This window comes from Streptomyces sp. DH12 (genome assembly GCF_020873895.1).
Lineage (GTDB): Bacteria > Actinomycetota > Actinomycetes > Streptomycetales > Streptomycetaceae > Streptomyces.
Map to the genome: position 1 here is coordinate 1 of NZ_JAHWGT010000016.1, position 111,903 is coordinate 111,903.

At 71.4% G+C, this 111,903-nt stretch carries 108 protein-coding genes, 8 pseudogenes and 6 CRISPR repeat arrays (1 of these 122 only partly in view); of the genes and pseudogenes, 54 read left to right on the plus strand and 62 right to left on the minus strand.

Annotated elements, in window-relative coordinates:
* Window positions 1-852: 852 nt before the first annotated feature.
* On the plus strand, window positions 853-1,065 hold the full coding sequence (locus tag LPA54_RS16440; protein ID WP_228978336.1) for a hypothetical protein: 213 nt from the start codon (window positions 853-855) through the stop codon (window positions 1,063-1,065).
* A gap of 48 nt (window positions 1,066-1,113) precedes the next feature.
* Window positions 1,114-3,777 (plus strand): DEAD/DEAH box helicase, encoded by a 2,664-nt coding sequence (locus tag LPA54_RS16445; RefSeq protein ID WP_228978338.1) that lies wholly within the window; start codon window positions 1,114-1,116, stop codon window positions 3,775-3,777.
* Between the two features lie 29 nt (window positions 3,778-3,806).
* Here LPA54_RS16445 and LPA54_RS16450 read toward each other — a convergent pair whose 3' ends face one another.
* Window positions 3,807-4,577 (minus strand): hypothetical protein, encoded by a 771-nt coding sequence (locus tag LPA54_RS16450; RefSeq protein WP_228978340.1) that lies wholly within the window; start codon window positions 4,575-4,577, stop codon window positions 3,807-3,809.
* A 604-nt stretch (window positions 4,578-5,181) separates the two neighbouring features.
* Between LPA54_RS16450 and LPA54_RS16455 the strand changes: the two genes are divergently transcribed.
* Together LPA54_RS16455 and LPA54_RS16460 are read left to right on the plus strand one after the other, a co-directional pair.
* Window positions 5,182-5,517, plus strand: coding sequence for a hypothetical protein (locus LPA54_RS16455; RefSeq protein WP_228978342.1), 336 nt, complete (start codon window positions 5,182-5,184; stop codon window positions 5,515-5,517).
* A gap of 416 nt (window positions 5,518-5,933) precedes the next feature.
* Window positions 5,934-7,196: a PQQ-binding-like beta-propeller repeat protein gene (locus tag LPA54_RS16460; RefSeq protein ID WP_228978344.1), complete on the plus strand. Its 1,263-nt coding sequence runs from the start codon at window positions 5,934-5,936 to the stop codon at window positions 7,194-7,196.
* A 159-nt stretch (window positions 7,197-7,355) separates the two neighbouring features.
* Here LPA54_RS16460 and LPA54_RS16465 read toward each other — a convergent pair.
* The 3 genes and pseudogenes from LPA54_RS16465 to LPA54_RS16475 form a co-directional block, all read right to left on the minus strand.
* A pseudogene (locus LPA54_RS16465) lies at window positions 7,356-7,749 on the minus strand (hypothetical protein); the annotation flags it as partial.
* Complete coding sequence (locus LPA54_RS16470) at window positions 7,746-8,084, minus strand: hypothetical protein (protein ID WP_228978345.1); 339 nt, start codon at window positions 8,082-8,084, stop codon at window positions 7,746-7,748. The gene LPA54_RS16470 and the pseudogene LPA54_RS16465, both read right to left, overlap by 4 nt.
* A gap of 974 nt (window positions 8,085-9,058) precedes the next feature.
* A complete protein-coding gene (locus LPA54_RS16475; RefSeq protein ID WP_228978347.1) occupies window positions 9,059-9,451 on the minus strand; it encodes a hypothetical protein in 393 nt (130 codons plus the stop codon).
* Window positions 9,452-9,647: 196 nt separating this feature from the next.
* Here LPA54_RS16475 and LPA54_RS42870 point away from each other — a divergent pair, with 196 nt between their 5' ends.
* Window positions 9,648-9,869, plus strand: a complete 222-nt coding sequence (locus tag LPA54_RS42870; protein ID WP_308112862.1) for a DUF6233 domain-containing protein — start codon at window positions 9,648-9,650, stop codon at window positions 9,867-9,869.
* Between the two features lie 1,507 nt (window positions 9,870-11,376).
* Here LPA54_RS42870 and LPA54_RS16485 read toward each other — a convergent pair.
* Both LPA54_RS16485 and LPA54_RS16490 read right to left on the minus strand, forming a co-directional pair.
* Window positions 11,377-11,637, minus strand: coding sequence for a hypothetical protein (locus tag LPA54_RS16485; RefSeq protein ID WP_228978617.1), 261 nt, complete (start codon window positions 11,635-11,637; stop codon window positions 11,377-11,379).
* A gap of 81 nt (window positions 11,638-11,718) precedes the next feature.
* Window positions 11,719-12,567 carry a replication-relaxation family protein gene (locus tag LPA54_RS16490; protein ID WP_228978349.1) on the minus strand — a complete coding sequence of 283 codons (849 nt, stop codon included), beginning with the start codon at window positions 12,565-12,567 and terminating at the stop codon, window positions 11,719-11,721.
* A gap of 529 nt (window positions 12,568-13,096) precedes the next feature.
* On the opposite strand from LPA54_RS16490, the gene LPA54_RS16495 reads away from it, so the two are divergent.
* On the plus strand, window positions 13,097-13,282 hold the full coding sequence (locus tag LPA54_RS16495; RefSeq protein WP_228978351.1) for a hypothetical protein: 186 nt from the start codon (window positions 13,097-13,099) through the stop codon (window positions 13,280-13,282).
* On the opposite strand, the gene LPA54_RS16500 is transcribed toward LPA54_RS16495, so the two are convergent.
* Window positions 13,219-14,016: a hypothetical protein gene (locus LPA54_RS16500; RefSeq protein WP_228978353.1), complete on the minus strand. Its 798-nt coding sequence runs from the start codon at window positions 14,014-14,016 to the stop codon at window positions 13,219-13,221. The two genes, LPA54_RS16495 and LPA54_RS16500, sit on opposite strands and share 64 nt — an antisense overlap.
* Before the next feature lie 848 nt (window positions 14,017-14,864).
* Here LPA54_RS16500 and LPA54_RS43025 point away from each other — a divergent pair.
* Complete coding sequence (locus LPA54_RS43025) at window positions 14,865-15,173, plus strand: chaplin family protein (RefSeq protein ID WP_368857866.1); 309 nt, start codon at window positions 14,865-14,867, stop codon at window positions 15,171-15,173.
* Between the two features lie 758 nt (window positions 15,174-15,931).
* Here LPA54_RS43025 and LPA54_RS16505 read toward each other — a convergent pair.
* The 4 genes and pseudogenes from LPA54_RS16505 to LPA54_RS16520 form a co-directional block, all read right to left on the minus strand.
* Window positions 15,932-16,153: a hypothetical protein gene (locus tag LPA54_RS16505; RefSeq protein WP_228978354.1), complete on the minus strand. Its 222-nt coding sequence runs from the start codon at window positions 16,151-16,153 to the stop codon at window positions 15,932-15,934.
* Between the two features lie 237 nt (window positions 16,154-16,390).
* Window positions 16,391-17,014, minus strand: a complete 624-nt coding sequence (locus tag LPA54_RS16510; protein ID WP_267487228.1) for an EF-hand domain-containing protein — start codon at window positions 17,012-17,014, stop codon at window positions 16,391-16,393.
* 69 nt (window positions 17,015-17,083) lie between these two features.
* A pseudogene (locus tag LPA54_RS16515) lies at window positions 17,084-17,638 on the minus strand (XRE family transcriptional regulator).
* Window positions 17,639-17,945: 307 nt separating this feature from the next.
* Window positions 17,946-18,248 carry an RNA-binding protein gene (locus LPA54_RS16520; RefSeq protein WP_228978358.1) on the minus strand — a complete coding sequence of 101 codons (303 nt, stop codon included), beginning with the start codon at window positions 18,246-18,248 and terminating at the stop codon, window positions 17,946-17,948.
* Window positions 18,249-18,518: 270 nt separating this feature from the next.
* On the opposite strand from LPA54_RS16520, the gene LPA54_RS16525 reads away from it, so the two are divergent.
* Window positions 18,519-18,911 carry a hypothetical protein gene (locus LPA54_RS16525; protein ID WP_228978361.1) on the plus strand — a complete coding sequence of 131 codons (393 nt, stop codon included), beginning with the start codon at window positions 18,519-18,521 and terminating at the stop codon, window positions 18,909-18,911.
* A gap of 321 nt (window positions 18,912-19,232) precedes the next feature.
* On the opposite strand, the gene LPA54_RS16530 is transcribed toward LPA54_RS16525, so the two are convergent.
* The gene (locus LPA54_RS16530; RefSeq protein WP_228978363.1) at window positions 19,233-19,655 is read right to left on the minus strand and encodes a chaplin family protein; all 423 of its coding nucleotides are present in this window, start codon (window positions 19,653-19,655) and stop codon (window positions 19,233-19,235) included.
* Window positions 19,656-20,128: 473 nt separating this feature from the next.
* Here LPA54_RS16530 and LPA54_RS16535 point away from each other — a divergent pair, with 473 nt between their 5' ends.
* From LPA54_RS16535 to LPA54_RS42320, 3 genes are all read left to right on the plus strand, one after another.
* A complete protein-coding gene (locus LPA54_RS16535; protein WP_228978365.1) occupies window positions 20,129-20,530 on the plus strand; it encodes an ankyrin repeat domain-containing protein in 402 nt (133 codons plus the stop codon).
* Window positions 20,531-20,591: 61 nt separating this feature from the next.
* Window positions 20,592-21,164, plus strand: a complete 573-nt coding sequence (locus LPA54_RS16540; protein ID WP_228978367.1) for a hypothetical protein — start codon at window positions 20,592-20,594, stop codon at window positions 21,162-21,164.
* Window positions 21,161-21,289 carry a hypothetical protein gene (locus LPA54_RS42320; RefSeq protein ID WP_267487229.1) on the plus strand — a complete coding sequence of 43 codons (129 nt, stop codon included), beginning with the start codon at window positions 21,161-21,163 and terminating at the stop codon, window positions 21,287-21,289. The genes LPA54_RS16540 and LPA54_RS42320 overlap by 4 nt, the downstream gene beginning before the upstream one ends.
* 236 nt (window positions 21,290-21,525) lie before the next feature.
* Here the strand turns inward: LPA54_RS42320 and LPA54_RS16545 are convergent, their stop codons facing one another.
* A complete protein-coding gene (locus tag LPA54_RS16545) occupies window positions 21,526-22,188 on the minus strand; it encodes an HNH endonuclease family protein (protein ID WP_228978368.1) in 663 nt (220 codons plus the stop codon).
* Window positions 22,189-22,396: 208 nt separating this feature from the next.
* Between LPA54_RS16545 and LPA54_RS16550 the strand changes: the two genes are divergently transcribed.
* The 3 genes from LPA54_RS16550 (at window position 22,397) to LPA54_RS42875 (ending at window position 25,974) form a co-directional block, all read left to right on the plus strand.
* Entirely contained in the window at window positions 22,397-22,768 is a 372-nt protein-coding gene (locus LPA54_RS16550; protein WP_228978370.1) for a hypothetical protein, read from the plus strand.
* A 972-nt stretch (window positions 22,769-23,740) separates the two neighbouring features.
* Window positions 23,741-24,319, plus strand: a complete 579-nt coding sequence (locus tag LPA54_RS16555; RefSeq protein ID WP_228978374.1) for an RNA polymerase sigma factor — start codon at window positions 23,741-23,743, stop codon at window positions 24,317-24,319.
* A gap of 5 nt (window positions 24,320-24,324) precedes the next feature.
* Entirely contained in the window at window positions 24,325-25,974 is a 1,650-nt protein-coding gene (locus tag LPA54_RS42875; protein WP_228978393.1) for an IclR family transcriptional regulator C-terminal domain-containing protein, read from the plus strand.
* Window positions 25,975-26,255: 281 nt separating this feature from the next.
* On the opposite strand, the gene LPA54_RS16565 is transcribed toward LPA54_RS42875, so the two are convergent.
* Both LPA54_RS16565 and LPA54_RS16570 read right to left on the minus strand, forming a co-directional pair.
* Complete coding sequence (locus tag LPA54_RS16565; protein WP_308112863.1) at window positions 26,256-27,536, minus strand: ParB/RepB/Spo0J family partition protein; 1,281 nt, start codon at window positions 27,534-27,536, stop codon at window positions 26,256-26,258.
* Window positions 27,533-28,783, minus strand: a complete 1,251-nt coding sequence (locus LPA54_RS16570) for a ParA family protein (RefSeq protein ID WP_228978394.1) — start codon at window positions 28,781-28,783, stop codon at window positions 27,533-27,535. The genes LPA54_RS16565 and LPA54_RS16570 overlap by 4 nt, the downstream gene beginning before the upstream one ends.
* Window positions 28,784-29,364: 581 nt before the next feature.
* Here LPA54_RS16570 and LPA54_RS16575 point away from each other — a divergent pair.
* On the plus strand, window positions 29,365-29,646 hold the full coding sequence (locus LPA54_RS16575) for a hypothetical protein (RefSeq protein WP_228978395.1): 282 nt from the start codon (window positions 29,365-29,367) through the stop codon (window positions 29,644-29,646).
* Window positions 29,647-31,018: 1,372 nt separating this feature from the next.
* Entirely contained in the window at window positions 31,019-32,389 is a 1,371-nt protein-coding gene (locus tag LPA54_RS16580; RefSeq protein ID WP_228978396.1) for a hypothetical protein, read from the plus strand.
* A gap of 243 nt (window positions 32,390-32,632) precedes the next feature.
* Here LPA54_RS16580 and LPA54_RS16585 read toward each other — a convergent pair whose 3' ends face one another.
* From LPA54_RS16585 to LPA54_RS16635, 11 genes are all read right to left on the minus strand, one after another.
* Entirely contained in the window at window positions 32,633-32,854 is a 222-nt protein-coding gene (locus LPA54_RS16585) for a hypothetical protein (protein ID WP_228978398.1), read from the minus strand.
* Window positions 32,855-33,448: 594 nt separating this feature from the next.
* Complete coding sequence (locus LPA54_RS16590) at window positions 33,449-33,616, minus strand: hypothetical protein (RefSeq protein ID WP_228978399.1); 168 nt, start codon at window positions 33,614-33,616, stop codon at window positions 33,449-33,451.
* A gap of 128 nt (window positions 33,617-33,744) precedes the next feature.
* Entirely contained in the window at window positions 33,745-33,957 is a 213-nt protein-coding gene (locus LPA54_RS16595) for a hypothetical protein (protein WP_228978401.1), read from the minus strand.
* A gap of 108 nt (window positions 33,958-34,065) precedes the next feature.
* On the minus strand, window positions 34,066-34,359 hold the full coding sequence (locus LPA54_RS16600; protein WP_228978403.1) for a hypothetical protein: 294 nt from the start codon (window positions 34,357-34,359) through the stop codon (window positions 34,066-34,068).
* Entirely contained in the window at window positions 34,356-34,604 is a 249-nt protein-coding gene (locus tag LPA54_RS16605) for a hypothetical protein (RefSeq protein ID WP_228978406.1), read from the minus strand. Before LPA54_RS16605 ends, LPA54_RS16600 begins: the two co-directional genes overlap by 4 nt.
* 16 nt (window positions 34,605-34,620) lie before the next feature.
* Window positions 34,621-35,049 carry an RRQRL motif-containing zinc-binding protein gene (locus LPA54_RS16610; RefSeq protein ID WP_228978408.1) on the minus strand — a complete coding sequence of 143 codons (429 nt, stop codon included), beginning with the start codon at window positions 35,047-35,049 and terminating at the stop codon, window positions 34,621-34,623.
* Between the two features lie 197 nt (window positions 35,050-35,246).
* Window positions 35,247-35,477, minus strand: a complete 231-nt coding sequence (locus tag LPA54_RS16615; protein ID WP_228978410.1) for a hypothetical protein — start codon at window positions 35,475-35,477, stop codon at window positions 35,247-35,249.
* A gap of 113 nt (window positions 35,478-35,590) precedes the next feature.
* The gene (locus LPA54_RS16620) at window positions 35,591-35,845 is read right to left on the minus strand and encodes a hypothetical protein (protein WP_228978412.1); all 255 of its coding nucleotides are present in this window, start codon (window positions 35,843-35,845) and stop codon (window positions 35,591-35,593) included.
* 79 nt (window positions 35,846-35,924) lie between these two features.
* The gene (locus LPA54_RS16625; RefSeq protein WP_228978416.1) at window positions 35,925-36,173 is read right to left on the minus strand and encodes a hypothetical protein; all 249 of its coding nucleotides are present in this window, start codon (window positions 36,171-36,173) and stop codon (window positions 35,925-35,927) included.
* On the minus strand, window positions 36,170-36,736 hold the full coding sequence (locus LPA54_RS16630) for a hypothetical protein (RefSeq protein WP_228978418.1): 567 nt from the start codon (window positions 36,734-36,736) through the stop codon (window positions 36,170-36,172). Before LPA54_RS16630 ends, LPA54_RS16625 begins: the two co-directional genes overlap by 4 nt.
* Window positions 36,737-36,784: 48 nt before the next feature.
* On the minus strand, window positions 36,785-37,279 hold the full coding sequence (locus LPA54_RS16635; protein ID WP_228978422.1) for a hypothetical protein: 495 nt from the start codon (window positions 37,277-37,279) through the stop codon (window positions 36,785-36,787).
* Between the two features lie 221 nt (window positions 37,280-37,500).
* On the opposite strand from LPA54_RS16635, the gene LPA54_RS16640 reads away from it, so the two are divergent.
* Complete coding sequence (locus tag LPA54_RS16640; protein ID WP_228978423.1) at window positions 37,501-37,662, plus strand: hypothetical protein; 162 nt, start codon at window positions 37,501-37,503, stop codon at window positions 37,660-37,662.
* A gap of 1 nt (window position 37,663) precedes the next feature.
* Here the strand turns inward: LPA54_RS16640 and LPA54_RS16645 are convergent, their stop codons facing one another.
* The 15 genes from LPA54_RS16645 to LPA54_RS16715 form a co-directional block, all read right to left on the minus strand.
* Window positions 37,664-37,852, minus strand: coding sequence for a hypothetical protein (locus tag LPA54_RS16645; RefSeq protein ID WP_228978425.1), 189 nt, complete (start codon window positions 37,850-37,852; stop codon window positions 37,664-37,666).
* A 77-nt stretch (window positions 37,853-37,929) separates the two neighbouring features.
* On the minus strand, window positions 37,930-40,074 hold the full coding sequence (locus LPA54_RS16650) for a chromosome segregation protein ParM (RefSeq protein WP_228978427.1): 2,145 nt from the start codon (window positions 40,072-40,074) through the stop codon (window positions 37,930-37,932).
* An 83-nt stretch (window positions 40,075-40,157) separates the two neighbouring features.
* Window positions 40,158-40,574, minus strand: a complete 417-nt coding sequence (locus tag LPA54_RS16655; protein ID WP_228978428.1) for a conjugal transfer protein TraB — start codon at window positions 40,572-40,574, stop codon at window positions 40,158-40,160.
* 20 nt (window positions 40,575-40,594) lie between these two features.
* Window positions 40,595-42,841, minus strand: coding sequence for an ATP/GTP-binding protein (locus tag LPA54_RS16660; RefSeq protein WP_228978431.1), 2,247 nt, complete (start codon window positions 42,839-42,841; stop codon window positions 40,595-40,597).
* A 129-nt stretch (window positions 42,842-42,970) separates the two neighbouring features.
* Window positions 42,971-43,279 (minus strand): hypothetical protein, encoded by a 309-nt coding sequence (locus tag LPA54_RS16665; protein ID WP_228978433.1) that lies wholly within the window; start codon window positions 43,277-43,279, stop codon window positions 42,971-42,973.
* Window positions 43,276-43,755 (minus strand): hypothetical protein, encoded by a 480-nt coding sequence (locus tag LPA54_RS16670; protein ID WP_228978434.1) that lies wholly within the window; start codon window positions 43,753-43,755, stop codon window positions 43,276-43,278. The genes LPA54_RS16665 and LPA54_RS16670 overlap by 4 nt, the downstream gene beginning before the upstream one ends.
* Window positions 43,756-43,908: 153 nt before the next feature.
* Window positions 43,909-46,488: a hypothetical protein gene (locus tag LPA54_RS16675; protein WP_228978436.1), complete on the minus strand. Its 2,580-nt coding sequence runs from the start codon at window positions 46,486-46,488 to the stop codon at window positions 43,909-43,911.
* Window positions 46,489-46,584: 96 nt separating this feature from the next.
* The gene (locus tag LPA54_RS16680; protein ID WP_228978438.1) at window positions 46,585-46,971 is read right to left on the minus strand and encodes a hypothetical protein; all 387 of its coding nucleotides are present in this window, start codon (window positions 46,969-46,971) and stop codon (window positions 46,585-46,587) included.
* Between the two features lie 120 nt (window positions 46,972-47,091).
* Window positions 47,092-47,403, minus strand: coding sequence for a hypothetical protein (locus LPA54_RS16685; protein ID WP_228978440.1), 312 nt, complete (start codon window positions 47,401-47,403; stop codon window positions 47,092-47,094).
* A gap of 194 nt (window positions 47,404-47,597) precedes the next feature.
* Window positions 47,598-47,984: a hypothetical protein gene (locus LPA54_RS16690; protein WP_228978441.1), complete on the minus strand. Its 387-nt coding sequence runs from the start codon at window positions 47,982-47,984 to the stop codon at window positions 47,598-47,600.
* 115 nt (window positions 47,985-48,099) lie between these two features.
* Window positions 48,100-48,582, minus strand: coding sequence for a hypothetical protein (locus LPA54_RS16695; protein WP_228978443.1), 483 nt, complete (start codon window positions 48,580-48,582; stop codon window positions 48,100-48,102).
* Window positions 48,583-48,745: 163 nt separating this feature from the next.
* Window positions 48,746-48,913 (minus strand): hypothetical protein, encoded by a 168-nt coding sequence (locus LPA54_RS16700; RefSeq protein WP_228978446.1) that lies wholly within the window; start codon window positions 48,911-48,913, stop codon window positions 48,746-48,748.
* Window positions 48,914-48,991: 78 nt separating this feature from the next.
* Window positions 48,992-49,255 carry a WhiB family transcriptional regulator gene (locus LPA54_RS16705; protein WP_228978448.1) on the minus strand — a complete coding sequence of 88 codons (264 nt, stop codon included), beginning with the start codon at window positions 49,253-49,255 and terminating at the stop codon, window positions 48,992-48,994.
* Between the two features lie 5 nt (window positions 49,256-49,260).
* On the minus strand, window positions 49,261-49,602 hold the full coding sequence (locus LPA54_RS16710) for a hypothetical protein (protein WP_228978449.1): 342 nt from the start codon (window positions 49,600-49,602) through the stop codon (window positions 49,261-49,263).
* Between the two features lie 253 nt (window positions 49,603-49,855).
* Window positions 49,856-50,716: a hypothetical protein gene (locus LPA54_RS16715; protein WP_228978451.1), complete on the minus strand. Its 861-nt coding sequence runs from the start codon at window positions 50,714-50,716 to the stop codon at window positions 49,856-49,858.
* A 337-nt stretch (window positions 50,717-51,053) separates the two neighbouring features.
* Between LPA54_RS16715 and LPA54_RS16720 the strand changes: the two genes are divergently transcribed.
* The 7 genes and pseudogenes from LPA54_RS16720 to LPA54_RS16750 all read left to right on the plus strand — a co-directional run bounded on the left by LPA54_RS16720 (window position 51,054) and on the right by LPA54_RS16750 (window position 55,477).
* Window positions 51,054-51,812, plus strand: a complete 759-nt coding sequence (locus LPA54_RS16720) for a GntR family transcriptional regulator (protein WP_228978453.1) — start codon at window positions 51,054-51,056, stop codon at window positions 51,810-51,812.
* Entirely contained in the window at window positions 51,809-52,396 is a 588-nt protein-coding gene (locus LPA54_RS16725; RefSeq protein WP_228978455.1) for an ATP-binding protein, read from the plus strand. The genes LPA54_RS16720 and LPA54_RS16725 overlap by 4 nt, the downstream gene beginning before the upstream one ends.
* A 115-nt stretch (window positions 52,397-52,511) precedes the next feature.
* Window positions 52,512-52,730: pseudogene (locus LPA54_RS16730) on the plus strand (helix-turn-helix domain-containing protein); the annotation flags it as partial.
* A 282-nt stretch (window positions 52,731-53,012) separates the two neighbouring features.
* Complete coding sequence (locus tag LPA54_RS16735; RefSeq protein ID WP_228978621.1) at window positions 53,013-53,942, plus strand: DNA-binding protein; 930 nt, start codon at window positions 53,013-53,015, stop codon at window positions 53,940-53,942.
* Between the two features lie 4 nt (window positions 53,943-53,946).
* Window positions 53,947-54,627 carry a dihydrofolate reductase family protein gene (locus tag LPA54_RS16740; RefSeq protein ID WP_228978456.1) on the plus strand — a complete coding sequence of 227 codons (681 nt, stop codon included), beginning with the start codon at window positions 53,947-53,949 and terminating at the stop codon, window positions 54,625-54,627.
* Window positions 54,627-55,094 carry a deaminase gene (locus LPA54_RS16745; protein ID WP_228978457.1) on the plus strand — a complete coding sequence of 156 codons (468 nt, stop codon included), beginning with the start codon at window positions 54,627-54,629 and terminating at the stop codon, window positions 55,092-55,094. The genes LPA54_RS16740 and LPA54_RS16745 overlap by 1 nt, the downstream gene beginning before the upstream one ends.
* A gap of 77 nt (window positions 55,095-55,171) precedes the next feature.
* Complete coding sequence (locus LPA54_RS16750; protein ID WP_228978458.1) at window positions 55,172-55,477, plus strand: helix-turn-helix transcriptional regulator; 306 nt, start codon at window positions 55,172-55,174, stop codon at window positions 55,475-55,477.
* A 954-nt stretch (window positions 55,478-56,431) separates the two neighbouring features.
* Here the strand turns inward: LPA54_RS16750 and LPA54_RS16755 are convergent.
* Window positions 56,432-56,656 (minus strand): hypothetical protein, encoded by a 225-nt coding sequence (locus tag LPA54_RS16755; protein ID WP_228978459.1) that lies wholly within the window; start codon window positions 56,654-56,656, stop codon window positions 56,432-56,434.
* Between the two features lie 670 nt (window positions 56,657-57,326).
* On the opposite strand from LPA54_RS16755, the gene LPA54_RS16760 reads away from it, so the two are divergent.
* Entirely contained in the window at window positions 57,327-58,076 is a 750-nt protein-coding gene (locus LPA54_RS16760) for a hypothetical protein (RefSeq protein ID WP_228978461.1), read from the plus strand.
* Window positions 58,077-58,227: 151 nt separating this feature from the next.
* A CRISPR array of direct repeats spans window positions 58,228-59,539; the repeat unit is 29 nt; unit sequence GGGACCATCCCCGCGGGCGCGGGGAGCAC.
* Between the two features lie 645 nt (window positions 59,540-60,184).
* Window positions 60,185-61,017: a CRISPR direct-repeat array (repeat unit 25 nt; unit sequence CCATCCCCGCGCGGGCGGGGAGCAC).
* 922 nt (window positions 61,018-61,939) lie between these two features.
* On the opposite strand, the gene LPA54_RS16765 is transcribed toward LPA54_RS16760, so the two are convergent.
* The 3 genes from LPA54_RS16765 to LPA54_RS16775 form a co-directional block, all read right to left on the minus strand.
* Window positions 61,940-62,446: a hypothetical protein gene (locus LPA54_RS16765; protein WP_228978463.1), complete on the minus strand. Its 507-nt coding sequence runs from the start codon at window positions 62,444-62,446 to the stop codon at window positions 61,940-61,942.
* Window positions 62,447-62,599: 153 nt separating this feature from the next.
* A CRISPR array of direct repeats spans window positions 62,600-63,908; the repeat unit is 29 nt; unit sequence GGGACCATCCCCGCGCGGGCGGGGAGCAC.
* A gap of 450 nt (window positions 63,909-64,358) precedes the next feature.
* Window positions 64,359-64,692: direct repeats of the CRISPR family, unit length 29 nt; unit sequence GGGACCATCCCCGCGCGGGCGGGGAGCAC.
* A 213-nt stretch (window positions 64,693-64,905) separates the two neighbouring features.
* Window positions 64,906-65,283 (minus strand): fic family toxin-antitoxin system, toxin component, encoded by a 378-nt coding sequence (locus LPA54_RS16770; protein WP_228978466.1) that lies wholly within the window; start codon window positions 65,281-65,283, stop codon window positions 64,906-64,908.
* Entirely contained in the window at window positions 65,283-65,516 is a 234-nt protein-coding gene (locus tag LPA54_RS16775; RefSeq protein ID WP_228978468.1) for a hypothetical protein, read from the minus strand. The genes LPA54_RS16770 and LPA54_RS16775 overlap by 1 nt, the downstream gene beginning before the upstream one ends.
* A gap of 1,689 nt (window positions 65,517-67,205) precedes the next feature.
* A CRISPR array of direct repeats spans window positions 67,206-68,817; the repeat unit is 29 nt; unit sequence GGGGCCATCCCCGCGGGTGCGGGGAGCAC.
* A gap of 792 nt (window positions 68,818-69,609) precedes the next feature.
* Here LPA54_RS16775 and cas3 point away from each other — a divergent pair.
* From cas3 to cas2e, 8 genes are read left to right on the plus strand one after another with little or no spacing between them, the layout of a single operon-like run.
* The gene (gene cas3, locus LPA54_RS16780) at window positions 69,610-72,393 is read left to right on the plus strand and encodes a CRISPR-associated helicase Cas3' (protein ID WP_228978623.1); all 2,784 of its coding nucleotides are present in this window, start codon (window positions 69,610-69,612) and stop codon (window positions 72,391-72,393) included.
* Window positions 72,386-74,119, plus strand: coding sequence for a type I-E CRISPR-associated protein Cse1/CasA (gene casA / locus LPA54_RS16785; protein WP_228978470.1), 1,734 nt, complete (start codon window positions 72,386-72,388; stop codon window positions 74,117-74,119). Before cas3 ends, casA begins: the two co-directional genes overlap by 8 nt.
* On the plus strand, window positions 74,116-74,814 hold the full coding sequence (casB, locus tag LPA54_RS16790) for a type I-E CRISPR-associated protein Cse2/CasB (RefSeq protein ID WP_228978471.1): 699 nt from the start codon (window positions 74,116-74,118) through the stop codon (window positions 74,812-74,814). The genes casA and casB overlap by 4 nt, the downstream gene beginning before the upstream one ends.
* Entirely contained in the window at window positions 74,811-76,001 is a 1,191-nt protein-coding gene (gene cas7e / locus LPA54_RS16795) for a type I-E CRISPR-associated protein Cas7/Cse4/CasC (RefSeq protein WP_228978474.1), read from the plus strand. Before casB ends, cas7e begins: the two co-directional genes overlap by 4 nt.
* Entirely contained in the window at window positions 75,998-76,711 is a 714-nt protein-coding gene (gene cas5e / locus LPA54_RS16800; RefSeq protein ID WP_228978476.1) for a type I-E CRISPR-associated protein Cas5/CasD, read from the plus strand. Before cas7e ends, cas5e begins: the two co-directional genes overlap by 4 nt.
* Window positions 76,711-77,445 (plus strand): type I-E CRISPR-associated protein Cas6/Cse3/CasE, encoded by a 735-nt coding sequence (cas6e, locus tag LPA54_RS16805; protein WP_228978478.1) that lies wholly within the window; start codon window positions 76,711-76,713, stop codon window positions 77,443-77,445. The genes cas5e and cas6e overlap by 1 nt, the downstream gene beginning before the upstream one ends.
* Window positions 77,446-77,449: 4 nt before the next feature.
* Window positions 77,450-78,394 (plus strand): type I-E CRISPR-associated endonuclease Cas1e, encoded by a 945-nt coding sequence (gene cas1e, locus LPA54_RS16810; RefSeq protein WP_228978480.1) that lies wholly within the window; start codon window positions 77,450-77,452, stop codon window positions 78,392-78,394.
* A complete protein-coding gene (gene cas2e, locus LPA54_RS16815) occupies window positions 78,391-78,741 on the plus strand; it encodes a type I-E CRISPR-associated endoribonuclease Cas2e (protein WP_228978481.1) in 351 nt (116 codons plus the stop codon). Before cas1e ends, cas2e begins: the two co-directional genes overlap by 4 nt.
* Before the next feature lie 304 nt (window positions 78,742-79,045).
* Window positions 79,046-79,805: a CRISPR direct-repeat array (repeat unit 29 nt; unit sequence GGGACCATCCCCGCGGGCGCGGGGAGCAC).
* Window positions 79,806-80,079: 274 nt separating this feature from the next.
* Here cas2e and LPA54_RS16820 read toward each other — a convergent pair.
* The 3 genes from LPA54_RS16820 to LPA54_RS16830 form a co-directional block, all read right to left on the minus strand.
* Window positions 80,080-81,324 carry a competence protein CoiA gene (locus LPA54_RS16820; RefSeq protein WP_228978488.1) on the minus strand — a complete coding sequence of 415 codons (1,245 nt, stop codon included), beginning with the start codon at window positions 81,322-81,324 and terminating at the stop codon, window positions 80,080-80,082.
* 445 nt (window positions 81,325-81,769) lie between these two features.
* Complete coding sequence (locus tag LPA54_RS16825; protein WP_228978489.1) at window positions 81,770-82,363, minus strand: Fic family protein; 594 nt, start codon at window positions 82,361-82,363, stop codon at window positions 81,770-81,772.
* 59 nt (window positions 82,364-82,422) lie between these two features.
* The gene (locus LPA54_RS16830) at window positions 82,423-82,914 is read right to left on the minus strand and encodes a hypothetical protein (RefSeq protein WP_228978491.1); all 492 of its coding nucleotides are present in this window, start codon (window positions 82,912-82,914) and stop codon (window positions 82,423-82,425) included.
* On the opposite strand from LPA54_RS16830, the pseudogene LPA54_RS16835 reads away from it, so the two are divergent.
* Together LPA54_RS16835 and LPA54_RS16840 are read left to right on the plus strand one after the other, a co-directional pair.
* Window positions 82,846-83,001 (plus strand): annotated as a pseudogene (locus tag LPA54_RS16835) (ATP-binding protein); the annotation flags it as partial. The gene LPA54_RS16830 and the pseudogene LPA54_RS16835 sit on opposite strands and share 69 nt — an antisense overlap.
* A 26-nt stretch (window positions 83,002-83,027) precedes the next feature.
* Entirely contained in the window at window positions 83,028-83,624 is a 597-nt protein-coding gene (locus LPA54_RS16840; protein WP_228978493.1) for a hypothetical protein, read from the plus strand.
* A gap of 217 nt (window positions 83,625-83,841) precedes the next feature.
* Here the strand turns inward: LPA54_RS16840 and LPA54_RS16845 are convergent, their stop codons facing one another.
* From LPA54_RS16845 to LPA54_RS16875, 7 genes are all read right to left on the minus strand, one after another.
* Window positions 83,842-84,303, minus strand: a complete 462-nt coding sequence (locus tag LPA54_RS16845) for an NUDIX hydrolase (RefSeq protein WP_228978495.1) — start codon at window positions 84,301-84,303, stop codon at window positions 83,842-83,844.
* Window positions 84,304-84,306: 3 nt separating this feature from the next.
* Window positions 84,307-85,320: a protein-L-isoaspartate O-methyltransferase gene (locus LPA54_RS16850; RefSeq protein WP_228978497.1), complete on the minus strand. Its 1,014-nt coding sequence runs from the start codon at window positions 85,318-85,320 to the stop codon at window positions 84,307-84,309.
* Window positions 85,321-85,425: 105 nt separating this feature from the next.
* Window positions 85,426-87,309 (minus strand): ATP-binding cassette domain-containing protein, encoded by a 1,884-nt coding sequence (locus tag LPA54_RS16855; protein ID WP_228978499.1) that lies wholly within the window; start codon window positions 87,307-87,309, stop codon window positions 85,426-85,428.
* Window positions 87,310-87,487: 178 nt separating this feature from the next.
* On the minus strand, window positions 87,488-87,916 hold the full coding sequence (locus tag LPA54_RS16860; RefSeq protein WP_228978501.1) for a lasso peptide biosynthesis B2 protein: 429 nt from the start codon (window positions 87,914-87,916) through the stop codon (window positions 87,488-87,490).
* On the minus strand, window positions 87,901-88,197 hold the full coding sequence (locus LPA54_RS16865; protein ID WP_228978503.1) for a PqqD family protein: 297 nt from the start codon (window positions 88,195-88,197) through the stop codon (window positions 87,901-87,903). The genes LPA54_RS16860 and LPA54_RS16865 overlap by 16 nt, the downstream gene beginning before the upstream one ends.
* Window positions 88,191-89,885 (minus strand): asparagine synthase-related protein, encoded by a 1,695-nt coding sequence (locus LPA54_RS16870; RefSeq protein WP_228978505.1) that lies wholly within the window; start codon window positions 89,883-89,885, stop codon window positions 88,191-88,193. The genes LPA54_RS16865 and LPA54_RS16870 overlap by 7 nt, the downstream gene beginning before the upstream one ends.
* 105 nt (window positions 89,886-89,990) lie before the next feature.
* Complete coding sequence (locus LPA54_RS16875; RefSeq protein WP_228978507.1) at window positions 89,991-90,152, minus strand: hypothetical protein; 162 nt, start codon at window positions 90,150-90,152, stop codon at window positions 89,991-89,993.
* A 258-nt stretch (window positions 90,153-90,410) separates the two neighbouring features.
* Between LPA54_RS16875 and LPA54_RS16880 the strand changes: the two genes are divergently transcribed.
* Both LPA54_RS16880 and LPA54_RS16885 read left to right on the plus strand, forming a co-directional pair.
* A complete protein-coding gene (locus LPA54_RS16880) occupies window positions 90,411-91,208 on the plus strand; it encodes a hypothetical protein (protein WP_228978509.1) in 798 nt (265 codons plus the stop codon).
* Between the two features lie 164 nt (window positions 91,209-91,372).
* A complete protein-coding gene (locus tag LPA54_RS16885) occupies window positions 91,373-91,819 on the plus strand; it encodes a hypothetical protein (RefSeq protein WP_228978511.1) in 447 nt (148 codons plus the stop codon).
* Between the two features lie 165 nt (window positions 91,820-91,984).
* On the opposite strand, the pseudogene LPA54_RS16890 reads toward LPA54_RS16885, so the two are convergent.
* A pseudogene (locus tag LPA54_RS16890) lies at window positions 91,985-92,244 on the minus strand (NAD(P)H-dependent glycerol-3-phosphate dehydrogenase); the annotation flags it as partial.
* A gap of 68 nt (window positions 92,245-92,312) precedes the next feature.
* Between LPA54_RS16890 and LPA54_RS16895 the strand changes: the two are divergent.
* Window positions 92,313-92,540 carry a hypothetical protein gene (locus LPA54_RS16895; RefSeq protein ID WP_306806504.1) on the plus strand — a complete coding sequence of 76 codons (228 nt, stop codon included), beginning with the start codon at window positions 92,313-92,315 and terminating at the stop codon, window positions 92,538-92,540.
* Between the two features lie 100 nt (window positions 92,541-92,640).
* Here the strand turns inward: LPA54_RS16895 and LPA54_RS16900 are convergent.
* Window positions 92,641-93,449: pseudogene (locus tag LPA54_RS16900) on the minus strand (IS5 family transposase).
* A gap of 102 nt (window positions 93,450-93,551) precedes the next feature.
* Between LPA54_RS16900 and LPA54_RS42330 the strand changes: the two are divergent.
* The 6 genes and pseudogenes from LPA54_RS42330 (at window position 93,552) to LPA54_RS16925 (ending at window position 101,553) form a co-directional block, all read left to right on the plus strand.
* Window positions 93,552-93,683, plus strand: a complete 132-nt coding sequence (locus tag LPA54_RS42330; RefSeq protein ID WP_267487230.1) for a hypothetical protein — start codon at window positions 93,552-93,554, stop codon at window positions 93,681-93,683.
* A gap of 270 nt (window positions 93,684-93,953) precedes the next feature.
* Window positions 93,954-94,251 (plus strand): annotated as a pseudogene (locus LPA54_RS16905) (restriction endonuclease); the annotation flags it as partial.
* 402 nt (window positions 94,252-94,653) lie between these two features.
* Window positions 94,654-99,141 carry an RHS repeat-associated core domain-containing protein gene (locus LPA54_RS16910; protein WP_228978513.1) on the plus strand — a complete coding sequence of 1,496 codons (4,488 nt, stop codon included), beginning with the start codon at window positions 94,654-94,656 and terminating at the stop codon, window positions 99,139-99,141.
* 30 nt (window positions 99,142-99,171) lie between these two features.
* The gene (locus tag LPA54_RS16915; protein ID WP_228978514.1) at window positions 99,172-99,663 is read left to right on the plus strand and encodes a hypothetical protein; all 492 of its coding nucleotides are present in this window, start codon (window positions 99,172-99,174) and stop codon (window positions 99,661-99,663) included.
* Between the two features lie 489 nt (window positions 99,664-100,152).
* On the plus strand, window positions 100,153-100,542 hold the full coding sequence (locus LPA54_RS16920; RefSeq protein WP_228978516.1) for a resolvase: 390 nt from the start codon (window positions 100,153-100,155) through the stop codon (window positions 100,540-100,542).
* 510 nt (window positions 100,543-101,052) lie between these two features.
* A complete protein-coding gene (locus tag LPA54_RS16925; RefSeq protein WP_228978518.1) occupies window positions 101,053-101,553 on the plus strand; it encodes a hypothetical protein in 501 nt (166 codons plus the stop codon).
* A gap of 175 nt (window positions 101,554-101,728) precedes the next feature.
* Here the strand turns inward: LPA54_RS16925 and LPA54_RS16930 are convergent, their stop codons facing one another.
* The 5 genes and pseudogenes from LPA54_RS16930 to LPA54_RS16950 form a co-directional block, all read right to left on the minus strand.
* Window positions 101,729-102,367 (minus strand): hypothetical protein, encoded by a 639-nt coding sequence (locus LPA54_RS16930; protein ID WP_228978521.1) that lies wholly within the window; start codon window positions 102,365-102,367, stop codon window positions 101,729-101,731.
* A 276-nt stretch (window positions 102,368-102,643) separates the two neighbouring features.
* Window positions 102,644-103,654, minus strand: a complete 1,011-nt coding sequence (locus LPA54_RS16935) for an NAD(P)H-dependent glycerol-3-phosphate dehydrogenase (RefSeq protein WP_308112865.1) — start codon at window positions 103,652-103,654, stop codon at window positions 102,644-102,646.
* A 459-nt stretch (window positions 103,655-104,113) separates the two neighbouring features.
* Window positions 104,114-104,587: a hypothetical protein gene (locus tag LPA54_RS16940; protein ID WP_228978524.1), complete on the minus strand. Its 474-nt coding sequence runs from the start codon at window positions 104,585-104,587 to the stop codon at window positions 104,114-104,116.
* A 148-nt stretch (window positions 104,588-104,735) separates the two neighbouring features.
* Window positions 104,736-104,933, minus strand: a complete 198-nt coding sequence (locus LPA54_RS16945; protein WP_228978526.1) for a hypothetical protein — start codon at window positions 104,931-104,933, stop codon at window positions 104,736-104,738.
* 1,040 nt (window positions 104,934-105,973) lie between these two features.
* Window positions 105,974-106,243: pseudogene (locus tag LPA54_RS16950) on the minus strand (YkvA family protein); the annotation flags it as partial.
* Between LPA54_RS16950 and LPA54_RS16955 the strand changes: the two are divergent.
* The 10 genes from LPA54_RS16955 to LPA54_RS17000 form a co-directional block, all read left to right on the plus strand.
* Window positions 106,242-106,550 (plus strand): hypothetical protein, encoded by a 309-nt coding sequence (locus LPA54_RS16955; RefSeq protein WP_228978528.1) that lies wholly within the window; start codon window positions 106,242-106,244, stop codon window positions 106,548-106,550. The pseudogene LPA54_RS16950 and the gene LPA54_RS16955 overlap by 2 nt on opposite strands.
* A 339-nt stretch (window positions 106,551-106,889) precedes the next feature.
* Window positions 106,890-107,330: a hypothetical protein gene (locus tag LPA54_RS16960; protein WP_228978529.1), complete on the plus strand. Its 441-nt coding sequence runs from the start codon at window positions 106,890-106,892 to the stop codon at window positions 107,328-107,330.
* A 5-nt stretch (window positions 107,331-107,335) separates the two neighbouring features.
* Window positions 107,336-107,977: a hypothetical protein gene (locus tag LPA54_RS16965; protein ID WP_228978530.1), complete on the plus strand. Its 642-nt coding sequence runs from the start codon at window positions 107,336-107,338 to the stop codon at window positions 107,975-107,977.
* Window positions 107,978-108,283: 306 nt separating this feature from the next.
* The gene (locus LPA54_RS16970) at window positions 108,284-108,538 is read left to right on the plus strand and encodes a hypothetical protein (protein WP_228978531.1); all 255 of its coding nucleotides are present in this window, start codon (window positions 108,284-108,286) and stop codon (window positions 108,536-108,538) included.
* Complete coding sequence (locus LPA54_RS16975; RefSeq protein ID WP_228978532.1) at window positions 108,535-108,909, plus strand: PIN domain-containing protein; 375 nt, start codon at window positions 108,535-108,537, stop codon at window positions 108,907-108,909. The genes LPA54_RS16970 and LPA54_RS16975 overlap by 4 nt, the downstream gene beginning before the upstream one ends.
* Before the next feature lie 91 nt (window positions 108,910-109,000).
* Window positions 109,001-109,249: a hypothetical protein gene (locus LPA54_RS16980; RefSeq protein WP_228978533.1), complete on the plus strand. Its 249-nt coding sequence runs from the start codon at window positions 109,001-109,003 to the stop codon at window positions 109,247-109,249.
* Window positions 109,249-109,611, plus strand: a complete 363-nt coding sequence (locus LPA54_RS16985) for a hypothetical protein (RefSeq protein ID WP_228978535.1) — start codon at window positions 109,249-109,251, stop codon at window positions 109,609-109,611. Before LPA54_RS16980 ends, LPA54_RS16985 begins: the two co-directional genes overlap by 1 nt.
* 626 nt (window positions 109,612-110,237) lie before the next feature.
* Window positions 110,238-110,459 carry a hypothetical protein gene (locus LPA54_RS16990; protein ID WP_228978538.1) on the plus strand — a complete coding sequence of 74 codons (222 nt, stop codon included), beginning with the start codon at window positions 110,238-110,240 and terminating at the stop codon, window positions 110,457-110,459.
* Window positions 110,456-111,361, plus strand: coding sequence for a sigma-70 family RNA polymerase sigma factor (locus LPA54_RS42880; protein ID WP_228978540.1), 906 nt, complete (start codon window positions 110,456-110,458; stop codon window positions 111,359-111,361). The genes LPA54_RS16990 and LPA54_RS42880 overlap by 4 nt, the downstream gene beginning before the upstream one ends.
* On the plus strand, window positions 111,358-111,903 hold the 5' portion of the coding sequence (locus LPA54_RS17000; protein ID WP_228978542.1) for a hypothetical protein. It continues 270 nt past the right edge of the window; only the first 546 of its 816 coding nucleotides appear in the window; the start codon lies at window positions 111,358-111,360; its stop codon lies off the right edge, out of view. Before LPA54_RS42880 ends, LPA54_RS17000 begins: the two co-directional genes overlap by 4 nt.

Here is a 111,903-nt window from a genome sequence, read left to right on the forward strand (position 1 = left end):
GGGTACCACATCGCTGCGCGATGTGCGAGCGAACCACCGCGCTGCGCGCGGTGGTTGCGCTCCCGCTCCGCAGGAGCGCTGGTGGCCCGCTGCGCGGGCCACGCACCTCCTGCGCTGTGCTTCGGAGGTGACGGTCCGTCCACTGCGCTCCCGGACCGGTGCGCGCTGCTCCTGGCTTAGTAGGCCTCCGCTTCGCTTCGGCCCGGTTGGAACCGGGTCCGCTGCGCTCCTCCGTTCAACGGTCCTTCCGGCTGCGCCTCCAGGACCGTTGAGGCCCGCTGGCGCGGGCCGGGCTGGCTGCGAGGGTGGGGGTGTTCGTATGTGTAGGTTCCAATGTAGCGCGTGGGCTCAGGATGATGCAGCATGTAGGATTGGCGAAAAGTAGGTAGGGGTTGAGATGTCAATCGATGAGGGAATCCCCGAGAGGCTTACCCGTAGAGCACAGTACTTTATTGGGTGCCACGGCTACTGGACTGGTCGCGGTGATGTCGAGCAGTCCAGGGCTCTCTGGAGAGGGCACGGCACTCCTGAGGAGCAGATCGACCGGGTGGCGGCCTTCGAAGCTGTCTGGGGTGGCCTGGCCCTTCCCCCATCTCCTCACTACGACGGGGCCCTCGGGCGTTCCGCGGGGGCGTTCCCAAAGGGCCGGCCCCTGACTGGCTCTTCGAGGCCGGGGCGCAGCGTACGGCTCTTCCCTATGCGTTCGTGGTGGGGCCGAGCGGGGAGTTCGGGCTCGAGGCCGGGAAGTGGGTGCCCTTGCATGCGAGTGTCGAGGGGTGGGTGGAGGCCTTGGCGTTGGCGGATCACGCCCGTCGGTGTGCGCGTACGACCACGACGCTGACAGGCGCTGCCGTGGACGAGCTTGAGCTGGACGGGTTCGAGGTCGTGCCAGAGGTCGCCGGCCTTGCGGACACCTGGTGGCGCGGCACCGACTCTCTGATCGCCGTCTACCGCGGCGAAGCCGAAGTCATGGAATCACCGCGCTGCCAGACAGCCACCATCTACGCCGGACTGGACGCGTGGGGGCTCAGAGGACTCGACGACATCGGCACACCCTCGAAATAACCTCACGCCCCGGCAACCTGAAGCCCGTCCCGGAAAGGGAGTCCGAAAATGCAGGACATCTCACTCAGGAAACACCAGGTAGATCAGCGCTCCGCGTTTCGTAAGTGGGTGGGATTTCCTGCAAAGTCATCTGTGCCCCCGCAGGGTGCCCGGGGCACGATCGTGTCAGCGACCGGGTCGGGCAAGACGATCATGGCCGCCGCGTGCGCGCTGGAGAGCTTCGCGGACGGCCGGATCCTCGTGACCGTGCCGACCCTGGACCTGCTCGCCCAGACCGCCCAGGCGTGGCGGGCGGTGGGCCACCGGGCCCCGATGGTCGCGGTGTGCTCCCTGGAGAACGACCCCGTCCTGAACTCGCTGGGGGTGCGCACCACCACGAACCCGATCCAGCTCGCCCTGTGGGCCGGGCACGGGCCGATCGTCGTGTTCGCCACGTACGCCTCCCTGGTGGACCGCGAGGACCCAGACGACCCGACGGGCCGCCGGAAGGTCCGCGGGCCGCTGAAGGCCGCTCTGGCAGGCGGGAAGCGGCTCTACGGCCAGCGCATGGACGGCTTCGACCTCGCCATCGTGGACGAAGCCCACGGAACCGCCGGTGATCTTGGTCGTCCGTGGGCGGCGATCCACGACAACGCCCGCATCCCGGCCGACTTCCGGCTCTACCTGACCGCGACCCCGCGCATCCTCGCCTCTCCCCGGCCGCAGAAGGGCTCCGGCGGCCAGGAGGTGGAGCTCGCGACCATGGCCGACGACCCGGAGGGCACCTACGGCAGGTGGCTCGCGGAGCTTGGCCTGAGCGAGGCGATCGAGCGCGAAATCCTTGCCGGGTTCGAGATCGACGTGCTGGAGATCCGCGACCCCTCCCCCGTTCACGGGGAGTCGGAGGAGGCCCGGCGCGGCCGGCGCCTGGCGCTGCTGCAGACCGCGCTCCTGGAGCACGCCGCCGCGTACAACCTGCGCACCGTCATGACCTTCCACCAGAAGGTCGAAGAGGCCCGCGCGTTCGCGGAGAAGCTGCCCGAGACCGCGGCCGAGCTGTACGTCAACGACGCCACCGACGAGGACCTGGCCGCCGCCGACAAGCTCCCGAAGTCCTCCATCGACGCCGAGTTCTACGAGCTGGAGGCCGGCCGCCACGTACCCCCGGACCGGGTGTGGTCGGCGTGGCTGTGCGGCGACCACCTCGTGTCCGAACGCCGCGAAGTGCTGCGCCAGTTCGCAGGCGGCATCGACGCGGCCGGGCGCCGGGTCCACCGCGCGTTCCTCGCCAGCGTTCGCGTGCTCGGGGAAGGCGTCGACATCACCGGCGAACGGGGAGTCGACTCCATCTGCTTCGCCGACACCCGCGGCTCCCAGGTCGAGATCGTGCAGAACATCGGCCGCGCGCTCCGCCTCAACAAGGACGGCAGCACAAAGGTCGCCAGGATCATCGTGCCGGTCTTCCTGGAGCCCGACGAGGACCCCACCGACATGGTCGCCTCCGCCAGCTTCAAGCCGCTCGTCGCCGTACTCCAGGGCCTGCGCAGCCACGATGAGCGCCTGGTCGAACAGCTCGCTTCCCGGGCGCTCACGAGCGGCAAGCGCAAGGTGCACCTGCGCCGCGACGAGGACGGACGGATCGTCGGGGCCGGCGGCGCGGGCGGCGGCGAGGACCAGGAGGACGACGGCACCCAGGCCGCCGCCGAAGCGGCCCTGCTGCACTTCTCCAGCCCGCGCGACCCGGCGACCATCGCCGCGTTCCTCCGTACGCGGGTGTACCGGCCGGAGTCCCTGGTCTGGCTGGAGGGCTACCAAGCCCTCCTCCGGTGGCGGAAAGAGAACGAGATCACCGGCCTCTACGCCGTCCCCTACGACGTCGAGGTCGAAGTCGGGGCGACCAAGGCGTTTCCGCTCGGCCGATGGGTCCACCAGCAGCGCAAGGCCCTGCGGGCCGGGGAACTGGAGGAACGGCGCAAGACGCTGCTCGACGCCCCGGAAGCCGGGATGGTCTGGGAGCCCGGCGAGGAAGCATGGGAAAACAAGCTCGCTGCGCTGCGCTCCTACCGGCAGGCCACGGGACACCTCGCGCCGCGGCAGGACGCGGTCTGGGGCGAAGGCGAGGCAATGGTCCCGGTCGGCCAGCACATGGCCAACCTGCGCCGCAAGGGCGGCCTGGGCAAGGACGCAGAGCGGGCCGCCGTGCGCGCGAAGCAGCTGGCCGCGATCGATGAGGACTGGAACTGCCCCTGGCCCCTGGACTGGCAGCGCCACTACCGCCACCTCGCGGACCTGGTCGACGCCGACGGCAGCCTGCCGGCCATCGAACCCGGCGTGCTGTTCGAGGGCGATGATCTGGGCAAGTGGCTCCAGCGGCAGAAGCACCCGGGCACCTGGGCGCAGCTGTCAACCGAACAGCAGAAACGGCTGACCAAGCTGGGCATCAAGCCGCTGGAGACGCCCCACCCCGCCCCGGCAGCCAGGCGTGCGACGAAGGGCACGGGCAAGGCACAGCAGGCATTCCAACGCGGCCTGACGGCCCTGGCGCAGTGGATCGAGCGCGAAGGTGATCGGCCCGTACCACGCACCCACGCCGAGAAGATCGTGGTCGACGGCCAAGACGAACCAGTGACCATCAAACTCGGCATCTGGATCTCCAACACCAAGAGCCGCCGCGACAAACTCACGACGGAGCAGCAGGACGCCCTCCGGGAACTCGGCATGAAGTGGGCATAGAGCCCCGGCGCGGGGCGCCGATGGGTGCGTCACGGGGCCGTGGCTCTGGCCGTGTACCGATGCTGGACATGCCGGAGGAGAGCGTGGGTGTGGTCGGTCAGCGGCCGGTGCTGGTCCTCATCGATGACCAGCGCCATCAGGTAGTGATCGGGGCCACCTCGTACAACGTCGCGCGCCAGGGAGGCGCGAAGGTTGGGCCAGTAGCGGCCGTGGGCGAACCCTGACGCGGCTCGCCAGGCAGCGGTAACCTGCCGGGGCTTCAGGCCCATACCGGCGGCGGCCTCCGCTATCAGCTTTCCAGCTTCCGGCTTGGCGAGTCTGTCGTGGATGCCCAGCGACACGGCTAGGCCCTCGATCTCCTGGACGCGCTCCCGCCCCGTCTTGCCGCCAGGTCCCGGCACATGGTGGGTGTCCTCCTCGTGCTGAGCGCGGTTTCGCATATCCTCGCGCCACAGCCGCAGGCTCCGGCGCCGACGCTCGGTGCGGTCGTTGCCTCCCAGCAGCCAGGCCGCCGTAGCGAAGTTCTCCAGGGCGCCACGCATCAGCGTCCAAGGACTGGTGGGGTCCACCTCCCCGTGCAACACGATCCTGCGCAGCGCGTCCGCATGCGCCACCCCCGCCGTGAACGACGCCCGGATCAACGTCGACGCCGAGTAGGTGCCCAACGGCGCGTCGTCCGCGGCCAGACTGCTCGAGGGTTGCGCTGCCGGAAGCTGCCGGTACGCACCCTCGCCACGCAGACTCTCCACATCGGCAAACAGCGGCTGCAGGTACGCGAACTTGAACCCGGGCGGTGTCATGACCGGCACAGTAGAGCCGGCCACTGACACTCGAACGGGGCCGGAAGAGGACGCGGCAGGCCTGATCGGCACGCGAACGGCGGCTCGGCGATGGTCCCAGCTGGCGTGGGCTGGGCAGCAGCGAACCACGCTTACGCACGCCCGGCCCGACATCACTGTGCTCGACTCGCTCCCCGCAACGGCGCGGCGAGACGGCGGGCAGGCGGGTGCTCATCGCGCGGTACGACTACAGAGCCAGGTCCGGTACGCGCACGGCGCATGCCGTGTGGCCATTACCTGATGGGATGCTCATCGGTTGAGGGTGCATGTGGCAGCAAGGCTCCTGTGCGCACCCGGTGGTCGCTGATCCCTGGCGATACAGCGCCCGGTTCCTGGATCCATACGGTGGAGAACAACGGATGCCGTGGGGCGAAGCCGCTCGTGTCGTCCCTCTGGAGGAATGCGGTCCGGTACGCCCGTTTCCCCTGCGATCTGGCCGTCGTTTCGCCCCGGGCTGGTGGTGGTCGGCCACCACCGGGCGGCTGGTGCACTACGGGTCGGGTTGTCGGCTCCTGTCTTCCTAGGCGCGTCGCATCCCGGCGCTGGAGTGGTCGTTAGCCCGAGCATGAGCCTTCCCACACTGGTCCTCTCGCAGCGCATGGCGCGGGCACTGGCCGTGACAGCCGGTTCCGCCGCCCTGGTGGCCGCAGGAGCAGCCCCCGCGTCAGCCACCACCGTCATCGGCTTCGGCAACGCGGCAATCAGCAACGCCTGCACGAACATCGGTGCACCCATTGCCAGCGGCGCCACCGCCTCCGGCCCAGGAGCCGTCAACGCCCTACTGGCCGCAGCACCCATCGGCAGCCCGGCCAACCAGTGCGGCAACCTCGGCCTGCCAAGTGTCCTCCGCGAAGATCTCGGGGTGGACGTGGTCTCCACCTTGGATGGCGGGGAGGGCTGAGCGTCACAGTTGGGCGAGCGGCCGGGTCTTCTGCTTGGGCGGGCGGGGCGGCGGGCGACGGAGCCGTGCGGTGCGGCGGACCGTACGAGTGTGCGCGGGACATGGCGTGCTCCTCGTCCCCGGCCCGGCGCCGACGGACCTTCCCGCCTGGCCCCGCGACGGACCCCCACGAGGATGCCTCCGCGGACTGCTCGCCAAGCCCCCCCCCCGGCCCACGAGTTCCACCCTGACAAGGACACCGGACACCACCTGGACGCGGAGCAGCGCCGGGTGGCCACTGCGGCCAGGCCCACGGGCCGTGGGACGTGGTGGGGTGCCCCGGGCGGAAGAAGGCAGGCGACAAGTACGGTGTTCCCCGGGGACAGGACAGCCAGCCGCCTGACCTCGGGGACAGCCCAGGTTAGGAGTCACCTGACATGTTCCCCACCCGTTCTCCGCGTGCCGGCGCCGTCCGTCCGGCCGCGTCCGTCGTCGCCGCCCTGGCCATAGCGGTGGGCGCCCTGATGGCGCATCCGCCTGCCGCATCCGCCGCGGGTGTCGTCGACTGCGCCGCGACCCCCGCCTCCTGCGTCGAGGTGATCCGGAACACCACCGCCCCCACTGACATCGCGCTCGACGGCAGCGGCAAGGCGTACGTGACCACGACGCACGGCTACCTGTACCAATTCGACCTGGCCACCGGCGCCAGGACGGAACTGGCCAGCAGCCTGGGAGACGCTCCCGGTGTCGCCGTGGACGGACAGGGTCACGCCTACGTCATCACCCGGGGCGGGAAGCTGTACCAGATCGACGTCACCAACGGGGCCCGGAGGGTGATCAACCAGAAGCTCGGCGACGGGCTCAAGGTCGCACTCGACCACCAAGGGCACGCCTACACCACCGACTGGCACGGAAACCTCTGGAAGGTCACCCTCGACAACGGCTACGCCGTCAAGGTCGCTCAGGACCTGCGCCTCCCGGTCGGACTGGCGCTGGGCGGCAACCACGCCTACGTCTCCACCACCGGCGGCACACTGCACGAGATCCGTCTCGACAACGGAGCCGTCCGCCAACTGGCCAAGGACCTCGGGGACGCGACCGACCTGGAGATGACCGACGCCGGCACCGTGGTGGTCTCCACCCGCGCGGGCAACCTCTACGAGATCGACCCCCGCAACGGCTCGCAGCGCCACGCCGCCAAGAGCCTGGGCGACGCATTCGGCATGACCCTGGACCACCAGGGCAACGCCTACACCACCAGCTGGAATCAGGCAAAGGTCAACAAGGTCCTCAACGTGGTGCAGGCCACGCCGAAGGCACAGCTCACCAAGGTCGCCAACGTCCAGGGCAAGATCGGCGGGACCGCCAAGCCCGCCATCGACATCAAGAACACCGGCACCGCGACCATCGGCAAGCAGACGATCACCCTCACCCTGAGCCCGAACCTGAAGTTCCCGGCCCACCGCGAGGTGTACGTCGACCGCAGCGGCTCCGTACACAAGCACTCGTGCGCCGTCGCCAGCGACGGACGGTCCGCCACCTGCCCCAACGTGGAACTCGGCCTCGCCCCCGGCCAGACCGAGCGCGTCTGGACCGAAGTCGCCGTCCCCGCGGGCACCAAGCCCACCGACATCCCCCACGTCACCTTCAAGGTGGGCGACCTCGGCAGCGTCCAAGCCCACTTCAAGCTGCGGCGCTGATCCCTCACCACCCACGCCCGGCCCCGTTCCCGGCCGGCTGCCCCGAACCCACCGGCTCGGGGCAGCCGGCCTTCCGCCGGTAGTGAAAGCCGCGGGCTTCAGGCGCCGCGGTGGGGCAGGCCCGCCATGCTGCTCATCTGTCTCCGTCTCGTTTCCCACGGCTTCGGCGGAGAGCCGGCGGAGTCGGGTTTCGGTGGCGCCGGCGGCTTGGGCGTCGAGGAGGCGGGCGGCGTGCTGCGGGGGCAGGGCGAGGGTGAGGTGGCGGAGGCGTGCGTCCCGGTGCCGCCCGAGGCGGCGGTGAGCCCGAACCGGGCTCGGACATCGACCACCAGGCCCTCGGGGGTGGTGGCGGCCTCGCGGGCCCTGGCCCGGACCTGCGGGTGCCAGCGCTTGCGGACCTGGCGCGACCATGCGCGCCGCGAGGTCGGGGCGGGGGGCGTTTGATCTGGTCGCGGACGTAGCGCTCCACGGTGCGCTGGGAGACACCGAGAACTGGGCGGCCGATCAGGTCCGCTTCACCGGGGCGTGGGTCCGGGGCGGTGCTGGCCGTCAGGCCGTTGTCGTCCTGGTCCACGCCGTCACCGCGCCGCGCACCAGCTGGCGCATCATCCGCGCCCCGGCCGCCGAGACCCAAGCGCCGGCGCCCGTGCGCGATCCGGACTGGGTCGCCAACCGCACCCGAGCAGACAAGGGAGGCACCCCGTGAGCACTGAGCAGCACGACGCCGACGCGTACGGCCACGAACTGGCCCGCATCAGCCACCACCAGCACGAGGCCACGGCGGCGCGGTTCACGGTCTTCCAGGCCCTGGCCGCCGCCGGGATCGGACACGAGCAGGCCGACGACATCGTGGCGAAGCTGGAGGCCGGGGCGGTAGCCGGCGCCCACACCTGGATCTCCGAGCCCCCCCCCCCCCCCCCCGCACGGGTCCGAGTCGCGGTTCGAGGACGGCTGGTTCGCCGGGGTCCGCGACGTCGCCAGCTACCTGCTGCGCATCGCCGACACCACCGCCACCACAGGGCGCGGGCGCGCCGCCTACAGCGCCATGCTGCTCGCCCACCTCTCGCAGCCGACCTCCCCCGCCCCGGAGGACAGCGCCGAGCGGGCGGGACGGCGGCACGGGCGGCGGACCGGCGGCGCGCGGCCGAGGGAAGCGACGGTGGGACGCAGGGACAGCGGGACGGCGCGACGGCGGCACGGGCGGCGGACCGGAGGGCCGAACGGCGGGCGGCACAGCGGTGAGCGCCCGCAACGGCCCGGCGGCGCCGCGGGACGGGCGCCAGCAGCATGGCAACGGGACCGTGACGGCGCGGCGCCAGTGGCACGGCCGAGGCACGGGCAGCGGCAGGGTGCCGGCGCGGCGGCCCGGCAGCGGCAGAACAGCAGCGGGGGCGCCAACAGCAAGGACGGCGCCGCGGCGGGACGGAGCCGCCGCGGAGGGACGGCCACGGCCGACGTGAGGCCGTGGCAGCGCCGCGGCAGCACGGCGTCGTGGGGGACGGCGGCGCCGCGGGGCGGCACGCCGGGATGCCGGCACGCCGGGCGCGGCGGGCGCCGCTGCGGCGCGGCGACGGGCAGGCGGCGGCCGGCACCGCGGCGGGACGGCGGCAGGGCGGTGGACAGCGCCAAGCAGCGGCGCGGGCGGCAGCGGCATAGCGGCGGGGCGCCACAGCAGGACGCGGAGACGGTGGTGGCCCGGGCGACGCGGCGGCGGGACGGCCGACGGACAGGCGCACAGCGCCGAGCAGGCGGGACAGCGGCCCAGGCGGCGGACCGGCGGCGCCCGGCCGAAGGAGGTGACGATGGGACACCGGGACCCCGGCCACACGGCGGGGTCCCGGGGCGGCGCAGGCGGCGGAGGCTTACGAAACCCGGGGCTCGCGGCAGCACCACGGCGGTGACCCGGCCGGCCGCAGCAGCGTCGGGAGACCGGACGGCGAGACAGCGACCGCCGCGCGGACGGGCGCAGCGCCCAACGGACAGGCGGCGGTTGGCTTCCTCGAGGACGACGTCGGCGAGGGCGCTGAGTGGTCTTCGGGCAGCAGATTGGCGGCACGGCGGACGTCGGCGGCGACGGCGCGGGCGGTGTCGGTGAGCAGCAGGACGATCTGGTGGAGGTCCGCAGGCGGCAGGCCGGGGTTGCCGGTCCATCCGAGGACGTCTTTGACCAGAGCGTTGTGGAGCTCCCGGTCGAGGGGGAGTTCCGCTTCGAGGTGCCCTTCAGGATCGTGGAGGACCAGGTGTGTACTGCTCATCGGGGCCTCGCCGGGTCGGTGGTCGCGGGTGGCACGGTCTCGTTCCGTTGGACGGCGCACGGTCGGCGCGACGGGGCGGCGGGGCGGCCACGGCGACGGGATAGCGGCTGCCCGACGACGCGCGGCGAGCGGGCAGGAGGCACGGCCGGGGCGCAGCAGCCGCGTGGTGGGAAGCGGGACGGCAGGACGACGGCACGTGGCAGACGGGCGGCGTGCGGTCGGCACGGCGAGGCAGCGGAGCAGCAGCGCAACGGGCGCCGGCTGCACGCCGACCGCGGTGCACCTCGGCACCTGCGGCATGGGCCGGAAGGCCCCCGGGGCGACGGAGGACGCGGCGCGCCGGGCGCTGGCGGAAGGGGTGCCGGCGTGTCCGGTGTGTCGGCCGGACACCGAACTCGGCGTCCTGGACGCCGGGTAGAGCCCGCCCGAACCGAAGGAGAGCAGCGGCGGGGCAGCGGAACGGCGGAGCAGTGGCGGGACGGCGGCGGCGCGGGCCGGAGCGCAGCAGCCACGCGGCGGGACGGCGCACGGCCGGCGCGACGGGGACCAGGCAGGCTGCCGCGCAGGCGGGTAGGCAGACGGCGCCGCCTGGCGCGGCTGGGAACCGGGCGGCGGCACCCAGGGGCGGTGGATGGCTTGCACGGGCCGGACCGGCAGGCCGATGGCGCAGTGACAGCACAGCGGCACGGCGCCGGTAGACAGCGGTGGCGGGGCAAGAGCGGCAGCGGCCGAGGGGCGGCAGCATCAGGCGGCGGCAGTGCGGCTCGCCGTCCGCTACGAGGCGACCGTGCTAATCACAGCCCTTAAGTGGCTGTGACGGGCGCTCTGCTGGGACCATGCACCGGTGAACTCAGGACTCCCCGCCGGGTGGACCATCGAGCGCGTGCGCGCTCTCTCCGGAGACCCAAGCGCCGTCCCGCTCTCCTCCGATCGACTCGTAGTCCTCGAGGCAGCCGGTCAGGGCGATTACGAGCCGCTCCGGCCGGAAGTGTTCTTGCGTTCCACGAGTTGTGCCTCGTGGAAGACGACGGTGAGTGGTTCATGGGGCAGCTCGATGATGACGGCACGGTGATCTGCTGGGCCTCCTACGGACCCGACCTGGTCGAGGCCATCCGCAGTCTCTGAACGACACCCCGCATCTTCAGCCTCTTCTCAACAGCCCCTGGAAGCGCCGTTCAGGGCCGACCCACAGCCGTCCGGCGGCGCACGGCGGGACTCTGCCGCGGAACCGCATCAGGGCCGCGTCAGGTCGGCCGGGCCGCGTCGGGTGGCTGCCGGAAAGCCGGTGGCGGGACATCAGGGAACGGTGCAGGCGAGCGGAAGCGGGCGACACCGCGAGCGGGCAGCGGCCACGACACGGCGGCAGCCAAGACCGGCCGGGAGCAGCGACGGCGCGGCGCGGCGGCCGGACAACGCGCGAGCGCGGCGGGCCCGGGGAAAGCCGGGCAGCGGACAACGTCGGACCCAGCCACGCAACGACACCGGCACCGGGCGACGCGCCGCTAGCCGGTGGCCGCTAGGCGGGGTGCCCGGCGGGAAAGCGGCGGCGGCACGGCGGGGCCCCGGGACGGCGGCAGTGCGGCGGGGGCTTGCGAAGCCGGGGCCTGCGGCAGCGCCACGACTGTCACCGACCGGCCGCAGCAAAGTCGGGACGGGACGGGCGCCAGCCACACAGCGGCCGGCATGAGGCCGCGACGGCGCCCCGGCGGCCCGGCGGCGCCGCAGCGGGGGCGGACGGCGGCGCCGCGGCCGGGCGGCTGCAGCGGCCTGGCGGCGGCGCGGGCGGAAGCGGCATGGCGGCGGGAGCGCCACAGCAGGACGCGGAGACGGTGGCGGCCCGGGCGACGCGGCGGCGGCGGGACGGCCGATGGACAGGCGCACAGCGCCGAGCGGGCGGGACAGCGGCCCAGGCTAGAAGCGGCAGCTCATCCCGGGGCGGGCGTACGGGGTTCGCCGGGGCGCGGGTCGTACAGGGTGCGGCCGCCGGGCCACCGGGAGAGCTCGGTGGCCAGGGCGACGCCGTCGTCGACTTCCTCGGTTTGCCACTCGTGGATGTCCACCAGCAGACCGTCCAGCGGGCCGCCGACCAGTTCGGCGTAGGTCCGGTGCGGGAGCGGGCCGGGGTGGGGGTCGTCGTGCTCCGCGCCGTAGACGCGGCCGTTCAGCAGCTGCTCGCCACCGTATATCCGATCAGCTTTCCAGCCGCTACCGACAACCGGGGGAGAGCCCGGCGGGCCCGGCCTGGGTGGAGGCCGGGCCCACTGTGCTCACCGCGGGCTGGGCGCTGCGGTCAGCACCCGCCGGTCCTCACCGCGGCCGACGATCCGCCACACCGGCCGGTCGGCCCCGTCATGGGTGAGCCGGTGAAGGGTCGTCGTCGCCACGGTGATCCGCCAGATCGGCCGGGCGCGGTCGTGGAAGGCGGCCTCCCTCGTTTCCGCGGCCGCGCGGCGCTTGGCCGGGGCGAAGACGAACAGCAGCAGCGGGAAGGGCCGCTCCAGTGACGGACCGGCGTAGGTCTCCTGCCAGTGGTTGCGCGGGGGGCGGGCGGCGTTGCCGCGCCCGGACGCAGGGGCGTTGCGGTAGGCGTCGTAACGCTCCAGCTTGGCGAGCAGGCCAGCGTAGGACATGGTGCGGTCGATCTCCACGAACGCGCTGGAGCCGTTGGCCAGGAGCACCACGCCGTCGGGCACCAGGCTCCCGGCCGGAGTGGGGTGGGCGACTTCCACCCGCCAGTCGGCGTGATCGGCCACCTCCGCCTGGTGGAAGGCGATGACGGTCTCGACCAAGGCGAGGCCGTGCTCCCGAAGGCCCGTCTTGCTGGCCGCGATGCGCTTGCCCGTCGTGCGGCCGACCGGCGACGCGAGCTCACCGGAGGCGGCGGCTTCGGCAAGGCCCGCCGGGGTGCAGTACCAGTAGCTCTGCTGGGCACGGTGGGTCCGGCCGACCAGGGCCGGGGATTCAGCGAGCAGATTGCGCAGCGCGCGGCGGACATGATCGGTGTCCTGCTGGTGCGGCAGCAGCAGCGCCTTCAGCTGGCGCGGTGTGGCCAGGCGCAGCCGGGCGAGGGTGAGCAGGACCTCGCCACAGAGGTCCGCGCCCGCCTTCGTCGCCACGGCCTTCCGGGGCCGGGACGCTTCTCCAGGTACATCAGTACTTGGAGAAGAGGAGTTGCAACCGGCCGGGGCCGGCGAATCGGGGGTCTGATCAGCAACAACCGTCAGACGACGGCTGGAGGCTGCGGGGCTGGGAGCGGGGCTTGTCGCAGGGCTCGGAGCGGGGCTTGCCGTCGCAGCGGTGTCCGCCGGAGCCGGCGGGGTGTGCGGGTCGGGTGCGGTGGTCATCGCGTCCTCGGGTTTCTCCGGCCGCACGCGGCCGGGTCAGCGGTCGTCCGGCCCGCGCGCGGATCTGCGCACGGGCCGAAGCCACCGTGAGGAAGCACCCCTTGACCGCGGTCTGACGGCCACCGACAACAAGCGCCCGACTCCTCCTTGACCACCCCTTGCAGTCCTAGTTTGTCCGTGACCGGAGTCACGCCCGCACCGCGTCCCGGAGCGCGGATTCTGCCCACAGGGCCGGGCGCGCACCGTAGGGCGACCGGCCGGACGCACCAGGCATCCGGCCAGCGAACAGCAACGAGCCGTCATGGGAACAACGTCGCCGAAGCCCCAGCTCGCCCCGGAGCAGATCCGGCGGGCCGCCGACTACGTGGAGCTGGTCTGGCAGGAGCAGGGCAGCGAGGCAGAGAAGGCCGCGCTGAAGGCCGGTCACGCTTTGCGGGTGCCGTCGTCGGTGCAGGGCAGGCGACCGGTGCCGTACGCGGCGGTGTAGTCCTCGGTGATGTCGCTCTCGACGGTGCTGATGGCCGTGGGAGCGATGTGGATGGCGCCGGTGAAGGGCCGCTCAACGTCCCTGATGACCAGCAGGACCGTGGTCAGCAGTGCGGTCAGGACCACCAGGCCGCCGGTGACCAGGGCGGTGTTCTGGCGGGGCAGGCACAGCGCGAGGGTGACGATGAGGAAGGCGAGCGCGGCGAGCATCAGCCAGTACACCGCGTTCGGGATGGCCGGGGTGGACTCGGCGATACGGGTCTGGCGCGCGGCGGAGCGTTCCTTGTCGGCGGCGACCAGCATCCCGAAGGCCGGCGCGTCGGAGCCCATCTGCTTCAGGCCGGCGCGGAAGTCGGTGGTCCATCTGCTGGGCTCGCTCGCGCCGTGTCCGTCGGCCATGGCCGGCCACTCATAGGCCCGTACGGCTCGGGCGTAGCAGACGACATCGCCCTGGAGGCGCCGGCGCTGGGCGGCAGGGGCGTAGTCGGCCACCTCGAACATGTGGTCCACCACGCCGGCTTCGTTGCGTGCCGCCTCATCGGCCTTGCCGTTCGAGGTCGAGGCGGTGACGAGGACGAAGGCCAGGACGAACACGGTCAGCGTTTGCAGCGGCAGGACGAAATCCCGCACGGTCAGCGACGGTGTCTCGGTCGCTTCGATGCGACTGCGGAGCACCCAGTGCCCCACCACTCCCAGGACCAAGGCGAGGATGGCGACGACGATCGTGATGACCATGGTGGCGATCATGGGCAGCGGGCTTGCCGTACGGTCCGACCGCCGCAGCCATTCTCGGAACGATCACCCGTGTGGCGTACACGGCCCGGTCCCCGGATCGCCGAAGCACGCTGCAGGCGGCGAAGGACATATCCCGGCCACGCGCTCACGCCCGACGCTGCCCGGAAGGGTCCGTTGAGACACACACCGACCGGCATCGCGGACCGACGAGAGGACGACGCGGAGCGGTGCACGCGACCGGCGGCGCGGCGGCGGCGCGGAGCACCGTTCCAGCCCTGGGCAAGAAGGCCGGAGAGCGGCCGTGCCCGGGACGCGGAGCGGCCCCCACAGACACGCCTCCCGGCAGCACAGCGGCGGTCTCTCTCCCCCGGACAGGAGGAAGGGCACACCCTCGGTCGACTGCGGGCGCTCCGCCCCCGGCGCCCCCGGGACCGCCCGACGCCGGGCCGGAACGGCTACGACTCGCGCGCGCCGCCACTCCCGAGGACCCGCCCGGCCAGGGCCGGTTCCGGTGCCGGATGCACCGAGCCCCCGCGGGCCCGCAGCTCCTGAAGATCCCCGGCTGGGTGCGGACAAGCTCGCCGTCCTGGCCGGCCTCGGACTGGACTGGGCGGCGGAGGAGGCCACGGCGGAGTGACGTGGCCATGCGCTCCGCCTCGGGGAGCATAGCCATGAGCGCTGAGAACGATCATGGCCAGCCGAGTAAAGGCCGAGGTGGGTGACCCGGGCACTTGATGGTCGTTGCTGGGACATGACCATGCGTACGGCTCTCACCGTGTTCACTCTCTCCGTCGCAGCAGCGATAACCTCTCTGACCGCAGCTGCACCAGCGTCCGCAGGAGGCATCGGTGACTTCCTGTCGCCGGCCTTCGGGAACTGGCTGCACCAACCATCACGGCACCCACGCTGAGGGGGTCACCACCCACGGCACCGGAGCAGCCAACGGCAACCTCGCCGGGCTGCCAACCGGAAGCCCGCTCAACCAATGCGGTGGCGCCGATCTGATGCCAAGCGGCCTCTTGGGCCCTGTAAGCCCAGATAGCTTGCCCACCCACGCAGTCACAGGCCTGGGCGTCGGCATGGAAAACCTGACCGCCACCGGAGGCGCGCAACACGTCCTCGGCATACTGACCGGCGGCAAGCTGACCGGCGGCTGAAGGCCGCTCACCGGCCATGCCCCTACCGCGGGGGAGGATGTCCTCGCCGCGGCAACGGCGGCGGCCTCCACCGCCCGGCACCGTCTGGGTCTGCCGGCGGGCACCGAGCCTGAGCCGACCGCCGCAGGCGCGGTCCCGTCCCCGCCCACAGGACGCGGCCCCCGCCGACGCGGCCTGGGCCCCCGGGTTGCCCTGGCGACGAGGCTATTCGGCCCAACCGGGGTGTCCTTCGACCGGGTGACGGGGGCGGCCAGGCGGAGTGCGGCCTGCCGCGGTGGGGACCCGGACGGTCCGTTTCCGCAGAAATTGAGGAGAAGGTCATGCTCCGACTGGCCTATGGGATGGCCACGGCCGCGGTGATCGCCGCGGGCGGTGTCCTACTTCCCGCCGTCTCCACGGCCACCGCCGCACCGTCCCCGCGTGTCACCGAGGCCCACGCCGTGCCGTGCATAGTCCCGCCTTCGCTTGCCCCACCCTGGGGGGTCCCCCCCGGCTGCAACCCCAGCGAGCGGCCCAGTTGAGGTGAACGCCTGACACCCGGCACCGCCAGGACCGTCACGGCAGCGCCCCCGCCTTCCCCAACAGGAGATCGGGGGCGCTGCGCGTTCGCGCTCGGCCTCACGCGGTAGGGATCCGCGCCGGACCCGACGTCTTGGGCTGCGGCCGGGCTGTTCGGTCCAGCCGGGTCGCTCGGCGGGTGACCGGGGCGGCCAGGTGGAGTTTGGCCTGCCGCGGCGGGGACCCGGGCGGCCCGGGTCTCACGGGCGCGGTGCTACCCAGACGTAAGGGCCGCCGCCCCTCCACTCGATCAGCGGGGAGCGCGCCGCCTCGTACTCCGAGACCTCCAGCCCCGCCCGGCGCAGGAACTCCACCACGTCCGCCAGGCTGTGCGCGAGTCCCAGGATCTCCCCGTCCGCGCGCACCCGCCGGCCCCCTGTCGGGGACGGCGGGTAGACGATCACAGGCGGGTGTCCGGCCATGGCTTCAGCCTCCGCTGGAAGCCGGTCGAACGCATCCGGGACTACGGGCCCGGCTACCCGCTCTACAGCTCGAAGTGGTTGTCCTCAGTGTCGGTCAGTTCGACGCGCCGGGCACTGGGAACCATGCCGGCCTGCCCGGGAAAGAGTCGGAGCCGGCACGGCGCGGAGCGGCTGCGCTTCGTGGATGGCCATTGCGAGCTGTGCGGACCGTTGCGTGGTCAAGCGGCCCGTAGGGTGTCAGGCGGAGACGGCAGCGTGGAGCCAGTGCTGCGGTACGTCGTTCAGAGCGGTGAAGAAGTGGTGGGTCGCGGCGCGAAGGTCGTCAAGGGTGAGGGACCCGTCACCGTCGCGATCGAGGTGCGCGAATTCGTCCGTGGCGCCCGGGTCGATGACGTTCCCGCTCTTCAGGTACTGCGCGAACTCGTCCTTGCCGACCTTGCCATTCCCATCGGTGTCCATCCCTCGGAAGACCGTGTCAGCGAAGTCGTGGAGGTAGGGAGGCAGGGTGCCGACGGACCTTCCGGTGATCGCACGGTCCACGTGCGACAGCAGCTCGTCCCTGGTCATCCGGCCGTCCGTGTTGGAGTCGCCGGCCTTGAGGAACCCCGTGACCAGCACCTGCGCAGGGGAGGGGCCGTTGGCGGTGGGCCGCAGATCGTCCGGGCTGAGGACGCCGTCGCGGTTGGTGTCGAGGCGGTCGAACAATCGACTAACCCTCACCTTGTAGATGCTCATGGTTGTCGCCCTTCCGTCGTCAGCAGTGCTGCTGGTGGTTGACGAGGAAGCTAGCGCCAGCCCACCGGCCGCACCTGCGACTTCAGCACAATCACTCGAAGGTGTGCCGTACAGCCATGTGGGCAACGGGCAACGCTTGGGGTCCGTCGAGCGCGGGACGGGCGTCGTCCTGGCCTTGGCCGGCCGGGCCCGCTTTTACAGCTCGAACTGGATGTCCTCGATGTCGGTCAGCTCGACGTGGAGGTCGTGGGCGCGGCGGTCGTGGTCGCGGAAGTAGACCTCGCCCAGGGCTTCGGCGGCGAGGTGGCCGAGCCGGCTTTCGGTGGCGCCGGCGGCTTGGGCGTCGAGGAGGCGGGCGGCGTGCTGCGGGGGCAGGGCGAGGGTGAGGTGGCGTAGGCGGGCGTCGTCGGTGCTGCCCGGGGCGGCGGTGAACCCGAAGCGGGCGCGGATGTCGACCACCAGGCCCTCGGTGGTGGCGGCGGCCTTGCGCGCTCTGGCGCGGACCTGTGGTTGCCAGCGCTTGCGGACCTCCGCGGCCATGCGTGCGGCGAGGTCGGCCCGCGGCTTTTTGATCTAGTCGCGGACGTAGCGCTCGACGGTGCGCTGGGAGACGCCGAGGAGCTGGGCGACGGCTTTGGTGCTGCCCTTGTGTTGGCGGACCAGGTAGCGCATCTGCGCCGGCGCCGACTTGGGCATCGGGCGGGTGAACGCGGCTTCCAGGGCCCGGTTCAAGGCGGGGTCGATGGCCATCGGCCGGCTTCTCCTGAGGCCGGCGCGGGCGGGCCCGGCGGTCGAGCGGGTGCGGGGGCGGCCCCGGCCGTACTGCGGTCCCGTCACCCCGGGACCGGGGCCTATCCCGCACGCTCCATACCGGCACGGGCTGGCACGGAGCCTAGCCGCCCGGCGGGGCCCGCCGCCGATCTTCGGGGGGCGGGTGACCTCTGACAAACGATCTTGACCGTTTGCCAGGTGAGTTTGACCGCTCGGCGAGAACGATCATGTTCTGAGGGGTGTGGTAGTCATCGCCGGGCGGTGGGTTTGGCTGTGTGCTCGGGTGTCAGCGGGTTCCGCGGCCACCCCTGCCGCTGGCCCGGCTGCTGACGCCGGTGCCGAGGGGGCGCTCGTCGGTGGAGCGTTTGACCGTGATCTTACGGCCGTCCAGTTCGGAGTCGTTCAGTGCTGTGATCGCGGCTTCGAGGTCCGCCTCGGTGTCGAAGGTGACCATCCCGAACCCTCGACTGGCGCCGGTGGTCCCATCCGTCATGACGATTGCTTCGGTGGGGTTGTACTGCGCGAAGTGGTCCTTCAGGGTGCTGGAAGTGGTCAAATAGTGCAGCGCTCCCACGTATGCCTTGTTCATGGCAGTCGTCCCTTCGTCGGCCGGGTGCGGGGCGCCCCGCACCTCCGGACTCGGGGAACATCGGTACAGCGGTTATCGGTGAAATGATCTTGCTCAGGGTGTGAGGGCGCTGACCCTGTTCTCGTACTCGCGGCGGGCCTTGCGCTGGGCGCGGACCGCACCGGACCCGAGGCGTCATCAAACCCTGTGTCAGCCGTCACCAGATCTGATTGGACTAGGGCCGCTCTTCGGGATCACGCAGTGCGGCGTACGCCAACGTGTCCGACGGCTATGGAGATCGTTACTGGCTGCGTGAAACAGACATACGCCGCTACCTGCCTCGCCCTCCTCACAGTTGGCCTCACCGCCTCCCCGGCTGCTGCCGGCGGCGTCCTGCCGATCGCTTCGCCCGCGTTCGGTACCTCGTGCACCAACCATCACGGCACCCGCGCTGACGGAACCACCACCCACGGCACCGGAGCAGCCAACGGCAACCTTGCCGGACTACCAGCCGGAAGCCCGCTCAACCATTGCGGCGGCGCCGACCTGCTGGGGTCGAGCGGCCCCCTCAGCAATGTCCTAGGCCAAGGCAACTCAGCACTCGGCGTGCTCGTGCCCGCCAACTCAGGCATGCTCAGCGGCGCCCTGACCAACTCGATTCCCATTCGCGGAGGCCTCCTCTGACAGCGGTCAGGTTGGGTCAGGGCCCCTAGTCCGAGATGAGGTCCGCGCTGCGCGGCGGCTTGCCCGCGACGGCATCGCGGCCCCCAGCCTGTTCGTCGTGGGCCATGCCTGGTTCGTCACGGCGGCGCTCGCGGAGGCGGCAGGTGATCAGGAGGAAGCGCCCTTGCCACCCCGGCCTCAGCCGGCGGCATCGGAGGCTTCCTTTCAGCAACGATCACCAGTCCTGCGGGTCACTTTGTCCCGCCTTGCCCGGCCTGACCATGATCGTTCTCAGCGCTAATGGCTGTACCGCTGTTCCCCCAGGCCGTTATCGGCGGGTGGTCAGGTGGAGGCCTGTCCCATGATCCTGGCGAGCGCTTTTGGGTCACCACAGGACGCCCTGACGTAGTCGATGTTGAGGGGGATAGCGGACGGGAGGGCGGGGAGGGCGGGGAGGGCGGGGAGGGCGGAGGTGATCGGCTGTGCGGTGTAGCAGGCTTCGGGCAGGTCGGGCAGGTCGGCGCCGCCGCACTGGTTGAAGGGGCTGCCGATCGGGAGGCCGGCGAGGTTGCCGTTGACCGCTCCGGTGCCGTGGGTGGTGGCTCCTTCGGCGTGGGTGCCGTGGTGGTTGGCGCAGTTGGTGCCGAAGGCCGGGGACAGGAAGTCACCGACGCCTCCGGCAGAGGCCGGTGTAGCTGCGGTCAGTGAGGTTCCCGCTGCTGTGATGGAGAGGGTGAACGCGGCGAGTACCGTACGTGTGGTCATGTCCCAGCAACGACCACCGGGCCTGCGGGTCACCCGCCGACCCTTGCCCGGCTGGCCATGATCCTTCTCACCGATAACCGCTGGACCGATGTTCCCCAAGGCCGACCTCCTGGCCGTCCGACCGTAGGCGCCGGGTGGGGATTCACCTGTTGGTGGGTGAAGCGCGCTCGCGAAGAAGGACACCCGCCGATCACGTCGGCGACGACCCGTCGGGCACCTTGGCGCTCTCTCCCGCAAACGGTCCTTCCCGGGCGCTCGCCGAGCACGAGGAGCGCCCGGCGCACCCGAAGCCATCGCCCAGGCCCACGCCGACTTCCAGTCCGCCGAAGCCCCTCAGCACCCGGCCTTGATCAGTCTCAGCGCCAAGTGGCCTGTCCGTCTCCGGCACCCCGCAACCGAATGTCTGCCAGCGCGTTCATGGTCAGCTAGGTTGGCGATGGGCTTAACGCTATGAACCTGGAGGTTCACTAATCGTGACTGAGTCGACCGAAGAGCTTGACCCTGAAGTTCGTCAGCTCGCTTCCAAGGCCAGGGACCTGGCTCGGCATGGAGATGCCGACACGCTCGCCGCATATGTGGATGCTGGCGTGCCTGTAAACCTGACCAATGACCGAGGGGATTCGCTCGTCCTGCTGGCCGCCTATCACGGTCACCGCGAGGCCGTGGCCGCGCTTCTGGAGCGGAAGGCGGACCCGAATCAAACCAACGACCGAGGCCAGACCCCTCTGACCGCTGCGGTGTTCAAGGGTGAAACCGACATCGTTCGGACCCTGCTGGATCATGGCGCGGACCCCAAGGCGGGGACTCCGTCAGCCGTCGAGGTGGCAGGCACGTCCGGCCGGCAGGATCTGCTGGAGCTCTTCCGCGGGAAGTGAGAAGGTGCCGCGTCTAGGTGAGTCTGCGCGCAGTCACTGCGATGGCGCCTCATGTGCCGCGGTGAAGATCAGGGTGATCGGTCTGAGGGCCGCGCTCCAGCCGGTGATGTCGAGCAGCAGCCCGTCGAGCGGGCCGCCGGACCGGGGTGCCGGCCCGTCGCGCTGGAGCGCGGACGCGGTGGAGGACGTCGCCGCCGCCCTCGAGGTCCTGGCCGGTGCACTGGCCCAGCTCGATCCGGAGTGCGCGGAGATCCTCTCCGTGGTGCCGGTTGCGGCGGCCGCCGTCTTCGAGCGCGCCAAACAGGCCGGATCCGGGGCGAGCGGGGCTGGCGGTGGCAGGGCGACGGCCGGAACGGGCGCGGCGCTGCGCCAGGCACTCGCCGCTCACGGCCTGACCCGGAATCGCGTTCACCAGCTCGGGGCCGCGCTGGTCACCGTGACGCTGGACGCGCCCGAGGCGCAGGCCCTGGCCGTGCTCCTCAGCCGACGCGGCGCCCTCCCCCGGCAGGCGCAGCAGGGGGACGTGACGGCTGGGGGGCCGGGCCGGCGGAGACCGCAGCCGCCGCGCTCGCCGATGTTCTCCGTGTCCACGGCGCCGGCGTGTACGCACGGGTCCTGGCCTCCGGGCAGGTGAGCGCCGGCCTGACACCGCAGGCGGCCCAGGCGGTGGTCGCGGCCCTCACCGCCTGGCCCGGCGCCGCATCACGCGGCAAGCGGCGCGGGCTCGGATCCGGCTTCCAGGGCATCGCCGCCCGGTAGCCGGCACCGCAGCGCCGGCCCAGTTCCGGGCCCCTACCGCGGGCTGCGGGCGTTACCGGGGCCGTCGAGCAGCGCGATGCGGGCCGTGGGCGCGCTTTCCGTCGAGACAGCGGCCTGTCGACAGCTGGACGGCTGTTTCAGCACCTGCGTGACGGCAGGGCTGCCCGCACCTGCAGCGCAGGCCGTCGGAGCAGGTGGCGGCGCGGTCGAGCCGGCAACCGAGGTAGGAGGAGGCGTCAGCGCGGTGCGGGTTCGTAGGTCACGGCCTGGCCCGGGCAGGCGGCTGCGAGGCGGATGAGCTGGTCGCGTTCGGCCGGGTCGGCGGTCAGGCCCCAGCGGAGCTTGGTGGCGGTCCACTCGGCTGTGTAGCGGCAGTGGACCTGGGTGTCGAGAGGCAGCCAGGTGGCGGGGTCCTGGTCGGCCTTCTGCCGGTTTTGCTGGGCGGTGACGGCGACGAGGGAGGCTTCGGCGCCCAGGTCGTTGGCGTAGGCCTCGCGGCGCTTGGCGGTCCAGGAGTGGGCGCCGGAGTCGTGGGCTTCGGCGAGGGGCACCATGTGGTCGATGTCCAGGCCGGACGGGCCTTGGACTTCCTTGCCGTCGTAGTAGCTGAGCCAGGTGCCGCCGGTCAGGCGGCAGCCGGCGCCGACGGCCGGGGCGGTGACGGCTTCGTGGAGGAGGACCTCGGCGCGGGTGCTGCACCCGTCGGTGGGGTTGGCTCCGGTGTTCCAGTGCTTGTACAGGTCACGGTTGTAGCCCTCGCGGACCTCATCGGCCAGCGGCAGCTGCGCCACGGCGACCGTCAGGGGCAGGGTTTCGGCGGCGTGGGCCGGCTGGGTGAGGGTGAGAGGCAGGACGGTGAGCGCGGTGGCCATGGCGGCGCGCAGGAAGGTGGAGATCACGCACCGATGCATAGCGAGGTCCGGGCCTGCCGGGTGGCCGGTTGGTGGGGGGTTCACTCGGGTGGGCGGCAGGCTTCACCGCAGAACCGATACGCCGCACCCTGGGCCCCGGCGCGCTCACCTTGAGCCGGCAGCAGTACGGAGGGGTCGGGGGAACTGCGGCGTGTCCCTACGCGAACATAAATCGAACAGGTGTATGGTTCGGGGTATGGGCGCTTCCGACTTCCCCGACGATCTGCGAGCCGCGCAGACCCGCCTGCACCAAGCGACCTCCGAGCTGGCCGCCCTGTGCCGCGCGCTGCCCTGGAGCGTCGAGCCGATGCCCGGCTGGCCCGGCACCGCCCATCCCCACACCGGGGAGGTCACCGGTGGCCGGGACGCCAGCCCGGGGTGGACGGAAGAGCAGAAGCAGATGGTCAAGCGGCTGCGGATGGAGTGCACCAACCTGTCCGTCCGCATCGCCGCCCACCCCTACTGGGCCAGCGTCGAGGCCGAGAAGCGTGTAGCGGCCCGCACCGAGCTGAAGCAAGCCACCGCCCCGTCGGCCACGCCGGCACTGGACGTCACCCAAGCCGCATAGTCAGAACCACCTGACCGGGGCCCTGCAGGTGCGCTCCCCCACCCAACGACGGCGAGAAGCCCTGCGGGCGGGAAGCACTCGTCCAGGCGGCGCAGGGCCGCCGGGGGACCCGGGGGCCGGGCTGACGTCGTCACGGGAGATGGCCATCGACGAGCAGCACATCGCCGAGCCGGCCTTGGGGTCTGGAGATCGCCGACGAGGGCGACCTCCGCGCGGTGATGGCGGGCCTCCGTCGCCGTGCACCACTTCCGGCATCACCCCCGGGACAGCGCAGACCCGGCGAGGCCGGCTCAACGAACGCGCTGTCGAGGGAGTTGCGTCACCCGCTGCGAGAGGATTCACGCCCGCTCACGGGCGCCCGGCGCGGGGAAGCCGGAGCCGGGCCGACGGTCCAACGAGCGGCGTCCGACCGCGGCGACACGGGCCGGCCCACGGCGTGGAAGGGGACGCCGTGGCGGCCAGACCTGCCGCTCGCCGCGTACGAGCTCCCCGCACCAATGACGCCGGGCCTATCACGGCGTGATAGGCCCCCTGCTCTGGGCATCTGACCGGCCGGCTCACGCCAGCCTGCCACCCAACTTGTAACTCTCCTGGGTGAATCGAAGGAGTGCCGAGGGAGAAAGACGGCGGAGGACTCGTCTGTGGGGTGAGGACGCGCGGTGCGTCCCGCTGTACGAACAGATGGAGACCCACTTACATGACGCCGTTCTTGGAGTGGATCGGGTTCTTCCCGGCCGCCGTGAGCGCGGTGCACGCGCTGTACGCCCTGGCGCGGATGTGGCAGCGCAGGCCGTGGGCCCGCAGCGCAAGGCCGTCCCTTGGTCATGGGAGGCCGCTGGACGATGCTCACCGGTGCGGATGCGGGTGCGCAGCGGTCACGCCGGTCGACGCCACCACCGACCCGGTGGTTGAGGTGCGGGTCACCGTGAGCCTCCCGGGTGGGGCTGAGTCGCGTGCGGAGCAGCGTCCGTGGTGAGCGAGGAAGTGTCGGGCAAGCCCGTCGTGTTGAAGGCGGAGGTGGAGCAGCGGCTTCTGGAGTGCTACCCGCACTTCGTCGGTAGGGAGCCGCATGTGCTGCATGCGGCGTTCCCGCACCTTTCGCTTGCGGCCTGTCAGGACATCGTGCATGAGGCGTTCTTGCGCGTTGGTCGTAGCGCTCAGGAAGGGCGGCTGCCCCCGGTGAAGGACGTACGGGCGTATCTACGCACGACGATCCGCAACCTCGCCAGGGACCAGTTACGACGGGAGGGGCGTATCGCGCTGAACGCCGGGGAGGACTTCGACTCCATTCCTCACCAGCGTGACCCCGTCCGGGAGGAGCAGGACCTGCTGCGGGGGCTGGTGCGGCCCGCGATCGAGCAGATGCCTGCCAGCAAGCAGCGGCAGGTGGTGGACTTGCAGAGCCAGGGGTTCAACGACGTGCAGATTGCCGGCGAACTAGGCATAGCCCCTCACCGCCTGCACAACCTGCGCAATAAGGCTGTCACACACCTTAGGCACATTCTCGCCGAGCACATCAGAGCAGATCACCGGAAGAAGGGGACAAGGTGACGGATGTGAGCAGGTACGACGACCACCGGGACGAGGCGGACAGCCCCCAGCCGGTGGTCCCGGCCACGCTCGCGGAGCTGCTGAGCCAGCTCGCCGGCCCGCCGGACTTCTGGGACCGGCCCACGGCAGGCGGTCGGCCGAGCACGACCGCACAGGTGCGGGCTGCCCGCACCACGGACCATGCCAACTCGCTTTACCGCCTGGGCTCCAAGGCTCTGCTGCGCGGGGAGTTGCTGCAGGCGGCCGATTGGCTGGGGGCGGCTGCGGAGGCCGGGCATCCCGGTGCGCTGTTCCGTATGGCCGCCCTCACTGCTCGTATCGGTGTCGGCCGCTACGAGGAGGTGCGCTTCCTCGTAGCGGAGGCGGCCCGGCACGGCCATGGTGACGCGACCACGTTGCTCACCGCGACTACCGGCCGACCTCCCGGTGCGGTCGTCGACGAGTCCCGGGCAGAGGATCCACTGTTCGTCGACGAGGTGCGCGAAGCCCTCCGGCTTCCCACATCGATCAATGTGTCAGCACCCCTAACAGGTACGCCGTTCGCTGCAGTTCCTCCACCCCGGCACGCCCCGGAGCCCACTCCCCCGAGCGACAGTCACCGGCCGCCCGCAACCCGCGACAAGCACGCAGCCGCCACCGACGACCGTGTCGACGCAGCCAGCAGGGCACCGGGCAGCGAAGTCGACTGCACACTGTGGGTACCGCACCGCACCGCCCTGTGGGCTCCCCCGGCCGCACCTTCCCGTGCTCCTCAGCACACCCCGCTGGAGTGGGAGTCAGCCTTGCGCGTCCTGGACGTCCTGGCATTGGTCGATGGCACGGATTGCTCCATCACCACCGCAGACGCCAGCCGCGCCGCCGGCGTAACGGCCCCCGCAGCCGCCGAGCTGCTGTGCTGGCTCAGCCAGAACCTGCTCACCACCACGATGCCCGACGGCACCCACACCGCCGGACCGCTCCTGCAGGCGGGCAGGCGGGGCGAGGACGTACTGCAGCAGGTTCTGGACCGGTTGCGGCAGGACACCGGTGCCGCCGTCTACGCCAGCGCCTACGCCGACGGAGAGATCACCATCACCCACTCCGCGCACGGGCCCGACACCCCGAAGGTCGCCGAACACGTTCCGTTCCGGGAGTGCGCCCACGCCAGCGCGGTCGGCCAGAGCATCCTCTCCCAGCTGTCCTCCGAAGAGCGCCGGGACCATCTCTCCCGTTGGCGCCCCTTCCCCCTCACCGCCAGGACCATCACCGACCTACGCGCCCTGTTCGACAAGGTCGACAGGCACGGTCCCACCGGCTCACACTTCGACGTCTTGGAGTACTCGGAAACCGCAGTGTGTGCAGCTGTTTCCCTCCCCCTGCCCGGGTTGGCCCGATGCGTCGCCCTGTCCCTGCCCCTCGCCCAGCGGCATCGCCTCACCACGGCAGCCCGCACCCTCAGCGATCGCTCAGTTGGACTACTCCTCGCCGTCCTCACTGCCTCGCTTCCCCATGAGCGAACAGGCTCCCCGCCCCCCGCCGCGCCTCTCAGCACTCCGCCTGCCTCGGAAGGCGTCCCCCTCCCGCCCGATGCAGCACCGAGGAAGCCGCTTCCACCGCCCCCCTTACACCGACACCTTACTGATACGAGAAGGTGCCTTTTCGTCACCCGCCGCTGACTTCGCGCCCTGTCGGCGGGCCTAGGCAGCCGCACTCCGGCCGCGCAGTGAGCGGGGCTGGGGGGCAACAGGAGGGCGGTCCGCCGCCGTGCGTCTGCTTCACAATCCAGGGGCACGACGCACGGGCACGGACCGTCTCTCCGGACGAGGGCTGCGGTCGAGTTGGCTGGGGACGTGCATGGCAGCCGAACAGTGCTCGTTCCTTCGCGGCCGGCGCGGCGGCGACAGCCCTCGGCCAGGGTGCGCTCTCCCCCGGCCGTCCGCCCCGTGCCTGCGCGGTCCTACGAGGTCTGCGGTTCCGTCTCCAGCAGGTCGGCGACTTGACGCAGCACGGTAGCCAGCTCGGCTCGGTCGGTGGGACGCAGTCCATGTCCCATGTAGGCCGCCACCTCCTCCACACCGCTCGTGATCTGGAAGTAGCGCTGGATGAAGAAGCTGCGCTGCACTGCGTCAAGCCGTGTGAACGCGCTCTCCATGAGCGCGGCCCCATCGGCCCATGGCACTCCCCCGGCTACGTCACCCAGCCGAAGCTCAGTGCGCTGCTCCGGAAGGGCTTCTTGCGGCGCCCCTCCGGCCGCAGCGGAGGGGTTATCACGCCGTGATAGGTCAGCTGGTGCCTGGCTTGGGGAGCCTCCCTGGGAGCCAGCCTCGTGCTCCTTCGGGTTATCACGCCGTGAAAGGTCGCCCGCCGTCTGCGCGTGGGACCGGTCACTGGACCCCGGCTCGTACCGCTCCCTGCTATCACGGCGTGATAGGTCACCCGGCACTTCTGCGTGGCCCCCGCCGCTGGAGTTCGACTCGACTCGGTCCGGGTTATCACGCCGTGATAGGTCGCCCGACGGGCTCGGGGTTCTGGCGGCTGCGGCACGTTCGTCGGCCTTGCGTCGCTGTTCTTCCGCGGACAGCTTGGAAAGGTTGCGGACCTGCTCGATCGTGCGTCGGCCGGCGACCAGGTCAGCTTGGAGTTCCGGGGCAAGTTCGAGGACCGAGAGCTTGGAGGAGATGGTCGACTGCCCGATGCCGAGGCGCTTGGCGGCCTTGTTCTGCGAGCCGTAGAACTTCACGAGCTTCTGCAGGGCGTAGGCCTGCTCGAGGGGGTTCATGTCGTCACGGTGGACGTTGGCGACGAACGCTGCTTCGAGGAGGGACTCGTCGGTGGAGACGAGGGCGTTGTCGACGCTGACGCGGATGGTGCGAGCGCCGGCCAGACGCGCGGCCTCGAGTCGGCGGTGGCCGTCAATGACGATGTAGCGCGTGCCGTCGTCGAGGTCCGCTGCCCGGTCGGGTCGTTCGGCGAGGTAGGCCTCGCGGGTGGCGACGGTGATGGCGGTGATGAGGCCGATCTCGCGGATGCTGTCGGCCAGGCCTTCGAGGTTCCGCAGTTCCTCGCGGGGGTTGTCGGGGTTCTGGCTGATCGCGTCGAGGGGCAACTCGGTGGGGTCGGGGACGCCGGCCGTGGGCGCCACTGCGACGGCGCCGATGGCGGCGCGGCGGGCGCTGATGGGGCGTGCCTGGGCGAAGGAGGATCCCGCGCCCAGGTTCTTGATCTTGTTTTTGCTCACTTGCTGATCTCCCGTGCGAGGGCGCGGAGGGCGACGGACTGCTCGCAACGAGGGGCGTAGGCGAGGAGGGGGAGCTTGGCGCGTACGGCTTCCTTCTGTTCCTTGCGGTCTCCGATGACGCCGACGACGCGTGGGTCCTTTATGTCCATCCAGGACTGGAGGGAGGAGGTGGCGATGAAGCCTCGGCGGGCGTCGTAGTGGTTGACCACGAGGCCGAGGTAGTCGATGTCGAGGGCGAGGTCGTTGCGCATGTCCTCGATCTGGGAGGTGAGCAGGCCGTAGGCGTCGGCGCTGCTGTCCTCGGCTTGGACGACGATGAGGACGCCGGAGTTGCCCGAGACCTCGTCGGGGCGGCGGCGGCCGTAGTAGGAGGCGGCGTCCATGCTCAAGCCGAGGCTGGGCGGGCAGTCGATGAGGATGACGTCGTAGTCGCTTTCGACGGCGGACAGCGCTCGTTCGAGGGCGGCTTCGCGGGCGCGGACGGAGGCGAGGCGGACGTCGAGGAGGAAGGCGTCGGTGCAGGCGGGCAGGAGGTGCAGGCGCCCCCCGAATCGGGTGTCGTCGATCGGGACGATGAGGTCGCGCAAGTCGCCCTTGGCGTCGCCGGCCATGTGGTTGGTAAGGGAGTCCCCGTCCATCGGGAGGGGTTCCTGGCCGAGTTGCTTGGTGAGGTGGCCCTGGGGGTCGAAGTCGACGAGCAGTACGCGCTGTCCGAGGCCGGGGAGGTCCTCCAGGGCGAGCGGGTCGTGGCCGTTGTCAGGCTGCTCCTGCATCATGGCCGCGAAGTGCTTGGAGACTCGCACCGGCACGAGGACGCCTGGGTCTTCCGCGAGTGCCTCGCCCGCGCCGGCGGTGATCGCCGTCTTGCCGACGCCGCCCTTCTGGTTGCAGACGACGATGCGTCGAACGATCGCCGGGCGCTTCACCGCAGGCGCCGGGTGGTTGTCGAGCCAGACCTGCACGGACTGGGCCAGGCCCTGAATCATGGACACGCCGCGGTCCTTGCAGTCGGCCCGGAAGCCTTCCCAGAGCTCTTCGGGCAGGAACGTGGCGAAGGACTCGGCGCCGGAGGTGTCGATGGGGGAGAGGTTGGATCCCAGTCCGCGCCAGGCCGTGATGCCGGCCTCGACCGCGTCCTGCATGTCGATGCGGTGCTGAACGGCGCGGATCTTCAGTTCTTGGCGGAGCCAGGAAGGCAGCTTGGAGACGACCTTCTCCCGGTCGCCTCTGGTGTCAGGAGACGTCATAGCCCGTCACTGTACTAACGCTGAGGCCGATTTACTCTCTCGACGCGTTAGCTATCTTGAATCGCGTGCCTGCGGACGGGACAAATTCCGCAGACGTGCGGGTAACGACCTTGTCCGCGTCAGGACACGGTCGAGGCCTATCACGCCGTGATAGGTCCGCAGCGGGTGCCGCACAGTCCGGCGGTTCCGTCAGCGGGCTGCCTTGGTGGGCTATCACGCCGTGATAGCCCACCGCCCCGAGCCACGCGAGGCGACGGCACCGCAGCATGGCGCTGAGGTCGGCGCCTCCGACCCGGGCCGGTGGCGGACGTCCGTCGGACGGCCCTGTCCTCTGGAGGCCTCCAGTCAGCGAAGCCTCGACCTGGCCCTCCACACCGATCGAGCGAAGACCCTGGAGAGTCGCGCCAACCACCGACGGTTCGACCAACCCGCTCCTGCCTGCGTCACAGACCAGCATGATGGTGCGGGGACTTGCGAGGAGAGGAGAACCCCGATGGGGCAGTCGAGTGTGGTGTGCTGCCAGGAGCTGGAACCGGAGGTGGACTTCTACGACGAGCGCAGGGCACACGCACACCGCGGTGATGCGAGCAGAGGTGTGGGATGGCGAGCCCCCTGTCGACGCGAGCGAGCCGTGGGAAGTGAGCGGCAACGCCGAACTGCGTTGCCGGACGGGGCCGCTGCAGGTGTGGAGTGTCTCCTGTGGGCCGATCGCGGAGGAGGTCCAGCTCGGAGCACCGGATCGTGAGTGGCACGTGCGGGTCTACTGCGCGGGGCGGCAGGAAGTCGTTCGTGTCGTCGAGGACGAGGGGATCGCTGAGGGCGTGGAGCGCTATCTCGTCCAGTTCTGGCCCCGCCATGAGTGAAAGGCCGCGGGGGAGCGGTCCACCCCGCGCCCCCGCAACCGGTCCCGCTAGATGATGGTGACGTAGAAGCCGTCGTCCTTGCCGTCGATGATCCGGTTGAGTGTCAGGAACTGGCCGAGCAGGTTGCCTGCGTTGCCGTTGTCCGCCTTGGGCAGGGCACGGGCGGAGGAGTTGTTCTTGGGCGCAGTCGAGTCGTATGAGGGCAGCGCGCAGCCCTCATAGGTGACAGCGAAGGGGTACTCGTCGCACTCCTTGCCGCCTTGCGCGTAGTCGGCACCGAACTCCTGGCGCAGCGTGCTCGGCGGGCTCCAGGTCGGTGGTGCGGAGGTAGTCGGCGACCTTGCCCGGCATGTTGAGGGTGACCGGCAGCTCCGGGGCGGCGTCTCCTCCTCCCTGGCGGCGTGGTCGGGCAGGAGGTCGGCGACGGCCGTACGGATAGCGCCGCGGCTGACCCGGTGTTCGCGGGCGAGGGCGGCGATCGAGCGGCCTTCCAGGTACGCGGTGCGTATTCGTCGGTCTTCGCGGCCGCCACCGCGGGGCGGCGCCCGCCCTTGCTGCCCTTCGCTTCGGCGGCACGCAGCCCGTCGTACGTCAGTTCGCGCTGCAGGTCGCGCTGAAGCTCGCCGGCGGCGGCGAGGGTTTGCACCATGAACTTCACGGTGGACAGCAGCTCGCCGGTGCGCGGGTGGCGGGCGGTGAGGTCCATCGCGGAGAACGCGCCGTCTACACGGCGGGCCGCTGGACGGTGAGCAGGTCCCTGTCGACCCGAGCGACCCGGAGCCGGGGGTGGCGATGGTGGCGGACGGATGCTCGATCCCGGGCGGCCGGTCCTGGTACGCGCCGGACGAGGTGGGCCGCTGGACGTGGCGGGGGACACCCCATGAACCGCCGCCCGCTGGGCGTCGGCAGGGGCTGGGAGGTCCCCGAGCCCCCGCCGCGCGACCCGCGCACCCTGACGGCCGCCGAGCGCGGCCGTCGGCCACTGGGTGGAAGTCCCAGAGCGGGCCGACGACCGGAGGGTGAGCGGCCGCCAGCCGCTGGGCCCGCGGGGAAAGTAATCACGAGGATTTCTTTCGGCCCGGCGCGGTGTCGGCTGGCGTGTCGCACCTGTGCGAGACGCCTTCCGATTGAGCCCCGGGCACGCGATCGACTGCCGGCGCTCCCGGGGCCGGTCCACGCGTCAGCGGGTGGTGGTTCGCAGCGCGGATGGTGCGCGTCCGGGTGGTGGCCGGTGTGTTGGCCAGGGTGGAGCAGGTGGGCCGGTCAGGCGCTTGGCGCACGGCATGGGGACGCATGTCTTCCGCGTACGGGTCCTTTGCGGGGTCAGGCGGAATCGGTCCGCCGCCGCTGGGCTCGGGACGAGGAGTACGCCATGTACCTGCGCACACCCATACTGTCCGCCGCGTCACACGGTTCCCTCGGCCGCCGCCGGGGTGGGCGCGCCGTTGCGGTGGTGCTGCTCGGCGCGGCGCTGGCCGGGGCGGCGGGCGCCACGGCATCGGCCGCCCCGGCCGCCGCCCCGGGTCTCGCCCCGGCGTCGCCGGTGGTCGCCGAGGTGGATCCGCCGCTGTCGTGTCCGTCGGCGGCCTGCCGCCGGGTCTCCACGGAGCTGGGCTCGCCGCGAGCAGCGGCGCTGAACAGCACGGGAGAGTGGCTGTACGTCATCGACGAGGCGAAGGACGCCCTGTTCCGCGTGAACACGCGGACGGGGGTGCGGGAGAAGGACCCGATCACGACCGGGGTCGGCAGCGCCATCAGACTGGCCGACGACCGTACCGCGTACAACGTTGCCTACGGCCCCGACAAGCTGTGGCGGATCGATCTGGAGACCGGGCGCAAGACCGAGGTCGCCACCCTCCTCAACCCGATCGACCTGGCCCTTGACGGAAAGGGCAAGGCGTATGTGGTCACCCAGCAGGGCTCCCGGGCGCTGCTGGAGGTCGACCTCGCCACCGGGAAGGCGTCCGAGATTTTCGTCGCCGACCGTGAACTGGTCTCGGTCGTCTTGGACGGCAAGGGCAATGCCTACGTCACGGAGGCGGACGGCGGGGGCCTGTACCGGGTGTCGCTGGAGACCGGCCGCAAGATGAAGATCGCCGACGGTGTTGGAAGTAACTTCCTGCTCCGCATGGATCGGGCCGGCCGCATCTACGGTGTCTACAACCTCCAGGGCGGCAGCCTCTGGCGCATCGACCCCTCGAAGCCCGCCCCGGTCACACCGGAGACGCTGGTGACCGGCCTGGGCAAGCCCCACTCGCTCGACTTCGACCCCTCGGGTGCGGCGCTGATCGCCGACCGTGCGACGGGCACGCTGTGGCGCGTCACCCATGTCCTGCCGCCCGCCCACACCGCGACGGTCACCTCCGCCGGGGCGGGTGCGAAGGTGGTCGCGGGTGGCTTCGCGACCCCGGCGGTGAAGATCCGGAACACCGGGAAGACGACGATCGGCACCGAGCGGGTCACGGTCACGGCCGGGCCGGGCACGAAGATCTCGTCGTCGCGGATCGGCTGGTGGGCGAACGGTGCCACGCACACCGCCGACTGCACCCGCTCCGCCGACAAGACGACGCTGACCTGCGACAAAGTCGACCTGAACCTGGCCCCCGGTGAGCAGGCGCAGGTGTGGGCGTCGGTGAAGCTCGACGCCGGGCTGTCGGTGGGCACCGACCTGAAGGCGACGTTCGCCTTCGGTTCGCCGGTCTTCGCCAGCGGCGACAGCACCTACAAGGTCACCACCAACTGATCCGAGGCGGCCGGCACCGGGGCCGCGCGTCCGGTACACGTCTTCTCCTCCGTGTGCCGGACGTGCATCGGTTTCAGCGCGGGTGCTGCTCCGTCTCGGAGGCTCCGGCGCCGGCTGGCGGCTGATGAAGTGGCGGAGGGCGGTCCCTGATCGCCTGGGTGCAGTTCGGTATCGGCTGAGGGTGGGGGTGGTTCTTCAGCGTGCCGGCGCCCGCGGCCCACCCCGTGGGTGCCGCAGGTTCGGTTAGGCACGCAAGGCAGCGATCCGGGCTTTGCCCAGAACGAGCGCTTGAAGGATGGGTTCCACCGTGGCGGTGGCGTCGCTGCGATGGTCGGTGGCCACACCGGCCAAGCAGCGCACGAGCTCCTCCTCGGTGACATCCGTGGTATCGGTGATCGGGATGAGTAGGCGGCTCAGGGTCTGCTGCGCACGCTCGAGGGCGTCGAGGGCGTCATCGACCAGCATGGTGCGGACGGCCTTGGGGTGAAGGACAGCCCGAGCCTCCCGAACCCCCCGAACCTTCGGCGGACCTTGCTGAAGGACGCCGTCCTCTGCGTACCTGTAGCACCCGCCCATCTGTCCGGAGGGGGTGTCCTGCGCCTCGTCCGGGTGACTTCTACTACTTCCCATCGTCTCTCTGCTCTCCTCCAGTTCGTGGCGCGGCAACACATCAGGCCCGGCTCGGTGGGAGGTCACCGGACCGGCTCAGGGCAATCGGGCCCGATACCGGCTGGCTGCCGTCAGCGGCCGACCGGAACCTGTCCACCCCCTCGAACCTCGAACCGCAGTTCAGCGGTTTGGCGTAAAGACTCGACGAGGGCGGGCACCGAGTTGCCACGACCAAGTGACGGCATCAGAACTCTCCCGAAGTGCGACAGGTGCGCGTCCTACTCGCCCTTCACCCGCCGCTCCACCTCGGGAAGCTGCTCCAGGGCGACGGCGACTAGGACGGCCATGACGGTGTGCTTGGGCTGCCGGGTGGAGAAGTGCATCTCCGGGCGACCTGGGCGATGCCGAGCGAGTCGCGCACCCGGTCCAGCCGTGTGCGGGGGTGTGCCGTCACCGGGTCTTCGCCCCGATGGTGGCGACCAGCGCGGCGGCCGTCTCCCAGCCGTGGTGCCAGGCGCTGTCCAGGCAGTACGCGCCGTTGATGCCGTGATCGGCCAGTCGCCAGAAGTTGCCCTTGCCGGTCTTCGTGGCGAGCGTCTCCAACAGCCCGCCCGGCACGCGGCGGTCCGCGGCGTAGTGCGTGACGAACGACAGGGCGAGCGCGGCCGCGGCGGCGCCGGGGCGCAGCCGGATGCCCAGGACGCGGGCACCGGCCCCGACCGTGAGGGCCTGGGTGGCGGTGTAGGTCAGGCAGTGCCAGGCGCACGCCTTGATGCCGCCGCGGTGCCGTGGACGGTCGGCTCGCTGTCCGGGTCGTCGGTGGTGAGGTACACCGGCTTGTCGTCGGTGGCGCCCTTGACCCGGGCGCAGTAGTCGGACTGCACGAAATGATCACCGACGTTCGACCCGGCGCGACCGAGACCGAGGACGGCGGCGAAGAGGGCGGAGCGATGCGTCATGCTGGATTTCTCCTGATCTCGAAGGGTGAAGGAGCGGGCGGCTGGCCCTTTGCCGATGCGCGGCCACCCGAGGTCCGATCCCGGCCTAACCGGCCGGGGTCGGGTCGTTCAGAACGAGGGCTCGTCCGGCCAGGCCGGGACGGGCAGGAGCCGGAGGCGCCAGGCCGGCCGGTTCGCCCAGCAGCCGCACGCCTCCATCTCCGGGTTCGCGCCGCCGGCCCACCAGCCGCCGTCGCCCCGGCAGTCGGGGCAGGAGCGGCGGGGCTGGGGCATCAGCTTGATGCGGTGCCGGTCGGCGTACAGCCGCCGGTGCCCGGCCCTGAGCGCGACGGCGACGGCCCCGGCCGCGGCGGCCGGGAGGGCGGCGAGCAGCAGGGCGGCCCGCAGGCGGCGGCCGGTCACGTCAGCGGGATCGCGCGGCAGGCGGTGGCGTGGTCGTTGGCGTCCGGCCGGATGCGGAACAGGTAGCTGACTTCCGGGGCGCGGGAGGAGTCGCCGCAGCCGTGGCAGCTCCAGCGGTTGTCGTGGGCGTTCTCGCCGGAGCCGGTGACGTCGGCGTACGAGCCGCCGGTGGTGGCGAACCGGATGAGCAGGCCCTTGCGCCGGTCGGGCTCGGTGAAGGCGGAGGTACGCAGGGCGGTACGCATCGTGTGTCCTCTCGGGTCATGCGGCAAGCTGGTGATCCGGCGCCGGGGGAGCGATGTAGGAGCTGGGGTCGGCGGGCGTGCCGTCGAAGCACTCCAAACACGAGCCCAAGGTCTTCAAGGGGATGCAGTGGAAGTAGCGCCGGCCGCAGATGCCGCAGGTCTGGCGCTTGGCCATCGCCTTGTCGAGCGCGGCTTCCTTCGCGAGGGTCATCGCGAACTTCGGCTTCGCCAGGTCGACGCGGTACAGCCACGCGAAGCGTTTGCCGCCACGGCATTCGATCCGGGCGACGGGCTCTTGGCCTCCGCGGCGCAGGCCCATCTCGCGCAGCTGGCGGCGGGTCGCGAGGTTCTCGTGCCCGGCCTGCTTCCACCGGTAGACCGGTAAGGAGCCGTCGCCGGGGTCGTAGGGGTCGACGTCGACCAGCTCCTGGTCCTGGTCGTCCATCACCTGCTCCAGGTGCCGGGGAGCCGGGCGGGGCGCTGCGGGTAGCGGGGTCCGGGGCGCTGCGGGCGGGGCCGGCCGATCCGGCGGCGCGGGCGGGGGATGAGCACGAGGTTCTCCTCCAGTCGTCGGGCGGGCAGCGCTGCGCCCCGCTGACGGAGTGCGGGTGTCGGCGGGGCGCGGCGGGTGGTGCGGCTGGGTTATGCGGCGAGGCCGGGGGCCGTGCGGGGGGAGTGCTCACCGGGCGCGGGCGTGCTGTGGCCCGGCCGGGGCGGGTCCGGCTGCTGCTCGGGGGCGCCTGCCACGTGGGTGCCGATCAGGTAGCCGATCAGCAGCCCGCCGATGCCGAAGACCTTGTGGCGGTTGGCTTTCCACCAGGTCGGGGCCGGGGGCTCGGTGAGCACTCCTATGACGGTCGGCGCTTTCGCCAAGACGATGTCTCCTTCTCTCGCGGACGGGGTGGTGCGTGCGGCCGGGCGGCCTGTCCGGTCCTCGCCCGCCCCCGTACGGGACGGGGTGGGCGAGGGCCAGGCAGGGCGTCAGGTCAGCGGGCGCGGCGGGTGCGCAGTCGACGGGTGGCCCACTGCCGCAGCCGGTCCAGGCGGGTGGGGTGGGTGTGCCGCCAGGCGGTGGCGAACACGCCGTCCTCGGTCGGGAACGAGCGCTCGGCGCCGCAGCTGCACACCCAGAAGTACGGCTCGGGGCGGGTCTCGTCGCGTACGGCGGTGACCTTCGCCGGGGCGCCGTCGTGGCGGCCGTGGAAGGTGCCGAACCGATACTCGTTCTCCTTGAGCTGCATGGGATTCCCTTCGGTTCGGCGCGCGTCCTGATCGGGAGCGCGCCAGAGGTGGTGTCGGAGCAGGCGCAGCGGACCGGGGTCAGCGCTGGAGCGGGTGGACGTTGTCGGGCTCGTCGCCGAAGTCCTCCCCGCCCGGGGTGGGGGTGGGGAGGGTGGCGTGGATGTGGAGCGCGGGGCTGAACTGGGGCTGGAACTGCGGCGGGTAGTTATGGACGACCGGCCGCAGGGTCAGGCCGCGCAGGGCGAAGATGCTGGCGAGCGCCCACATGAGGGCGGCCAGCCCGGTGGCGGCGGCGCGGCCTCCGGCCGGGGTGGCGGACCAGATCATGGCGAGGGAGCCGATCCCGAACAGCAGCCAGCGATGCGGGCGCCGGCGTTGCCGAAGAACCCGCCGACCAGGCCGACCAGCCCGGTCAGCTGCCAGAACGCGTACAGGGCGGCCGGGGCGACGGGCAGGTGCGCGGCCTGGTCGGCGAGGAACACCCTGATCGGGTGGTCGACCGTGCCCCACAGGCTGCTGCTGTCGCCGGCGCCGGAGGCCGGGACATCGGACAGGCCCTTGAGCGTGGCGGAGACGATGTCGCCGGCGGCGTCCAGCATCAGCACGATGAGGCTGAGCCCGCCGAACAGGAGGGCGGCCTTGATCCAGGTGGCGATCTCGTACCAGCTGACGTGCCGGGCCTGGCCGACCTCCTCCCACCGCTCGTAGAGGAAGCCGCCCTCCTCCCAGGACGCCTTCCACGCGGCGCGCAGCCACGCGAGCCGCCCCGTGCCGTGCTGGCCGTCCAGCTCGGGGGCCGGCGGCACGGGCGGCACGGGCGGCAGCTGGTTGAACAGGTCGAGGAAGGAAGGGTTGTCCTGGCCGTTGATCGGCTTGTCGTTGTGCGTCATGGCGTGGCTGCTCCCTGTGCCGGAAGGCGGGTGATGGTGGTGGGCGGGTCAGTGGATGTCGTTGCGGGTGCGGGCGAAGAACGCGCCGCGGGTGGTGCTGTTGTTGTGGATCTCGGTGTGGTGGGTGACCGGGCCCTCGTAGACGTTCTTGGTGACGGCCGTGCGGGCCTTGCTGATCGCGCCGCCGATGGCGGTGGCGGCCATGGCCAGGCCCGCGAACGGCAGGGTGACCATGAGGACCCCGGCGAGGCTGACGGAGGCCAGGCCCTGCAGGACGAGCCAGGCGCCGCAGCCGATGCCGGTGATCCCGGCGCCCACGCCGATGCTCGCGACGGCGATCCCGGCCGCCCAGGCCGGGACGATCCGGTGGTCGGGCTGCGGAACGGGCGGGGTGGTGCCGAAGGCCGGCGGTGCGGTGTCGTCGCGGTAGGAGGTGGGGTGCTGCCGGACGGGCTTGCCCGCCCACTCATCGAGCAGGCGGCGGGCTTCGGCCGCGGCCTCGCACTCGGGCAGGCCGGACTGGGTGGTGTGCAGGGGGTCCATCAGGGGTCTCCGATCACGCGGGAAGGGTGCGCCCTCCCGGCCGTGGTGGCGGGGAGGGCGCGTGGGGGAGTGGTCGCGCGCAGCGGGGAAGGGCGTCGCCGGAGTCGTGTCCGGCGGCGCCCTTCGGCGTTGTGCAGCAGGTGGTTTGTGGCTGGCGGGTGGGTAGTCACCGCCCGGCGCCCCGGGCATCCTCGATCCGGCAGCGCGGTGGAGGGATTCGGGTGGAGTTCGTCTTCGATTGCGGTTGGTGCGGCGGGGACAACTACTTCGTCGGCAGGCAGGTCGGCTTCTGGGTCGACAAGTGGGAGATCCCCTCGGAGTGGGACTGCCGTTTCTGCGACGGGCTCAACTACACGCCCGACCCGCCGTGGACCGAGGCGTAGGTCAGAAGCTGGCGAGCAGTCCGGCGAGCGCGGTCAGGCCGGTGTTGATGGCCGGGGCCAGGCCGGTCGCGGCGAGGGTGAAGCCGAACAGCGTGCAGGTCAGCGCGGGGCCGACGCGGACGTGTCCGCCCTTGACCAGGACGACGACGATGATGGCGAGCAGCGCGGCGGCGGAGATGGACAGGCCCACGACGGGGGACTCCTTCGTGAAGAACGGGGGCCGGCCGCTGTTCGGGCGGGCCGGCCCCTGGGCGATGAGTGGGTGGGTCAGGCGTTGGTGAGGCTCTTGATGGCCTCCAGCGCCTGGCGGGGCGAGGTGACCTTCGGCTCGGCGCGGCGGCCGCTCTTGGAGCCGCGCCCGCCTCCGCCCTTGCCGCCGCCTCCGCGCCGGCGGGGCTTGCCGTCGCCGTCGTCGTCCTCGTCGGGCTCGGGCCAGAACTCGCCGGGCCGCGGCTCGGGCTCGCTCCAGTCGAACCACAGGCCGAGCTTGGTCAGCTCCTCGATCTCGTAGTCGGTGAGCCGGTGGATCTCGCTGGGGAACAGGCTGGAGAGGTCGTGGTCGAAGTCGACGTACAGGGCCTTCATCAGGACGGCCCGCCCGTTGTCGAGGACCACGACCGCGACGCCGCCGGTGGAGACGCCGTTCTCGGGCTCGGCCTCGCCGGCCATGGCCCGCTCGATCGCGCTGCCTTCCTTGGGGGCGTAGCGGGCGGGGATGGTCGGGACGTCGTAGGCGTTCTCCATGGTGCCCTCCGCCGCCTTGCGGGTGGCGCCGGGCGAGCCCATGTTGAAGATGACCGGCCGACTGTTCTGCCGCAGGTTGTCCTTCATCTCCGTGGAGAAGCCGTTGTGCGCGAACGGCGACTGTCCGGCCGGGTTGAATCCGATGCCGTACTTGAGGCCCATGACGGTCAGGGCGTCGCCGTCGGCCTGGATGAACTCGCCGTACTCGGGGTCCTGGCTCGCGGTCATGAACTCATCCGCGTAGACGTTGAGCTGCTTGTAGGGGCAGCGCGGGTCGCCGGGCTTGTAGTCGTGCGGCTTGCCGTCGTGCGCCCACGGCATCTCCGCCCGGATCTCGCACAGGGCCTTGGCCGCGCGCAGCTGGCGGGCCATGTAGAGCGGGGTGATGCCCTGGCGGTCGATGTACTCACCCAGGGCGGTGGTCTTCTCGTCCTTGAAGCAGGACGACAGCCACACGATCTGTCCGGCGTTGGACTCGGCCACCATGGTGACGGCGAAGAACTGCGTCTTGCCGCCGCGGGTGACACCGAGGACCAGGCCGTGCTTGGCGGCGTTCTTGTCGTGCTGGAACACGAAGTTGTGCACCGGCTGGCCGGTGATGCTGAACCCGCACACGTACATGCCCTTGGCGTCCGGGGTGAGCAGCTCGCGGGTGGCGGGGAACTTCGGGGACAGCGGCGGGGTGTCGAACACGCTGATCAGGAACTCGGCTCCTTCGACCAGGACGAAGACGCGGCTGTCGTCATCGGGCAGACCCAGGCCGCGGCAGACCTTGGACAGGTCGATGCGCGGAGTCTCGGTGGAGTCGGCCATCCGCGCCCGGTAGAACGTCACCCCGCGCTCGTTGTCGCGGGTGGTGTGGACCAGCTCGGAGCCGGGGGCGCCGCCCTTGGCGCTGGCGACCCGGTCCGTCCACTTCTCCTGGTCGGTCGGCTTGGTGCGGCGGCGCTGGTTGGCGTCGGGGGTGATGTGGGCCTCCATCCAGCCGGGGCCGCCCTGGCGGCCGGGCTGGATGGCGACCTCGGAGAGCACGACGTCGCTGGAGGGCACCGCGAACGGGGCGGCGACCGCGGCCTCGGTGAGGCCGGTGATCGGCCGTCCGGTCTCCGAGGCGCGCAGCAGGATCGTCAGGTCGTGCCGCTGCCCGGGGTGCCGGGTGGCCTTGACGACGTGGGTGCGGCCGGGCATCCCGGCGTTCTCCCACAGCATCCGCACCTCGCGGGTGAGCAGGTCCGCGCCGTCGTCCACCACCGGCGGGGCCACCGGCTCAGGGATTTCAGCGGGCGCCAGCTGCGGGGCGGGGGCGGCGAGGGCGGGACGGTGGCGGCGGCGGGAGTGCCGGGAGTAAGGCAGCACCAGCAGGCCGAGTGCCGCCCATCCGGCGGCGAGCAGCCCGTCCATCCCGTACGGGCCCCAGCCGACGGTGTTCTTGGCGGCGACGTCGACGGCGGCGGCCAGAACCAGCGGGGTCCAGCGCAGGATCTTGCGTCCGGCGCCGGACTCGTCGCTCTTGGCGGCGAGCACCCAGCCGCCGATCCCGGCCGCGCCGGCGAGCTGCACGACCTGATTGACGGGGCTGTCTGGGTAGAGGTTCGGGGCCACGGCCAGCACGGGCGCGGCGAGGGTGTAGGCGAGGCGTTCGAGCGTGACACTGCGCGGCGTGGCCACCGGCTTCTCCTTCGGGGCGAATGGCCACGGGCGGCCCCGCGTTGTCGCGGGGCCGCCCGTGTCAGGGGCGGGGGAGTAGGGGGTCAGCGGTTGAAGAACCCGGGCCGGGGCGTCTTCTCGCGCCGGCCCGAGCGGATGTCGTCCAGCGCGCCGTAGAGCCGGGCGTGGGTGCGCCGGGTCTGGTGGGTGAGGTCGGCGGTCTCCTGCGCGGTGTCGGAGAGCTTCTTGACCTGCACCCCGGCGCCGCCGAGGGCGACGGCGACGTTGCTGGTCAGCTCCACGAACTTCGCGTCGAGTCCGGCGTTGTCGATGTCGCGGGCCACGTCCTCGGCCCGCTTGGTGTTCCTGCGGATGCTGCGCATGAGCTCCTCGAGGCCGAGCCCGGCGTCGTCGAGCGCGCGTCCGAGGGTGTCGAGCTTGGCCTGGACGGCCTTGTAGCGGTTGTCGCCGTCGGCGACGGCGGGCGCCGTGCCGTCGGTGCGGGGTGCGGGGCTGCTCATCAGCGGTTTCCTCTCTGCTTCTAGTCGTGGTGGGCGGCGGCCGAGGTGTACGTCAGGCCCGCGTCTTCCTTGGCGGCCATGTCCTCGCCGTACACGCGGGCGACCATCGCGGCCGCGAGCTTGGCGGCCTCCAGGGCCAGCCCGCACTCGGTCGCGCACCGTTCGGCCTGCTGCTTCATGCGGGCCGCGGAGTCGGCCAGGTCCGAGATCAGCTCGGTGACCTGGGTGCTGACGTTGTGGTCGCCGACCAGGTCGGTGGCCATGTCCCGCAGGGCGTCGGCGACCTTGTCCAGGGCCTCCGCGAGGGCTTCGGCCCGCTCCTGGTCGGAGGCGGCCTGGATGGCGATGTTCGCCATCTCTATCAGGTACTCGTCGAACGTGATGTCCGTGCGGTGCTGGGCGGCCAGGCCGCCGTTGCCGGACGGCCTGCTGACCTGCGAGCTGCTCACGCTGCTCCCTTCCATGCTGGTCGGCCGGCTGGTGCCGGGCCTGGCGGTGTGCGGCTCCGGCGCGGGCGGCAGGCCCCGCACGCCGGTCGTGACGGCCGCGGGTCCGTCGGGGACGATGTCGGCGTCGACGATGTCGTCCTCACCGCTCTTGGTGCCGGTGCGGGGCGGGCGGGTGGGCCGGTCGGGCCACTCCACTGTCGGCGTGGAATCCTCCGCGCCGAACGGACTGTCCGCCGGGCGGCCGGACCGTCCGGAGCGTCCCGTACGACCGCGTCCAGCCCGACCGGTGCGACCGGCGCGGCTCGTACGGCCGCGACGTCCGGCCCGGCCCGTGCTGGCGGTGCGCCGACGCCGGAACCGACGCTTCTTCGCGCCGCCAGACACCCCGTCACCGGCCTTGGAGTCCTTGCCCGGCTCGTCGCCCGCCTTGCCGTCCTTCGCGGCGCTGGAGGCCCCGTCAGGCCCGTCCTTGGCGGCCTTGGAGTCCTTGCCGTCGGCGCCCTTGGCCTTGGAGTCCTCCGAGCCCTTGCCCTTGGAGTCCTTCTCCTTGGTCAGGCTGACCTTCTCCGCCCCAGCGGCCTTGGCGTCCTTCGCCTCCTTGGCGGCCTTCGCGTCGGCGCGGCGCTTGTCGAAGCGGCGCTGGGCTTCCTCGCCGACGGCCTGGCCCAACGTGGTGCGGCCCGAGCCGGCCGACGCCGCAGCTTCCCGCTTCGCCTTCCGCGCCTCCGCCCGCGCCGCCTTCTTGGCGCGGCGCTCCTCCCACGCCTGCTGCCGCTGCGCGCGGGCCTGGTCGCGGTCCTTGGACCGGTCCGCGACATCGGCGGCGTGCCCGGCGCTGCGCCGTTCCTGCCGCCCGGCCTGCCGGGCCCCGGCGCGCTCCTGGCGGCCGCGGGCCCGCTCGGCACGGGCGCTGGATGCCGGACCGCGCTCGGCCCGACCGTTGCCGTCGCCCTTCGAGCCGCCGCTGCGGCCGGAGCCGCCAGAGCCCGTCTGAGAGCCTTTCGAGCCCCCGGACGACCCGTCGCGCCCGGAACCGGCTGCACGGCCGCCAGAGCCCCGTTCGGGGCCCTTCGCGCCGCCCTTGCCGCCTCCGCCGCCCCCCGTCGCGCCGGTCCCCGAACGGCCGCCAGGGCCGCCGGAGTTGGAGCCGCGCGACGGCCCGGACCGGTTCGGCCCGGCGCCGGAGTTGGTGCGGGAGGGCCCCGCGCCGCCACCGCCGCGCGAGGACCCGCCACCACCGCCGCCGGCCTTCGAGCGGCCCTTGTCCGTCCCCATCCCGGAGCCGGACGCCTTCGTGCGGTCGGCGTCGGCCTTTCCGCGCGCCGCCGCCTTGTCGCCCTTCGCTTTCATCATCGCGGCGTGGAGCTTTCCGTTCTGCTCCATCATCGCGACTTCCTGAGCGGTGCGGCCCTCGATCAGCGCCGCCTTCCGCGCTATTTCAGCCTCGCGGAAAGGCGCCTCGCTTTCGTGATTGGCCCGCGCCATTTCCAGCCGGAATTCCAACCAGTCACCGAGACGGTCGGCGAGAGAGCGGCGCTGTTCGTATTCGCCCTCCGCGTATGCGCCTTCGGATTCCCCGGTTACCGGCGGGACGATTCCCTCGGAACGCATTGCCAGTGCGGGGTCGGGGGCCGCCGGAACTGCGGGGAGTTCCATGGTGGTCTCCTCCGGGCTCTCCGGGGGAGCCTCCGGGACGTCTTCCGGCGGCGGAATGGTGTCGATGAAATCCGGGATCGGCGGCAGCTCGTAGGTGGAATCACCGCTCCACGGGCCGTGGACCAGGGTCCCGCCGCCGGTCTCGTCGGACTCGTCGGACACGGGGCACCTCCCCTCCTGGGAACTTGACAGACAGTGGGGTCTCGTGTGCACGCGCGTGCACGTGCACGTGTGCACGCTTTACGCGCGCGAGGCCCCGCCGGAGCCCGGCGGGGCCTTCGTGGGTGACGCTCAGTGACGCGGGCCGTGCTGCTTCAGGACGGTGTCCGCGTACTGCATGAGGTGGTCGAACAGCCGCGGGTCGCCCGCCTGCCGCTTCTCCAGCACCAGCTTGAAGAGGCGGCAGACCAGCGTGAATGCGGTGAGGACATCGCCGCGACCGGCTTTGACTTCCCTGGTGATTTCAGTCCGGGTGACTCGGAGCCAGAATTCCATCCGGCCGGTATCTCCGCGACTTTCGATCGCCTTGCGTTCTTCTTCCTGCAGCCAGCTGTTCCGCCCTTGAATGGAGCGTTCGATGCTGCTGAGGGGGCGCGTCACGCCGACTCCCTCTTACCGAGGTCGTAAATCGACGTGGGGCCACTGTAGCCGGAATTCTGCGGCTGCGCACCCTGCTGCGGTGGGTTGGGCGCGGCCTGGAGGACCGGCGGGTTCTTCTTCCGCTGCTTTTCCAGCTCCTTTTCCTTCCTGTCCTTGGCCGTATTCACCACGGCCTCGTCGTGGGCGCGGCGCTTGTAGGCACTCTTTTCCAGTCCGGCGGTCAGGTTGTTCAGGTTCTTGAGAACCTGCCCGAGGGCCTTTTCGACGGGCATGGCGCGCAGCCGGGCGTGGTACCAGCGGTCGCCCTCCACGTGGGTGTCGCGCAGGTGCACGCGGGTCTCGTGGGCGAGGGTCTCCAGGTTCTTGCCGATGTCCAGCAGGACCCGCTGGACATCGGCCAGATACCGGGCGGTCGCCTCCGGGCTCTGCGCGACGTCGCGCAGGGGGGAGTGGTTCGGGTCGTTGTTGCTGTTCACGGCGGGGTTTCCCTCCTGGGGTGCTGGTGGGTGTGTCGACTGCTTCCGGCAGTCGCAGCGAAGGCCAGCCCGATTCCTGGGGCTGGCCCTCACTGGTGTGTGCCGGACGGATAGACCTGCGGCCTGTCGAGGCCGGCAGGTGCCGGCCTTGCGTCAGCGGGTGTGGAGGACGCGGGGGAGGGTGCGGTACTGGTCTCGGGCGGCGGCCAGGCGCTTGGCGGCGGTGGACTTGGGGCGACCGGTCTCGGTGATGGCGTCGTCGAGCGAGACCTTGTCGGCGCCGCCGCGAGACCTCATCAGGTCCAGCAGGTGGCGGGTCTCGGTCTCGGGGTCTCCCAGCGGGACCACGGTCCCGCTCTTACCGGTCTCGCGGGTATTGCCGGTCTCGGCCGGGGTGGTCTCGCCGGTCTCCCCGGCGGGCCCGGTCCCGGTCCCGGTCTCGCCGGTGCTCCTGGTCATGGCCGGGCTGGTCTCGCCGGTCTCTCCCGGAGACCCGGTGCGGGTCTCGCCGGTCTCACTGGTCTCGCGGGTCCTGGTCTCGCTGGTCTTCCCGGTCTTGGTCTCGCGGGTCTCCTTGGTCCCGCTGGTCTCCCGGGCGGTGGTCGAGGTGGTGTGGGCCCTGGTGGTCCCGGGGGCGTTGCCGGTCTCGCTGCGGTCTCGCGAACCCGGGGCGGCGGCCGATCCGGTCTCCCGCCGCGCTCCGGCGGGAAGGGCGCGGCGCGCGCCGGTCTCGCCCAGCGCTCCCTGCCCGCTGGTCCCGGTCTCGCCCGGGTGTGTCTCGGTCTTCTCCGGTCCCGGCCCGGTCCCACTGTGAGTGGTCCCGGTCTCGATCCGCTCCACGGTCCAGGTCCCACCGGAGCCGAGGAACTGGGCGGTGAGACGGGGGATCTGGGCGGGAGTGAGACCGGCCGAGACCGGGACCACCCGGTAGGACCGGGGGAGCGGAACTCCCCTGCGGGCAGCCCGCAGGGTCTCCTTGCGCGCGAGACTGGTCTCGGCCGCGCTCCAGGCCCGGTCCAGCGTGGTCAGCGACGCGTCCGTGATCGCCAGCGACCAGGCGGTGAAGGAGTGCCGCGGGTAGCGCAGCCAGCGAACGAGCCCGATCGAGGGACGGGCTGCGGCGACCTTCCCGTCCTCGCGCAGCTGCTTGCGGTGGATGAGCGAGGCGTACAGCTCCCACAGCACCATCCCGACGATCGACATCGCGGCGAACGCGACCGCCTTCGGCGTGAAGTGCCAGTAGGTGATCTGCTGCGTCCACTCCTTCGCGGTTGCGTCCCAGACCCTGCTGCCGGCCACGGTCTGCCCGGAGGCGTGCCAGAAGTTCATCACCGCGGCGCCCACCGCGAAGACCCACGTCGACACCCGGTAGAGCAGGCCGGCATCGCCGACCTTGCGGGCCTGGTGGTACATCCAGCCGACGAACGCGGTCGACAGCTCCCACGCGGCGGCGAACAGGATCGTGAAAGGGGCGACCCAGCCGAGGATGTCCTCGGCGAAGCCGGCCTGCCCGGTCCAAGCCACCGCCATCGGCGCGGTGATCGGACCGACCACCAGCAGCCGCTCGGTGTTGGTCTTCGCCCACTCCCTCAACCACTCGCCCGCCGTGGGCTTGCCCTCACGGCGCGCGGCCCGCTCCTCCAAGCGCTCGGTGCGGGCCTGGCGGCGCAGCTTCTTGCGGGCCAGTCGCCGCTCGGTGCGGTCGGTCGCCCGCCGCATCTTCTCGGCCGCCTTCACCAGCAGCTCCTCGGCCCGCTGCTGTGCCCGGGCGGCCTCCTCGGCCTCGCGGCGGGCCTCCTCCAGCGCCTCGGCTGCCTGCTCCTGCTCAGCCGCGGCCGCGGTGCGGGCGCGCTCCAGGAGCCGGTCGGCGTCGACGCGGGCAGTGCGGGTGGCCCGCTCGGCGTCTTCCGCGGCCTGCTGGCGCTGCCGGGCGATGTCCTCCTGCGCCAACTGCCGCAGCCGGATCGCCTCCTGCTTCGCTGCCTGCCGCTCCCGGTCAGCGTCCTCCCGCCGCGCGGCCGCTGCCCGCTTCGCCTCCTGGACAAGCCGGTCGGCCTCGGCCCGGGCCCGCTGCGCCACCTCCTCGGCGCCCTTCGCGGCGCGGGCCTGACTGTCAGCCGCGGCGCGCTCCGCGCCAGCGAGCAATTCGGAGCACCTGGCCTCAGCCGCGGCGGTGACCCGCGCCGCCTCTTGCCCGGCCGCGGCCCGAACCTGCTCGGCGTCGGCGGCTGCCGCCGTGGCGGTCTGCTGCGCCTGGACGCGAGCGGCGGCCAGGACCTCCTCGGCCCTTTCGGTGGCGGCCTGGGTGAGGGCGGCGGCCTCGACTCGCGCGTCACCGAGCAACCGCTCGGCGTCGGCGGCCGCCGCGGTGGCGGCCTCGGCACGCAGCCGCTCGGCGGTCGCCGACGCAGCGGCCAGGATGCGGGAGCGGTCGGCGGTGGCCGTTTCGGTGATCGCGGCGGCCTGCGTGCGAGCCGCCTCCACCAGCTTGTCGACGCGGACCTCACCGTTGGCGAGGACCCGTGCGGCCTCCTCTGCGGCAAGGGCCCGCACGTCCGCGGCGCGGTCCGCGGCGTCGGCCAGGGCCGGGTCGGCCTCCGGCCAGACCGGCGGCATGGCGATCGTCTCGGGGGCGGGCGCCGGAGCGGGGGACGCGGTCGGCGACGCCGGGCCCCGTCCGCTCCGGCCAGCCTTCGCGGCCGCCCTGCGTCGGGTGGCGGTCTTCGATGCCACAGGAGTTGTCCTCTCTTACAGATCGGTCGGTAGGGTCGTGACCGGTCCCCCGGACCCTCGGCAGCGTGAATGCCGAGGGCCCGGGGGATCGCTGTATCAACCGCGCTGCGGCGGCAGCTCGCGCCGCCGCGGGCCCTGGTCGGCTCGGGTGCCCTGCTGGGCGAGCCAGGCCATCGCGGCCGACGTCATCTCCGCGGCGGCTCCGTCGGCCTGCAGGGGAGCGGTGTCGATGTCGCGCATCGCGTCGGCCGGCGGCAGCAGCCGCATGTACTGGGGCAACGCGCCGTAGATCGGACGCAGCGTCTTCAGCTCGGTCAGCTCGTAGTCGCCGCTCGCCCACGCCTTCTCGACGCGGCAGGGGAAGGTGTGGCCCGGCTCGCCCGCCCAAAACCGGCTCGGGTCGCGGTACAGCACGAAGTCACCCCTGTTGAACACGGCGGCGGCCTGACCGGCGGCCGGCTCGGGGGAGTGGGAGTGGTGCATGCGGTGCTCCTTCTGCGTCGCGGTGGTCCGGGCTGTCCGGCTCCCCTCGGCCCCGCCCGTACCGGCCCCCGCGATGGGGGTCGGGACGGGCGGGGGAGGCAACCGCCAGGCGGCGGATTGTCAGGCGGCGTCCAGGACCCGGCACGCGGCGACGGCTGTGGCGCGGGGATCCGTGGTGGCGTCGGCGATCCGGGTTGCCTCGTCGAAGTCGCCGCGGGCGACGGCGGCCGCGGCGCGGCGGGCGGCGTCCCAGTCGATGACCTGCCGCCGCGACCGCGGCTGGGGGCGGAGGGTGCGCAGGGTGTGGCGGAGGGGGTGGGCGCGGCGGGCCCGGGCCACGCGCGCGGCGGCGTCGCGGCAGCCGGCTTCGAGGAGGACCTGCTGGGAGTCGTAGTCGGCGGCGGTCCAGCCGCGGCCGGAGCGGGCGTTCATCCGTACCTCCAGTGGCGTGGCCCGGGTCCTGCCCGGGCGCGGAGCGGTGAAAGACCGGCCGCCCGTCACACGGGCGGCCGGCCTGGGGGAGTGCGGTGGTGCGGGCGGCGCACCCAGCCGGGGCGACGGGCCGGGAGGGGGCGGGGGTCAGCCCTGTGCGGGCGACCACAGGCGGCAGGCGGAAAGCGGAGTGGTCAGCGGACCCAACGGCCGTCCTTGATGACCTGCCTGCCGTCCTTGAGGGTCAGGCTGGTGACGAAGCAGGACAGCTCGGTGCCGTCCAGCGCGCGCCGCGTGTAGTCCGTGGCCCAGACGTCCTCGCCGTCCCGGCTGCCGAAGAGGTAGACCCGGGTGGCGAAGGCCGGCTCCAGCGCGGCGGCCGCGTTCTGCGCCCGGGACTCGGTCGGCAGCACCAGCGTGCCGCAGGAGTCGTTCAGGCCGACCAGGTAGAGGTCGTGTAGCTCGAAGCCGCGCACGTCGAGCACGCTGAGCACCGGCTCCGTCGAGCCGACGGTGTAGACCCGGTTCGGGTGGCTCTTGGTCCAGCGGCCCCCACCGAACCGGCTCATGTCGTAGACCATGGTGATCTCCTCGTCAGGGCGTTCGGGCCGGGCTGTCCGGCTCCCCTCAGCCCCGCCCGTACCGGCCCCGCGGCGGGGTCGATACGGGCGGAGGAGGCAGCCAGCAGACGCGGCGTCAGGCAGTAGTGAGACCGCCGAGGGGCAGCGGCTGTACCCGCCAGGCCACCTCGGCGGCCGAGGGCGTCCCGGCACCGGCCGGCTGCGTGGCCCACCCGCTGCGCGGCGCGCCCTCCGCCTCCGCCGCGGCCTCGGCCGCCTCCAGGGTGGCGTGGACGCTGTGCAGCGCCCCGCGGCGGAACAGGGCGTAGACGCGGTCGGCGGTGCTTCGCCGACGAGCGGTGCGCAGCAGCGCCCGCAGGACGGCGCGGTCCTCGGTGTCCAGCAAGGCCTGGGCACGCAGGGCCGCCAGCTCGCCCTCGGCGCGGGCGGCGTCGCGCTCGGCCTGAAGGCGGTCGGCGTGCGAACGCGCGAGCTGGTGGAGCTGGGACTCGACCACGCTCTCGGCGCGGATGGCGGAGTCCGTCGCGGTGGCCGCCTCGGTGCGGGCGGCGTCACGCTCGGCGCGCGCCTCGTCCAGGGCGGCGTGGAGGTCAGACAAGGTGGTCGTACGGACTAAGCGGAGCATGGGCTCTCCGAGGTCTCGGCGGAACGGGGCGGCGACGGGGCCGGGCACAGGGCGGGCCGCTTCCCTTCACCGCCCCGGTCCCGCCCCCTCCGCGGAGGGGGCGGGACCGGGGCGGATCAGGTAGCCGGCAGGCCGGTCAGCGGCGGAGCTGCCGGGTGTAGGCGTCCTGCAGCTCGGCGAGCGCCCGAAGCAGGTGCTCGCCGGTGGTGCAGTGCGACGTCGTCGTGCACTCGGCGCAGGTACGGGTGTGGGTCCGGTAGGCGGTGCTGGCCGCCATGTACCGCTGGTACAGACGGTCAGCCACCGCGCACCTGCCTCTGCTGCTCCGACTGCTCGTTGACGCGGCGCAGCTCGGCTTCCATGCGCTCACGGTCGGCGTCGGTCATGCCGACACCCCCCGCCCCGGACGGGCCCGGCGGGCGGCACGGCGCTTCAACGCGCGCCGCTCGTCCTCCGACAGCCCACCCCACACCCCGTGCTCCTGCCCGGTCGCCAGCGCCCACTGCCCGCACCGGTCCATCACGGGACAGCGCCGGCACACCGAACGGGCCTCCTCGACCTGGAGGACCGCCAGCCCGGTGGTGCCGATAGGGAAGAACAGGTCGGGGTCCTCCGCGCGGCAGGCCGCGCGGTGCCGCCAGTCCACGCCGCTCACCGCCCCGCGCCCGAGGCGGGCAGGGCGGCGCCGCTGCCGGCGTTCACGCAGCGGCAGCGCCAGTACCCGCAGATCGGGCAGGCGTCCTCCGCCGCCGACACCGGCCGACCGACCGTCAGGAGCAGCCGGCGGCCGTGGTCGGGCGCCTGCTCGGCGAGGGTGCGGCGCGCGCGGCGCCCGGCGAGCCGGGCCCGCCGGTCGCCGTCCGCGACCAGGTGCTGCACGAGCCGGTGGAACGCGGCGTCGTCGTCCGGCTCCAGACCGCGGGCGTTGTCGTCGCGCTCGATGTCGTCGAGGATCCGGGCCCGCGGCGCGGACGGGGCCGGGGTGCGTGTCATGCTGGGCATGTAGGTCTGCCTCTCTGTCAGGTGACCTGCGAAGACAGCCCCAGGGGCGCAATCCCTGGGGCTGTCGTTGTGCTGGCTGGTCGTACGACCGGCCACGACCACCGGCCACCCCCGTGAGTGCAGGAGGGGGTGGCCGGTGATCGTGGGCGTCCGTCCGGGTCGACTGGTCAGGCGGCGGCGTACTCGCGGCGGCATCCGGAGCGGATCGTCCGGCGCAGCCGGGGCCGGGGATAGTTTGTGCGGGTCAGGCCGCGAGCGCGGGCCTGCGGCAGCGGGCGGTGTACGCGGCGGCGGTCTCGCCCGCGGCCGGGACGGGCAGCGCGGCCCGAACCTTGGCCACCAGCTTGGAGTGCTCGGACTGGTCCGCCAGGGTCAGGGGGCGACGCCAGATGGTGGCCAGGTGCGTGTAGGCGGCGCGGGCGATGTGCTCGTCGAGGATGTCGCTCGCCGAGCGGTCCGTACCGGCGTCGGCCAGGGCGCGCAGGGTGCCGGTGGCCAGGGCGCGGACGGAGCGACCGTCCCCGGCGGTCTGCCGGGCCATGGCCAGCGGGGCGCCGGCGGGTCCGTCGACGGCCCGACCGCGAGTGGTGGGGATCGCGTCGGCGGGAACCGCACGGGCGGCGTCGGCCCGGCGGGCGGCGGGCACCGCATGCTCCCACTGCGCTCGCCGGTCCGCGGGGCGCTCCTGCGGCCGGGCGACCTTGAGGGTCTGCACGGTGGCGCGGCGGTGACGGGTCAGGTCGACCGCGAGGCGCTCCTCGCGCGCCCACTCCTCGTACTGGCGGTTCCAGGTTTCCTGGGTGATGTCGACGTCGACGAGGCGGTTGCTGGAGCTGCAGCGGATCGCGGCGTCGACGCCGGCCCGGCCGGTGTGGTGCGGGACGAGCTTGAGCAGGTAGGTGCCGCGGTGGGGGGTCACGGCCACCCAGGTCTTGCAGGCCGGGCAGACCAGCGAGATGCGGCGCTTCTGGGTGGACGCGACCCGCCGCATGTCGATGTGGCCGGGCGACAGGGTCGAGAGGACGATCGCGTCGAGGGGGCTGACGCGGGAGGTACGGGTACGGCCCCGGCGCTTGGCGGCCTTGGGCAGGGCGAGCTCGGGCATAACGACTCCTCGGCAGGAGAAGGGGAGGGGTGTTCGCGGGGGCGGATGCTCTCTCCACCCACCAGGTCCACGAGCCAGCGGCCCGTGTCCCGGCGGATAGACAGCGCATCAGCGCTGAGGTTGCAAGCAGTTCCGCCGGCCTGAGGGGTTTGGTCTTGGCTACCGCCTCCGGCCACCTGCCCGACTCCGAAGAGACGGGCTGCAGAAACTGCGGTGGTGCGACTACGCGGTGCTCCCGGGGGATCACCGTCTTACCTACATCAGGTTACCTCAGGTACCCTCAGGTGTCAAGCGGTATAGTGAGGCACCTAGACGGAAGTGAAGGAGGCGAGGCGACATGCCAGGGCAACCGCGGGCCGACAACCGGCCGCCATACGCGCGCATCGCGGGTCACTACCGCGACCTCATCAGCTCCGGGGAGCTGGCGCCGGGCGACCTGCTGCCCAGCATCCGCGCCCTGGCAGATCAGTGGCAGGTCAGCACCGCAACGGCCGACCGGGCCATGAAACTGCTGCGCGACGAGAAGCTGGTCAACGGCATCCCGGGCGTTGGCACCGAGGTCATGGCGCGTCCCGTGTCGCTCGCATCCGGATCGGAGCGCCACGATCGGAGCGCCACGACGAAGTCGTCCTGGGGCGTGGGGGAAAAATCCTCCGGCCACACCGCAGGCATGGTGCCGGCCCCCGAGGACGTCGCGGATGCGCTCGGCATCGAGCCTGGTGAGGATGTGATTCGTCGAAGCCGTGTCTACCGAGATGCTCACGGGATCGTCTCCCACTCAACGTCCTGGATCCCGGCGGAGTTCGCCCAGGCGCTGCCCGAGCTCGCCCGCAGCGAGCGCCTCAAGGGCGGGCTGTCGCTGGACCTCATCGCCGAAGCCACTGGCCGCCACGTCGTACAGCGTGTGGATGAGGAGACGGCACGCATCGCCACCGCCCGGGACCTCGAGCTCCTGGAACTGGAGCCCGACACCGTCGCAGCGATCCTTGTGCTGACCGCGCGCTTCCTGGACGCCGACGGCGAGCTACTGGAGTACGGCGTGGACCTGGGCGCCCCCGGCCGTACCCGGCGAACCACGTCCGAGGTTCTGCGATGACCGGGCGCACCGTCGGCGGCCCGGTTCCCACTCCTCGCGCGATCCTCATGTCGGGCCTGCAGGGCGCGGGCAAAACGACCCTCGCTCGCGCCCTGGAGAAGGCCGGCTTCCGGCGTCTCTGCCCCGACGAGGAGATGTTCCGCCGCTACGGCCACTACGGCCGGGACTTCCCCCGCGGACAGTTCAGGATCAGAGAGGCACCCGTGCTCAAGGACATCGCCCTTGAGCTCGAAGAGCTCCTGGCGGCGGGCCACGACGTCGTGGTCGACCACGGCTTCTGGACTCCGGAGGAGCGGGCCCAGTGGGCAGCGACTGTGGTGAAGGCGGGCGGTGAGCCCATTTTGATCTACCTGCCGCTCCCGCACGAGGTGCGCTGGGACCGGATCCGGAAGCGGAACGAGCGGTCGCTGGTCGACGCGAACTCGATCGAGTTCTCTGAGGCGGACCTCCTTCGGCATGCGGGCCGCTTCTCCCCGCCGACCGCTGACGAGCCGCACCTCGTGTACGACGGCAATCCGGACAGCGTCCTCGCCCTGCTCCGCCGCGCGCAGCAGCCGGAGGCGGATGGAACCGTAGAACACTGAGCCTCCCGAGTCGGCGGACCGTTCGTTTCGGTTCTAGGTCCGCCACACTCGGGAGTTCCAGATCCGACATGTGGCCGGATCATCTGGCCACATAGGCCACGAGGTTGGGGGCGGGATGGCACAGAAGCCGAGGGAGCTGACGCCCTGGGTGTCGCCCTTGCACAACTGGGGGTACCAACTGCGGGAGCTGCGGACCTCACGGGGACTAAGCCTTCGCGAGCTCGGCAAGATCACTCGTATCGACCACAGCCACCTGGGACGATTCGAGCGAGCGGAGCGAACGCCCGACCGGTCGCAGGCCGTGGTCTTGGACGACAAGTTGGGCGCCAGCGGCATGCTGCTCCGCCTGTGGGAGCGGATCGGTGACGAGCGTGGCCATGTGGCCAATCCCCCGGGCCATGTGGCCAGATCATCGGTGGACCTAGCTTTCGCCGTGGCCGACCAGGCAGCGTCGGACGAAGGGATCTCGGTCCCGTGTCGTCTAGCTGATGGGTCGGTGATTTGGGTGGCTCTGAATCGGCGTGCGCTGCTGCGCACGGGGATGGGGCTCGGGGCTGCGGCTGCGGTCGGCGTCGGTTCGCCGGCCTTCGCGGACTCCGGTGCCGTTCCCGGTCTGGTGCGTAAGGCCCGGGTCGCGTACGCGTACGGCTCGACGCCGGTGGAACACCTGCGTCGCACCCGCCGCCTGCTGATCGACAACGACAACCTGCTCGGGCCCCGGCACGCCGTCGTCGCAGTGCGCGACCACATCCAGGTCATCCAGGAGCTGCGCAGGGACGCGAAGGGCGCCGACCGGCGCGACCTGATGGAGCTCCAGACGCAGTACGGCGAGTTCCTGTCCTGGCTCTACCAGGACCTGGGCAACCCGCAGGCGGCGTCGTACTGGCTGGACCGGGCCATGCAGTGGTCCCACACCGTCGGCGACAACGACCTGACCACGTACGTCATGGCCCGCAAGGCACAGCTGGCCGGGGACACGGCCGACCTGGTCGACGTGGTCGACCTCGCCGAAGCCTCCCAGCGCATGGCGCGGCCGCGCAGCCGCCTCGTCGCCGTCGCGCGCACCTACGAAGCGTACGGACACGCGCTGCGCGGTGACGCCGACGAGAGCGAGCGGGCGATCGACGACGTCCGCAACGCCCTCGATGGCGCCGCCGCCGACCCCACCCCGTGGGGCGTGTGGCTGAACGCCTCGTACGTGGAGGTCCACCGCGCCCAGGGCCTCGAGGCCCTCGGTAAGCACGACCAGGCCGCGGACGCGTTCGGCGCGGCCATCCGGCTGATGCCGGACGGCTACCACCGCGACCGGGGCGTCTACATGGCGCGGCAGGCCGTGGCGTTGGCCGGCGCCCGCGCCCCGGAGCAGGCCGCCGCCCTCGGGATGCACGCGCTGACCGTCGCGGAGGACACGGGCTCCGGCAGGATCACGAACGAGCTCGTCCGGCTCGACAAGGCCCTGATCCCCTGGCAGCGGGAGCCGGCCGTAACCGAGTTCCGCGCCACCTTCGACTCCACCCTCTTCCACGAGACTGAAACGGAAGCCTAAGCAGATGACTGCCCGCCCGTACGTTCTGCTGTCCGCCGCCGTGTCGGTCGACGGCTACCTGGACGACACCAGCTCCGAGCGGCTGCTGCTCTCCAACGCTGAGGACTTCCACCGCGTCGACCAGGTCCGCGCGGAGTCCGACGCCATCCTGATCGGCGCGAACACCATGCGCCGGGACAACCCGCGCCTCTTGGTCAACAGCGACGAACGCCGTGCTCAGCGCGTCGCCGACGGCAAGCCGGCCTACCCGCTCAAAGTTACGGTCACCCGCACCGGCGACCTCACCGCCGACCTGAAGTTCTGGCACCACGGCGGCGACAAGTTGGTCTTCACCGTCGACAGCGCGGTGGAAAAGGTCCACGCGACGCTCGGGGACCTCGCTGACATCGTCAGCGTCGGGCCCGACCTCGACTGGGGCTTGGTCCTCGATGAGCTCGGGCGCCGCGGCGTCAAGCAGCTGATGGTGGAGGGCGGCGGCACGATCCACACCCAGCTCATGGCCCGGGACCTGGCCGACGAGGTCCACCTCGCCGTCGCCCCGCTGCTGGTGGGCCAGGCCGACGCCCCGAAGTTCCTGGGCGCCGCCGACTACCCGGGCGGGTCGACCTCCCGGATGCGTCTGCTGGAGGCCCGCGCGATCGGCGACGTCGTGCTGCTGCGCTACGCCCCGAAGGAGCGAGGCTGATGTATGCGCCCGATCGAGACCAGGACCTGCGCTGGATACAGCGTGCGATCGACCTTGCTGCGCTGTGCCCTCCCGCCGCGGGCGCCTACTCGGTCGGCGCGGTCATCGTCGGCGAGGACGGCACCGAGCTCGCGGCCGGCTACTCCCGCGCGACCGGCCCCCGCGAGCACGCGGAGGAAGTCGCGCTCGCCCAGCTCCCCCCGAACGACCCGCGGCTCGCCGGGGCGACCATCTACAGCACGCTGGAGCCCTGCTCCCAGCGCAGCGCCTCCCACACGCCGTGCGCCCAGCGGATCCTCGAGGCCGGCATCCCGCGCGTCGTCATCGCCTGGCGCGAGCCGACCCTGTTCGTCGACGACTGTGTCGGCTATGAACAGCTGGTGGAAGCCGGGGTGACGGTCGTGGAACTGCCCGAGCTGACGGCGGCCGCGAAGGCCGCCAACGCCCACCTGGGGGACCTCGCATGAGGGCGCGGGTATACGCACCCCGCCAGAGATCAAATGGTGTATGTTTCAGAGATCCATCGATCTTGAGAGGCTGCGCCATGCCGGACCCGGACCGCCTGAAACAGGTCGATGCCCTGCTGGATGGCCTGGACGACGTCCTTCCACCGCCGCGCGTACGCGCGCAACTGCGCCTCGCCGCGAACCTCACGCAGCAGGACGTCGCGGACGCGGTGGGTGTGAAGCGCCTTGCCGTAGTGCGTTGGGAGCTGGGGAAGAGCATCCCCCGGCGTCCACAGCGCGACGCCTACATCCACCTGCTCAAGCGACTCGCGGAGCGCTTCCCCGAAGCCACTGAGCTGAATGAGGGCATGCCGACGCCGACCTCCGAAGGGGGGTCGGGATGACCTAGTGGCCATCGGCCGCGCGCGCCAAGCAGCGGACTAACCACCCGCTGGCCTCGCGCGGCCCGTCTCCGACCGGGCTCACAACCCGAGTCGGTCGCTCAGGTCCCGGTTGCAGCCGGTTCCGAGCTGCGGCTCATCAAGCCGCCCATCTGTATCCGGCCCCTCATCAGGGCCACACCACCACCGGTCGCCAGCGGCCACCACAGCCACTCCATACCGATCCGCATCACTCGCGGGCCCCCACCACAGGGGCTTCGCGGTTCAGCAGGACCGGGAGGGGAGGAGAAATCTCCCCCCACCCGATCGGTGTCTGCCCCGCTTCTCACGAAGGGGGGCTCACCCGTCACATCCACCCACCGGTCGACCAGCCCCGAGGGGCGCGGTCGTCCAGCTATATGGAGAGCAGGTCGTTTCTCATAGTGCACGATGTGGTGTCCCCTTGTCAGCTCGACCGTGTCCGATTCCGGCCGGTTCGTGCCGCCAGCGCTTCCCGTGTGACGGGATCGGCATCCCGTTCGACCAGATATATCCCGTTCGTACCGGAAGTTGGATTTCCGGCAGGAAGCCACAAGGTCAGCCTCTTCGGGGGCGGATCGGTGAGCGCGGTCGCGGTGCCTGCCGCCCCGGTCGTACACCCCCTCTCCAAGGCCTTCGACACCTCCGTCGACGGCGGCGTCCGCGAGGCCTCCGTCCCGTGTGGCGGGACGCGATCCGAAGTACCTACCCGCCGGGCGGGAGGGATCGGAGGTCTCGCCACTTCTCGGGCTCTGTCCACAGGCGGCCTGCGCAAGGCTGCCGGGGTGATCATTTACACCTGCCTGCCCGTGTCCGCGCCCAGCTCTGTCATGGCGGTGGGCCGGTGAGTGCTGCGGTGGAGTCAATGGTTGCGTCGGCCGGTCTGGTTCGTCGGCAGCGGGTTCGGGTGCCGATGCGTCTGGTCTGGTCGGCGGCTTATCAGGACGTGGCGCTGTCGGTGTACGTGAAGGTGAAGGCACTCGCGGCGCGGCCGGAGGGCTGCCAGGCGCGGACGGAGACGATCGCGTCGTATCTGGGGCTGTCGGACGCGTCGGTGGAGCGGGGGATGACGCAGCTACGCCGTCCGGGCCCGGACGGTGTGGTGGAGCTGCTGTCGAAGCGTCGGACGCTGCCGGGTGGGACGGGGCAGTCTGCGGTGCGCACGGTGCGGGCGATGGCGCGTGAGGAGGCGTTCGTGTGGCTGCCGGTGGCGGCCGCGGAGGACCTGACGCCTCGGCAGCTTCGGGTGTACGCGCTGGTTGCGTATGCGCAGGCGCGGGGGATCGCGTTGACGGAGGCAGAGCTCGCTTCGTGTCTTCGACATCACTCGGGCATGAAGGCCGGCGAGGCGCTGTCGGTGACGTCGGCGTCGGCGGTCGTGGACGAGGTGGAGGCGGTGCGCTGGATAACGGTGCAGAGACGGGCGGGGGCACGGGGCCGTCACCGGTACATCGCGCACGACCTCGCTCCAGAGGCCCGCGCGAACGTCCCGGCCGACGGTGGCTGCGCTGCTTCGGAGGCCGCTGAGGCGGCGGTGAACAGTCCTTCTGAGAGGTCGGGCAGTTCCCAAGTTGGTGAGGGATCGGGTTCCCCGGTTGGTGAGGGATCCCTCGCGAATAGGGAAGTACCTATGACTGACTCACCTGATGACGGGCGCGCGCTTCTGTCACCCGCCGTAGGCGAGGTACAGGTGGTTGGGGCCGCTGGATCTGTGGAGAACCCGGCCGGTGGTGAAGCTGCGGCTGCTGCGGGTGACGGTGGTCTCGCGCTTCGCGCGGGTGGACAGACCCGGCCCTACCCCTCGAAGCCGAAGAACCGTAGCCGGAGCGGGGCCGTGGCCCGGTCGTACGACGGCCCGCGTCTGACGATGAACGCGCGGATCTACGCCGTGCTGGAGCCCGTGCACTGCCTGTTGGAGCAGGTGAACGACTTCGTGGCGCGGAAGGTGGCCCGGGAAGTGGGCCGCCAGCTGCGTGAGGGCACCTCCCCCGAGCGGCTCCAGCACCGGCTGACCGCCCGGCTGGCCAAGGTGATGCTCTCCGACATCCGGGACCCGGGCCGCTGGCTGCTGGGGGTGGCTCTGCCCCGGTGGGGCTGCGGCTACCAGGACTGCGAGACCGGTGTGATCTGGTGGACCGGCGCTACGTGCGAGATCTGCACGGAGGTCGTCCAGGACAAGGCCGCCGCCCGGCAGCGCGAGCAGCACATCGCCCAGGGCCTGTGCACCGAGCACGGCACCCGACCCGGCCCGTCAGGGCAGTGCGCCGCGTGCGAGCTGGACGACGCGATCGCCAGGCCGGCCCCGGCCATGGTGGTGCAGCAGCGGGTCCCGGACGGTCCGCCGCGCGGCTCCTGCGGCGACTGCGGGGCGCGGATCATGCTGACCGGCCGGGCCCTCGAGGACGGTCTGTGCAAGCTGTGCCGGGAGGAAGCCGCCGCTCAGGCGCCCCCGGCTTCCGGCGCGAGCGCGGAGCGGGTCTGCTCGGGCCGGGACGGGAACGTCCCGTGCGGCCGCCCGCCTCTTCCGAGCCGCAGCGTGTGCGCCCGACACCGGGTCCAGGAGCTCGCCGGGGCGGTGGCTTGATGTCCCAGGAGTCGCACATCTAGGCGTGGGGACTACCCCGCGGGTGCCGGGACGACACCAGGACGCCCATCTCGCTGCCGCGGCCGGCTGAACGACCCACGCGGTACGGAGACGACAGGGCGGGTGTCAGCCGGAGGGCCGGGCCCGCGCGGGGACTACCCCCGCGGGCGCGGGGAGCACGAGATCGCCGAACTGCCAGACTGGAACGCCGAGGGACCATCCCCGCGGGCGCGGGGAGCACACTCCTGGAGCGCGGACGCCGGCGGCGCGAAGGGGACCATCCCCGCGGGCGCGGGGAGCACTCGCGGATGCCGCGGCCGGCCGCGCAGGAGGGGGGACCATCCCCGCGGGCGCGGGGAGCACAACCCCCACCGACTGGCCTCGCCGTCCCGGGTGGGACCATCCCCGCGGACGCGGGGAGCACATCGGCGCGGGGGTCACCCTGCTGGCCAGGATCGGGACCATCCCCGCGGGCGCGGGGAGCACTCGTCGTGCCCCTCGGGGTCGGCCAGCCAGGCGGGACCATCCCCGCGGGCGCGGGGAGCACTGGCGTCGTCCCCAAGCGCGGCCAGACGATGGGGGACCATCCCCGCGGGCGCGGGGAGCACGTCGGCGGCACGCCGAGCCGGGCGTAGTAGCCGGGACCATCCCCGCGGGCGCGGGGAGCACGGACGGTCGTGCTCGGAGTGGCTGCGGCTGGTGGGACCATCCCCGCGGGCGCGGGGAGCACCCGTGATCGGTTTCGGTGACGACCGGGAGGTAGGGACCATCCCCGCGGGCGCGGGGAGCACGCGGCAGTACGCCCGGCGGCGGCCGACGGCGGGGGACCATCCCCGCGGGCGCGGGGAGCACGTTCTTGACGAAATGCTGCGTAATCAGCCGCTGGGACCATCCCCGCGGGCGCGGGGAGCACGCCAGGGGCAGGGGACCCTGCGCAGTGAGGACGGGACCATCCCCGCGGGCGCGGGGAGCACTGGCCGCCGCGGAGGCCGCGCGCCGGGCTGGGGGGACCATCCCCGCGGGCGCGGGGAGCACCTTCCGCCGCTGACGCCAGCCACGCGTACAGGGGGACCATCCCCGCGGGCGCGGGGAGCACGTCGAGGCCGGCGACGCGGTAGAGGCGGCGGGGGGACCATCCCCGCGGGCGCGGGGAGCACGGCGAGGTCCAGCAGGTTCTCTCCGTTGTCGAGGGACCATCCCCGCGGGCGCGGGGAGCACAACCGCATCGTCTTCGCCAGGCGCCGGCCGCCGGGACCATCCCCGCGGGCGCGGGGAGCACGACGACGAGTACGGCGAGTCGGAGATGCAGGCGGGACCATCCCCGCGGGCGCGGGGAGCACGCTGCGCCACCTCGTGCTCGGTCCACTTCCCCGGGACCATCCCCGCGGGCGCGGGGAGCACCGTCGCGGTGACCACGTACGTGAAGATCGCCGCGGGACCATCCCCGCGGGCGCGGGGAGCACACTTGCTGACCTGCGACTCTACCCACGACAGACCCCGATTCTCATCACTTTCACCGAAACCAGCAAAACGCCCACATCGGGACAAGAGGCGACAGTAGCGCGGCTGGCTGACCTGGTGACCCCACCCCAGTCGCGCCCACGTGTTCCCCGACATAACCGTCTACGCCCCCGGGGGCCGCTGCATGCACCGGACAACAGGCAGGCCGACTCGGCTCAACGGAGCACGGGAAGCAAGAGCACGCCCGGCACAAGCACGTTGCGTCCAAGAAGGAGACAACGCCTCAGCCAAGGCCGCCCCCAACCCACTCTTCATTTCCGGCACACCTGGACAGTCTCAGGCCCCAGAAAGAAGATCGAACCCAAGCCGAAGCTGCCCACACATGACGCAGAACTTGGAGGCCCGCCGCAAGCTGGGCAGCACGGCCAGCCACCTGCTCGGCGCAGCCAGAGGTATAGCCGAGGTGAAGCCCTCGCAGTAGGTGCGGGGAGCACAGGTGCTGGCCTCCGGTTTCCTGTCGGAGCCGGGACCGCCTCCGCGAACTCGGGAACCCATCCGGTAGACGTGCCGGGCGGCGGCCGGCCGGCGACCATCTCCACGCAGGCGGAGAACACGGCCCAGCGGCCGCCAGGCGGCTCCTGACCCGGGCCTCCCCGCGCGGCCGGGGGAGCACTGCCTCGGCGCCCGCATAACCACCGCGCAGGAAGGACCATCCCCGCGCAGGCGGGGAGCACCCAGCCCCTCGGGGACATCGAGCCCCGCCGTGGGAGGGGGTGGGACCATCCCCGCGCGGGCGGGGAGCACCAAACGACCGACTCAGCGCTTACGGTGGAGGGGGGACCATCCCCGCGCGGGCGGGGAGCACATGGACTCCGACATGAACACGTACTTGAACGCGGGACCATCCCCGCGCGGGCGGGGAGCACGGGTCCGATCGGTGAGGGCGGCACCCGCGGGGGGGGGGGGGCCATCCCCGCGCGGGCGGGGAGCACAGGCGCGTTCGCCATTGGTCACCCCTTCGTACGGGGCCATCCCCGCGCGGGCGGGGAGCACGACCGTGCAGACCCTGCGCCTGTCCCCGGACGGGGGCCATCCCCGCGCGGGCGGGGAGCACTCCCCGTGGTCGCTCCTGCTGGCCCACGGCAGGGGGCCATCCCCGCGCGGGCGGGGAGCACACCCCGGCCCGGGGCCGCACGCTTCGGCCCGGGGGGCCATCCCCGCGCGGGCGGGGAGCACTCGACGCCCATGTCCTCGCGCACGTAGGGGACGGGGCCATCCCCGCGCGGGCGGGGAGCACGCGCCGCCATCCGCCAGCTCGTCCGGCGGGCAGGGGCCATCCCCGCGCGGGCGGGGAGCACAGGCCCAGGTCCCGCCACTGTGTCGAGTACTCGGGGCCATCCCCGCGCGGGCGGGGAGCACGGCGCGACCGTCGCGATGAAGGAAGACGCCCCGGGGCCATCCCCGCGCGGGCGGGGAGCACACTTGCTGACCTGCGACTCTACCCACGACAGACCCCGATTCTCACCACTTTCACTGAAACCGGCAAAACACCTGAAACGGGGCAAGAAGGTTGGTGAGCGCGGTTGGCCGGTCTCCGGCGGCCCGGCCCCGGCCGCGCCCGCCTTCCGCCGGGCCGGCGGCTACCCAAGTCGAGAAGGCCGCTCGGCAGGGGAGCCGGCGGGCGGGTCCGCCGCTGCAGGCGCAGGAGGCGCTCCTGGCCGGTGCCCGGGGTGCCGCCCGAGGGCCGACGCTTGCGCTTCATAGGGCTCCATGGTCTGCAACATTCATCCGTACGCGCTCCTGCACATAGACGAGTCCGCCGCCACGGCTCGCCGCATCCGGGCGGGAGGGACCACACCCCGGGCGGGCGAGGAGCAGCCTATGGCGGTCGCCTTCTCCATCGGGTCGTCGGGACCATCCCCAGGGGCGGGGAGCACCGCTTCCTGTTCGCCAAGAACCCCGACGTGAAGGAACCGTCCCCACGGGCGTGGGGAGCACAACTGGCTCCCGGTGATGTCCTGGTCCTCCTGCAGACCATCCCCGCAGGCGCAGGGAGCACCGGTCGAGAGCCGAGCCTGCCGACTGCAAGGGGATCATCCCCGCGGCGCGGGGGAGCACGACGCGGGCGCCGTCGCCGAGACTGACGCGCGGGGACCCTCCCCGCGGACGCCGGGAGCACCGGGCGGTCCCGAGCGGGATTGTGTGGACCACGGGACCATCCCCGCAGGCGCGGGGAGCACTCTCTCGGGAAGATCGCCAAGTTCCTCACCGAGGGACCATCCCCAGGAGTGCGGGGAGCATTCGGGCCCGCCGGACTAGGCCCTGTCTGACAAATTCCCGACGGGAGCAAGGAGGGCTCGTGCCAGGCGGGCCAGCCCCGGTGGGAATTGTCAGGCAGGCCCTTAATCCCAGCGGCTCGGATCGTGGACGGCCCGGGTCCACTGGGCCTCGAACTCTTCTTGGCCGATCACGAACGGCACCCACGCGGGGTCGTAGCGGTCCACGCACGGCGGGTTGAAGGGCCAGTCCTTGGGAGTGCTCTGGTAGGCCATTCCGTCCTCGGTCAGCTCGACCTGGCGGAGCCGACGACCGTCGGGGTCGACCTCCATCAGGTAGACCATCGGGTCGTCGTCCTCGTCCCACCGGCGGCTCAGGTACAGCAGGTGCTGGCCGGCCAGGGTGCCGAAGCCCGGCATGCCGCGCTGGGTGTCTCGTTCGGCTCGGGCTTCGGCCAAGCCGGGTGGTGTGGTCGGTCCGTCGACGTCGGCCTCGTCAAGACCCCAAGTCTCGGCCTCCGCGCGGGTGGCCTCGGTGTGTACGACTTCGACGCCGGCGAAGGTCTCCAGCACCTCCTGTTCGGACCGGGCGTGGACCCACCACCAGGTGCCGCCCATGCCGTAGTCGTGCATGACCAGAAAACGTGTTTTCGATGCAGCGTCAGAAGGGGCCACCCGCGCACCCTAAGGCGTGCCGGATAATTGATCTTGTGGCGGGTCGAGGTGAATTGACGGACGCGGCGTGGGAGCGGATAGCGCCCCTGTTGTGCGGCCGGGAGAGCGTGACGGGTCCATCCCGCAGGCGCGGGGAGCGCCCGCCGGTGCTGCGGCAAGGGTCCGGGACCCGGGACCATCACCGCAGGTACGGGGATCACATGGCCAACCACCTCCGAAAAATCCGGAGGTGGGGACCATCCCCGCGCGGGCGGGGAGCACTTCGGCGGGGTGATCGGGTCCACCGGGTCCGGGGGACCATCCCCGCGCGGGCGGGGAGCACACCTCCCGGGCGAACGCCTGGATCTCAGTGGGGGGACCATCCCCGCGCAGGCGGGGAGCACCCGATGCCCGCCGGTCGGGACGCGCACCGCGCGGGACCATCCCCGCGAGCGCGGGGAGCACACGACGTCCGCGATGCGTCGGCTGAGCACGCCGGAGCCATCCCCGCGCGGGCGGGGAGCACCGCATCGACAGCCTGACCGGACTGGTGCGGTCGGGGCCATCCCCGCGCGGGCGGGGAGCACCAGCTCGCCGCCCTCGACCCGACCGACCCCAAGGGGCCATCCCCGCGCGGGCGGGGAGCACGAGCCTCAGGCCCAGCCCGCTCACCCCTTCGGGGGGCCATCCCCGCGCGGGCGAGGAGCACTCCACGACCGGATCGTCTCGTAGACCCTCTGTGGGGCCATCCCCGCGCGGGCGGGGAGCACACCACCGTCCGCATGGACGACGGCCTCGCCCAGGGACCATCCCCGCGCGGGCGGGGAGCACCACCGCCTCGCCTGCGCCGTCGAGGACGCCAGGGGACCATCCCCGCGCGGGCGGGGAGCACGCCTGCATGACGTTGATCAGGCCCGGCATCGCGGGACCATCCCCGCGCGGGCGGGGAGCACTCACTCGTCGGGTCTGCGACCGCTCGACTGCGGGGACCATCCCCGCGCGGGCGGGGAGCACGCGGGTAACGCCATCGCCGAGGTCGGCGCGAAGGGACCATCCCCGCGCGGGCGGGGAGCACGTCCTCGCCGGATTCCTCGACACGGAAACCATGGGACCATCCCCGCGCGGGCGGGGAGCACAGTTCGGCCTCGACGTCACGACGGGCCGGGCCGGGACCATCCCCGCGCGGGCGGGGAGCACCAGGGCGCCGCGCTGACCGGGAGTTCGGACCTGGGACCATCCCCGCGCGGGCGGGGAGCACATGCGGCGGCGAGGATCAACTCGCTCTTGCTCGGGACCATCCCCGCGCGGGCGGGGAGCACCGCCGTCACCCCGTACTCCTCGTGGAGCTGGTCGGACCATCCCCGCGCGGGCGGGGAGCACGTCCTGAATGTCCATCACGCCCGCGAACTCCGGGGACCATCCCCGCGCGGGCGGGGAGCACGCTTGCTGACCTGCGACTCTACCTGCGGCGGACCCCGATTCTCGTCACTTTCACGGAAACCGGCAGAACACCCACATCAGGACAAGAAGTGGCAGTGAGCACGGGCTGACCGTCCTCCGATGGCCCGGCCCCGGCCACGTCCGCGTTCCGCTTCAGGTCGGCAGCCGCCGAGCTGGGAAGGCTGCTTGGCAAGGAAGCACGGAGGCGATTCCACCTACAGGCACAGGATGCGATCCCGACCGGTGACCGGGGTTCCGCTCGAACGACATGCACGCGGGCGGAAACTTCTACAGACTCCACGTCCCGCTCGGACCAGAGGTCACCCCACATGCAGCAGGGTGCCCTCAGGCCGGCGGGCCACCCCCGCAGGCGCGGGGAGCACGCGTCGGAGTTAGCGCGGATGATCCCGGTGGAGGGACCATCTTCGCGCTGGCGGGAAGCACTCCAGGACGACGGCCTCCGGCGGGCGCGGGGAGCACGCCTCCAGGTCCGCGGGGTTGAACAGGTAGGCGGGACCATCCCCGCGGGCGCGGAGAGCACGCCGGTTTCGCGGTGTCGTTCCTTCCCCAGGAGGGACCATCCCCGCGCGGGCGGGGAGCACAGGTCGTCGTCTCACAGGGCGTACCGGTCGATGGGACCATCCCCGCGCGGGCGGGGAGCACTCGCCTTCGCCGTACTTCCACCGGCCGACCGGGGGACCATCCCCGCGCAGGCGGGGAGCACTCGGGGTGTGGCGGCGGGGCGGCGGTGGGCGCGGGACCACCCCCGCGCAGGCGGGGAGCACATTGCTGACCTGCGCTCTACCCGGGGCAGACCCCAATTCTCGTCACTTCCGCCGAAACCGGCAAAACCCCTGAAGCAGGACAAGAAGGTGGCAGTGAACATGGGCTGGCCGACCTCCGATGGCCCGACCCCGTTCGTGGCGGTGTCCGCGGTCTCTTCGGGACCATCCCCGCGTGGGCAGGGAGCGCCGCAGCTAGGCGCGGTATATCTCGGCTTAGGTGGTGGTGGGCCAGGAACGTAGTTGGTGGGCGATCTGGTGGGCGGTGCAGGCTGGGTCGACCAGGAGGTTTCGCAGGGCGGCGGCGTCAGTGGTGGAGGGCTTGACCGTGATGCCCGAGGCCTCGAGGTACATCACGCCGGTCGCCGCGGCGACAGCGAGGTTGGAGCGCTCCAACCAGCGGCAGCGGCCGAGCGTGTGCACCAGGGCAGCCGCTCTCGTGTAGGGGCCGTCGTAGACGGCCTGGTCCAGAAGCTCGGCCTGGTGGCGGGCGCACGCAGCGACCGGGACTCCGTAGTCCTCCGGCGCCGGGTCGCCGGCACCGGCGAGTTCGGCGACCTGCAAGATCCACGGCACGTCGATGTGCAGGATCATCAGGCGGCCTGCCCACCCCGCCTCGAGCCGTGCTCGGCCTCGTCGAAGAGCGACTGGTGCTCGACAAGGAACCGCTCAGCGGCGCCCATCGCCCTGGCGCGCAGCCCGCTGACGTCGTCCACGACCAGCTGGGCCAGGTAGTCACCCACCGACATCCCCCGATCAGCGGCCCGCCTACGAGCCAGCTCAGCGATCTCCGCATCCACCCTGGCACCGAGCTGTGTCTTCGCCATACCCGCATGGTAACAGCCGTTACCATGCGGCGCCATAGCTCCCGCTCCCACCGCATCTGGCGCCTCGCCCCCTCCCCATGCGCGGGCGGGAGCGCTTCTCCTGGTCCTGCACCGTGGGACTATTCCCCGCGCGCACGGGAAGCACGCGCACGAGCGGCCCACGGGGAGTGCAGACCCGGGACCATCCCCGCGGGCGCGGGGAGCACCCCTGGTCCGACACACGTCGATGCGCACGTCAGGGACCATCCCCGCGCAGGCGGGAGCACCGTCAGTGGGCGTGGCCCGCGACCCTGGAGCTGGGACCATCCCCGCGCGGGCGGGGAGCACCATGTCCGCCATGGGTCCGTCGCCACGCCGCCGGCACCATCCCCGCGCACGCGGGGTGGTCCCTCGGACAAGGCAATGGACCGTTCGTTCCTATCGTGCTCCCCGCGCCTGAGGGGGTGGCCCCGGTTGGTCGGACACCGGCTACAGCTTCGTCGTGTGTTCTCCGCGCCCGCCGGTCTGGAGCGGGACGTGGACGTGACCGGGGTTGGGCCCATCGGAGGACGGTCAGCCCGTGCTCACTGCCACTTCTTGTCCTGATGTGGGTGTTCTGCCGGTTTCCGTGAAAGTGACGAGAATCGGGGTCCGCCGCAGGTAGAGTCGCAGGTCAGCAAGTGTGCTCCCCGCCCGCGCGGGGATGGTCCCTGGTCCGACTCATCGAGGCCGGCCCGGAGCTGGTGCTCCCCGCCCGCGCGGGGATGGTCCCGTCGTCATCGACGACGTGACGTTCAAGTTCGCGTGCTCCCCGCCCGCGCGGGGATGGTCCCGTGCGCCTTCCACTTCTGGGACGCGATCGATTGTGCTCCCCGCCCGCGCGGGGATGGTCCCATGCTGGGATCGCCGAACTCTCGGCGCTCGCGGTGCTCCCCGCCCGCGCGGGGATGGTCCCAGGCAGCCCGCACCGTGCTCGACCAGGAGCTGGTGCTCCCCGCCCGCGCGGGGATGGTCCCACCCGTGGCATGTCGAGGAGACTCGAGACCTTGTGCTCCCCGCCCGCGCGGGGATGGTCCCACCCCGACCCCCGCCGAGCTCCACGCCACGGCGTGCTCCCCGCCCGCGCGGGGATGGTCCCTTCGGCGGCCTGCCCACGCCGGCGTACCGCAGGTGCTCCCCGCCCGCGCGGGGGTGGTCCCCCGCAGCCGATGGTCGGCGGTCCGTGCCACGAGTGCTCCCCGCCCGCGCGGGGATGGTCCCGTCCAGAGGACCTCTCGTAGCCCTCGACGATGTGCTCCCGCCCGCGCGGGGATGGTCCCCACGTCCTCGGGCCGGCTGAACTTGGGCCAGAGTGCTCCCCGCCCGCGCGGGATGGTCCCCGTCTGGCAAGGTCGGCTCGCCCAGGAGCTTGGTGCTCCCCGCGCCCGCAGGGATGGTCCCGCGTACGCGTACAACGAAGAGGCGACGCTACCGTGCTCCCCGCGCCTGCGGGGATGGCCCCGGCTGGTCGGACACCGGCTACAGCTTCGTCGTGTGTTCTCCGCGCCTGCTGGTCTGGAGCGGAACGCGGACGTGACCGGGGTCGGGTCATTGGAGGACGGCCGGCCCGTGTTCACTGCCACTTCTTGTCCTGCTACGAGGGTTTTGCCGGTTCCGGCGAAAGTGACGAGAATTGGGGTCCGTCCTGGGTAGAGTCGCAGGTCAGCAAGTGTGCTCCCCGCCTGCGCGGGGATGGTCCCAGGTACGGGTAGCGGGGCTGGGGGGTGAGGTCGTGCTCCCCGCCTGCGCGGGGATGGTCCACCGGGGTCCGGACGCCAGGCTGGCGCGGGAGGCGGTGCTCCCCGCCTGCGCGGGGATGGTCCCCGGCTCCGGCCGAGCACCTACTTTGCCCAGGCGTGCTCCCCGCCTGCGCGGGGATGGTCCCCGGGCGCCGGGCCCGTACCGCCCCCGGGCGGGGTGCTCCCCGCCTGCGCGGGGATGGTCCCGCCGGGACGATCGCGCCCGTCAGTACGGGGACGTGCTCCCCGCCTGCGCGGGGATGGTCCCCAGCCAGTCGACGCGCTCGGTCCACGTGGCCAGTGCTCCCCGCCTGCGCGGGGATGGTCCCCGGGCGAGCCCTGGAGGCTGGTGAGTCCTCTCGTGCTCCCCGCCTGCGCGGGGATGGTCCCCTGGCCGCGCTGCTGCCCGGACCGGCGGGCCGGTGCTCCCCGCCTGCGCGGGGATGGTCCCACCACGGTGGCCACCGCCAGCCCTGCCAGCACGTGCTCCCCGCCTGCGCGGGATGGTCCCGTCCGGTAGACCAGGACCGCCATGGCGCCGATGTGCTCCCCGCCTGCGCGGGGATGGTCCCTCGGTACCGCGGCCCGCACCCTGCACGTCGACGTGCTGCCCGCCTGCGCGGGGATGGTCCCGCCGACCTGGCGGACCGGACGAAGGACCGGGAGTGCTCCCCGCCTGCGCGGGGATGGTCCCGCTCACTGCGCGGCGGTGCTGCGGGCAGAGCGGTGCTCCCCGCCGGTGCGGGGAGCACTCTACGTCGCCTGCGTGCCGAACTCGGCATCGGGGGCCATCCCCGCGGGTGCGGGGAGCACAGCTCCCTCCTGAACGACGGCGCGGCCTCGGAGGGGCCATCCCCGCGGGTGCGGGGAGCACTGCGGCTGGTCGCTGATCACCGCGAGTGCTTGGGGCCATCCCCGCGGGTGCGGGGAGCACAACGGCCATGACCTGTACCTGTCGAACAAGTGGGGGCCATCCCCGCGGGTGCGGGGAGCACTGGTGCCCTGCGTCTCGGTCTGGGGCAGGATGGGGGCCATCCCCGCGGGTGCGGGGAGCACTCGTGGCTGAGCGTCCGTCTGCGGGTGGGTGAGGGGCCATCCCCGCGGGTGCGGGGAGCACTCGAAGGCGATGGCGGTGGTGTGGGCGGCGAGGGGGCCATCCCCGCGGGTGCGGGGAGCACATGCCCAATGAGTGCTTCGGCAACGATGGGCCGGGGCCATCCCCGCGGGTGCGGGGAGCACTCCCCGCCGTCGGCGCGGTGGACAAGCGGGTGGGGGCCATCCCCGCGGGTGCGGGGAGCACTACTTCGGGATCCAGAACGTGGACCCGAGATACGGGCCATCCCCGCGGGTGCGGGGAGCACCGTACCGAACAGCAGGACGGCCGTCTGGGACCGGGGCCATCCCCGCGGGTGCGGGGAGCACGTCCTGCTCACCGGCCTGTCGCCGGAGGCAATGGGGCCATCCCCGCGGGTGCGGGGAGCACCACTCGCCGAACACATCGCCGCCGAGCGCCACGGGGCCATCCCCGCGGGTGCGGGGAGCACACTTGCTGACCTGCGACTCTACCCACGGCAGATCCCGATTCTCGCCACTTTCACTGAAACCGGCAAAACGCCCACAGCGGGACAGGATATGGCCGTGAGCGCGGGCTGGCGACCTTCGGCGGCACAGCCCCGACCCTGTCCACGTTCCGCCGAGCAGGCCAGCGGCTGCCGAAGCTCGGAAGGCTGCTTGGTAGGCGAACGGGGAGGCGGGTCTGGCCCTAAAAGGGGGGAAGTGCTCCCGGCCGCGACCAGGGGGTCGCTAGGAGGGCATCCGCCACGTGGGGAGGCCCTTTCGCAGACTCCACTCCTGCTCGGATGACACGCCCTCCCGGGCACGGCATACCCGCGAGGATCATCCCCCGCAGACGCGGGGAGCACACCCCCGTCACTGCCTCTGACCGTCTACCACGGGACCATCCCCGCACGGGGCGGGGAGCGTTCTCGGGAAGGCAATCGCGCGCTCGCCCCTGGGGGACTTCGTCGTGCGGGCGGGAAACGCCCGATCTGCTCTTCGTCCTGGCGCGCGGCGTTGGCACCATCTCCGCCGGTCGTCCCGGAGGGACATCGGCTGCTGGTGCCTGATCTTTTAGCACAGGTGTGGTGCCGTGGAGGGCTTTTTGATCAGTTTCGGTGTTCGTGCCTGTGGCTTGGGTGATTGGCTGTATGTATACCCGTATGGCAGGCGTGGGGGCGGGTCGGTCCGGGCTGGGTGGTCGGCTTGTGGGTCCGGTGCGGGCGGTGTGGGCGAAGCATGATCGTGACTGTGATGGTTGGCTGCCGTTGTGGCGGCATATGGAGGACAGTGCTGCTGTAGCGGGGCTGTTGTGGGATCGGTGGTTGCCCGGCAGTGTGCGGTGTCTCATCGGGGAGGGGTTGCCTGAGGGGGAGGCGGACGGGCGGCAGTTGGCGGTGTGGCTGGCGGCTGTGCATGACATCGGGAAGGCGACGCCGGCGTTCGCGTGTCAGGTGGAGTTGCTTGCGGACGTGATGCGTGATGCGGGGCTGGCGATGCGGGGCCTCGGGCAGGCTCGTGCGGATCGCCGGTTGGCGCCGCATGGGCTGGCCGGGCAGGTGCTGCTGTCGGAGTGGCTAGAGGAGCGGCAGGGATGGTCGGGACGGCAGTCGGGGCAGTTCGCGGTGGTCGTGGGCGGGCATCATGGGGTGCCACCGGATCATCCTCAGCTGAAGGATCTTTACGGCCATCCTGAGCTGCTGCGCTCGCCGGGTGAGTCCGAGGTGTTGTGGCGGCGTGTGCAGGATGAGCTGCTCGGGGCGTGTGCCGAGGAGTTCGAGGTGGCCGGGCGTCTTGGCGCTTGGCGGTCGGTGAAGCTGTCGCAGCCGGTGCAGGTGTTGTTGTCGGCGTTGGTGATCATGGCGGACTGGATTGCGAGCAATCCGGATCTGTTCCCTTACTTTCCCGATGGTGCGTCGTGTTCGGGCGCGGAGCGGGTGGCGGCTGCGTGGGCTGGGCTTCGGTTGCCGGAGCCGTGGCGGCCGCAGGAGCCGCGGGGCGAGGTGGGGGAGCTGTTTGCGGCTCGGTTCGATCTTCCTGGGGGTGCGAAGCCGCGGCCGGTGCAGGAGGAGGCGGTGCGGCTGGCGCGGTCTTTGCCGGCGCCGGGGCTGATGGTGATCGAGGCTCCGATGGGGGAGGGGAAGACGGAGGCGGCTTTGGCGGTCGCTGAGGTCTTTGCTGCTCGGAGTGGTGCGGGTGGGGTGTTCTTCGCGTTGCCGACGATGGCGACGGGCAACGCGATGTTCGACCGGTTGTTGGAGTGGCTTGACCGGTTGCCGGTCGAGGATGGTGCGCGGCTGTCTGTGCTGCTGGCGCATTCGAAGGCGGCGTTGAACGATACGTTCGCCGGTCTGCTGCGTGCGGGGCGGCAGACGATCGCCGCGGTGGACGTCGACGGTGAGGCCCACGGTGGTGAGATCGAGGGCGGCTGTTCGGCTGGGGGGCGAGGGGCTCCTGCCGAGTTGGTGGCGCATCAGTGGTTGCGGGGGCGTAAGAAGGCGATGCTGTCGTCGTTCGTCGCCGGGACGGTCGATCAGCTGCTGTTCGCGGGGTTGAAGAGTCGGCACCTGGCGCTGCGGCATCTGGCGGTGGCGGGCAAGGTCGTCGTCATCGATGAGGCTCACGCGTACGACGCGTACATGAACGTCTACCTGGACCGGGTGTTGTCGTGGCTGGGTGAGTACCGGGTGCCGGTGGTGGTGCTGTCGGCGACGTTGCCGGCCGGGCGGCGGCGGGAGCTGGCCGAGGCGTATGCGGGTCGCGGTGCGGTGTCGGAGTTCGCCGTGCTGGAGGAGGCGGTGGGGTATCCGCTGCTGACCGCGGTCGCGCCGGGGGTGGCTGCGTTGGTGTGTGAGCCGGGTGCTTCGGGTCGTGGGGGTGCCGTGTGCTTGGAGCGGCTGGATGAGGGCGATCCGGGGGTGCTGGCGGATCGGCTGGAGGCCGAGCTTGAGGGCGGGGGGTGTGCGCTGGTGGTGCGCAACACCGTCGCGCGGGTGGTGGAGACCGCCAGGGTTTTGAGGAAGAGGTTCGGCGATGCGGCGGTGACCGTGGCGCATGCCCGCTTCCTCGACCTGGATCGTGCGGCGAAGGACCGGGACCTGTTGGCGCGGTTCGGTCCGGACGACAAGCGTGCTGGTGAGCGGCCGGTCAGGCACATCGTGGTGGCCAGCCAGGTCGTGGAGCAGTCGCTGGATGTGGATTTCGATCTGCTGGTGAGTGACTTGTGTCCGGTGGACTTGCTGCTGCAGCGGATGGGTCGTTTGCACCGGCACGAGCGGTGGCGGCCGGAGCGGTTGCGTGTCGCGCGGTGTCTGGTGAGCGGGGTGGACTGGTCGGCGGGGGTTCCTCGTGCGGTGCGGGGGTCGGTGAGCGTGTATGGGGAGTACGCGCTGCTGCGGTCGGCGGCTGTGTTGCTGCCGCACCTGGGTGAGGGTGGTCGTGCGGTGCGGCTGCCGGAGGACATCAGTCCCCTGGTGCAGGCGGCCTACGGTGATGGGCCGCTGGGCCCGGCCGGGTGGGCGCAGGCCATGGGCGCGGCGCGGGAGAAGCATCGCGTGCGCCGGTTGGAGCAGGGGCGCAAGGCGGAGACGTTCAGGATCGGGGAGGTGGGTCGGGCCGGTCGGCCGCTGCTGGGGTGGCTGGCGGCGGGGGTCGGTGATGCGGACGATACCCCGGTCGGGCAGGCCCAGGTCCGCGATGGCCGGGAGGCGCTGGAGGTGTTGGTGGTGCAGCGTCGCCAGGACGGGGTGCTGACGACGGTGCCGTGGCTGGGGAAGGGCCTGGGCGGGCTTGAGCTGCCGCTGGACGCGGTGCCGGCGCCGCGGGCCGCCCGGGCGGTGGCGGCGAGTGGTCTTCGTCTGCCGGTGCAGATGTGTGTGCCCGGCGTGGTGGATGAGGTCATTGCCGGGCTGGAGCAGTTCTGCGTGCCGGCGTGGCAGTCCAAGGACAGTCCGTGGCTGGCCGGCCAGCTGATCCTCGTTCTCGACGGCGATTGTCAGACCCGTCTGTCAGGCTTCCGCCTGACGTACAGCCAGGCCGATGGACTTGAGGTGACCGGTGCCTGACCCGAGCAAGTCACAGCACGACGAGGTGCTGTCGTACGACCTGACCGAGCGGCCGTGGCTGCCCGTGCAGCGGTGCGATGGCAGCGAGGACTGTCTTTCCTTATCGGAGGTGTTCCGGCAGGCGGGGACGGTGCGCAGGCTCGTGGGGGAGGTGCCGACGCAGGAGTTCGCCCTGATGCGGCTCCTGCTCGCGATCGCGCATGACGCCCTGGACGGCCCCGCCGACATCGATGAGTGGGCCGAGCTGTGGGAGGAGCCCGACCGTCTGCACGAGGCGGTGGACCCTTACCTGGCTGCGCACCGGGGCCGGTTCGACCTGCTGCACCCTGAGGTGCCGTTCTTCCAGGTCGCCGGCTTGCGGACGGAACGCGACGAGGTGTTCTCCTTGAACCGGATCGTCGCTGACGTGCCGAACGGGGACCCCTTCTTCACCGCTCGTATGCCCGGTGCCGACCGGCTCGGCTTCGACGAAGCGGCCCGCTGGGTGGTGCACGCGCACGCCTACGACACCTCCGGTATCAAGACCGGTACCGTAGGGGACCCGCGGGTCACAAAGGGCAAGGTCTACCCCCTGGGGCTGGGGTGGGCGGGGAACCTCGGCGGGGTCCTGGTCGAGGGCAACAGCCTGCTCGAGACCCTGCTGCTCAACCTGATCGCCACGGAGGACTCACCGGTCCACGCCGGCGAGGGCGACGCGCCGGCCTGGCGCCGTGACCCGTGCGGCCCGGGCCCCGCCCCGAGCGAGGAACTGGCCACCCGCCCCGACGGCGTGCGGGACCTGTACACGTGGCAGACGCGCCGGCTGAGGCTCTGCTTCAATGCCCAGGGCGTGAGCGGCGTGGTGCTCGGCTACGGCGACCCGCTGGCCCCGCACAACGCGCACACCCGCGAGCCCATGAGCGGGTGGCGGCGCAGCCAGGCGCAGGAGAAGAAGCTGCGTACCTCGCCGGTGTACCTGCCCCGGGAGCACCGGCCCGCCCGTTCGGCGTGGCGCGGGATCGGCTCGCTGATCGCCGACCAGGCACCGAAGGAGGCAGGGCAGGGCCCTGCGGCCGGGTTGCGGCCGGGCATCGTGCGGTGGGTGGCGCGGCTGTCCACCGAGGGGGTGCTGCCGCGCCGGTTTTTGATCCGGGCGCGGGTGGTGGGGGCGGTGTACGGCACTCAGCAGTCGGTGATCGACGAGATCGTCGACGACTCGGTCGCCATGGGCGTGGTGCTGCTGCACGAGCAGGACCCGCGGTACGCGATGACGGCGATCGACGCCGTCCGTGACGCCGAGGCCGCTGTCCGGGCGCTGGGTGACTTGGCCATGGACCTGACCCGGGCAGGCGGCGGGGAATCGGAGGCCGGGAAGAGCCAGGCGCTGGAGGCCGGGTACGCCACGCTGGATGACCCCTACCGGCAATGGCTGTTGCAGCTTGCCTCCGCCAAGGATCCGGCTCGCCGGCGCGAGGAGTGGCAGGACCTGGTCCACCGGCACATCAGCCGGCTCGGACGGCAGCTGGTGTGGGCCGCGGGCCGCAGGGCGTGGGAGGGCCGGATCGTCACGACCGCCCAGGGCAGCCGCTGGCTCAACGCCTCGGGATGCGACCTGTGGTTCAGGTCCCAGCTGAACAAGGCCCTGCCCCAGCGGGCCTCCCACACTTCCGCCAACGACGAGCCGCCGCCGGTTCCGGCGCAGCGCGCCGCCACAGACGCTTCCGACCCCTGCGAGGTGCCCGCGTGACCGCCGTCTCCCCGACCGCAGCCCCCTCCGACCGTCTGGGCATCGTCGGCCGACTGGCCGCATCCCGCATCACCCAGCTGCAGAAGGGCTACCTCAACGACGACGGGGCCGCCGTGGCCACGCTGGCCCGGCTGCGGACCGCCGCGGGCAAGGACGCGATGTCCATCCCGCAGCTGTGGGGCCTGATCGACACCAGCCCGCTGTACGAGCGGCCGAAGGACGCGGCTGTCAGGCCGCTGCGTGAACACGAACTGCAGTGGGCGGAGCAGGCCTTCCACGCCGCGCTCAGCCTGTGGGCCGTGCACCAGCAGTCCCGACGAACCGAAATGCACCACGGCGCACGCCCCTACCGCGGGGAGCTGGGAGCGGCGGTCCGGCGGCTGATGCCGGCGAACGAGATCGACGAAGCGGTCCACAAGCGTTTCGTCCGCGCCGGCACCGCGCCAAGCTGGCCCCGCCTGGCCCAGCGGCTGCGCGACCTGGTCGTGCTGCTGCGCCAGGCGGGCGTGCCCTTGGACTACGCCCTGCTCGCCGATCAGCTCTACACCTGGCGGCAGCCCGGCGGCCCGCAGGCGGTGCGCGCCGCGTGGGGCCGGTCGTTCAACGCCTACCGTCCCGCCGCCGATGCCGCGGGCACGGACAACGACAACACCTCTGACACTCGATCCAGCGAAACGGACAAGGACGCCTCGTGAGCCGCATCATCGTCGACGTACACGCCCTGCAGACCGTCCCGCCGAGCAACCTGAACCGCGACGACACCGGCTCACCCAAGACAGCCCTGTACGGCGGCGTGCCGCGGGCCCGCGTCTCGAGCCAGGCGTGGAAGCGCGCCACCCGTGAGCACTTCAACCGCACCCTCGACGCCTCGCAGCTGGGCGTGCGGACCAAGCGTGTCGCCGAGCTCCTCGCGGAGCGCATCGAGCGGCTCGAGCCTTCCCTGGAAGGGGCGCCCGAGGCCCTGACGCTGGCCGCGGAGACGCTGAAGGCCGCGACCGGATCCAAGATCGAGGTTCCCAAGCGGAAAGCGGACGCTGCGAAGAAGTCCGGCGAGAAGGAGCCGGCGCCCGAGGCGTCGTACTTGATGTTCCTCAGCACACGCCAGCTGGACCGCCTCGCCGAGATCGCCGTCGAGGGTGCCAAGGACATCAGCGCGTTCTTCAAGGACAAGGAGAACAAGGCCCGCGCCCGGGAGGCGGCCGACACCCGCCACTCCGTCGACATCGCCCTGTTCGGCCGGATGGTCGCCGACTCCGCCGACATCAACGTCGACGCCGCCGCCCAGGTCGCCCACGCCATCAGCGTCCACCAGGTGGAAACCGAGTCCGACTACTTCACGGCCGTCGACGACCGCAACAGCGACGCCGAGCCGGGCGCCGGAATGATCGGCACCATCGACTTCAACTCCTCCACCCTCTACCGCTACGCGGCCTTGGACGTGAACCTGCTGGCCGCCAACCTCGGCAAGGGACTGCGCGAGGACGAACCCGCGGCCGCGCCTGTGCAGCGCGCGGTCGAGGCGTTCCTCGACGGCTTCGTCGCCTCCCTGCCCACCGGGAAGATCAACACCTTCGGCAACCACACCCTGCCCGAAGCCGTCATCGTCAAGATCCGCTCCAGTCGCCCCATCAGCTACGTCGGTGCCTTCGAGAACCCCGTCGGCAGCAACGGCGCCGGCCACGTCCGCGGCGCCTGCGAGCAGCTCGCCGCTCACGCCACCGAGATCGAGCGCGCGTACGGCGACACCAGCACCAGCGCCTGGGTCCTGCGCCTGGGCACGAGCACCGAACCCCTCGCCGCCCTCGGCAGCGAGGTCTCCAGCCTCTCCCAGCTCGTCGACACGGTCGGACAGGCCGTTGCCGAACGCCTGGAGCGGCAGTGAGCGTCCTGACCCTGCAGCTGGCCGGCCCCCTGCAGTCGTGGGGGGCCTCGGCCCGCTTCGCCCGGCGCACCACCGAAAGCGCACCCACCAAGAGCGGCGTCATCGGCCTCCTGGCCGCCGCCCAGGGCCGCGCCCGCCACACACCGATCGACGACCTCGCGGCCCTGCGCTTCGCCGTCCGCCTCGACCAGCCCGGCCAGCGCCTGCGCGACTACCAGACCGCACACCACCAGGTCAGCGAAAAGTCCATGCCGGTCTCCGAACGCTTCTACCTCGCCGACGCCGTGTTCGTCGCCGCGGTGGAAGGCGACGACACCCTCATCCGCACCCTGCACCAGGCCGTGCGCGACCCAGGCTTCCTGCCCTTCCTGGGCCGACGCTCATGCCCGCCGTCCCGGCCCGTCGACCTCGCCGTCCACGACAGCGACCTCGAGCAGGCCCTGGCCGACGAACCCTGGCACGCCTCCACCTGGTACCAGCGCCAGCGCCGCCGCGACGCCACCATCGAGCTGACCGTCCTGCTGGAAAGCAGGGACGGTACCGGTGACGTGCTGCGCGATCAGCCCGTGAGCTTCGCCGCCGACCGCCGCCTGCACGCCCTGCGCACCATCACGACCACCACGGTCACCGTCCCCAACCCCCTGGCCGTCCCCAGGCCGGCCGTGCCCCGACACGACCCGGTCAGCCACCTGCAAGCGGAGAGCGCCTGATGTATCTGACCCGGTTCCGTGTGAACACCGCGCGACCCGGCTCGCGCCGCTTGCTGTCCTCACCCCAGGCGATCCACGCCGCAGTCATGTCGTCCTTCCCCCACCTGCTGCCCACCGGCGACGACACCCCCCGCGTCCTGTGGCGCATCGACCACAACGCCCGAGCCGAGATCCTCCTCTACATCGTCAGCCCCGACCAGCCGGACCTGACCCACCTCGTCGAACAAGCCGGCTGGCCCGCCGCGGCCGCGAACGCCACCGCCGATCCCCGCCTGCGCGGCTGGCAAAGCTACTCCTACGCGCCGTTCCTCGAGCGGATCACCCCCGGCTCCACCTGGGGCTTCCGCCTCACCGCCAACCCGGTGCACCACATCCGCCGTAAGGAAGGCGAACCGAAGAAGCGCACTGCCCACATCACACCGGGGCACCAGATGCGGTGGCTGCTGGAGAGGCAGGAGCGATCAGGCTTCCGGATCCTGACCAAGCCCGCCGACCGGCGACTCACGGACCACGGGAACGAGCACGACCTGATCGTCCACAACCGACGAGACCTGCGCTTCAGCAAGTCCCCCGACACCACCCAGGCCAAGCACAGCGTCAGCGTGCTGGCCGTCACCTTCGACGGACGCCTCGAAGTCACCGACCCCACCGCGCTGCGCCGCACCCTCACCGCGGGCCTCGGCAAGGCCAAGGCCTACGGCTGCGGACTGATGACCCTCGCCCCGTTGGGATGACCCCATGACGACCACCATCAGTGCCCGACCGGCCGCCGGACCGCGCGAACTGACCCGTGCCAGCGACCGTCTCTCCTTCGTCTACCTGGAGCGATGCACCGTCCACCGTGACGCGAACGCCATCATCGCCGAGGACGCGGACGGTGTCACACACATCCCGTCGGCCACCATCGGCACCCTCCTCCTGGGACCTGGCACACGCGTCACCCACCAAGCCATGTCCGTGCTCGGCGAATCAGGGGCAGCAGTCGCCTGGGTCGGCGAGCAAGGGGTGCGCTACTACGCCGGCGGACGCGCCCTCACCAGATCCTCCGCCCTCGTCGAAGCCCAGGCGATCCGATGGGCCAACCTCCGAAGCCGCATCGCCGTCGCCCGGGCCATGTACCGGCTGCGGTTCCCCGACGAGGACCCGGCCGCCTACCGGCGCCAAGAACTCCTGGGCCGTGAAGGAGCCCGCGTCAAAGAGTGCTACCGACGCGAGGCCGCCCGCACCGGCTTCCCATGGCGCGGCCGGCACTACGACCGCAACAACTTCGCCGCAGGCGACGCCGCGAACCAAGCCATCACGGCAGCAGCCCAGTGCATGTACGGCATCAGCCACGCCGTCGTCGCCGCGCTGGGCTGCAGTCCCGGTCTGGGGTTCGTCCACTCCGGCCACGAACTGTCGTTCGTCCTGGACATCGCCGACCTGTACAAGACGGAGATCGGCATCCCTCTCGCCTTCGACATCGCGGCGGAAGGCGAGGAGGACGTCGCACCCCGCACCCGCCGAGCACTACGCGACCGCATCAACCAGACACGTCTGCTCGACCGCTGTGTCAACGACATCACCCAACTGCTCGCACCAACGCCCGCCCACCACGATGAAGCCGACATCGTCACCCTGCAGAGCGACAGCGGACTCCACCTGGCATCCGGCAGGAACTACGCCGACGAGGACCTCTGGTGACCGTCATCGTCCTGACCAACTTCCCAGCCGGCTTACGAGGGCTCCTCACCCGATGGCTCCTGGAAATCTCCCCCGGCGTCTTCATCGGGAGCCCCTCCTCCCGCGTCCGAGACACACTGTGGCACGAAGTACAGCAGCACACGGGCCAAGGCCGCGCCCTCCTCGCCCACACCACCAACACAGAACAAGGCTTCGCCTTCCGCACCCACGATCACAAGTGGCACCCGGTCGACCACGAAGGCCTCACACTCATCCGGCGTCCCAGCCAAACAACCGAAGCACCACCATCTCCCCCGACAATCGGGTGGAGCCGCGCCTCCAAGCGACGGCGCTTCGGAACGAGATAGTCAGTACTAGCCACCCCCAGGCAAGCAGTCGAACTGAGGGGCGCGCAAGGGCAAGCGCTTCCACCAAGCCCAGAGAGCATGTCGAAGTTTCGACTGCCCAGCGCACGTACGTGGGCACCACGGGGACCATTCCCGCTCGCCCTGGGAGCATGGCGCCCGAGAGCAGGCGGAACCGGACGCTGGGACATCCCCAACGGCGGGGAGGGGGACGACGGGCAGCAACAGACACCGTGCGCGAGGCCCAGGGCTACTCCCGCGGGCGGGGGGGACACCACCGCCCGTACGCATGGAGTGGGAGGGAGCCGGGACCGCCCCCGCAGTGACGGGGAGCACGGACGCCAGCCGGTCCGGTAGTACCGCACAAGGGGACCATCCCCGCAGGCGCGGAGAGCACCTGCCGAGAGTGTCGCTGAAGACCGGCTTGAAGGGGCCATCCCCGCGGGCGCGGGGAGCACCGCGCCGACCACGAGACGGGGAGGTGTTGCGGGGACCATCCCCGCGGGCGCGGGCAGCACAAGAGCCGGACCGCCTGTCCGATGCTGCTCCGGGGACCATCCCCGCGGGCGCGGGGAGCACGACAGGATCCTCCACATGCCGAAGTCGTGGCTGGGACCATCCCCGCGGGCGCGGGGAGCACCCGGTCCGGCCGTCGTTGATCATCACGTGATGGGGACCATCCCCGCGGGCGCGGGGAGCACGCCGGAAACCGCCTCGTCGCCATGCCGACCATGGGACCATCCCCGCGGGCGCGGGGAGCACACGCCGAGGTTGCCGTTCTCGTCGGGGGTCGCGGGACCATCCCCGCGGGCGCGGGGAGCACCCGCCGCGCTTCGCCGGCATGTCGTCGCGCTCGGGACCATCCCCGCGGGCGCGGGGAGCACTCCGGCATCAGCGGCGGCACCTCGCCTCAGGCGGGACCATCCCCGCGGGCGCGGGGAGCACATGCCGGTGGGCCAGGGGGCGGTGAAGGCGGTGGGACCATCTCCGCGGGCGCGGGGAGCACCGCCCTGCTGCGAGGATTCCTCCGCCGAGCCAGGGACCATCCCCGCGGGCGCGGGGAGCACGCTTCCTGACCTGCAAGTCTATGGGTCGCTAGCCCTATTCCTCATCACTTTCGCCGATTCGGGCAAACAGGGTAAATCCGTCTCAGCATGTCTTAAGTGGGCGTGGAGACGCCCCCGGCAGCCCTCGGTGTAGGAGCAGCCCTCGTCGCCGGGCCGCTGCGCCCCCTGTCTCGGGCAGGGCCGCCGCCGTGCCGCCGGTGTTCTGCGGGTCAGCTATCCGGCGTTGAGGACGGCGAGTTCGGTGTCGGTCAGGCAGACCGCGCACGGTCGCGCGTCACGCCTCATCAGGCCCATTGGGGCTCACAGGGGCACCACTCGAAACCGGAGTGAGGCGTACGAAGGAGCTGCGTCCAATGAGGGGGTCCAGTACCGCGACCTTCAGCGGGGACCGGGCAGTGGCTTGAATGCGAGAGAGCCAGCCCTGGCTCGGCACCAGGATCGTCAACTCCGCCGGCCACTCGGCGAGTGCGCCGGGATCGGGGCAGACCACACCAGCCAGGCCGAACCCACCGCGCCCCCACCTCGGTCGGGCGTAGACGAGCAGCCCACCGCCGTGAGAAGTGCTCTGATCGCCGTACAAGATGGCTTTGCCCGAGGCGGAGCGGACCATCTGTGTGAAGGTCTCCCACATCACGGGGTCAATGCCCGTGTGCTGGAAGAAGTCAGCCAGGCGTTGTAACTCCGCCTGAGCCTCCTGTAGCTCTGCCTGACGATCCAGAGCCCGCCGCTCGGCGTCCCGGCGGCGTTGGGCGGCAGCGGCGGCTCGCTCCTTGGCGTCCCTACGACGGCGCTCGGCGTCCGCAGCCCGTTTGACGGCTTCGGCATCGGCCTCCATCCGGGCCCGCACAAGGGCGAGGTCCTCGTACGCGGGCGCCGTCCACCACACCGTGCCGTTCACTCCGGTGTGGACGCGCACCCGTCCGTCGAGGATCCACTTGATCGCGTCACCGAGCGGGCAGGTGATGTGCTCCCACTTCGCCTTCGCTTTCAGCGTGCGCGGCTGCCAGGTGTAGCGCGCCAGCCCATGCCGCACCGTCCAGGTCTCGCCCCGCTGGTTGGGGAAGCGCACCCTTAGCGAGGGCACGACACGTTCCCACGGCCGGTCCTGCAGGGCGACCCAACACACTGCCACGCCGTCCCTGGCGTAGCGGTCCGTACGCATCTGCGCCTCGTCCTGCGTCATGGAGGACAACTGTGCCTCCAGCGCCATGGAGGGGCGGTCGTGCTCGTCGAAGGCCATCACATCGGCCCGCCAGCTCCGATCCTCGCTGCTGACCTCCAGTTCCGCTCGCCACCCCGCTGCCCGAGCGGCCACGGCCAGCTCCAGCTTCAGGAGGTGGTGCTCCGGTGACTCGTTCGCCAGTTCGCAATCCAAGGGCCGAGCCTGGTGGTAGAAGTGCCGGACGACGTGCCGGAAGGACCGGGCGAAGACCCGACCGCCGCACTCCGGACATGCCAGCCGTAGCCCTTTGACCCGGTGGACGTCCGTCCAGGCGCGGCCACACCCGAGGTCGTCCATCGACGCGTCCAACCGACCCCACACCGGGTGTACGGCGGTCTATCCCATCGGCCCCTCCTCGTGTTCCCGACGGCAATCAGCGTCCCTGCGTCGACACGCTTCCGCGCCACAGCTTCAAGAGAAGGGCGGGAACCCAGCGCCCTTCCGGCCGCTCTCGGCTGGCCCTACCTGTTGCACCGCGCCGTTCTCCATCAGCTCCTCCACCCGGTGGTGGACGACGACAGAGACCCACCGCCCGTCGTGCTTCCTGGAGGCGGGGCCGACCTATCAGGCCACGCCCCGCCTGCACCCCGCCCAGCGCCGCCGATCTGCCAGGCCATGGCCGCCTTCGTCGACGACGTGAGCACCGGGCGCGAGCGCTTTCGCGCTGGCCTCCGCATGAAGGGCGCAGCGCGCCCGGCTGCGCTGGCGGATCCGGTGACCAGGGGTATCACGCGGCGACCGGTCATGGCTGCATCCCGCTGAACAGGCGGCGCTCCGCCGCGGTGATGAGAATGCCGAGCAGCACAGCCAGATCGGCGGCGCCCTGGGCGTCGTCAGCCCAGCGGGTGGTCTGCAGCGGGTGCACCTGGTCGAGCGGGGCGCCTTCGCGGGCCAGGAGGAAAGCCATCGACACCACGGCCGCTCGGGCGTTGCCGTCCTCGAACGGATGGAAGAAGAGGACGTCGAGGTAGGTCCGGGCGGCGCGCGCAGGGAGGGGCAGACCGGGTTGGGTGCTCTCGGACAGACGACACTCGAACTGTGCCCGCGTGTGGGGCGTCAGGCCGTAACACTCCCGTCCGCCCTTGGCGAAGGCCGGCCCGGTACGGAAGCCGGCAACCCTGCGACGCAGCACGGTTCGCTGCCAGTTCGCCATGGGGGCGAAGGTCAGCGGCCTGCCCTGCTCCGCGTCGGCGAGGGCCAGATCGAGGGCGGTCAGGACCTGCACGGTTCCCTGGGGGTCGCGGTCGCCGCGCGTCGCGGTGAAGAAGTCCCGGAAGCCGTCACGAGCCGGTGCCCCTGAGATGGCGCGTTCGCCGCTCCAGTGCGGCCAGACCACCCTCGATCGGATGCGCAGTCAGTCGGCGAGAGCGTCCGCCGGCTGGCCGGTCCCGGAAGTCATCGGTGCCCGCCCACGGTCCGGGCCAAGCGGGAGCTGACCGCTTCGACCTCTGTGGCGTCCGGCGCGATCCAACTGCCGAAGCGGCCGCCGACGGCGTTCTCGACTACCTCCCGGGCTTGCTCTTCGTCGATGCCGGTGGAGGCGAGGAACCATCGAAGGACCTGCATACAGTGTTCGTACCAGCCGCTCTCCGCCTGCGTCCGGTCGGCCACCACGGTGACCAGCCGCGTGCACGCCCGTTCCCAGTGCCAGGGGTCCACCACGGAGCCCGCCGGCGATGGCGGGGGCGCGAGGGCGGCGAACCGCTCCGCCAGGTCCTCCAACCAGTGACGCCATTCGCACAGGGCCGCGACGACCAGCGGGGCAGTCGCTTCCGCAGTCGTCACGGAATCCGACGAGCAGCACCACACGCCGACGACAGCGAGTGGGGACAGGTGTTCGGCGACGAGGTTCTGGCCACCGTCATCCTCGACCGCCTCCTGCACCACTGCGATGTGATCTCCATCAACGGTCCCAGCTTCCGGCTTAAGAACCGGCTCGCGGCCATCGAGCGAGACCAGGAAAGCGCCGCCTAATCATTCATATGGTCGACAATGAGCGCATGGACGTCCCTGAGCTGCTCGAATCAGCTTCTCTGCTTGTTCCGGAAGAGACCGCCACCGAGAACGACATCACGGTGCGAGACATCTGGGACTACCTCGTCCAAGATGAGTGGGAGATCGCCCTGGGCCTGCTGGAGGAACTCGGGGACGGTCGCTCGCTCCCGCTTGCGTTCTGGGCAAGGCTCGCTGACGCGGCTGAGCAGCTCCAGCTTGAGCGGAGCGCGGCCTGGTGCCATTGGCGGTGCTCGGAGATTCGTCACGGCGTGATCCGAGCGGATCTGACGCTCCGTCCTGCCGCCGAGGCACGACGCACCACGGCAATCTCCGGCGCCGGTGTTCTGCGGCCCATGTGGGACATCGGACACCTCTCGCCCACCGGTGAACGTGCCGTCAGCATCGCCTGGCTCTGGGTTGAGGACATGCCCTACCTGGAGCCCGGCGGGCGAGCCACCGTTCGCCTCGTGCCCCTCACCCCCTCCCACTGGACGCACCTCCAGCCCGACCAGCGGATCAACATGCACGAGGACCGAACCGTTGCCGGCACGGCAGTCATCCTGGAGGTTCATCGCCCCGCCGCTGCTATGCCCGCGGGATGACGTGACTGGCTCACAGCCTCCCTCACTGGTGCATATATCTCTGTACTTGGTGGAGCACTCACAGGAGTACGCCGACAGCAGGTCAGGTCTCGGCCGCGCGCGGTGTCTGCGGCGCGACGTCCCGCGGGCGGGGCCGTCGCCCAGCGGGGTGGCCCGGCGCTCTCCTTGCCTCGGCAGCCGAGTCTCCCGCTGGTTCGCCTACTCCTCCAGTGGCTCGTCATGCATCTGGGGCGCTTCTTCCGAGGTGGGCGTTGCGGGTGAGCATGAGGGCGAGTGGGCCGGCTGGGAGAAGGAAGCGACCGGCCGAAGCTGCGTCGATCGCCTCTTCCAGGGGCCACCAGGACAGCTTGTAGTCGACCTCGCTGGGGGTGAGCTGCTGGGGCCCGAGGGCGAGGCTGGTCGCCTCGAAGAGGTGGACGCGGGCGGTGGAGGAGAGGGTGATGGCGTAGGAGCCCAGGGAGCGCCAGGAGGAGGCGGTGATGCCCGCCTCCTCCTTCAGTTCACGTCGCGCGCACTGCTGCGGGGTCCCGCCGGGCTCCATTCGGCCGCCGGGGAGGAAGAGGTACTCGCCGCCGTGGTCGGGGAAGTGGGCGCTCAGCAGCGCGACGCGGTCTTGTTCGTCGCGGGCGACGGTGATCGAGGCGTCCGGTCGGGCGCTGCTGGGTGTGGAGGTGGTCATCGGTCACCTGTTCAGCCGCAGGGCCCAGCCGCGGTCCGTGCGGTCGAGGGCGGGGGTGTAGGTCTCGGGGGCGGGGCGCCCGGCGGCTTCCCAGGTGGCGAGCCAGCCGCGCAGGACGGTGAGGGAGGGCGAGTCAGGGTGGTCGGCGAGGAGGGTGCCGTCCTGCTGGATGACGGCGGCCGTGGCGGGAGTGGAGTGGCCGATCGCCCACAGGTCGGGCCTCAGCCCGGCCGCGGTGAGCTGCTGGTCGGCCTGGGCGGCGGCGAAGGTCCGCCACGACGGCCAGTCGAGCTCCGCGCCCTCGTACGGCTCGGCGTACGCGTCCTTGCTCAGCAGCTGGCCCAGGGCGGTGCGGGCGCCGGTGTTGCCGTGGTCGTCCGCGTCCCGCCAGGCGATGGAGATCCACGACGGGGTGGGTACGCGGTTCTCCCAGTCCACCCACCGGCCGGGCAGGTCGAGGTCGGTCTTGGGGGAGGTGGTGGCCTCGATGTACCCGCCGGTGAACACCTGCGCCACCGTCGGCCGTCCGTCGCGGACGCGGACCTTGGCGACGACGGTCATGTTCGGCACCGATGCGATCGGCAACGGGGCGACGATCAGCCCGCCGTCGGCGACCTGGTCCACCCACACCTGCGGGAGCAGGGGCGGGGTGCACCAGGCCACCATCCGGTCGTAGGGGGCCCGCGCGGGGAAGCCGGCGGTGCCGTCGGCGACGTGGCAGCGGATGCGATGCACACCGCGCTCCTGGTGGATCAGGCCCGCCCAGCGCGCCAGATAGGCGTCGATGTCCAGACTGGTGACGTGCCCGGCGGGGCCGACCAGTTCAGCGAGCAGGGCGCCGGAGTACCCCGAGCCGGTGCCGAACTCGATGACGTTCATCCCCTGGCGCACGTCGAGCGTGGTGATCTCACGGTGAATGACCAGCGGGTTGGAGCGGTGCGGGGTCGCGCCCCGGCCTTCGTGGTGGGTGTAGTGGCGCTCGGGGACGGACTGGGCGACGGCAGCAACCGGGGGCACGACTCACTCCTTCGAGGGGTGCGGTGGCACTCGAATGCGACAACTGCGTCGGCCGGGTGCAGGACACACGCTCGGCCGTGGGCGCAGGCCGGGGGTCTGGCGTCCTCACCGTTCTTCCTGGAGTTTGAGCATCTCGTGGAAGAGGCCCGCGCCTTCGGTGGCGAGCTGTTCGAAGGTGCCGGTCTGGGTGATACGGCCTTGGTCGAGGACGTAGATGCGGTCGGCGAGCTTGGTGTTGATCAGGCGGTGGGTGGTGAAGATGGTGGTGCGGCCGTCGGCGAGTTCGCGTAGGCGGGTGAAGATGCGGTGTTCGGCGCGGGCGTCGAGGGCGGCGGTGGGCTCGTCGAGGATGAGGACGGGGGCGTCGCGGTGGAAGGCGCGGGCGACGGCCAGGCGCTGCCACTGGCCGCCGGAGATGTCGTGGCCGCCCCACCAGGAGCGTGCGAGGGAGGTGTCGAGGCCGTGGGGGAGGTGGGCGATGACGGTGTCGGCGCCGGCGGCTTCGGCGGCGGCGTGGACGGCGGTGTCGCCTTCGGGGCGGGGCTGGCCGAGGGTGATGTTCTCGCGGACGGCGAGCGGCCAGCGCGTGTAGTCCTGCGGGACGATGGCGATCTTGCGCAGGACGGTGTCGATGTCGGTCTGGGAGAGGTCGTGGCCGTCCCAGGTGACGGTGCCGGTGGTGGGAAGGAAGAGTCCGGTGAGGAGTTTGGACAGGGTGGTCTTGCCCGAGCCGTTCTCTCCCACCAGGGCGATGACCTCGCCTCGTCGGATGGTGAGGTCGATGTCGGTGAGCGAGGGGGCGTCGGCGCCGGGGTAGGTGAAGGACACCGAGCGGGCGGTGATGACGTTGGGGGCGGCGGTGATCTGCTGGGCGCCGCGCCGGCCGGTCCACTGTCCGGCGAGGGTGAGGAAGCGCGCCCAGTCGTCCAGTGACAGCGAGGTGCGGAACAGGCGCGCTCCTGCCCGCACCAGGGCCGACAGGGCGGTGGCGCAGGTGCGTACGGCCAGGACGGCGGTCGCGGCGAGCGCGAGGTCCATCCGGCCGGTGGCCACCAGGGCGACGAGCGCGGCCCAGGTCAGGAGCATCCCGCAGGCGGACAGGGTGTCGCCGAGTCCCTGGACGATCAGGGCGCGGCGGGTGGCGGTGAGCTGTTCTGCTTCCAGGCGGCCGGAGACGAGGCGGTACTGGCGGATGAGGAAGCCGGCCATCGTGTTGGCGCGGACCTCGTCGGCGGTGGAGCGCTCGGTGGAGTAGTTGCGAAAGACGGCGCGCAGGCGGCTGTCGGAGAGGTTGCGGTGGTGGGCGGCGTGCTCGATGCGCGCGGCGCGCACGGCTCCCCAGGCACACGGGGTCACGGCCAGGAGCAGCAGCGGCACGAGGGCGGGGTGGAGGACGGAGGCGACGGCGGCCGCGGCGACGAGTTGGGCGAGGGCGGCGGTGAGAGTTTGCGCGTCGAGGACGAGGTCGCGGGTCTTGTCGGCGCCGTCGCCGGCGGCGGCGTAGGCGTTGTCGAAGTCGGGGTCCTCGTAGGCGACGAGTTCCGCGGAGGTCGCCGCGGTGATCACCTTCAGGTCGGCCTCGCGGACGACCTTCGGTGCCAGGCGGGCGGCGGCCGCGCGGGCGAAGGCGTCGGCGAGGTACCGGCCCGCGCTCGCCCCGGCCAGCAGAAGCAGGGCAGGGGTGTGGTGGCGCAGGCCCTGGAGCAGGTTGTCGGCGCCCAGCAGCGCGCCGAGGACGTGCGCGGTGGTGGCCAGGGCGAGCGCCGTGAGCATGGCGCCGGTGACCTGCCCGGCCAGCAGGAGCACGACGGCGGGCCGGTCGGCGCGCCAGGCCAGGCCGGCGGCTTGGCGCAGGGTGCGGGGCAGGCGGCGGGCGATGGTGGTCGTGTTGAGGGCGGTGGCGGCCGTGTAGTGCCGGTCGGAAGCCAGGCGCATGTGCGGGGCCTGCCCGGCGGGGGCCGCGGGCAGAGCGGTGCTGGGAGTGGTCACGCGCCTATGAAGCGACCCCTGTCGACGCTGAGGCAACGCGTATTTCCAGCGCTGCCGGGTGTACTCGCAGCTCGAAGACACCGAGCGTCAACCTGCGTCCACTGATCCACCTGTTCGTGGCTGCGACCCGGGGCGAGGGGAGGGTCGCGCCCGGGTCGCGGTCTGCTGCCGCAGACGGTCAGGGGACGTGCATCACGGCGGTCCACGGCCGGTCGACAGCGTCCCCGATGTCCCGCCCTGCGGCCCCGCCGGGCACTTCGGCCCAGGCGTGTGCGGCGTCCGGCCGGAACCGTGCGCCGAGCACCCAGCGGGCCCGCCGGCCGGTCAGGGCGGCGGCGATGACCGTGGCGAGGCTGATCTCCATGCAGGCCACCCGGCCCGGCCACCACCACGGCACCACGGCCGTGGCCGCGGTGTAGAGGGCGTCGAGCCGCTCCGGTGTCGCGTAAGGGAGGTGGCGCACCTGGCGGACGGCGGCGATACGCCAGCGCAGGGGTGCCTTGGACAGGGCGAGCGACAGGGGCAGGGCGACGGCCGCGACCAGGCGCAGGCGCAGCGGCGCGGTGGGGCGGGCGCCGGGGGCGACGACGGTCACCGCTTCCACCACCTTCGCGACGGTGCCGGGGGGCGGCCGGTGTCCGCGAGCACGCCGCGCTCCAGGAGTGAGGCCACGCAGTCGTCGACAGCCGCCCGCACGGTCGCGGGGTCGAGCCCGGCCGGGATCGCGATCCGGTCGGCGAGCCCGGCGACGGACCCGATGGTGACGGCCTCCCGCCACACCGTGGCGGCGGCGGGATCCAGCATGAGCCACCGTCCGGCCGTGGTGTCCAGGACGGCGGCGCCTTCCGGTGTGATGGCGTAGTGCACGCCCGGGGCCGCGGTCAGCACCCCGCCCCCCGCCTTCCGGTGAGCCACTGGCAGGTGGCGATCAGCTGGTGCAGGGAGGCGATCGGGGCCGCGCCCTGCCCCCGCGCCGCCTCCAGCAGCGTGCGCCGGGCCGCGACCGGGTCGATCAGGCCCTCGCTGACCAGGGGGCTGTCCTGGATGAGCCGGGCCAGTGCGAACTGGTGGCGGGCCAGACCGGCGATGCGCTGGGCGGTGAAGCTGCCCTTCGACCGGCGAGCCGTCAACCACTCGGGCAGGGCCGGCAGCGCGGCGGCCAGCAGCGGCTTGTAGGTGACCACGCCGCGGCGCGCGGAGGCCGGCACGGCGAACGCGGCCCGAACGACCTCGTTGTCGAGGTAGGGATAGAGCGGACGCACGTCGAGCGCCGCGTACAGGGACCGGGCGGTGCGGGCCTCCTCCCCGGTGGCCCGCAGCGCCGCCCACTGCTCCGCCTCGTCCGCGAACTGCGCGGGACCCTCCTCGGCGGCCCGCCTCAGCATGGCCGCCGCGCGGGTGCGGGCGTAGGGGGTCAGCCAGGACGCCGCCGAGCCCAGGCGGCACCACGTCCACCCCGGCGGGCCCTCGGCGGGCAGCGCGCCGCTCTTCAGTCGGTCGGCTGCGCTCAGCAGCGCGCCGTGTGGCCCGAGCGCCGCGCTGCGGCGCAGCGCCTTCCAGTACGGGCCCGGCGCGATGCCGCGCAGCCGCGCCCAGGCCGCGGCGTGGCGCTTGGCGGCGCGTTCCTCGCCGCGCTGGATCATGCCGACCCAGGCGGCGCTGCTCGCGTCCAGCACCACGTCCCCGCCGTGCCCGGTCAGGTGCAGCGGCCTTCCCGCGACCGGGCCGAGGTAGAGGCGGTCCATGTGCCAGTTCACGACGTCGGCGGCCGGCTCATCGGTGTCCGGCGTGCCGTCGAGGCGGAAGGGCAGATGCGCGTCGCCGCCGGCCGCGATCTCGTGCGGGATCCTGGCGTGCTCGGCGATGCGCAGGGCGTAGGCGGTGTCCTCGCCGCTGGTCTGCCCGTCGGTGTAGGTCACGGCGCGGACCGGGCCGGCAGCGGCCGCGAGGAGGACCGCGGTCCCCGAGTCCAGGCCGCCGGACAGATCCGCGCCCACCTCCACCCCCGCGATGCACACCGGCCGCTGCACGGCCCGGGTGAGCGCCCGCCCGAACGCCTCGGCGCCGCTGCACAGGTCCTCGACCGGCCGGACGTCGCAGACGTCGACCAAGCTGGTCTCGCTGCGGCTGATGACCAGTCCGTAGCCACCGGGCACCAGGTTGATGCCGCGGTAGGGAGTGCGGTCGGGCCAGTGCTGCGGGCCGCAGGCCAGCCGCGCGACCAGAAACTCCAGATCCATGGGAGCCTTGGTCTGCTCGGCCAGGTCGCCCAGGTGCACGTCCCAGACGGGGCCGTGCTCGTGGCGGGTGTAGTAGACGGGGCGGGTGCCGGCGAGGTCCCCGGCGACGAACCGAGTGCCGTCCGCGGCGTGCGCGCTCACCCAGTACGAGCCGGGCCAGCGCGTGAGGGCGGCCCACTGGTGGGCGGCGACCGCGCCCAGCGCCCGCATCAGTTCCTCCCGGCCGGCGCCGCAGTCGCCCGCAACGGTCAGACGGCAGGGCCCGTCGAACACCGTCCGGGTCGGTTCGCCGCGCGTCTTCACCAGCTCCTGGTCGACGGTGGCCTGCTGCTCCATGCTGTGCCTCCCCATTTGCGCTGACGTACTGGACGGACCGGGGCCCGGCGCCCCGCGCGGACATGCCGCCGGACGCCGGGCCCCGTTCGTGCTGGAAGCCGAAGATCAACCCTCGAAGTAGTTCGACTTGTCGGCGTCGTTGGCGTTCAGCCGGCCGAGCGTCAGGACGTCGACCTCGTGGACGGCGATCTGCGGCACGAAGCCGGCGACCGCCCGCGTGTCCTGCTCGGCGGCCTTGTCGTTGACCGGGGTGGCGTTGATGACCATGTCCGTTCCTCCGTCTCGAATCCCGGCGCCGTGTCGGCCGGGCTGCACCCAGTTCACCGCTCGGGTCCGCTGCGTTGCCACGGCGATGGCACTGCGCTTGCCTGCGCCTGGCCGACGGCCCTCGCCCTGCGGCGCTGCTGCGAATCGCTGCGAACTACGCCTGACCAGCCAAGAGTTGGCACCCGGCGCGTATCCTGAAGCCCAGCGCACGGCCATCACCGCAAGCACCACACGCCACCTCTGACCAGGGGGAACACGGTGTCGCAACCGGCAGGACGCCCCAACGACTCCCTCGCGCACTGGGTGCGCCGCTCCGGTGCGAGCTACAACCGCATCGCCAAGGAGATCAACGAGGTCGCGGCCGACCGAGGACGGCACGACATCCAAACCGACAGCTCCCGCGTCTCGCGGTGGATCAACAAGGGCGAGCAGCCCAGGCCGCCCGTGCCCGAGTACCTGGCGCTGGCGTTGAGCCGGTTGTGCCACCAGCCGCACCAGCTCACCCCCGCTGACCTGGGATTCTCCGACAGCGGGCCGCGCCGGGCAGGGGAAGGGTGGTCAGCGCGTGCGGTCGTCGCCGCCATTCTCGACACCACTCGGAGCGATGCCGTGACCGATGAACACACCCCCTCCCATACCCGCCTGCTGCACGGCACCGACCTGGTGAGCGCGGTCCAGCCCTGGCTGCACCTGCCCGACGGCGCACCCCTGCCCAAGCCGACCGAGGCAGGCCAGCGGCTGGGCATGTCGGACGTCGAACGCATCCAGGCCACCACCAGCGCCTTCCGCCACCTGGACAACGAGCACGGCGGCGCCCTGTCCCGCCTCGCCGTCGTCGGCCAGCTCCAGCACGTCACCCACCTCACCCGCACGCGCACCTACACCGAGGAAACCGGCCGGGCCCTGTTCGCTGCCGTCGCCGAGCTCGCCAGCGTCGCCGGCTGGATGACCCACGACGCCGGCGTCCACCAAGACGCCCAGCACTACCTCCTCCTCGGCCTGCAAGCCGCCAAGCAAGCCGGACCCCACGGCGCCGGGTCGGCGGGCACCTGCTGAACTGCCTCGCCCGCCAGGCCAACCACCTCGGCCACGCCGACGACGCCCTCGAACTGGTCCAAGCCGCCCAGTACGGCACCCGCAAGCTCCCGCCGGGCCGCCTCCGGGCCCTGCTGTGCTCCCTCGAAGCACGCTGCCACGCCGTCCTGGGCAACGTCGGCGACATGGAGCGCGCCACGGCAACCGCCGAGACCGCCCTGTCGAACGACGCGGGCGATGCCACTCCGAGCTGGGCCGCCTGGTTCGACACCGCCGAGTACCAGGTGACTGCCGGAGTGTGCGAGTTCATCGCCGCCGAACACGTCCCCCAGCGCGCCGAGCGCGCCGTCACCCTCATCAGCCAGGGAACCGCCCACCGGCCCGCCGAACGCGTCCGCAGCCGCGCCTTCGACCACATCGCCCTCGCCCGCGCCTACGTACGCGCCGGCCAGCCCGAGGCTGCGGACGCCGCGACGAGCCAAGCTCTTACCCTCATGGGTGCGGTCAACTCGACACGGGTGGGCGACCGACTGATGGAACTCCACACGGAGCTGAAGTCCGCTCCGCTCGGTGGGAGCACCGTCGCCAGCCGGGAACGCATCCGCGCCGCCGTCCAGCCGCACAGCCGGTGACCGGGAGCCGTACGTCCGCGTGGTCATCCAGGCCACCTGGGCGGCGGTGGCCGCGTCCTGGACGGCGGACGGCGCGGATGCGGGCATGGCGAGGGGACCTCCGTGGCGGGAGGGTGAAGGGTGAGGTGGGCCGGCCCCGAGTCGGCCGGGCGCCGCCGCGGGGGGTCAGCGCTCGGGCTTGGGGGGCCGCTGCATCAGCGCGGCCGCCGCCTGGTCGAGAGTGACCTCCTCGTGCAGTAGGGCGGAGATCACTTCGGTGATCGGCATCTCGACGCCGTGGGCGCGGGCCAGGGCCAGGATCGCTTCGGCGGACTTGACGCCTTCGGTGGTCTGCCGGGTGGCGGCCGTCGCCTCCTGGACGCTCGTTCCCTGGCCGAGCTGGGTGCCGAAGGTGCGGTTGCGGGAGAGGGGGAGGAGCAGGTGGCGAAGCGGCGGGCGGCGTCTTCGTCAGTGCAAGAAGTACGCGGCGCATCGGAGCGTGTCCTCGCAGGACATGCAGAAGTTCGTCGGCACCGGCCGTCTCGAGCACGGCGCGGACGTCGCCCTGTTTGTCACCTCTTGCCGCGCGTTCACGAGGGACGCGCTGGGCCTGGCGTTGCGCCAGGACATCGTGGCCCTGCACCGCGACCTGCTGGGCTCCTGGGTCAAGGGTGCTCACCTGGGCAGCCTGATCCCGCTCAACGGCAGCGGCGGCGGCACCAGGCGGCGCCCCTCTGCCTGACCACGACACGCTGCCGTCGGTGTCGACCTTGGACCAGACACCGAGGATGGCCAGTCCGTGTGGACGGAAGCGGAGCACGACCTAGGGCACGTCTTGTCGATCATGTGTCGAGCCAGATGAGGGTGCTGGTTAGGGTGCTGGCGGCGAGGTAGCGGTCGGGGCGTTTGTCGTAACGGGTGGCGATGCCCTGCCATTGCTTGAGGCGGTGGAAGCAGCGTTCCACGACGTTGCGGCGTCGGTAGGCGGCCCTGTCGAAGGCGCAGGGCCGCCTACCGGCGCCGTCGCCGTCCCGCGAGCTGATCGAGGCGCTCGGGGACGGTGGCTTTGATGCCGCGGCGGCGGAGGTAGACCCGGAAGGTGCGGGCCGAGTAGCCCTTGTCCGCGACGACGTGGGCGGGCCGGGTCCAGGGTCTGCCCGGACCGGGCCCGGGGACGAGGATCTTGCCGATGACGGCTTCGGCCTGGGTGCGGTCGTTCACGTTCCCGCCGGTGAGGGTGAAGGCGAGCGGTCTGCCCTGTCCGTCGCAGGCGAAGTCTTGCTGGTCAGTCCGCCCCGGGAGCGTCCGAGGCCGCGTTCTTCGAGCCCCCTTTGGCAGCCGCGTGCTGGTGGGCCCGCACGATCGTGGAATCGATCGCGACCAGCCAGTCGATATCGGCCCGGCTCTGGGCAGCGGTCAGGAGACGGTCGAAGGTGCCGTCGGCGGCCCAGCGGGCGAACCGTCCGTGGACGGTCTGCCAGGGGCCGAACTGCTCGGGCAAGTCCCTCCAGGGCAGGCCGGCGCGGAACTTGAACACGATGCCCTCGAGCACCTGGCGGTGATCCCGCCACCGGCCACGAGCCCGGCCCACGGGCGGCAGCAGCGGTTCGATCACCGCCCAGGCGGCGTCAGAAATCTCCCCGTCCCTCACGACCGCACCAACGATCCGATGATCGGAAAGACACCCCCTAGGCCGCCAGCCCCGCCGGGCCCCACCAACCAGCACCCACCTCGACGAAAGGCGAGCGCCTCCATGCAGCGTAACCACCACCACCGCCCGACGGACGGCAACAGCCGATTCCACCGCCTCCTGGACTTCTTCACCCGCCGCCGCATCATGATGACCAATGGATCGAGCGACAGCTGCCGTAGGGGCTGCAGCTGACCATCGCCCGGCACCTGAACGACTTCGGCGTGGGCTTCATCGAGGGTGGCTGGCCCGGCGCAAGCCCGCGGGACACGGAGTTCTTCGCCCGCGCGCTGAGACCCGTCCGCCACGGTCGCCGCCGATTCCGGCGTCCGGGGAGCACGCCAGAAGTACTCGACTGCGGGAACCGCCAGCTCGCAGTGCACTTCAGCACACGGCTGCGGGCGCCTGTCCCGGCAGCGCGATGGCGGCCAGATAGAGTCATCGTCTTTCTCCGGCTGCGGCGCCTACGGACGTCGTTGGGTGATCCAGTGCAAACACAGGCGCGACGGCCTCGCCGGCTCCGCGGTCGGCACACCGGACCTCCAAGTCCTCAACGGCACTGCCCGCCACGTCCACGGCGCCGACGTCGCGGTCCTCGTGACCAACGGCCGAGTGACCGCCCCGGCCGTCGTCTTCGCCCGGCAGCAGCGCCTCCACGTCGTCGACCGCCACACCCTGGGAGCCTGGGCGGCCGACTCACGCCCGCTGTGGGAGCTGCTCCGAGACCGTCCCGTCACCCCGCAAACCGACCTCACTGTCCTGAACACCGCGCGGGCATGTCGACGATCAGGTCACAGCGAGGGTGGCGAACCGAAGAGCAGCAAGAGGTTCGTCCACGACCGGACCCTTGTTCCTAACGATTCATAGGCCGGCTCCGCTGTCGACCCCGAGAGCTGCCTGGGGAGCCGGCGACGTCTCATGGCATGCTGGTTGATCTTGCTTGCTCGTAGCTGTACCGGGGGGTTGTTGCGTCGTGGGTTACACGATTCCTGAGGGCGTCGACACGATGCTCGACGTCGTCGGTGTGGGGTGGCCCAACATCGACGAGGACGCGTACCGGGACATGGCCGACACGTTGCGGGAGTTCGCGGATGACGCGGACGGTGACGCCAGTACGGCTCACGGGTACGTCCAGGCGCTGCTGGCGACCGGGGGCAGCGAGTCGTTGACGGCGCTGGACGCGCACTGGAAGAAGGTGCAGGGCAAGCACAAGGACTTGGGGAAGGCGGCTCGTACGATCGCGGGGGCGCTGGACCGGGTTGCGGACATCATCGTCGCACGGAAGATCGCCGCGGTCGGCGAGCTGGCGGATCTGGCCGCCACTGTTGGGATCACCCTGGCCTTGGCGCCGGTCACGGGTGGGTTGTCGGCGCTGATCGGCGGGGCGAAGATCGCCGCTACGCGGATCGCGTTCAAGAGGATCCTCAAGGAGATGGCCGACGCGGCAGTCGCGGAGATCGTCGCCACGCTCACCGAACCAGCCGTCGCTGCGCTGGAGAACGTCGTGGCCGACCTGGCCATCCAGACCGCGCTGAATGCCACCGGCGTCCAGGACGGGTATGACACCGGGCAGACGGCGCAGGCGGCGAAGGATGGTATGCAGCTTGCTTCCGCAGGCGGCGCCGGGGCTGGTACGGGTGGCGGTGGCGGCCCGAAGATTGACCACGCTGCTCACGAGCGCGCCGGGACGCATCTCACCGGGGTGCAGGTTGCCATGCGCGACAAGACCGGTTCGAAGCTGGGGAAGGCGAAAGGCTTCCACGGTCGTGTCAAGGGCAGGGATGCTTTGACGGCCGTGTTGGACAAGACGGTCGACGGCGTGATGCGGAAGCTGACGAAGGCGCTGGACGACATTGGTGAGCACGTTGGCAAGACGCTTCCCAACGCGCTGTCCCGCAGTTCGAAGGCGCACCGGAACAGTGACCTCGACGTCCATGACCGCATCAAGAAGATCACCGCGGGGGAGAGCAGGAGCGGTAAGGACGGCTCTGGAAGGGGCGGCGCCGGTAGCGGGCGTACACGGCCGACGGTGCTGGGCAGGGCCCGGGAGCGGGCGCGCGAGCTCGCGATGTCGCTGCTGATCCGGCGGTGCAAGACGGACCCGGTGGACGTCGCGACGGGCGAGATGGTCCTCGCCCAGACCGACCTCGCCCTGCCTGGCATCCTGCCGGTGCTGCTGCAGCGCACGCACATATCCAGTTACCGCTACGGCCACAGCTTCGGGCCCAGCTGGGCCTGCACCTTGGATGAGCGCCTTGAACCGTGCGGTGCGGGCGTGGCGTGGGCGCGGGAGGACGGCTCGGTGTTGGTCTACCCCCGGCTGCCGGGGGATGACGGCCAGGGGGTGTGGGCGGTCGAAGGGGACCGGGTCCCTCTGCGTTTCGATGCGCGCAGTGTTCTCGGTGAGGTGACGTACGCGGTCACCGATCCGCATTCGGGATTGACGCGTCGTTTCACCGGCAGCCCGTACAAGGCGGGCGGGCAGTACTGGCTGACGGAGATCGAGGACCGCAACGGCAACGCCGTGCGTATCGGCCGGGATGACGACGGCGTGGCGACGATGGTGGTCCACGAGGGCGGCTACCGGGTGGCGGTGTTCACGGATGCCGTCCGCGGCCGCGTGATCGGGCTGGAGGTGCTCACCCCGGAGGGGCCGGCGAAGGTGGCGGCCTTCAGCTACGACGGGCAGGGGAATCTGGAGGCCATCAGCAACTTCGACGGCCCCGCGATGCGGTTCTCCTATGACGGTGATCATCGGATTACCTCGTGGACGGACCGCAACGGGCACACTTACCGGTACGTCTACGATGCCGCCGGCCGTGTCGTGCAGACGATCGGGCCGGACGGGGCTTTGTCGTCGTCGTTCACCTACGACACGGAGAACCGGGTCACCACCTTCACCGACTCCACCGGCGCGGTGACGATGACGCGGTTGAACGAGCTCGGGCAGGTGATCGCGGAGACTGATCCCCTGGGGAACACGGTGCTGCGCCAGTGGGACCGGTACGACAACCTCCTGTCGCGTACCGACGCGCTGGGCAGCACCGCAGAGTTCACCTGGGACGAGCGCGGCAATCTCACGGTCCTCCGCCAGCCGGACGGCGCCACGTCGACCCTGGAGTACAACGACCTCAACCTGCCCGTGCAGTCGACCGCCCCGGACGGCACCACGTGGCAGCAGAGCTACGACGAGCGCGGCAACCGGCTGTCTGTGACGGCGCCCGACGGCAGCAGCTCGAGCTACCGGGTCGGTGCGCACGGCGAGGTCGTCGAGCAGAGGGATCCGACCGGGGTGAGCGAGCGCCTCGGTTATGACCGCGCGGGAGTTCCCCTCACCCTTACCGACCCGCTGGGCCACCAGTACCGCGTCGAGCGTGACGCCTTCGGCCGGCCGGTGCGCGTCACCGACCCGGCCGGAGCCGTCACCCGGATGGAGTGGACCAAGCAGGGGTGGCTTGCCCGCTGTGTGCGCCCCGACGGCACCGAGGAGTCGTGGGCCTGGGACGACGAAGGGAACTGCCTGGCCCGCACCGACCCTCGGGGCGACACGACGCGTTTCGAGTACACCCACTTCGCCTTGCTCTCCGCGCGTACCGGCGCGGACGGGGCTCGCTACGAGTTCCGCTACGACACCGAGCTGCGGCTGACCGAGGTCCGCAACCCCCAGGGACTTGTGTGGACCTACAGCTACGACGCGGCGGGCCGCCTTATCGGCGAGAGGGACTTCGACGGCCGCACCCTCACCTACACCTATGACGCCGCCGGCCGGCTGATCACTAGGACGACGCCGCTCGGCGAGCGCATCAGCCTGACTTACGACGCCGGAGATCGCGTCGTGTGCAAGGACGCCGCCGGGCAGGTCACCCATTACACCTACGACGCGGCCGGCGACCTTGTCGCGGCCACCTCGCCCACCTCCACGGTGAGGTGGGAACGCGACGTCAATGGACGCGTGGTCGCCGAGACGGTCGACGGGCGCACCATGCGCTTCGCGTACGACGCCGCGGGGCGGACCGTCCGCCGCACCACCCCCACTGGGGTCGTCTCGGACTTCGGCTACGACGTGGTCGGGCACCGCGTGACGCTGAACTCCGGCGGTCACCCGCTGGCCTTCACCCGTGACCCTCGAGGCCGTGAACGCACCCGCACCGTCGGGGCCGGCCCCACCCCGTTGGTCCTCACCTCCGACTGGGACCAAGCGGGACGCCTTGCCTCCCACACCGTGGCGTTCGGTGACCATGCGCTGCGGGCCCGTTCGTACGACTATCGGGCGGACGGTTTCCTCACGAAGATCACTGACGAGGTGGCCGGCACCGTCAAACACTTCGACCTCGACCCGGTCGGCCGGCCCTTGCGCGTGACCGCGGAGGACTGGTCGGAGACCTACGCCTACGATCGCGCCGGCAACCAGACCGCAGGCTCCTGGCCCGAACAGGCCCGGCGCGCAGACGAGAGCGGGCCACGCACTTACGAGGGCACCCGGCTGCTGACCGCCGGGGCCGTCCGGTGTACCTATGACGCTGCCGGTCGCATCGTCACCCGGCACAAGACCAGGCTGTCACGCAAGCCCGACGTCTGGCAGTACACCTGGGACGCCGAGGACCGGCTGATCACCTGCCGCACCCCCGACGGGACGCTCTGGCGCTACGACTACGACCCGCTGGGGCGGAGGATCGCCAAGCACGGCCTGGCCCACGACGGCACCGTTGCGCACTCCGTCCACTTCGCCTGGGACGGCACGACCCTCGTCGAACAGACCGACACCGCCCACCACACCACCCTCACCTGGGAGTACGACGGACGCACCCCGCTCAGCCAGCTGGAGCGCCGCACCGGCCTGCAGCCGCCGACAGACGCCGACGTCGACTCCCGGTTCTTCGCCATCGTCACCGACCTGATCGGTGCGCCCACCGAGCTGGTCGACGAGGACGGCACGATCGCCTGGCAGAGCCGCACGACCGTGTGGGGCACCACGTCCTGGAACCGCACCGCCCTGGCCTACACACCGCTGAGATTCCCGGGCCAGTACGACGACGCGGAAAGCGGCCTGTACTACAACTGCTTCCGCTACTACGACCCCACGGCCGGCCGATACATCAGCCCCGACCCCCTCGGCCTGGACGCCGCCCCCAACCCGGCGGCCTACGTCATCAACCCCCACATGTGGATGGACCCCGAGGGACTGATTGCCAGGGGCTGCACCGAGAACGGCGGCTGGTACAGCGGGCTGACGCCCGCCAACCTCAAGAAGGCCGACGGCTCCCGCCGCACCGACGTCGACATGGAGATCAACCACATCCCCGCCAAGAACGCCTACGCCCATCTGGACCAGCCGGGCTTCAAGACCAACAAGGACGGCGGCGGCGCCGGGATGGGACCGGCCATCCGCATGGAGTACGACGACCACCGCGCGATGACCAGCACGGGCTCCAGCAACAAGTCCATCCGCTGGCGCGCCCAGCAGCGCGCCCTGATTGACGCCGGCCGCTGGGACAAGGCGATGATGATGGACATCGACGAGACGCGGAAGAAATTCGGCACCAAGTACGACCAGCACATCAAGGACATGATCGACAGCCTGAAGAGCAACAGGAAGTTCCAGAAGTTGCTGGAGAAAAAGGGCTGGACCATCGACTACGACATCCTGAAGTGACACACCGACCAAGGAAAGGCACAGCCACCCATGGACCTCGTTCTGGACCCGCCCCACGGTGTCGGCCCCGTACTCATCGGAATGACGCTCGCGGAAGCCGTCGCCGCGGTCACCCCTTGGGGGACGCCCAAGGTGGAGCACGACGACGATGACGCAACCATCCACACGAAGTGCCGCGAGATCGGTGTCACCATCCTGCTGGAAGACTCCGGCGAGGCCGTGACCGCAGTCGAACTGTGGTGGCCCGGCGAAGGCCGCAGCACCGACGTCCGTGTCCTCCTCCACGGCGACGACGTCTTCACGACACCCGCCGAGAACCTCTTCCGCGCCGCGCGTGAACGCGGCTGGACCGTGGACCAAAGCGAGCCCGAGTACCCATTCATCCCCGGGGTCTCCCTCGGCTTCACCCGCCAGACCTCCCAGGAGGTCCCCCGCACACCGGCTGGCCTGCCCGTCCACGCCACCTCGGTCCTCGTCGGCGACGAGCACTACTACGACGAGCGTCTCCACCTCAGCGCATGAATCCGTTGCCGCCTCCGCCGGTTGCCTACGTTTGCCGCAGCACCAAACAGCCCTGCCCCCCCCGTCGTAGGCCCTGAGTGGATGGTTCGTAAGCATTTGACCGTGTCTTGTCTTGAAGGGCGCTCATCAGCGGTTACTTCGAAAGGCGCTGTCCGGTGGGGTCGCAGGCGATACTCGTCTTGTGGACTGGTTGGAGCGAGCTCGGGCGACGGAACAGCTTCAAGATTGGGACGTGGCGATCGCGCTGGTAGGCGCCCACGCCGAATGCTTCTCCGACGATCCAGACATGCACGACAACCATCTGTGGCACATGGATCTGCTGGCCCGAGCGGAACGGATCTCAGAACTGACGGAGCGCGCTCTCACGGATAGCCACGCACGTCGAAGACTCAACAGATCGCTTCGAGAGCGGGGTATGGAGGCGGCGCTGCGTGACCGCGCCGAAGACGGCGACCGTGGCGCTCTGTACGTCCTTGGTCGACCGACACCGTGCGCACGGCGTACCTGGAGGGCCGCTCCATCGCCGCCCTTGCGCGCGACCACGGCGTCAGCCGCGGCGCCATCCGCACGGCTGTCGCCGACCTCTTGCCCGACCGCGCCGCCACCGAGGAGGACGCCCCGGCCCTGGAGCTGCTGGTCACCCTCGACATGCCCGGGAAGGTCGCCGACTTCCTAAGCGCCGCCGACCTGGAGGCCGCTGAGCGGACCGCGCTCGACCAGGGGGTGGTCGTACGGCGCGGCCAGGGATACACCCTGCGCGTCACCGCGGTCCCGGCCGTGCACCGCCGGCTCCTCTCCCTCTGCCTGTCAATGCTGGATCGGAGACAACGTTGGCGGATCCGAGCGTATGAGGCAGGGTGTCGAGGACGTCGTCGATGAGCCCGTAATCCTTGGCTTCTTCGCGGTGAGCCAACGGTCGTCGGTGAAGTCCTTGGTTACCTGGTCCGGATGGCTGGGGTCGCGGCTGCGCGCGGTTATCCGTCGTAGGCAGAGGGTGCGCGTGGAGAAGGTGTCCTGGCATCGGGGACCGGCCACCGTCTGTTCTGTCCCCAGGCCCGCGTCCTCGCGTAGCCACCGGCCGGAGGTACCATCGGGGAGTGGGATCGGGGCATGGCTTTGTTCACGAGTTGTGAAGTCGGTTCGTCATGACTTCGGGAGGCACCTGGTGACCGGTTGGGTCGATGTTCACGAAAGCGGACAGCACCAGGGGTCGCCGCGCGGCAGAGTGCAGGGGTGACCGCTACATCGGACCGCTTGGACCTGCCCGCTCGTCGTCGCCGCCACGCACGACTGATCGCTGCCCTGACTGCAACGGTCGGAGCCTGCGCTTCGGCGGCGCAGGCGTTGTACCAGCCCGTCGCCGATGCCCCGCCCGGGCAGGAGGCGGTCGTGGTGGACCCCCTGCCGGTTGTCTACCTCAGCCACACGGCCGCCCTACGACTGGAGGCGGCCCGGACCGAGGACGAAGCCCGGTGGTCGGCCGCCGTCGCACGGGAGCAGGAGCAGGCCCAGCGGACGAGCGCCGCGAGGGTGGCTCTGGCGCGGGCTCAGGAGATCGTGGAGGAGCCTGGAGTGTCCTGGCCCGTGCCGCTGCCGACCGCAGAACAGGGCGCGGTTATCGACTTGGCGGACGCCGGTGACCAGGTCGCTGAGCTATGGCGGGCCGATCCGCATCAGGCCGTCGCCCTGGTGCGCGAGTTGGTGGCCGGCGGCGAGTTCACCGCGGCCGAGATCCTGGACGCGGCGGTTGACGCGACCATCGGCGCCGCGCTGCTGACGCTGAACAAGGCGGGCACGGCGTCCGACCCGAGCCTGATGGCCGAGCAGTGCCTCGCTGCTGCCCCGTTCTTGGTGCTCGCGGTGGCCCTGGCATCCGCCGACCTGGACTGACCGAGATCAGCGCTCGTCGGTGCTGTCCGTTCTCGTGAACATTTGGCTTGGGCCATCGGGGCCTGGTGACGCCCGAACTGGTGACGAAGTGCTGTCGATTCTCGCGTACAGAGCCAGGGGCACGGCCGGAGAGGGCAAAGCCACCCGGTTGCCTCGGCTTCGTGGCGCAGTCCGTTCAGCCGCATGCATGAGCCTCCCTGCGCACCTGGCAGTAGAAGCGCGGGCCGCTCAAGGTGACGCGCACCGGGATGGGCATGCCTACTCTGCCGTCCGTCACGGTCTGGCAGGTGTACTTCGACAACTCCCGCTCGATGGGGACGACGACCGCCTCGGGAATATTGTTGCAACGCACGAGATCGGGCGCGAGGTAGGTGTAGACAGCATTGGCGGCGCCGTCCCGCGTGAGGATCGCCGTGCGAGGTTCAGCCCCCCACTTCAGGTCTTTCGGAGCGTCCGGCAGCGTGTACACAAGGATGTCCCACTCGGTCTTCAGGCCCTTCCACGTGCTCACGCATACGGCCTGAGCGCCCTTCTGCTGTTGCAGGGAAGCAGGGCACCGGGCCGTCGTCGTCCCCTCCGTGTTGACCATGTCGAGCACCTTCTCCCGCAAGCCGAAGGCGACCGTCTCGTGGAAGGCGGCATCGGGAGGTGGCGACGGGCGCAGTTTGACCGTTGGTTCCGGGGCCGGCTTCACGACCTTCTGGGGCAGCTCCGAGAAGGCAGGCCTCGGTGCGGAGTCGTCGTTCTTTCCGGTCCCGCACCCGGTGAGGAGCAGCCCAATGAGCCCGGCAACCGCGGTCATCTTCATGCGCATGACGGAAACAGTAGTGACACCGGCCGGCCCCCCTTGCTTCAGGTGAAGGTGGCGTCGGCGCAGCGTGGATCCCTAGCCCGCTGTCGAGTCGGCGCGCCCTTGGCCAGCGCCCGGGGTGCCTCGGCGTGGCGAGGGCGGTGCACGGTCTCGGCGCGACCGGGCCGCAGGGCGAGGGCGGCTGTGGGGAGAAGGAGCGCGGGCCTGTAGGCGGCCGCCATCAGGCGGGTCGGGGCGGGATCGCTCGATGGCGTGATGGGAAGGCTCGGCCGTGGGTGGTCAGCGCTCGGGCTTGGGGGGCCGCTGCATCAGCGCGGCCGCGGCCTCATCGAGGGTGACCTTCTCATGCAGCAGGGCGGAGATCACTTCGGTGATCGGCATCTCGACATCGTGGGCGCGGGCCAGGGCCAGGATCGCTTCGGCGGACTTGACGCCTTCGGTGGTCTGCCGGGTGGCGGCCGTCGCCTCCGCGACGGTCAGGCCGCGGCCGAGGTGGGTGCCGAAGGTGCGGTTGCGGGAGAGGGGGGAGGAGCAGGTGGCGACCAGGTCGCCCACGCCGGCGAGGCCGGCGAGGGTGGCGGGGTCGGCGCCCATCGCGGCGGCCAGGCGGGTGGCTTCGGCGAGCCCGCGGGTGATGAGCATGGCCGTGGCGTTGTCGCCCATCCCCATGCCGGAGGCGATGCCGACGGCGAGGGCGATGACGTTCTTCACCGCGCCGCCCAGCTCGCAGCCGGTCACGTCGGTGGAGGTGTAGGGGCGGAAGTAGGGGGTGTGGCAGGCCTGCTGGAAGCGGCGGGCGGCGTCTTCGTCGGGGCAGGCGACGGTGGCGGCGGCGGGCTGACCGGCCATGATCTCCCGGGCCAGGTTCGGGCCGGAGAGCACCGCGACCCGCTCCTGGGGCAGGCCGGTCACCTCGGCGATGACCTGGCTCGCCCGCTCCCCGCTGCCCTGCTCAATCCCCTTCATTAGCGACACGATCACCGTGCCGGGCGCGATGTGCGGCGTCCGCGCGGCGAGGTTGGCGCGCAGGGACTGGGCGGGGATCGACAGCACCAGGAAGTCGGCGCCCGCGAGCGCGGCGGCCGGGTCACTCGTCGCGGTCAGGTTGGCGGGCAGTTCGACGTCCGGGAAGTAGCCGGGGTTGCGCCGGGTGGTGTTGATGCCGTCAGCGATCTCGGCGCGGCGGGCGTGCACGGTGACGGTGGTGCCGGCGTCGGCGAGGACCTTGGCCATCGCGGTGCCCCAGGACCCGGCCGAGAACACCGCCGCGCGGACGGAAGCGTGGGTCACGGGAAGGTCCTCTTCAGGGCGGCGGTCCGGGCGCCGGGCTCGCCCGGCGCGGACATCGTAGCGGCCGGGCCCGGCCCGGTCGGGGCGGTCGGCAGACGCCGCAGGGTGAGCAGGACCGCGCGCCGGCCGCGCAGTGTGGGCAGGGCCTGGTGCGCCGTGCGCCTCGTGCAGCATGCGCGCGGCGGGGCCCGGGCCGAGCTCGGCGCGGAGCTGGTCGGCGTGGGCGATCCACAGCCGGTAGAGGCGCTTCCGCATGCCGGGCTCGCCGGGCCGCTCGTCGACGTGCTCCTGGCGCAGCCCGGCCGCGGTGAGGTGCGCGTGCCACGCCGGTCACCGACGGCTGGCTCCGCGGGTGCGAGGCAAGGGGCACGCTCCATCAAGGTGGGCGGCCGGGTGCGGCGCCGGCGCGGCGGCGGCCGTCACCCCGGCCGCCTGCGCGCTGTCGGCCGCGGGGTGGCCCTACTGGCTTTGTTCCGGCCCCGGGGGGGCGGGGCGAAGAAGTTCCTTGTTGGTCGAGCAATCAGAGTCCGGGTCTGCCACGAGGCAGAGGTTGTAGCCGTGCGCGTCCCGTCGAACGACCGCTGACAGTGAACAGTGGTCTTCCACGCTGGTGATGCTGATGCCGATGGTGTCGCCACTGGTCAGCGAGGCGTCAGCAGCGCTGAAGCCCGTATCGGTCGGGGCGCTGAAGAAACTCCACGTCCCGCTGAGCGAATCGGGACAGGAAAGGGTTCCCGGGAGGGCACTGCCCAGGTCGGTTCCCGTCGCGCGTCGGTCAGCTTCGAATACGAGGCGCGCTCCTGCCTCGTTTGTCCATGGGCCGGCCAGTGTCGCCTGATCGATCGACGCCGTATCGCCACCCGCGGTGCAGGCAACCGATGACCATGCCAGCAAAGCCGCCAACGCCGCGGCGCGGTACACCTTCGGGCGCATGCTCACCCTCCACCCGCCGCACGGTTTGAACGCGTTCAGCATAGCGGTCACGTGTGTCACCCCGATCGGGCTTCCCGGACGTGGCCTTATCAGTGAGTACGCCGCGAGGCGTCAGCCGCCACCACGCAGGTTGTCGGGATGTCCGTGATCACAGACCGGGGATGGCAGCCAGCCGAAGGCGGTCGACCCGGTCGTAGCGCTCCACCTGCACTTCGATGGCTGAGGCGCCAAAGCGAAGAGTGAGGCAGGCGTCCGCGTCGAGAAGCTCTTCAAGGTTTTGGCGGGCGACATCGTCAAACGGTGGCAAGACCACAGCCTGCCACTCACCCGTGCTGGCGGTGGCCATCACTCGGACCGGGACCCGAGCCAGGCACGTTGATTGATTGGCCCACCACTCCAGCTGCGCCGTCTCCTCGTCATAGTCCACGCCCCGAGCGTAGATGCCAGCACCTCTTGCACGCTCTGCCCGTCCTCCATCAGTCCGGGCACGAACCGCCGGGCCGCATTGACGGCCCGGGCCCCACTCACCAGCCCGCGCGCGGACGCCTCGACGTCCAGGTCCTCGATCATGATCCGCCACAGGCGCAGCAGCAGACGGCGGGTGAGGTCCTCGCGCACCGCCGCGACCGTGAACGCGGGCCGGGAGCGGCGGGCCCGGCCAAGGGCGTCGGCGTACCGGGCGACGGCCCGGCGGTCCTGCTCGCTCTCGCCGGCCAGCAGCCGGGCGACCACCGTCTCGTCCCACAAGTCCAGTCGGGGGTGGAAGACCTGGTGCGCCGCCAGGGTGCCGCCGGTAAGTTCGGCCAGGCGCTGCGCCAGCGGCCGGCCCGGGCTGGCGTCGGCCGGGTGCCAGGAGCGGTACTCCAAGAAGGCCGCCCACGTCCCGGAGAAGCCGGGGTTGAACAGCTGCTGGTAGATGAAGCGGTCCTCGGTGGACAGCACCAGGCCGTGCACGACGGTGCGCACCGCGGCGTTGGACCAGCGCAGGAAGTACGGCGTCTCCCACCCCGCGCACGCCGTCGCCGGCCGCCGCGATGCGATGGCGGGGACCCAACGGAGTACGACGCGCTGTACCGCGTGTTCGTCACCGCCCGAAACTCGGCCCCGTCCCGCAACTCCACGAGCTGCTCCATCCATCCGAACGGCCCGATCGATCCGGAGCCGCCCGAAGGCTGGGGGCAGTGCCTGTTCTGCAACGCGCAGGAGACCCCCGGGCCCGGCAGGGCGCACCGGCATCAGGAAGCCGGTACGAGGTCCCGCCGCCGCCCTACACCCACGAGGCCCTCCGGCGGCCACCCCGTCCGCCGCAGCCCTCGTCGACGGCACGACCAAGTGCCGCCGGCGAGGAGCCGGCTCGTCAGTGCGGCAGCGCAGCTCCTTACGATCCACCCCGCTCCTGGCTGCGGCCGCGTGCAGCGCCCGCAGCGCCACCAGGAGGACACCGATGTCGTCCAGGTAGACAGGGTCGGGGATCAGGTCCACCGGCGACACCGTATAGATCACGGCCCCCCAGAACAGGGCCTTCGACTGCAACGGCACCCCGGCGTCCAGCAGCAGTCGGCGCGCCCGGAACACCCGTGTGAGCAGGACCGCCGCGCATACGGCCACGACGAGAGCGAGAATCACGGCCACCACGAGCCAGGAAGAGCCGTCCATGGTGCCCTTGTACCCCTGCGGGTCCCCGGGCCGCACCGATCGATCCCTTGCCACCCGTGGCGCGAGCGGGACGGCCAAGGCCCATCCGAGAGCTTGCGCTCCGTCGGGGGACGGATGGCAGCGCACCGAGGAGGACGAGAAACTGCTCCGGCTGGTCAACCGGTACAGCACGCTGACGCTTCACCAAGCCGCCTACGTCTGTTGGGGCGGACGGATCGAGGCCGCCCGGCCCAGTGTGCAGCTGATGACCGAGGCCAGACTGCTGCTGCGCAGCGCGGACGTGCGGTGGGTCCGGACGGTCCTGTGACCACCGAACGCGGCGCGCGGATCGCCGGCACCGGGCTGAGTACCCCGCGGTCGCCAGGCGAGCGGCTGCCCTTTCGTAGCGCTCCCGGACCCTTCCGTGATTGGGGCGGGCAACCCCGACTTGCTGACGATCCCCCACGCTGCCAACCTCACGCCATGTCCGCACAGGGAGGGGCGGCGCCATGAGGGCCGGGCTGACCGCCCTGCGCCAACTGTTCGACGAGCCGCGACGACGGCAGTTCCGTGTCGCAGATATTCTCGCCGCCTCACATTGGCCGGAAATAGGCGTCAAATGTCAAATTCGCGAGACAGGCAGACATCCCGGTGTCATGGTGCGGGCATGAAGAAGATCGCGACACTCGCCGGAGCAGCCGTCGGGATAGCCTCCCTTCTCGTGGGTCTCGCCACTCCTGCGCATGCCGACCCCTATTGGAACAAGAGTAAGAAGTGTGAGCAGAAGGACTGGGACGGAAGGGTCGTACCCACGCGGTTCGGTAATGGCGAACTCGGATGGAACCACTTTTCGGGCAAGCACAACATCAAGAAGTGCAAGGTAGTCAACGGCCCCCTCAACGGGAAGCCCGACAAGGTGAGTGGCGCTCGCCTGGAATACTGGGGCTACGCCATCAACGGCGGACGTCAGGTGAAGATCGTTGTCGTCGTGCAGTACGCACAACGGACCGCTGACCGTCGGTACAATGCCGGCACCGGCCAGAAGATCGGCGTCATCACTGCCTACTGCCAGGGCATGAACAAGTGCCCCAACTGGGTCAACGAGTGAGATCTATGCACGAAGAGATCGCGGAGCAGCAGGCGGACATCACCTGCCTGCTGCTCCACCACATCCAGGCACCGCTCCCCGGGGACCAGTACATTCGAGGCATCCTTCCGGCCCTGGAGTCCGCCGAAGTTGTCCGGATCGCCACTGGCCCGGAAGACGCTTACACCTCAGACCGTCTGGTGGCCTATGAGATCCCCCTCCGCACGGACGGCGATTTCATTACCGGTTACGAGATCATCTATATTCTGCGTGCTCTCCTGAACTCTGGCACCCAGATCTACCCGAGCGACCGGGTCGGCACAGTCATGGGCATGACCCTTGTCCATGTGGATCCCACCACCGTGGAGACGGCGCCTCCCACCCCGGACGACAATGCCCTGACCATCCTGCGTTCCATCACCAACCCCTTCACCGAAGACCAGCCGGACCCGCGCCTGCGCGGATTCTTCTTCCTGGATCAAGACCGGCTGCGCCTCTACCTCGACACGCAAGACGCGCCCGGAGTGATCGCAGCAGACGTACGGCCCTCCGGCGCGATCACGGCCCTGCTCGCGGCCCTGCCGTCACTGATCGCCGAAGAGGAACGCATGACGGTGGACAGCGCGGACCCGCACTGCACACGCGTGGTGGACCTCACAGACTGGTGAGCAAGACGCTGAGGCCGTTGCAACCAGGCAGCGGGCGCGACGGCCGGGCGCTGCTCCTGGCGGGCGCGCCCGTCCACATCGACGAGCCGCTCCCGATCGCATTCGGTCCGGCTGGTCGGCGTGGACGGCCTGGAGGCCATGGGGCCCGGTCCTTGCTTGGGCCAGGCGGCCCCCGCTCGCCCGCCAGCCGGGCCGGGCGGCGGCCCTCAAAACACTGGCCCGCGGCGGCCGGGCTATCACGAAGGCGGTGTGTGGAGAGCTCGACAGCGCTTCCCCCAAAGTTCTACCGGCGGTAGAATTGGCGGTATGAGTAAGCCGACGAGCATCAAGACCAGCGAGGAAGTGCGCAACCGGCTGCGTATCCTTGCCGACGAGCGCGGCACCACCATCACTGAGCTGCTGGAAGAGCTCGCTTCCCGCGAGCTTACGGAAGCCGAGCGTGAGCAGCGTGCTGTCGAAGCGGCCCGTGAGCTCGGGATCGAGTACAGCGAGCAGGTCCAGCAGGTCGGGCAGGATGCCTGGGCGAAGATTCGCGCCCACCAGGGCGGCGCCGCCGCATGAACCTGACGGCCGTCTTGGACCACACGGCTCTGGCCGCTCTGTATCGTGCGGACCCCTTCTTCACCGGCCTCTACGTCGAAGCCTCGCGCGGCACCGGCCGCGTCCTGATCCCGTCGCTCTCCATCGTCGCTGCCGAGCGGCAGGACGCAGGCGCGGGCAAGCACGCGGCATCGCTGCGGTTCGCGGAGAACGTTCCGTTCACCGCCGCGCACGCGGTGGATGCGATGGACTGGAGGAATACGGACTGGCCGGTGGCTCACGCGGCTGCCATTGCCTGGCAGGCACTGAAGGCGGGGGAGCCGCTCACGGTCCTGTCGTTGGACCCCGAGCTGTATACGGGCACTGGCATCACTCCGCTGAACCCCACCTGACCCAGCCTTGGGCGATCGGGCAGACCAAAGGCCCACGTGGCGCTTGCCCTGCCGCTGTTCCCCGTCTTCATGACCCGTGGAGGGATGACTTATGTCGGAGACCCGAGCACGCCTGGAGAAGGACGTCGTCTTTCGGCATGTGATCACCGGTGCCCGCGTCAAGGTCACGTCCTCGCCGCGGAACTGGCCGCTGTACGGCCACGGCAAGGCGCAGGTCGTCACCCTCACCGTCGACGGCCGCGAGGTCCGCCCTCGCGCCGTCGAGGCCTGCCAGTTCCACGCCACCGCCTACACACGCGATGGCCAGCCCCGCCGCACCGGCTACGTCCAGGAAGCCTGATGAGCACCCGCTTTCCGACCAGGCACTGCGAGCGCGCCGACCTCCACGAGGCGCACATGGTGACGACTCCCGAGGCCGCCAGCGGCACCTGCCCCGGCTATCCGGCGCCCGCCCCGCACCAGGTGTGGCAGGACGCCGACAAGCGCCTCGAACGCGAGGGAGGCGTCCGCTTCCGCGTTATCACGCGGATCGACGGCACCCACGCGCACTGCCACGACTGCAACAAGACCGGCGAGCCCGCCTCCTCGCGGATCTTCAAGATCCGCCTTGACCGATTCAAGCCGACGAGCACCGGCTACCGGTACGTGGGGGTGGCCCGGCGGGTGAAGGGGATGGACGCCGGCGCCGCTCCCGGCCTTTGAGGACGGCCGCTTCTTCGCGCGGCGGGACTCACGGCACGAGGACCTGACTGACGACGTCCGCGGCCGCGGGGATCCCGCGGAGTGGGAACGCGTCCAAGGGCTGCTCGCCGTCGCGGCGCCGGGCACCGTCTTCGGCACGGACGTCGCCGCCCCGTCCGGGTTCGAGCCGGGCGGTGGCGTTGTCAGTGTCCTGCGTTACGGTCGTCTCCCCTGCTTGAGGGGGTGCTCCGTTCCCGCCCGGCCTCTACGTCAGGCCAGGCGGGGACGGGCGGCACGTGCCCCCTGTTGTTCTCGGCACGGGGGCCGGCCTCTTCCGGATGGAAGGGCGACACCAAGGTGTCCTGCCTCCATATGAGGGGCTCCCCGACCTGATTGCAAGGAAAACCGGGAACTTCACCCGCGCTGCCGCGCGGACGTGCTTATACGCGCGTCACAACGGTCATCTCCGGGCCTGACCGGACACTCCGCGAACCCTAATGTTCCGTGATTCCTTGATCACGTGGCGTAGCCGGTCATGGTCGGTCCATGCTGATGCTCCCTCAACCGCGGATCGGCACCCGCCGGTTGCCAGGGGTTCCTGTTGACGTGGTCTTCCGGATGGCTGCGGCATGACACAAAGGAGTGTGATGGACACCAGGAAGATAGCTCTCCTCTTGGTGCTGGCCGGGATGGTGTTCGGCTGGAGCATGATGATGGCGGCGATGGGCCACGTGGCGCTGGTCGCCACGCTCGCCCCCATCCTGGGCCTGACCGTGACCCAGGTGCTGCGCGGGTTCCGCCCGCAGCCCGCACCGGCTTCCCGGCAACCTGCCGCGGCGGTGGCCCGCGAGGAGGACGGCACCTCGTGACACCGCTCAACGTTCCGGGCCCGGCTTCCGAGCCGGGCCCGACCCGCCCGGGCCGCAAACTCGGCCCCATCGCCGCCACCGTCGGCAGCTCCCACCGCGCCTGGCTCGAACCCGCCCGCGAGCACTACCTCGCCAGCGGCCGCACCCTCAGCGACCTCAGCGTCCGCGTCCCGTTCGCCAAGTCCAAGCTGTCCGAACTGCTGCGCGGCGTGGGCCACTACCCCCGGTGGGAGGTCATCCACCGCCTGGCCGTCGAGCTCGACATCCCCGGCTGGCCGCTGTACCGGCTGTGGAAGCAGGCCGCCCTGGACGCCGGCAAGAGCCGCGACTGGGTCGAGCGGTCCACCGAAGGAGCCATCACCCTGGCCACCACCCGGTTCGGACCGCCCCTCGAGCACGGAGCCCTGCGCTCGATCGTGGAAGAGGGCTACCGCCGCTACGCCGAGGCGTTCCTGCACGACGAGGCGCTCGAAGCCGCAGTCGAGGACACCTTCGCCATCCTGTGGCTCTCCTTCGACGACGCCCTGGCCAGCCCCGACATCCGCCGCTACGCCTGGAACATCCTGCGCGCCACCGTCCACGCCAAGGCCGACCACCGCGACCAGCGGCCCGTGCTGGGCGACGCCGCCTTCGACACCGTCGCCCTGCGCGCGCACACCACCCCGGAGGGCCAGGCGACCCAGATGGCCGAGAGCCTGGAGCTGTTCACCGCGATCAGCAAACTCCCTCCCGCCCAGCTCGACGTCGTCATCCTGCGGCGCGTGTGCGGGTATCCCTACGCCAAGGTCTCCGACCTCCTCGGCATCCCGCTGGCCGCCGTACGGTCCGACGAGCGCCACGCCAAACGCTTCCTGGACGACACCATCGAGCTGCCGCCCCAGACCGGAGGACCCACCCCATGACACCGCTCGAAGACCTCCTCTCCAGGGCGTTGCTCGCCCCCGGACGTACCGTGCCCCGCGACACCGTCCCGCCCAGCGAAGCCGACCCCGGCGCCCGCCCGGCCGTAACCCCGGGCGAGAAGCCGAACGCCTCCGCGGCCGCGGACCTGCGCGCACTGTGCGAGACCCTGGTGACCCACACCCCCGCCACCGCGGTCGCCGCCTTCGTCACCGACCAGGTCCCCGAACCGCGCAGCGCCCTGGTCCTGGCCTGCGTCCTGCAACTGACCGACACCGACGACGGCGCCCGGTTCTGGTGGCAGTACGCCGCCGGCGCAGGCCAGCCGGCCGCCGCCTACTGCCTCTACCTCCACCACCTGGCCCTCGGCGAGACCCACACCGCCCGCTGGTGGCACCAGCAGACCGACGACGTCAAACCCCAGCACGCCCCCGTGCACACCACCATCCACCGAGACGGCAAGCCACTGGTCCTGCGCCCCGATGAGGCCTCCACCACCACGATGCTGCGCGTCCTACGGCGCCTCGCCCGGCACACCACCCGC

Coding starts and splice junctions, on each gene's coding strand:
- LPA54_RS16495 (WP_228978351.1), top strand. CDS start 13,097: ATGGGAACAACGTCGCCGAAGCCCCAGCTCGCCCCGGAGCAGATCCGG.
- LPA54_RS16680 (WP_228978438.1), bottom strand. CDS start 46,971: ATGCACCACTCCCACTCCCCCGAGCCGGCCGCCGGTCAGGCCGCCGCC.
- LPA54_RS16975 (WP_228978532.1), top strand. CDS start 108,535: ATGAACCTGACGGCCGTCTTGGACCACACGGCTCTGGCCGCTCTGTAT.
- LPA54_RS16960 (WP_228978529.1), top strand. CDS start 106,890: ATGAAGAAGATCGCGACACTCGCCGGAGCAGCCGTCGGGATAGCCTCC.
- LPA54_RS16740 (WP_228978456.1), top strand. CDS start 53,947: ATGACTGCCCGCCCGTACGTTCTGCTGTCCGCCGCCGTGTCGGTCGAC.
- LPA54_RS16770 (WP_228978466.1), bottom strand. CDS start 65,283: ATGATCCTGCACATCGACGTGCCGTGGATCTTGCAGGTCGCCGAACTC.
- LPA54_RS16445 (WP_228978338.1), top strand. CDS start 1,114: ATGCAGGACATCTCACTCAGGAAACACCAGGTAGATCAGCGCTCCGCG.
- LPA54_RS16745 (WP_228978457.1), top strand. CDS start 54,627: ATGTATGCGCCCGATCGAGACCAGGACCTGCGCTGGATACAGCGTGCG.
- LPA54_RS16955 (WP_228978528.1), top strand. CDS start 106,242: ATGGTGCCCTTGTACCCCTGCGGGTCCCCGGGCCGCACCGATCGATCC.
- LPA54_RS42330 (WP_267487230.1), top strand. CDS start 93,552: ATGCAGCGTAACCACCACCACCGCCCGACGGACGGCAACAGCCGATTC.
- LPA54_RS16725 (WP_228978455.1), top strand. CDS start 51,809: ATGACCGGGCGCACCGTCGGCGGCCCGGTTCCCACTCCTCGCGCGATC.
- LPA54_RS16945 (WP_228978526.1), bottom strand. CDS start 104,933: ATGGCCACCGCCAGCACGGGTGAGTGGCAGGCTGTGGTCTTGCCACCG.
- LPA54_RS16930 (WP_228978521.1), bottom strand. CDS start 102,367: ATGCGCATGAAGATGACCGCGGTTGCCGGGCTCATTGGGCTGCTCCTC.
- LPA54_RS16475 (WP_228978347.1), bottom strand. CDS start 9,451: ATGAGCAGTACACACCTGGTCCTCCACGATCCTGAAGGGCACCTCGAA.
- LPA54_RS16820 (WP_228978488.1), bottom strand. CDS start 81,324: ATGGACGACCTCGGGTGTGGCCGCGCCTGGACGGACGTCCACCGGGTC.
- LPA54_RS16985 (WP_228978535.1), top strand. CDS start 109,249: ATGAGCACCCGCTTTCCGACCAGGCACTGCGAGCGCGCCGACCTCCAC.
- LPA54_RS16500 (WP_228978353.1), bottom strand. CDS start 14,016: ATGGTCATCACGATCGTCGTCGCCATCCTCGCCTTGGTCCTGGGAGTG.
- LPA54_RS16980 (WP_228978533.1), top strand. CDS start 109,001: ATGTCGGAGACCCGAGCACGCCTGGAGAAGGACGTCGTCTTTCGGCAT.
- LPA54_RS16450 (WP_228978340.1), bottom strand. CDS start 4,577: ATGACACCGCCCGGGTTCAAGTTCGCGTACCTGCAGCCGCTGTTTGCC.
- LPA54_RS16585 (WP_228978398.1), bottom strand. CDS start 32,854: ATGCTGGTCGATGACGCCCTCGACGCCCTCGAGCGTGCGCAGCAGACC.
- LPA54_RS16965 (WP_228978530.1), top strand. CDS start 107,336: ATGCACGAAGAGATCGCGGAGCAGCAGGCGGACATCACCTGCCTGCTG.
- LPA54_RS16605 (WP_228978406.1), bottom strand. CDS start 34,604: ATGCGTACCGCCCTGCGTACCTCCGCCTTCACCGAGCCCGACCGGCGC.
- LPA54_RS16875 (WP_228978507.1), bottom strand. CDS start 90,152: ATGGTCATCAACGCCACCCCGGTCAACGACAAGGCCGCCGAGCAGGAC.
- LPA54_RS16750 (WP_228978458.1), top strand. CDS start 55,172: ATGCCGGACCCGGACCGCCTGAAACAGGTCGATGCCCTGCTGGATGGC.
- LPA54_RS16550 (WP_228978370.1), top strand. CDS start 22,397: ATGGGCGCTTCCGACTTCCCCGACGATCTGCGAGCCGCGCAGACCCGC.
- LPA54_RS16570 (WP_228978394.1), bottom strand. CDS start 28,783: ATGACGTCTCCTGACACCAGAGGCGACCGGGAGAAGGTCGTCTCCAAG.
- LPA54_RS16620 (WP_228978412.1), bottom strand. CDS start 35,845: ATGCAGCTCAAGGAGAACGAGTATCGGTTCGGCACCTTCCACGGCCGC.
- LPA54_RS16940 (WP_228978524.1), bottom strand. CDS start 104,587: ATGCGCCCGAAGGTGTACCGCGCCGCGGCGTTGGCGGCTTTGCTGGCA.
- LPA54_RS16885 (WP_228978511.1), top strand. CDS start 91,373: ATGGAGCGCGCCACGGCAACCGCCGAGACCGCCCTGTCGAACGACGCG.
- cas1e (WP_228978480.1), top strand. CDS start 77,450: ATGACGACCACCATCAGTGCCCGACCGGCCGCCGGACCGCGCGAACTG.
- LPA54_RS16630 (WP_228978418.1), bottom strand. CDS start 36,736: ATGACGCACAACGACAAGCCGATCAACGGCCAGGACAACCCTTCCTTC.
- LPA54_RS16635 (WP_228978422.1), bottom strand. CDS start 37,279: ATGGACCCCCTGCACACCACCCAGTCCGGCCTGCCCGAGTGCGAGGCC.
- LPA54_RS16575 (WP_228978395.1), top strand. CDS start 29,365: ATGCGAGCAGAGGTGTGGGATGGCGAGCCCCCTGTCGACGCGAGCGAG.
- LPA54_RS16895 (WP_306806504.1), top strand. CDS start 92,313: ATGCAGAAGTTCGTCGGCACCGGCCGTCTCGAGCACGGCGCGGACGTC.
- LPA54_RS16990 (WP_228978538.1), top strand. CDS start 110,238: ATGGACACCAGGAAGATAGCTCTCCTCTTGGTGCTGGCCGGGATGGTG.
- LPA54_RS16610 (WP_228978408.1), bottom strand. CDS start 35,049: ATGGACGACCAGGACCAGGAGCTGGTCGACGTCGACCCCTACGACCCC.
- LPA54_RS16690 (WP_228978441.1), bottom strand. CDS start 47,984: ATGGTCTACGACATGAGCCGGTTCGGTGGGGGCCGCTGGACCAAGAGC.
- LPA54_RS16840 (WP_228978493.1), top strand. CDS start 83,028: ATGGACGTCCCTGAGCTGCTCGAATCAGCTTCTCTGCTTGTTCCGGAA.
- LPA54_RS16870 (WP_228978505.1), bottom strand. CDS start 89,885: ATGGAGCAGCAGGCCACCGTCGACCAGGAGCTGGTGAAGACGCGCGGC.
- LPA54_RS16915 (WP_228978514.1), top strand. CDS start 99,172: ATGGACCTCGTTCTGGACCCGCCCCACGGTGTCGGCCCCGTACTCATC.
- LPA54_RS16520 (WP_228978358.1), bottom strand. CDS start 18,248: ATGAACAAGGCATACGTGGGAGCGCTGCACTATTTGACCACTTCCAGC.
- LPA54_RS16460 (WP_228978344.1), top strand. CDS start 5,934: ATGTTCCCCACCCGTTCTCCGCGTGCCGGCGCCGTCCGTCCGGCCGCG.
- LPA54_RS16765 (WP_228978463.1), bottom strand. CDS start 62,446: ATGCACGACTACGGCATGGGCGGCACCTGGTGGTGGGTCCACGCCCGG.
- LPA54_RS16595 (WP_228978401.1), bottom strand. CDS start 33,957: ATGACGCATCGCTCCGCCCTCTTCGCCGCCGTCCTCGGTCTCGGTCGC.
- LPA54_RS16720 (WP_228978453.1), top strand. CDS start 51,054: ATGCCAGGGCAACCGCGGGCCGACAACCGGCCGCCATACGCGCGCATC.
- LPA54_RS16845 (WP_228978495.1), bottom strand. CDS start 84,303: ATGACCACCTCCACACCCAGCAGCGCCCGACCGGACGCCTCGATCACC.
- LPA54_RS16625 (WP_228978416.1), bottom strand. CDS start 36,173: ATGATCTGGTCCGCCACCCCGGCCGGAGGCCGCGCCGCCGCCACCGGG.
- LPA54_RS16455 (WP_228978342.1), top strand. CDS start 5,182: ATGAGCCTTCCCACACTGGTCCTCTCGCAGCGCATGGCGCGGGCACTG.
- LPA54_RS16685 (WP_228978440.1), bottom strand. CDS start 47,403: ATGAACGCCCGCTCCGGCCGCGGCTGGACCGCCGCCGACTACGACTCC.
- LPA54_RS16530 (WP_228978363.1), bottom strand. CDS start 19,655: ATGACCACACGTACGGTACTCGCCGCGTTCACCCTCTCCATCACAGCA.
- cas3 (WP_228978623.1), top strand. CDS start 69,610: ATGGAGGACAGTGCTGCTGTAGCGGGGCTGTTGTGGGATCGGTGGTTG.
- LPA54_RS16580 (WP_228978396.1), top strand. CDS start 31,019: ATGTACCTGCGCACACCCATACTGTCCGCCGCGTCACACGGTTCCCTC.
- LPA54_RS16775 (WP_228978468.1), bottom strand. CDS start 65,516: ATGGCGAAGACACAGCTCGGTGCCAGGGTGGATGCGGAGATCGCTGAG.
- LPA54_RS16525 (WP_228978361.1), top strand. CDS start 18,519: ATGGAGATCGTTACTGGCTGCGTGAAACAGACATACGCCGCTACCTGC.
- LPA54_RS16505 (WP_228978354.1), bottom strand. CDS start 16,153: ATGGCCGGACACCCGCCTGTGATCGTCTACCCGCCGTCCCCGACAGGG.
- LPA54_RS16715 (WP_228978451.1), bottom strand. CDS start 50,716: ATGCCCGAGCTCGCCCTGCCCAAGGCCGCCAAGCGCCGGGGCCGTACC.
- LPA54_RS16655 (WP_228978428.1), bottom strand. CDS start 40,574: ATGAGCAGCCCCGCACCCCGCACCGACGGCACGGCGCCCGCCGTCGCC.
- LPA54_RS16970 (WP_228978531.1), top strand. CDS start 108,284: ATGAGTAAGCCGACGAGCATCAAGACCAGCGAGGAAGTGCGCAACCGG.
- cas6e (WP_228978478.1), top strand. CDS start 76,711: ATGTATCTGACCCGGTTCCGTGTGAACACCGCGCGACCCGGCTCGCGC.
- LPA54_RS16710 (WP_228978449.1), bottom strand. CDS start 49,602: ATGACACGCACCCCGGCCCCGTCCGCGCCGCGGGCCCGGATCCTCGAC.